Below are 110,349 nucleotides of genomic sequence, written 5' to 3'. Positions count from 1 at the left end.
TCGGTTGCAGCACCACGGGCTAATCTTTCATTTCTTACTCCAATTTCCCATGTTCGGGCTGCTGATGTTCTTCGGCCTTCAGGACTGGCCTTATACTCTTCAGCTGAATAAGTAACATCTTTTAAATCCTCTAAAGCTTTTGTTTGAACAGTAATCGCATCTTCAGCCTGACGTTTATTCATCTCTTCAATAGCCTTCCAATTTTCTTCCATCCTCTTTTCATCAAGAAAATCATCATAAGCACTGGCACGTTCAACCCAATTATATTTAGAAGAATATTTTTCAATTTGTTGAGAAGTTAATTTTTCTACCTTACTTTCTCCATACTTTACCCTTACTTTTTCCAAGGATCTGGTAGGTCCAAGGTCACGGTATATAGAAAATAATAAAAATGCCTTGTCACGTTCATACTCAATTCGTTTCCAAATTTGATTTTCTTCAGACATTAGAACCACTTTGAGTATAAATTGATAAACTTTGATTAAAAATGAGTTAAAATTGTAATAAAATTGAATAAAATTTAGTTAAATTTACTTCCTTTTATATCGAGATTTCAAATAATTCTATGTAAATTTGAATGACGTGAGTATTTTTGTATGATGATTTGTAATATTTAGAAATAGTATTTTTTATCCTTATTTTGGAATGACACTTTGGGGTTGTTAAATTATTTGAAAAGTGTCATTATTTTGGAATGATGGAACTGAGTTTTAGAATATTTGGATCTCAGCATTTTTTAGTACTGGCGTGGAAGGTCAGTTCCATTTTTTAAATTTTGTCATTGAAATGGAATGACACTTTGTGATCATTAAATTATTTTAAGAGTATCATGATTTTGTAGTGATGAATAGGTGATCTAAAAATTTGTTAAATATGTCACTAAATTGTAGTGACGTGATTGTTTTGTAATGGTGTAATTATCATGTTTTAAAGAAGCTTTTTAATGGCTTCTTTTTATTATTTAATGGATTATATCATGTTTTGTTTTTGGGTGTTTTGAGTGACGTGACTAATTTGTAATGATAGAAAGTTGGATTTGTAACTGATGTTTTGTATCATACTTTTGGAATGATGCTTAGTGAAATTTGTAACTTAGGTTAAGTGTCACAATTTTGGAGTGACGGACAACTCCAGTTGCAAAGTTCAGTTCCTACATTTCAAATGGAATCATGGAACCAACTTTTAGAACTTCACTTAAAAATCTCGATTTTGGTGTGACGCTTTGAGGCGGTTAGACTTGTCGGTAATTGTCACAATTTTGGAGAGAAAATAAGAGACTTTAATCTTTTTGTTAAATGTCATAATTTTGGAACCACGTGACTCTTTTTGAACCGAGATTTGAGATAATTCAATGCAAATTTATGGTCACTCAAAGTTGGAGCTGGTCCATTATAATAAAAATAATTTTTAATTGTGGGATGGTAAATCGTGGCCGTGGTATCAACCTTCAGAGTTTATGTTTAATATAAAAAAATATTATTGTTAAAAGAATAGCCGTATATACTTGTAAAAGGGTTCTTGCTACATCAAAAATAGATGTTAAACTTGTTGTATCAATTACCATACTGATAACCCCGCAATAATACTACAGACTGCAACAATCATTGTAAGTACTGCAATTAACCATTTATCTAAACGGTCTAGATGCCATCTTTTATCTGCATTTTCTATTTCTTCTTGTTTAATGTCGGCATCATGTTCTCTGGTTTCAACAGCTTCTCTTTTGTCTTGACCTTGGATAAACCCTTTAATTTCCGCCACATCACTTCGAGTTTCCGCTACCATACCATATAATGTTTCGGTTCTTTGTTCTAATTTATCAAATTCTTTATCTTGACCTTCTTTTATAATTCCATTTTTCGCATCTTTTGTTTCGAGTGTTCGTTCAATCCGTCCTAATGAGTCCTGTTTTATGTCTGAACGTTTAAATAATTCTGTAAAATCGTCTTCATGGACACAGATATGATATGGGTCTTTTTTTGTTTGTGTTTTCATGTTTAGTCAAGCCTAATTTTGAGGCCGTTAAAAAAGAGTGGTTAATTCATGAAAAACAATTTAGACTTCGTCTTGTGATGGTTCTTCAGTTGGTTCGGATGTGTTATCGGTTAAAATATTTTTACCTACTAATGCTCCTCCAAGGATACCTGCACATGTTCCTGCGACTACTGTTTGTCCTAGGTACATTGCTAGTAAAAATCCTGCACCTACAAATGCCACTATTTCTATTTGTACTGTTTTATCCATTATTTATGCCTCCAAAAATTATATTATAACTGCTTACCGCCTCCGATAAGACTAAAGAATTTAAATGTAACCCCCTAAAATGTATGATAAATCAAGAGGTGGTTTATGAGAAATAGGGGGTTACAAAGGGTGTAATATATGGTCATTGAATGCGGAACAACCCAATAACAATAAAAAATTAGTATCTTATTATGTTCTCTTATTATATAGGTACGGTTTACAAATATTTAGAAAAATAGTTAATATAACTTTAAAAACCTAACCGCTTAAGATTACGCTCTATAACATTATAATTAAATTCATTTAACCCTACAAACTTAAAAGCAGAACGGTTATATCTTAACTCTTTACCTCTTCCATCTTGCAAGAGAATATATCTACAGATCCCTGCAATAACTGTCCTAGCATCAACTCGACTGTGGATTAAATGTAATGAATGATTATTTATTATTTCTTTAACTCGTTTTTCCTGTGTGTAATTCATTAATAGTTGAGATTTAATAGTTCCAAGGAAGAATATATGCTGTGATTTTTTCCAGTCTTGTTTTTCGCTTCTTACTTTGGGTCCTCTTCGTTTTCTGTTGGAATTCAAAAATTGTGCTTCTTCAGGTGTGTATCCTGTATTCTTACTGGTTCTTAATGGCTGTTTGCTACGTTCTTTTTTCATTCCAGTGTCTGGAAGTAGTATTATCTTTTTATTTGTCATTCCACATTCACATATTCGTTCTGCTCGGTGGTGGTCTAGTGCTACTAGTGGATATCCACATTCAATACATTCACCGTATGTGTTGACTTCTATTTTTTTTATTTCACCTGTTTCTTTATCTTTGATTTTTTGTAATTCCGTTTCCCTAATAGGTCTTTCATGTTTATTCTGAGGTAATGCAAATTTTTTATCTTTAAACAATTCATCATAGATTGTTTCAGGTTCAGAATTTTCTATCAAACTTCTCAAGCCTCCGTTCTGCAAAAAGTATTCTAAAAATATTTAAAATAGTGTTTAATTAGGTTATAGCCAAACAAAAATAATATTTAAAAAAAATATCAATAGAAAAAATTTAAAAAATGTCACACGCACATTATAGATCAATTAACTAATTTCTCATTTTAATAGAATAACTAACTATGTTAGTCATTGGATAATTGACTATCGTATCGTCTTCAAGACTTATTTTAATCTCATTTGCATTTATTACAAAAGATCTCACTTTTGCAGAATATGGATGAAAATATTTAAACTCTTCATTTTCAACTATTTCCTTTCGTTTACCATTTACAAGTTCTATATAAACACTTTTAACCAATTGGATCACCTCTTATTACTAAGTTATAGTAGTAGATTATTTCTATTTTTCCATTACAATAATCCATTACAAAACCCCAAATTCTATTTTAAATATAGTTTAGGTTCCTTCTTAAACTCTATTTCACCTTTTCTAGGGATATCCAACTCTATTAGATCCACAAGGAAATTCACTCTCTCAACTGGTATTCGTTTATCAGTTCCAAAGTAACCTCCACCTTCTGGTGACTTCTTACATAATGGATTTACACAACGCCATAAATTGGATTTACGTGTCTGTAACATAATGGTTGGACATAGACATTTTGGACATAAATTTTTATCATCTATAATTTTACCACGTGCCATCTAATCACCTAAAATTTTATATATTTCCTTTAAGGATTCTGTCATGCCTTCTGCAAATCCATACATCACTTCCCATTCACCAGGTGCAAAACCATCTGGTGCATAAATAATTACTTTCTTACCTTTACCTGCAGCATATCCAAGTTCCATATGTGCAGACAATCCACAAGGCAATACACATATAAGAGTATCTGCCCAATCAATTCTAGATTTATCTTCTTTAAATGCCTGTTGGGCTCTTTTATCTTGCATGAAATTTTTTGCATTTAATTTCTGATCATCTTCTGTGATTTCTTTATAACTAAAAACAAACCTTCCTTGTGAATCGTCTGTGAAATCATCAACTTCATGGCCTTCAGTTCTTAAATATTCTGCAATATCTCGAACCATCTTATGATTTTTCCAGCTTGAAGCAAGATAAATTTTCATTATGAAACCTCCTCTTCCATTCCACAAGCAGGACAACGCCATAATACTATTTTAGTTTTACCTTCCCAACGAGACTCAATATACTCCATAGCCTTACCACACTTACAGATAGCCATAGCTAATACCTCCTTATTATTAATAGGATTGTTTAAATTAAATTTAAAAATCAAAAAAAATAGTATTCAAATTAACAAGTAAAAATAGACTAAAAATTTTAATTAATTTATTTTAAGGATTTCTTATATTTCTCAAATTCTTCCATAGTCATTTTGGTTCCACAGGTTCTACACAATACCCCATCACCATCAAAAATAAATTCAGTACCACAATCACATTTGATACCAGTTCTTTTTTCTTCCATTTTATTAACCTCATTCACTTACTATTTTTTTCTTGTTACGACTTATTAACACTTTGTTTTTGTAAACTAATTGTGTAACATCTTTAATTATAGATTTACCTTCAACTAATGCATTCCCCATTTCAATTACTCTTGAAAGATGAGGACTATAAGAAGTATATCCATTTGCTGAATTTTCAATTAATTCATTACGCATTCTTATTATATCTTCAGGATCAACATCATTTTTTAGTTTTAACATTTTTTGTGGGTTACAAGCTGCACGTTTACATTCAGGACATTCATAACATGAAGAGGATCCTCCGATTGATTCCGTGTAAATTCTTATATTTGGGTTTCCACATTTACGACAAACATAAACTTTTTCAAAAATACCAACTTTAACTTTCATTATTACCTCCCTTCCATGCTCTATTAGATTTTGCAATATTACAGGTTTCACATAAAGTTTGAAGATTATCTAATTCATCAGATCCTCCCTGAGTAACTGGACGAATATGATCTAAATGTAAAGTTGTTTCTTTATTGGTTTTTCCACATTCAAGACATCTATAATTATCTCTTTTAAAAACTTCATGTCTAATTGCCGGAGGTATAGGATCTCTTTGAGTAAATGGTTCATACAGACCCATATCCCATCTTTTTCTTACTTTCCTTTCAAAATCAGCATGTTTATGATATATTCTATGCAGATTCTGCATGGTTTCAGTTCTATCTTTATTGATATACAAAATATAATTTATACATGCAATTACCCATTCAGTTCCATACATGTTCAATAGTTCCTTAGGAGCACCAGAGGTTTCTTCAATGCCATGTAAAATGTTTTTTAATTCTTTGGTCATTTCAAACATTTTTTTTTCATTTGACATTTACAATCACCATTTAATATTCTATGTTATATCTATTTAATTTGGAACCTAGGAACTTTGGAACTTAGCTATATTATGAAAGTTCAATAAGTGGAACCTAGGAACTTTGGAACTTACAGGTTTTATTAAATTTTCATAAAATTTTAAAATATGAAAGTAGAGGGTCCTCTCTCCCCGGAAAAGTTCCAAAAATTCTAAACTAAATTTTAATCCTTCAATCAAAAAATAAACGAGTTAAATACCTTCAATTTGGAACTTTTTGAATAACCACTTTTCAGGTTCCAAGCGATTAATCGTTAGATGGATACAAAAAGTTCATAAATTTATCCATTTGAATTTTAATTACTTTTTGGTCTTTAGGTAATCTAACTTTCGTATATTTCCAACCCATGAGTTCAGCCAGTCCTTTAAGTGGTTGGCATACCTTTAATTCATGATGTATTTCCTTCTTGAAACCAATAGTAAAACAAACATATTTAGTATTCTTTTGTTCAATAGGAATCATCCAAGCAATTAAACGTTCATTTAAAACAGTCCATACCTTTTCCTTAAATTTATTTACACCTTTAAGATTTTCATTGTAGTCATCTAATTTTGTTGCTCCAGTTTCAGGATCTAATACCTGGACTCGACCATACGCTCTGTTGATCTGATCTAATAAAAAAATTCGGATATCTTCTCGGTGTTCTTCATCCATATCTTCCATAGATTCTGATTTACTCCAGTTATAAAGCCATCCTGGAACTTCCATATTTACATCAGCATAGATTCTTTTTATTAAAATATCTGCGAGTTCTTTCCAATCTAGATCCCATAGTGTTGAATCTGATGTATATTCCAATGCAGCTGCTTGACTAATAGGTTTTAGTAGATTGAATTTACATTTCTTGTGGTTTTTTGTTTGCCATTCGGTTTCAAATGCTTCTATTTCTTTATCTGATTTCTTTTCGTTGTGTGTGAAATTAATCACTAACAACCGTCTAATTAATGCATCATCATCAGGTACAAATGTGTTTGCTGTGAGTACAACAGGGTTAAAACTTGGAATATTTGTAAAACGTCTGCCTTCATAACGTCCTCGACTAATGGTTCGTTCTATGGCACCTTTTAACATTTCAGTTACACTAACTCTTTGAAATGCACCTGCAGGTTCATTGACTACTATTGGAAATGTAGATTGACTTATTTTACCACCAACACGTGCAACAGTATCAAAACCACTGCCTGTGAGATCGTTATTTTGATCAGGTTCACCCCACATATAAAGAACCATTTGACCTAATGTGGTTTTACCTGATTTAGCTTTTCCATAAAGATAAGGCCATGGTGTCCAATTTCCTTGCTGTTTTTTAGAATAAATAAATGGTGAAATTAATCCCCATTTAAAGATTGTTGCCAGTTTGGTTTCGTTTCCCGTATAGTACTTGACTAAATCATTTAATATTTCCAGTCCCTGTTTTAATTCTTCATGTACTGAGCCTGTTAAATCATAGTTCACTCCAATGATTTCATTTGTAGAGGGGTTATGGAAAAATCCGGGGGTTTCAATATCTGTCTTAATTTCTGCTAGATCTTGTCGGATGTAAGTATTCATAAGAGCAGGTAAAATATCATTTATCAGCCTATTAGCAGTAACATAACCGTCTCGAATTAAATCATTTTTAATGTCTTCTAAAAGATCAGGACCTGTTGTTAAAACACTTTTTTTAACTTTACTTTCCCATTTAATTTCAAATTTACGAGGTTCTTCAGCTAATGGACTGTCATAAACAATTACTTCGGATGGATATGCTTCAATTACCTTTTTTTGTTTACTGTAATCATTGTCATTTTTGATAATAACTGTTTCATAATAGACTATTTTTTGTCTAGGATCCACAACAACTAAAGTATCAGATCCTAAACTTCCAACAACCATATTATGATGTTTTGGCAGTTCGATTATTGTTTGGACTTCTTTTTGGATTTTATGTATAACTTTAGGTTCAAATATTGATTCTCCATTTTCTTGTAAAATTTCAACAAAAGAAAGTATTGTATAATGTTTTTTAGGGTTTTTGTATACATTTTTGAGTAAATTGATTTTAGCGTCTAGAGATCCCCATAAATTTAATGCAGATTCAAAATTAATATCTTCCTGGTATAACATCCCTGCTAGTTTTTGACTCATTTTGTCTAATGTTTTAAAGTCTAACGTTCCATTAAATATGGGTCTTAAGGTTACTTGTAATGATGTTATTTGGTCATCGGTTAATGTTCTGCTTCCTATTTCAAGTAAAACAATGTCTTCTTTAATGTTTTCTGTTATGGTTATCGTGTCACCTCCTATTTAATTTTAAAAATAGGAGATGTTACCTCCTGTTAATTGATTCGATTTTAAGATCTTCAGGTCCCGCTTTTTCATTGAATGCATTTTTAACTTTTTCTAAATTTTCATCAGTTAAAAACTGGTCTAATGATGCACCACCATCTTTACGTTTTTGGATACTATTTAGCATTCTTTCTGCATCTGCTAGGGTATCTTCAGCTTTTTCTAAATCTTTTTTCAATTTTTTATATAATGGGTCCTCTGAATCACAGGGTTGTAAATATTTTATTTGAAGTGTTAATTCTAGAATTTTTTTCTCTTGAGTATCTCTTTGCTTCTTTAATTTATTGAAAATGCCCAGCATTACCTCTAGGGGTGTTTCATAACTCATAAATAATCCTCCATAAAAAATAGTATTTAAGCTAACCCTAACAATTCCTTAACTTCATTAAACTGTGTTTTGGATATGGCTTCTTCTTCGACCATTGCTTCTGTAACATGTAGTACTCCTTTGGTAGTTGGAAGTTCTCCACGTCCTTTAATTAGTACACATGCATTGTTTATTGCTAGGTTCTCTCTGAGTTTTTTCCAGTCTAAATCTGTACTTTGTGTTACTCGTTGTGTTTCTGGTTTATCTTCACTATTTGAGGTTTCTTTTTGAACTTGTCTTGATGCCCTTTGGGTTCTGTCAACTCTTTGGGTATTTTTCATGTTTGTATCTGTTTTTTCAGACTCGGATGCACGTTGAGTTCGCTCATTGTTTTCTGTATTATGTTGGGGTTCATCACTTTGTCCGTTGGGATTGCTTCCTTTTACCTCTGTAATTTCAAGGTCTCCAGCTTTAGCTCTTGATGTCCTTGTGGTTCTCTCTGTTTTAACAACTTCTGATTCTGTTTCATTTATTTCAGATGCTTTTGCTCTCGGTGTCCTGTGACTATTTCCATTACTTCTTTGAGTTTGATTTTTGGACGCTGCAACTCCGTCATCGTCCTCTTCACCTGTGATATTAAACAATGTTTCAAGAGTATATCGTCTCCCATAAGTAATAGCTGAGCCTAAACCTTGTGGATTATTGTGTTGTAGGGGGATAACCATCTTTTCAAGTCCATACTCTTCACCAGAAATATGGTATAACTTAGATTCAATAGTCAAAAACGGTTTATCACCTATAATTATATTCCCTACATTTTGTTTTAAAAGAAGGTCATTTGCGATTAGATAAGGTTTAATATGAGCTAGTAACTGATTTAAAGGAACAAAACTACTTTGAGTATAATCACTGTATGCTGTTTTTTCAGGGTTTGGCATTTCTTCTTGTATCTTCAAAAGGATTGGAAGGAGTTTGGATTCCTGTTTCATCCTTTATCCCTCTTTTGGTGCTTCTATTAATTCAGTGATTTCAATAGTATTCCAAGTTCTAGTCATTGCATCGTTCCATTGTTCTTTTATAACAGCTTTAATTGCATTTAAATTATAGATGTAGCCTTGTAATTCACTGAATTTCATTATAATTACATTGTCTTTAGTCGGGAATCCTTTTACTTTATCTATGCTTTTAACAAGTTCATATCCTAAAGATCCTTTTTTGAGTTTGATGTCATCTTCCATTCCTTTAAGGTAGATATTACCTCTTAAAGCTTCTCTGGTCTCGTGGTCATATATTATGAATGCTGCGGAGTAATAAGGTTGTTTTGTTTTTTTATCTGTTCCTTCATAGATGTTTGCTATGAATGGTTGTCCGTTCCATACTTCATCATTTCCACAATCTTTTAATGGGACTTTTCGGTAGTCTCCTATATCATCATTTCCACCTGGAACTTTTCTTGGTGTTAATGCTGGTTCTTCGTGTTCTTCTTCTTTTGATTTAAATATACTTTGTGCCATAAATTTCACTCTCCTATTTCTTCACATTTTCTACATAATTCACATTTCTTTTTCATGTCGTCACCACAATAGTAGTTTCCAGACATGTCCAGTGCATTCATAGGATAAATAACTTTATCCTCTGTTTTTGGTTTTATCCAAGGTGCATCACTTTCTGGTAATATTCCAAGTTTTTCAAGTCGTTTAAGGTGGCTTAAATAACTTTTATAACTATCCACTTTGGCTTGAAGTTCCTTAGTTTGCTTTGCAACATATCCTGCTTTGTCTCCTACGGTTTTAATTGGGTTTACTTGGGTTTCACTTGCTTTTTTCCAGTCGGTATTTGCGTTTAAATCTGTTTTTTTGTCTTCAAGTTTGGCATTTACAGTTGCTACTTGGAATTCAGCATCCATGATTAACTGAGATAATTGTGCTTTGATGTCTTTTTTTTCTTCAGGATCTATGGGTTCATGATATTCTACTATCATGAAATAGCTGTCTTTATCGAATAGTAGGGGTTTATGTGATGGCCATACAGGGGAATATCCTTCTAAATCTTTCAGATTCATTTGTTGGATTAGTTCTTCCATGCTGGAGCATTCGATATAACCATATCGTGCTATTTCTATTTCTTGGTCTTCTGCTTTTGTTTCCATATATTTCACCTCTTGAAATTTACCCCTAACAAAGAAAAGGCTGATAGGGTCTATAAAAAAAGGGTAAAAAATAGTAAATTAATTTCGCTATATAGTGCTATAAAGAAGTTCAAATCATTTTATATTTTTCTTTTAAATCTTCTATAAATTCATCTAAAAGCTTATTATCCCTATCTCTATTGTTAAATATAGTAATAGATAAACTAGGGGCAAGAATAGATTCTTTATCTTTTTCCTTAACAGTAAATTTCATATTCATTTAACCACCTTTCAACTTCAATAATTCAATGTTCTTGTCTAAAAGCCCTTCAATTACTTCCTTCTGTTTTGTTATGGTTTCCTTTTGTTCTTTAGTCATTACCCTTAACTCTTCTAACTCTGCTAGTTCAGTCATGTTCATTTTAACCACCTGTAAATGCTGGAGTTATTAACATAAAACTAAACACTATGAATGCTATAAATGCCAAACTAATAGTCATTATTACAAGAATTGCTTCTTGTTGTTCCTTTGTGAATCTTGGCTGTTTACTACGCTTCAGTTTTAATACTTCATATTTATGTACTGACATCTTTATTCAACTCCTTTAACTTTTTTAACATCATTTTTAAATCTTTATCATCTATCTGTACATTATCAAGACGATTTAAAGCCCTCTCTGTGTCTTCATCAATACCATAATCTAGTAATATGTCTCTACGAACCATACGCACTAAGTGATTTGCTAACCCTTCCATACTCAAATTAAAGCCTCCTAAAATACCAATATTTAACACCAATTAATCCTGTAAAACCAATACTACCCAATGCAATTAAAAAACAAAAAATAACAAAAATTTGACTACCAATATCCACCAATTGGATAAAGGTCATGGTACAACTTCCTTAAATCCGGTACATTCCTTTATCCATATTGGATCAAAGTTAAAAGGCCATAAACACCAATTACCTTCTATTCCTTGTTGTTCACGTTCAATACGGAAACCATTGAATAAGTGAATTGTAGGTTTTTTATAATTCACAATCACTTGATTCAATAAATCAGAATCATTTATAACATGTCTAACTTCAGGATGTTGACAAGTTGAATGTCTGCTATTCTCTAAATGTCCTTGATATACACAATTATCACAGTCCATAAAATCACCTCATAAAATAATAGGTAGGAGGAAACCAGTCCATGGCTAGAGCTGGTTCCCAAAAGATAAATTCTATTCCATATAATCTTGTAAAATCACAAAATCTTCTTTCAAATCCGTTCCAATTTCAATCCAACTCATAGGAGATAAATCAGAATAAAATGTTCTAAAAAATACTTCAAGATCTCCATCCTGTTTTTTGATTAATTCTAATTTTTTAATTAATTCACTCAATTTCATAGGATTTTTACCATCCATTAATAATCCCCTCCAAGCAAATACTCACTTTCTTGTGCTTTAACATCTTCTTTGGTTACAGATGGTTCAGGTTCACTAACTTTAAACCCTAACACTTCCCACCTGTAATCAATTAATTTAATCCTAGCCTCTACTTTAAAACCTTCCTGTATTAATCGTTTAAATCCAATTCCAATATTTGGATTGTCTATAAATGCTGTGTAACGGTTTGAAGGAGGTTCAATTGGTGAATCACCATTCTCTACAATTACACATAATCCGTTAATGTCGATGACATTCCGTTTGTAGTAGCTATTCATAGTTCCTTTTTTAACCTTTGGAATAGGCTTACTGCATAATTCATTCACTACCTTGCATGGATCTTTCATTCAATCACCTCGTAATATAAAGAAGTGGAGCCCCCCGAATTGCACGGGGTAACTTTGATTTTTACACCAAGACTGCATTAAAAAAAGTTATATTTCTTTTAGCTCCATAAAAATCCTATAGCGGGGGGAGTATAGACGACCTACAGTAACCACACTATTAGAATCGCTAAAACAACCTGTCCCCATAGGATTACAAAATAAAAATAGAAAAATATATAATTTGTTGTCGCTTAATTTCACACTGAATTCACTTTTCATCTATTCCTTTGATTGAGGGCGGCTGTACGCTATGGAGAATAGAACCCATTACCTAAGGACACATCTTTATTTTAAGGCTTTTTAAGACCTACCGTTCCCATTCTTCAAGGATTTCTATTGGTTTGTACCTCAAGAAAGTTCTTATCCTTCAAGAATTTTCACTACAGTTTTGCACCCGCAATTCAAAACTTAGAAATTTGTACCTTTATTCTGTACAGATTTCTATACTTAAATTAGACTATACAGTATATAAATCTTTCCCTTTTTATGTAATGATAAAAGGAATATAAAAAGGATAAATTTAAATACAGTAAACTTACACATATAAATATACATTAAAAAGATAGATCGAGGTATGAAATTGAAAAAAGAAACAAAATTAGTTAGAAATGCAGGTTCAATACGAACTACCGTACCTTCGGCAATGGTTGAATTTTTAGGTTTATCCGAAGGGGATAGATTATGTTGGGAATTAGAAGTAACCGATGAAGGAAAAAGAAGTTTAACACTTATCCCATTAAAAGTAGAATAATTACTATTTTCATTATTCTTACAGCAAATTATCTTATTGTTTTTAAATCCATTAAAATTAGATTGTTGGACTAATCCCATCTTGGATCAGCCCTTAAGAATTAATGCTTCTCTTTTACTTATATTTTCTTCAAGTTCATTTAACAACTGTTTATATTTTGAACTTGTTGGTTTATCTTGTATAAGTAAAAATTCATGTTTTTTATCTTGAAATTCAAATTCAAGTTCTTTAAGGTTATTTCTTGTATGTATTTGATCAATAGATTTATCTATAATAGCGTTGATACTTCTCAATTGCAGCAACTCCTGACGGTTTTGTTGTCGGTTGGTAGGAGGAATGTTTCGCGACTGAACTCCTACCTTCCATTTTAATACAAACTTGCACAATAATAATCGTGCCCTAATAACATCGAACTGTTATATAGGTAGGTTTCCTTTTGAAGTATTAAATGTTTTGTATGTTACATACAAAAATTGCAAGTTTACAAAATAAATCTATTCTTATATACCATATCATTAACTAAAGAGCATTTGAGAAATAAAAAAAAATAATAATCCTTATAATTTAGTCTTATATTCTTCCATCCAGCCTTTATCTTTCATGAATTGTTTAACAGAACTCATATCTGAACGTAAAGTTTGGAGTTCTTTATAATCTTCACTTTCCATTCTATGAACTTCAACCTTTTCCCTGAACATCAGATAGGGTAATATTCTGATATATTCATTTTTTAAGGCTTCAATATCAATTTTAAAATAACTATCATCTACTCTATTTATTTTATGGCCTAACATCCAGTCTACATAAATTTTAGGAACTTGATGTATAGTTAATGTTGTAGCAAAGAACTTTCGGAGTTTATGACTACTAAAATAGTGATGATATCCTGTTTTCCCAAATCCACATCTACGATTTATAGTGGTAAACATTCCTTCAAATGCAGGATTTGTCAATGCCCTTGTTCCAATACTTGTAAATAATGGATCTTCAATTTTCATATTTCTTCTTTCAGATGCCAATAGATATTCAACTATTAATTTGATGCTCTCAGGGCTAGAAAAAGTAACATATGGCATATTCGTCTTGATTCTGAACACCTTCCATGATGCTACATGGTTGATATCTTTAGTATCCAATATTGAGTTTAGTTCCTCTACATTACCACTATAATTTATAGCAGAAAAGAAGTCTTTAATTTTTAGGTGTTGGATTTCAGCACGACCCATACCTGAAGATGCCATGGTAGATATGATTGCTTGATATTTTTTATTACAATTATTCAATATTTTTTTGATTTCATCATGTCCTGGAAGATCTGTACTGTAAACTGTTTCAGGAATTTCATCTTCAACTAATTTGAACCTGGGAGTTTCAATATCATATTCATGATAAAATGTTTTTATGACTGCTAATTGCTTTTTTATTGTGTTATATCGTAGATTTCTATCTTTGAGATATTTATAATAGTCCAAAATGTATCTTTTAATATTTCGATTTTTCATACGGATTTGTTGGTCTTCTTGATTTTCAGCTTCTTCAATTAATTCCGTAGGGTTTTTATTTATGAACACACAATATTGATTTAAGCTTTTAGCATATTCTTTAATGCTAGATTTTCTTAAGTTTCGTGATATTATTAAGTCCTGGAAATGTCGATCAGATTTAATATCCATAAAGTATAGTTTTATAAATGTAGTATATTATCATTTACATAGCAGTTGAGAATTAATAAAAAGGTAAAAGGATGGTTTTTTAATTGGAAATACTTTGGTTCTACATAGCAGTTTTTCTTGCAGTTAGTGATGAAATACATAGCAGGATAATGTGGGGACTATTTGCAGATTTCTACATTCTCCTTGCAGGTGTTATCAAGGAAAGTGTTGCTTCAAACATCAGATTATGGATTGTACATGAAGGATTGGAAGCATTATTCCACTTTGTGGTCTTATCTCTGGTTTTCCTAGCAGCAGGACTGGGTGTAGTAGCGTTAGAAATTGGTATACTGGCAGCACTTATACATATGACAGTAGATATGTATCATGAGTATTCCGGAATTGAATTGAACCCATTGGGCCACAGATGTTTGCACTTTACAATAGAATCAATATTCTTTATCCTTGTTTTCGCAGCGGGAGTTCCAACCTAAAAATATTTGGACTAGGTCAGATTCCATTTGAAAACAGATTTATCAAAAAAAAGTTAGATACATTATTTGGGATTTATAAAAAAAATTTATGGATTTGAAGATTAGGATTTGAATAATATGCCAGTTATAAACTTCAGCTACGAATATTTTAACCAGGTTTTAGGTCAAAAAATTACAAAGGAAGAATTAATTGATATGCTTCCAATGATTGGGAGCGATATTGAGCATTATGATGATGAAATGATAAAGGTAGAGTTTTTCCCAAACAGACCAGATTATTACAGTGTCGAAGGAATTGTTCGAACAGTCAAGGGATTTTTAGGAATAGAAGAAGGACTACCAGAATATTCTATGTCAAAATCGGGTTATAAGATGATGGTTGATCCTGAACTCATTAATATTAGACCATACACCTCTTGCTGTATAGTTGAAGGAATTTCAATAGATGAAAACAGTCTTAAGGGGCTCATGGATTTTCAGGAAGATCTTCACTGGGTTTTAGGTCGTGACAGAAAAAAGGTTGCAATTGGAATCCACAATTTGGATGTTGTTAAACCACCATTTACATATAAAGCAGCTAAACCCGATGAATATTCCTTTATTGCACTCGAAACAACTGAAAAAAAGAATCTAAATGATATTTTAGAACATCATAAGAAAGGGAAAAAATATGCTCATCTACTGGATAAATTCGATAAATATCCATTAATAATAGATTCAGATAATAATATACTTTCAATGCCGCCAATAATTAATGGAGAACTTACAAAATTAAGTGAAGATACTAAAAATGTTTTAATTGATGTAACTGGTACTGATGAAAGGGCTGTGAACTTTGCACTTAATATAATTGCTTGTTCCTTTGCTGAATCTGGAGGTAACATAAAAACAATGGATATTGTCTACAAAGACAGAACAGTAGAAACTCCTAACTTAACCCCTAAAAAGATGTATGTAGACCTTGGAAATGCTCAAAAAATCCTGGGAGTTGAACTTACAGCACCAGATGTAGTTGATATGCTTAAACGTGTGAGATTAGGAGCAGAATCAGAAGCAGATGATAAAATAGCTGTTACTATACCTGCCTATAGAATTGATATTTTACACGAAGTTGATATAATTGAGAATATTGCAATAGGTTACTGTATCCGTAAGATCCAACCCGAACTTCCTGAAATTGCAACTATTGCATATCCTGATACTGGTAAAATCTTCGAAAACAGGGTTAGGGACATAATGATAGGTATGGGTTTTTATGAAGTTATGAGTCTGATGCTTACAAGCGAAGATCAACACTACACAAACATGAGGTTACCAGAGGATGAACATGTAATCGTTGCACAGCCAATATCTCAAGATCGTACAATGATAAGAAAAAATCTTATTAATGGTTTGATGGAATTTTTAGAAGACAACACACATGAAGAACTTCCACAGAGAATATTTGAAGTGGGAGATGTGGCTTACCTTGATACAAACTCAGAAACAGGTACTAGGATCATTAAAAAACTTGCCTGTCTAGTTACACATTCAAATGCCAACTTCACAGAAATAAAATCAATAACCGATTCTTTTATATCAAATATTGGATTGAAAATGAAGATTGAATCAATAGATCACCCATCATTTATAAAAGGGCGATGTGCAGCTATTATAGGAGAATATGAAGACGTAGATGGGAATATTAATGTGAAAAAAGGATCTGTTGAGGGATTTTTCGGTGAAATTGACCCAGAAGTTATAACCAACTTTGATCTTGAATATCCTGTTATTGCCTTTGAAGTTGAATTTAAAGGTTAAATAATTAATATTTCTAAACTTTTTTTTTATTTAAAATCATAAATAGAAACTCAAACGATGGTGACAGTAACCTTTCTTGTTCTTGGCCCATCTAGTTCAACAAAAAATATACTCTGCCAGGTTCCAAGATCTAGTTTTCCATTGTTCAAAGGGATTGTTTCACTGTTACCAATTAGAAATGATCTTATATGTGAATCTGCATTGTTATCTATTATATCATGTTTGTAATTCTGATTTGAAGGTACTAAAGTTTCAAGGGCTTTTTGGAAATCTTTCAAGAGTCCTGGTTCATCTTCATTGACAACAATTCCAGAAGTTGAATGTTTACTGTAGATGTTTACTAAACCCGTTTTAATACTGCTTTTTTCTATAATAAAATTAACTTCAGTTGTAATATTTATAAGTTCCATTCTATTATGGGTCTTTAATTCAAATACATCCTTTAACATTTATTTAACCTTTTTTTAATTTTAAGTTTGAAAAAATTTTTTGCAATTTTTAATATTTATTTAAATTGTTCTTCTATATCTTGGTTGTTCATGATACGTTCACAGTAATAGCATCTTAGCATTAGAGGTCCTGTGTCAATTATATTGAATTTGCTTTTAACTGGTTCATTTGTGTTGGTTATGCAGTTGGGGTTGGGGCATATAAGAATTCCATTAACATGATTTAAAAGTGTGACCTTACCCTTTTCAATAATTTCATATTCTCGGACAATGTTTATGGTGGCTTTGGGTGCAATTAAGGCAATTTTATCCACTTCACGCGATTCAAGTTCTCTTCCTTCTACCTTTACAATATCCTTGGTACCCATCTCCGAAGACTTTACATTCATTGCAATTGTAACAGCAGCTTCTTTACTGGGTAATCCTAATATTTTAAGGACATTTAAAGCTTTATTTGCAGTTATATGATCTATAACTGTTCCGTTTCTGATTGGTTTAACCTTCAGTTCCCTAGGAGCTTTCATTTTTTCCCTTTTATTAAATTTTAGATTCTAGAACTACAAAATAATTAATAGATGATATTCATTTTATTCAATATAAGATTTACCTAAATAGTGTGAACTACCCCTCCCTTTCGGAAGGGGTTTCTTCTATCATTGAATCCACTTTTGTGGTTTTCTCAAAGAAGCTTTAAATCCCGTAGTTCCTACGGTACTGGAGAGATTTTGTTTATCCAGTGCAAAATCACGTATATTAACTGCTGCATTAACATCACGATCATGAATACTCCCACAATCAGGGCAAATCCATTCACGATGATGTAATTTTAAATTACTGTTAGGGTATCCGCAATGGTTGCATATTTTAGTTGATGGTTCAAATTGTCCTATTTGGATTAATGTTTTACCATACCATTCAGTTTTAAATATTCAGTTTCTCTATTGCTATTGCTTGGTTCTCACATACAATAAATTTACTAAGTTTATGCTGGAAATCTTCACGAATATTCATAATTCGTTCATGAATCTTACTAATCTTTAAACGTTGTTTATTACGATTATTACTGCCTCGTTTTTTACGTGATAACTTCCGTTGTTCACGTTTAAGTCGTTTCAGCTGTTGTTTAAGTGGTCGTGAATTATTAACCTTAACACCTTTACTTGTAATTAAAAAATGGGTTAAACCCATATCTAATCCTACGGTGGTTTTCTGATTGAATTTTACCTTTTCAGGTATTTATCATCAATTAGAATACTGATATAATATTTACCAGTATTTGTCATGGTGATTGTTGCTGTTTGCGTTTTACCTTTGAATTGTCTATGTAATTTTGTTTTTACCCATCCTATTTTAGGAAGGTATATTTCATTGTTATTGAAATCAACTTTATAATTTTGTGGTACATTGAATGATTGTACTCTATTTTTCTTTGATTTAAAATGTGGGAATCCTTTTTTCTCTCTATAAAACATTGTGAATGCATTATCAAGGTTGAGTGTAGTTCCTTGTAATGATTGACTGTTAATTTCTTTGAGCCATATTTCACTTTGTTTGAGTAATGTTATTTCTTTGTTAAGCGCGAAACGGGATATTGATTTACCTGTTTCATTATATGTTCGGATTTTATATTCTAATCCCCAATTATACACGTATCGACATGCTCCAAAATGTTTGTTAACAATTTCTTCTTGGTTTTTAGTCGGATACATTCGATATTTAATGCTCTTAACATAATATTATTTATTATTAAATTATTATTAACATGTTGTGGTTGAATTCATCCCCACCCTCACAGATGGGGTATTCTCCAACATTAGGATAAAAACATTTCGAAAGAAAAATTAAAAAAAGAAATTAATAATGGAATTTTAATTAAAAAAAGGTTAAAATAAGAGAATAAAAAAGAAATTAGATAATAATATTCAGGTTTTTTTTCTACCCTTTTTACCTTTTTTCTTTTTCCCTTTCTTGGAAGGTTTACTTGTTCTTGTATCTCGAACAGTTGCTTTTTCTTCTTTTCTATCCTTTCCAAGTAGTAGTTCTATGAACTTAGCATATACAGGTCTTGTTAAGAAGATTCCTATCAAAATACCTATAATGGTTGTAAATGCAAAACCTGATAGAACACCTATTCCAGTGACTCCCCTTGTTATTCCAACATATGCTAAAGGTAACATAGCTGCTATTAAAGTAGCTGCTGAAGCAAATATAATGAAGAATGCATTGTTAATTTTGAATTTAAGTGCTGTTGCTGTTCTTTTAGTTGCAACACCTTTCTTCAATACTTCATCGGTTATTATTATCTGATCGTCAACACCAGTTCCTATGGCCGCCAGAATACCCGCTATTGCCGGTAGATCAATTGTCCAATGTATCACCGAAGCAACACCAAGAATGAGTACAAGCTCGGCTAAACTGGTGATAATAATCGGAATTACTAATACAGGGGTTCGATACCTTATAAAGACAATCACAGCAATAACTAGGAGCGCCAGAATACCAGCAATGAGTGCACCATTTTTAAATTGGCTTCCAAGTTCTGCAGATACAGCATTGACTCCAACAATTGAAACACTTACGGGAAGTGCACCTGATTGTAGAACAACCTGAAGTGATTTTGCTTCCTGCTCAGCAGCAGTTTTTGTTTGATTTGTTCCACTTACCTGTACATCTGTTGATGGAACACCGTTAGCCAGGTCAGCTCCCACAGCAGGGGATGAAATCAAATTACCATCCAGATACATGTCAACAGGTGTTCCTGCTTTTCCTTGGGCAATTTGGGCAAATTTATTTGCTCCTGCACTGCTTACAGTAAATGGTACTTCCCAATTATTTCCAGTTACTGTATATGGTTTAACAGTTGTAATGTCAGACCCTACCAGTACTGTTTGATTATCTATTTTAGCTTCAAATTTACCAGGAGTTCCAACAATATTTGCAACATCTTCCGGTTTTACTCCTGCTATTTGAACAATAACGTCCTGATTTCCACTTGCACGTACAGTAACATCCGTTACACCGAATGCATTCAAACGCTTATCAAGTACAGCTGTAACAGTACTCATGGTGGATGCATCAACTGGTTCGGCAAGGTGAATCTGAATTGTAGATCCTCCCCTTAGATCAAGGCCCTGTGAAATTCCATAGGTGGATATTGCTCCAATACTTCCAACAACAAGAACAATTAGAAGGATAACCCTCCAATCTTTGATAAATTCTTTGAAGTTCATCTGCGACCCTCCATGTACCATCTAAGAATTCCAAGGTTCATGAGCCACGTTGCAAGAACATCTGCAATCAATCCAATTATGAGTACAGCTGCAATTTGTTCAAGTATCTGAGCGTAAGGCATTAAGAATCTCACTGAAAGGTACAGTGCCACCATTGATCCTATGGCTGCTGCAGCCATTGTGAAACCAGTTTTCATGGCATCTAATGCTCTTTCATTTATGGAACCTTCCCTTCTTTTTAATACTCTAGTTGTCAGAAGTATATCTGTATCAACACTGTATCCTATGAGCATTAAAAGTGCACCAACAGTTGCAACTGAAAGCGGAATTCCAAATAGCGACATTCCACCTACTGCGATTATTATATCACATAATGCAGCAGCTATTACAGCAAGCGAAGGCACCAGATTTCGGAATATAATAAAAACTGTTATGGACATGAACAGAAATGCAAACGCAAGTGCAAAATAAACTTGAGACAAGGCTTTTGAACTTAAAAGAGGTCCAACCGATTCAAAGCTTTGTATGGTGGCAGTTCCGGCTATAGCATTAGAAAGTGTTACCACATCTGCTGCTTGACCAGGAATTTCAAGTGTCATCTGATTTGCACTTGATGATGTAACAGTTATACCTTGAACCCCCGTTGCATTTTGAACTATATTGGTCATCTGATCGGTTGTCACAGGTTGCTGTAGCTGTAAAACTGCTACAGATCCTCCTTTCAGATCTATTCCCTGTTGTAACCCATTTGTTGCAAAAAGTGCAAGCGCAATAAGAGTTATAATCACAGGGATTATAATTAAAGGCTTATAAGAGTCTAATATTTTGTCTGTCATTGACATTGAATCACCAGAAATAATTTATTCAAATATTTTAAATTCCATATATTTTAAGATCCTTTTCTTCAGAGATCTTTTTGGTCTCATTATTAATATCTTCAATTTTTTTTCCACCAGTTTTAATTGAGAAGGAATTTACCAATCTTCCACCTCTAGCTTCTACCTTTTCCCTCATTCTTTCTATGGCTTTTGATCCTCCGCTACTTCCCATGGTAGAAAACAGGATTATATCTTTACCTTTTAAATTGCACTTGTCAATCATGGTTATTATGGCAGGAGCAGGTTTTGCTGCCCATGTAGGTGTACCAATATAGACCAGACCATACTCGCTAAGATCAAATGTATCCGGTTTAATTATAGTTTTATTTTCTCTTAGGGCATCAATAGATGAGCCAAGATAGTTTACTACTCCCATTCTATCCTTAAGATCCATAACTTCCTTTGTATCTGCCTGAATTTCATCTGCCAATGTTTTAGCAACATGAGCAGTTTTCCGGGTGCGAGAGTAATATAAAATTACAGTTTTCATGGGACACCTCATTTAAGATAAATTTTCATATTCTAATGTAAAGTCATTGATTTAAAATTTTATACTAAATTATTATTTTATTTAATATCTTATAAATTAATTTTTTTCATAAATAATTACTATCCTATTACCCATAAAAAAATTTTTTAAAAAGAATTAAATTTTAATTAAATCTTCATCTCTTATAAATTATTTAACGATACTACAATAACTTTATGGATGAAGACCAACCATGTCAATTGATTCTGTTTCTTTAAATCCAAACATCAGATTCATGTTATGAACTGCCTGTCCTGATGCACCCTTAACAAGATTGTCAATAGAAGATGCAACAACCAACCTACCATTATCATCAATATCAAAACATCCTATATGGCAGAAATTGGAACCGCGTACAGAACTCAATCTTGGAACTTCGCCCTGATCAAGGACCCTTACAAATGGCTCTTCAGCGTAGAATTCACTGTAGAGTTCCCTTACATATTCTGGACTCACATCTTCTGTTATGAAGCTGTGTACTGTTGTCATTATGCCTCTGATTACTGGTACAAGGTGTGGTGTGAAAGACACTCTTGCACTTCCAAATTTACTAAGTTTTTCCATTATTTCTGGACCATGACGATGTGTTGTTACAGCGTAGGGAGAAATACTATCGCTGCAGTTGGGGTAATGTGATGATTCGCTAGGCTTAACACCTGCACCACTCACACCAGATTTAGAATCTATAACAATTGTATCAACAATATTTTCTGACACAATTGGCAAACAGGCCAGTATGGCTCCTGTAGGGTAACATCCTGGATTTGCAACAAGATCTGCATCTTTTATAAGTTCACGATTAATTTCAGGTAGACCATAAACTGCATTAAGGGGATGGCTGTGTTTATATCCATACCATTTTTCATATGTTCCTATATTATCAAACCTGTAATCTCCACTAAGATCTATAACTTTCATACCATTTTTAACAAGTTCAGGAACTATTTTCATTGAAGCTCCGTGTGGTGTTGCGGTGAAAACCAGATCTGCATCGATTTCATCGGGTTTAATATCTTCAAATTTCATTTCAAAGTCCCTTAAGTGGGGGTGCACCTTGTGTATGGACTCTCCTTTAAACTGTCTGCTTGTGGCAGCTACAATATCTATTTCAGGATGATTTTTAAGAAATCTTAGAAGTTCTCCACCTGTGTAACCGCTTGCACCTATTATGCCTACTTTGATCATTTTCTCACCATTGCTCTTCTTGTTCATCATTCTGTTAAAAAATTACCTTATTTATGAAAGTTCAAAACTTTTTTTTAGGACATATTATGGTATAAATTTTCTTTAAATATTATAATATTGAGTATATCTAATTATATGGTTAATAATTTATAAATTTAAAAATATATGTGATGTTAATAGTAATATAGTTTTTAATGATATAATAATAAAATATTTTTTAATATTATTTATAAATTGGACCTAATGTAAATGGATAGGGTTTTAATGGAAGAATTATCTGTTAAATATTAGTTTTTAGAAAATTAAATCAAAAATTTTATATACATTATTGTATTGATCAATTAATTGTCCAAAATATAGTCTAATTGACAGATTTGGACACGGAGGCGGTATAATTTTGTGAAAAATCTGTATATACACTGGTATGTACTGTTATTTACACTAGTGTATTTACCATTCACCATTATTATAATGTCTCTTAAAACAGCATTTCTAATTAAAATAAACTTTTAAATAAGTTATATCCATTATTATCAATTATTTCAATTTAATTTCCAACCCATATTAAATTTAAAAAAAAATATTTAGTAATTAGGGAATAAACCCTAATTATCTTTTTATAACATTTTTAAACCTTTAGATATTGCAAATTGTGTCATTAAACTGCTTGGTATGACAACAATATTTCCTTTAGAGTACTGGTCTAATACTGTCTGGAACAATGCTGGTGCTTTAGTAGGATCCTTTACTCCATTAAGTACAGGTTTCATTAGGAGTTCTACTGCAGGACCTCTATCCATGGTACTGTTTTTCTCTTCTGTCATATTCCTTATGAACTCAACAGCAGCGTTGGTTCCATTACCAGTGTAACCAGGCACGTTTATTGGCCCAACAGAATTTAGTATGGCTTGAACAGCGTCGGGTGTTACAATTACCACTGCATCGGTTTTTATTCCTGTATTATACTCTACAATTTGTTGTGCTAACACAGAATCTTTCTGTGTGTCTGCATCCCACAGTGAATCGTGTAGAAGTAAATGAATATTACCTGCATTTGCGGCAGCAGGTTCCATTGCTGTTGGGTGTTGCATACCTCCAGGGTATATAGGTGTCATATTGGTCACACTTCCATTTGTTACATGGATTGCAAATGCCATATCAACAGCCCCTATCCCTGGTCTTTTCTCAGTTGGATCCGCTGTCAATAATAAGATGTTATGATCTCCCTTCATTATATTGGAAGATGCGGGTTGTTCATATTGATATATTACAAAAGCAGCCACTGCAGCTAGTAATATCAATATAATTATTAATAATATTTTTACTATTCTTCTCATTATTTCCACCTAAATTATATAAACATATAAAATATATCTATTTTCTGCAATTCTATTAAAATTGATTTCTATTCTACTTAATTTGAATTTTTTGTATATATATTTTCGTAAAGAATTGTTCAAAATAATCTTTAATAATTATTTTTATAATTACTAACATATGTATAATTCAAGTTTTTTGTTAAATATCTATGTGTTTATAATAATTTAAAAAAAATTAGAATATTCTATAAAAAAAATTTAAAATAAAATAAATTTTTTTTAATATAGTTTATTAGAAACAATTTAACGTGTGATCATTGTTCCTATACCTTTTTTTGTGAATATTTCAAGAAGTACAGAGTGTTTGATTCTTCCATCTATAATATGGGTTGATTTAACCCCGTTGTCAATAGCATTTATACAGGTTTCAACTTTAGGAATCATTCCATCGGTTACAATTCCTTTGTCAATTAACTCTTTTATTTCGTCTATATTCACTTTTTTAATGAGAGTTTCAGGATCCTTAGGATCTTCAAGTATTCCAGGCACATCTGTTAGGATTATGAGTTTTTCAGCGTCTACTTCTGCTGCAATATCTCCTGCAACAGTATCTGCATTCAAGTTTAAAGTATTTGAGCTGTCGTCAACACCTATTGGAGATATTATTGGTATGTACTCGTTGCTGGTTAGCATTTCAACTATCTCAGGGTTAACATTTTCTATTTCCCCTACAAGCCCCAGATCAATTGTTTTTTCTTCGCCTGTTGTATTATCAACAATTATTTGTGGTGCTCTTTTCCGGGCTTTGATGAGATGATTGTCTTTACCTGAAATTCCAACACCTTTACCACCGTGTAAACAAACTTGGGATACAATATCTGTATTTATTTTTCCAACAAGAACCATTTTAACAATATCCATTGTTTCTTGATCGGTTATCCTGAGTCCTCCAATGAATTTAGGCTCTTTACCCAGTTTATTCATGGACCTTGAGATTTCGGGACCTCCTCCATGAACAACCATTGGTTTCATACCAACATACTTCAATAACACAGTATCACGTGCAGTGGAACTCATTGCTTCAGAATCTATCATAGCATGTCCACCATACTTTATCATAATTTTCTTCTTGTGAAATTTCTTTATATAGGGTAAAGCTTCAATTAAAATGTTGACAGTTTCCATTTGCTCTCCTCAAATACTTGTAAAGGATTTTATTATTAGTTATTCTATTTTTAAATAATAAGTTTTTTATTATTAGATGTTTAATCCAAAAATAGAAAGTTATTTTCCATAACCTTTTTTTTGTATTTTAAATTAAAAGTTTTAGGTTGTGTACTCTGCATTTATTCGTACATAATCGTAGCTTAGATCACAACCAAATGCAGTTGCTGTACTATTTCCAAGCCCCAGATCGATTATTATTCTTATATCCTTTTCTTTCATAATATTTTCTGCATCTTCAAGTTCTTTGGTTCCTTCAAATGCATTTACTACTCCTTGGTCAACAATCTTAACATTATTTTGATTGGATGCTAGTGATACACTGATAATCCTTTCATCCATTTCAACACCAGAATAACCTACAGCTGCAACAATTCTTCCCCAATTTGGATCCGCTCCAAAAAGCGCTGTTTTTACCAGTGAAGATGATACAACTGCTTTTGCAGCATTTCTTGCATCTTTAGTTGTGGATGCTTCATTTACTTCAACTTCCATGAATTTGGTTGCACCTTCACCATCCTTTGCAAGCATCCTTGTTAGTTGTGAACAAACATATTCAAGTGCTTCTTGGAAGTTCTCATCAATATTGGCCTTTGATCTTCCATTGGCCATTATCACAACTGTATCATTAGTACTTTCATCACCATCAACTACAACCATGTTAAAAGTTGCATCAACAGCTTTTTTTAATGCCTTTTCAAGTTCCTGTGATGTTGCATCAATATCAGTTGTTATGAATGCAAGCATTGTTCCCATATTAGGTGCAATCATACCTGATCCTTTAGTTATACCGCCAATTCTAACTTTTTCACCATTTTTAAGTTTAGTTTCAACTGAAAATTCCTTTGAAAAGGTATCTGTGGTCATTATAGCTTCAGCGGCATTAGTTGAAGCTTTGGGCGAATTTTCAAGTCCTTCTAATGCATTATCAATAAGACAGTTAATTATATTCATTGGAAGTTCTCTTCCAATAACTCCAGTTGATGAAACAGCAACATCATTGACTTTAAAATCCAACTTTTTGCCAACTTTAGAAGCCATGGATCTTCCATTATCCATGCCTTTTTCTCCTGTGAAGCAGTTGGCATTTCCGCTGTTTGCAACAATTGCCGATAATTTACCATTTTCAATGGCTTCCTTTGTTATTATAACTGGAGCTGCAACAACTTTATTTGAGGTAAAAACTGCAGAAGCGTTGCTGTCTTCACAAACAATAACTGCAACACCGTACTCATTTTCACATGAACCTGATGCAAGTACTCCTTCAACTGCACAAATCCCGCCTTCTATAGTTTTCATATTATTCTCCATGAATTTTTGACTAGAAATAAATCCTAAAAAAAAATTAAGTCTGAATATAGAATTTATTGTGAAATTTTATAAATTATCTTTTTTTTAGGCAGATAAAAATATATTCTATTCAAGTTGTATTACCCGTATTGTTAGTTACGGGTTTTGTTGGTGTTTCTGAACTGTTTTGATGTGTTGTTGGTGTTTCTGTTGTTGTAGTTGTTGTAGTTGGTGTTATCTGTGTTGTGTTGGCTTTGTTTGTTGTGCCAACATTATTTGGTGTGGTGTATATAGTTGGGAATTCCCCCTGATTTGTTAGGTTCAATACACCGATACTGTTCAGTGGATTTGCACCTATGAAAATTCCGGTTCCAGTTGCAAATCCAAATGCAAGTACCGAAATTATCATTCCAACAAATATTTTTCCTTGGGTTTCCTGTTTCATCTAATCACCTTAAATATGAAATTTTAATAAAATTTATAATCATTTTCATGTTTTCTAAGCTGTTAGAGCATAAATAATTGCAAGTACAATTGCTACTATACCGAATAATGGCTGTCCAACATTCCATCCAATTAGTGTTGCTATAAACACAAATATGAATATGATTATAATTTTTGACTTTTTTTCTAGTAAAAAGTCAAGCACTGTTCTTGTGAATTCTGATGGTATGTAATACGAATAAATTCCATCAGCCAGATCAAAGACCATTACAGGATTATTATTCCATATTTTGATACTGTCGGCCATTTGAGCTCTTTCACCCGCTTCTCTTCTACTTTTACCAATTCCAACTCTTAATCTTACTCCATTATTTAAAGCATGCCAGGCACTGTCCATACCTGCACGAAGCGCTGCATTTTTTGTTGGTAAATTGGCGATCAAATCGTCTCCGCCTTCTCTGTAACCTTCAATTTTACCTTCACAGTCCTTTTCTATGTATGCTTTCACTTCATTCATTATTTCAACCAGTTTATCTCTTCCATTTTCATCAATGAATTTGGTTGAATCTATTGCATCTATGAATACATAGTTATCGTAAATAGCTGGTGAACCCTCAAGATCTCCCATTTTGGATGAGAACACTATTGCAAATTCTCCTCCTAATTTGGTGAATCCAACTCCGGATGTTTCTCCAATTTGCTTATTTAAATTTATTGATCTTTCAATTGCAGCAGCACCGGTCATTCCAACTGCAACCCTTACATCCATTTCTTTGTCCATTCCAATGGATATTAATTCTATTCCTACCCTTATTGCATCATTTTTTGATAATAATTTTGATACTATTTCTGTTGAGCTTCTCTCAACAATAAGACCATTTTCTTTCTTTATATGGTCAACAAATTCATCTATTATTTTTCTATCGCTTTTAAATACCTCAACATATAGGTATCTATCGCTACCCATGATTATATTGCTCAAAAGAGCATATTCATTAACCTTATTTTCTGCAGGTTCTATTTCAAGAAATTTCCTGTTTTCAGGGATATTTCCTACCCCTACTTCGCTTAGAACATTATTAAAAATATTCTGCGTGGTTATATGGGCCGTTTCGATTTCAAGGAGCATTGTACGGGTATAATTTATCATTGCAACGTATTCCCGTTCCATATCGTTCGTTGGATAATACTTGGTTCCAATGCTTAAAACTTTGTTTTTAATTAAAAAACCAAATATGGCTCGTGAAATGTAATCCATAACCATTTACTTTTCTCCTCCCTTCTCTAATGTTATGTCAAAGTGTCCTGGTTTTTCCATTAGCATACTGGGCTTAACAGATACTATAGGGAATTTCCATGTTCCAAGCCTTGCTGCAACTGTACTTGCAATATTTCTCGAATTTTTCTTTACAAAGGAGTAATCATGGTCGTTTATGGTTATATTAACATTGTAGGGAGATTCTTCAAGTATTTCATCCGAATAGATAATGTTGAGTTCAAATGATCCTGGTTTAGTAAAGAGATCATTTCGAACAGCAACCAAGGGTGCATGATCAAGTTTTAACCTGTCACCCACTGTTACCGCAATATTTCCTGCATTTTTTACAGCGTCCTTATAATCTCTTGGACTTACAAGCACGAATATTATAAAGTCACTCGTTTTTTCTGCATCTTCAACCATTCCCATTACTTTATCAAAGAGAGGAATTTTCAAGAAAATACCTTCAATTTTAGAATCAAAACCATCTTCATTGGTTTTTGATATTCTATCTATAGCTTCTTTTGCAACTGCAATTCCACTTAACTTCTTATTTTTTTTCAGTTTATAAGAATCCAGACCCTTTTTCTCGAAGTCATTAAGCATTTGGGTGCATATCTTTTGGAGTATATTCTTTACCTTTTTTGGCTTTGATGATGATCCAATTGATATATTACCATCAATGAAGTTGAATGGAATTCTTCTGTTGTTAATATCATGAAATTCATCGTGGAACTCCCTGAAATTATCATTTGAAAGTATTTTTGTATCCTCTTCATCTGCCATTTTGAGTATGAAATGATCTGCATTTGTTCCTGATGGAACCTGATGTACATTACCTTCATCAAGGAGATCATTGAACTTATCTTTTTCATCTATCTCATGCCTCAGGGATGCATCTGCTATTGGAAATGGTTCATAACCTAATTTATCAAGGGCTTCCACAGCCTTTAGAAGGTTTTCTAAACTTGGTTTTTTCCCTTCCTTATCCTTTCCAAAGTGTGCTACATTTGATGCATCTATAATAACTTTCAATTAATCACCTAAACAAGTGTTTTCATATTTTGCAAGACATTTATGTGTTCCATCTGCACGGTTCAAGATTATTTCAATGAACTCCTCTTCTATATTTATAGTGTTGAAGGAGGAAAGTGTTTTTCCTCTTAACTTGAGTGATGACACAGTTCCGGCAGTTATAAAGGCTGAATTTTCCATCATCCAAACATGTGGCATATGTTTATGTCCCGAAAGAACTAAATCAGCTCTTCCTTTCATAAGTGATAATAGTATATCTCCAGCATCACTTAATACATTTCTTTCCCGACCAGTTTTTGGCACTGGAATTATGTGATGATGGAGCGCTATGATCTTGTAAAGATTTTCTTCATCTGCTTTTTTCAGTTCTTTTTCCATAAAATTTTGCTGGGATCTACCTACTCTACCATAATCAAGGTCGGGTTCGCTACTATCTAATCCGATTACTTTTAAACCATGTTTTTTGTCTTTTAATGTTCCGTATCTTTTTTTTATTATTACTTCAAAGGATTCATTCCCTACATGTCGTGCATCATGGTTTCCTGGCACTACAATTATTGGGGATTTTATTTGATCCAGGTATCTGATTACTTCCTGAAATTCAAGGTAGTATCCATTTTCTGTTATGTCTCCGGTAATTATGGTCACATCGGGATGGATGTTGTTGAGCTCATCAATTGCATTTATAATGAGCTCTTCCTTGAAGTTGAAGGATCCAACGTGTAAATCTGATATATGTGCAATAAAAGGCATTTAACTTAACCTCAATATGGCCTCCGCCAGATCTCCCTGTGTTTCTTTCAAAGTTTCAAGAGCCTTTTCCTTTGATACTCCAGTTTGAGTACTTACAAGATCAATATCATCATCAGGGATAATTAATTCAGATTCTATTTTCTGTTCGGTTATCTTACCAGTTATCTGGTAGGTTTGTTGTCCCATAAAATCCATTAAGTTCACTTTAGGACTGTTTATAATGATTTCTTTATTTTTAAATTTAATGACAACCTCTGTAACTCCCTTTATATCCTTTTGATCCATGCCCATCTGTTTCATTGCTCTTTGCATTTGCTTTAATTGTTTAGGGTTCATTCCTGCGCCAGGTAACATTAAATTCCTCCTTTCCTTGTCTTAACAGCTTGTCCTGTGTTGAAATCCATTATTTCATGACCGCATAAAATTGACTTACCAAAGGCAAGTAATTCATCCTTTTCATTAACGATCAAAACTTCATCATTAGTTCTTATATTTATATCACAATCTATAACGAATTTAGCAAATATACTTTTTCCTTCTCTTGCAAATGGGTCGGCATCAGCATTCACAACAACCCTTTTTTCAGGATAATCAATATGGGAATGAAGTCTTCTTGCACCATCCCTGTCCAGCACAAAAACACTATCAGTAGCTCTTAAAGTTGCTATTAGAACATCCTCTTCATATATATGTCTTATTTTACCTGTTTTCCGACTTTTAACTATTTTAACTTCACCAGGGAATAGAGCTTTTCCAGATCCAGCTCCAAACTGGTAATCTGCAATACAATTAATTTTTTCCCTATCATCCAGATCTATTTTAAATGAATCTAATTCATATTCTTCGAGACTGTATACTCTAACAGGGTTTTCAGATAAATCCCTTCCCGGTTCAAGTTCAATAGTGTACATATCAAATCGATCTAGAATCTTTGAACTGATAACAACATTATCAAAACCATTCATATACTTTTCCAGTTCTTCTTTAATAAACTTCTTAGAGTCTTCATCGGTTATTATAGGGGCTTCATTCTGTGCAAGCGGATAAACCTCATCGATTTCAAGCGGTATCACAGCAAATGGCACATCCACAACTGCGACTTGAAGATCATTGAAAAGCTCATCAGGATCAACTATACTGTCCCCTTGGATATGTTTGGTGTAAAATTTGCCCAAATCATTTCGGATATGTTTAGAGTAGGGTTTCCTACTCCTTGGAAGTAGTAGAAGATTCTTTTTTTTGGGAAGTCTATCGATCCTTGACAGATGTCTTTGAATTTCCGCTCTTGCAAGGGATTCCGGACCCGAATAAAAAAATGCCGAATTTTTACTAGATGGATCATACTCCTCAATCAACGATGTGTACTTTTTAAGATTTCTTAAAGCATCAAGCAGGTAAGGATGGACTCTACACCTCTGCTCAACCAGTTCCATCAAAGTTCCATCAACAATGGACTGTTTAATTTTACGTATCTCTGCAAAGCTTATATGCAAATTATGCTCTGCAATTAATTTCATTCGATCATTCTTTTTCATACTCCTCAAATCTTCAGGAGTGTAATTGATACACACTGGACATGAACATGGCATTTCAACAAGATTTGCAAGTTTAAATGTTCCTGTTGGCATCATTAACCTATCATCCTGTGCATACAGTATGTAAGCTGCCGAATCAAATAGATCGCATCCCATACTAACAGCAAGTGCAAAGACCATTGGATGACCAGCACCCATTAGATGTCTTGGTTTTGAATCTGGAAGATTTTTAACAGAAGCCATAACAACATCAACAAGTTCTGAATATCTGTAAGATTCCATCAATGGAACAACAGCACCTATGGGATAAACATCAAATCCCATGGCTCCAATTGTTTCAGCACACTTGGATCTTAGATCAGCAAAGGTTGAACCTTGAACAACAGAGTTGAGCATTAGATCACCTCGCACTTCAAGTGATTCTATTGCCCTTTCAATTGTAATTTCGAGTTCTTTTTCTGCTCTTTCTCTTTTAACAAATGGTGGTGTTGGTATATCAAGTGAAGTCCCAATATCTGTTCCAATCAATGCTTGAAACTCTATTATTTCCTGATTATTAACATCAATATCACCATACTCTGAAAGTTGGAATGATCCTGAATCAGTTACAATGGGTCCTGGGAAGTCTATGAGTTCATGAACACCTTCTTCTAGCACTTTGGCTCTAAGATCTTCATTTTTATACATTATATATGCATTGGTGATTACAATTTCTGCTCCATATTCCTTTACATCAATGGTTTGTTTTCCAGGATGTACAACAGGCATGAGTGCAGGTGTTCTAATCTTTCCATGGGGTGTTGTGAGTATTCCAATCCTTCCCATTGCATCTTTATTTTTTATTTCGAAGTTCAAAATTCTTTCACCTTTTTTTGAATATAAATATAAAATTTCATTGGTAATATATTATGATAAATAGTATTTAAACAGTTAAATAACAGGCGAATCATTCTAATAAATCTCTTCCTGTTTTAATTGTAAAATTCTATTTTTTTAATCCATTATTTCAAATTTACTACTGTGAATTTCAGTCAATATCTATGAAGATTATTTTTGTAAAAAATTTTTTATTGTATTAACATAATTTATGAATTTTTTAATTAGATTTTAGTGGTATCAGTTGATCATATATTTTTTATACTATATTTATTCATTTAAAAAAAATTATTAAAGAACTTTTTTTTGATATAATCGATTTACTCCGGGATATTACCATATTCCATTATTTTATTTAATCTTTTCTCCATTTCAATCACACGTTCGCTGGAATTTTCTAATGGTTCACATTTACTACCACATATACACTCTCTGTACTGTGGGCAAACAATATATTTAGATTTTTCAGATTCCAGATCTTCAAATCCAAGCCTTCTTATGTCTTTAAGAACTCGACGCATTAAACGATCCTCAATTTTTATGTCATTACAAAGATAAATGGGACTTTTGACTGTGGATGCAAATTTATAGTCTTTTCTAGCAATTTTACGTTCATTTTGCCTTCTTTCAGATATTTCAATACTCGAATCATTCAATGTAAAATCTCTAAATGGAGTTCCAGCGTCTGATAATGCAACCATTCTTTCATCTCTAGATGATAATGGTTTTTCAATGTTTACAAGTAAAGGTGATGCAAGTGTTCCACCACTTCTACCGAATCTTGGACCCTCACCAACGTATAAACCAGTTTTTATTATGGCATATCTCACAGCTGATGCAGCGGTATATGTTAAAAACATGCCATCATTTTTAAGCATGGATTTAAGTCCTTTTAAAAATTCTAGGGAATATAGTTCTGGTGAAATACCTGGTGAAAATGGTGCTAAAAATATTGCATCATAAGTATTTGATTTATCAATTGATTCATTGCTATTCACACTTTCTTTAGCTGGATTTTGTGAAGTTTCTTTTGTAAAACCGTAATTTTTAACTAGTTCTCTTGCATCTGTAATGTGAATATTTAATTTGATGTTATCGGGGATTTTTTCTTTGATAGTTCGGAATTTTAAAAATCCTGTGGAAAATAATTTATCTTCGATTGCCTTTTTAACAATTTCATGTGATTTAACAGGGCTTGGAATAATCAGTCCAGTTGCAAGGGTTAATGGTGATATTTCAACCATATCGATACAGATTTCAGGATTTGTCTCGTTGTTTAGATATTCCAGACAAACTGCTGTGGTGTATCCCAGTCCACTGCATATGTCTAGTACATGAACATCCTTCTTTTCTGTAAGATGGGAGGGTTTAACATATTTTTCAAGGGATTCATCAAGCCCACCATGATGTGTATGCATTGTCTCGGATGATCCTTCTGAAACTTCAGATTTAATGGTGTAAGAACCATCACCTGTTTCGATTAAAAATTCCTTTAAATCATCGAATGCAACACTTCTGGCATCCATGTCCCCATTATTTTCCTTCTTAAAACATTCATCAACTATTTCTAGAACCTTTTTTTGGACCTTAAGAGGTTTGTATACACTATTATTTTTCATTTTTATCCTTTAATTTGTGTTATTCATTAAATTTTTAGTAAAAGAGAATTAAGAATCAATTTTTCCTGTTCACTATTTATTAATCTTTCTAATTTTGAAAGGTCTTTATATAATATTTAATTATCAATTGGATTAATAGTATTGGATAGTAAATTTAGAAACTGTTATAAAAAATCTATTATAAATTTATGAATTTGTTATGGAGGCATATTATATGGTTAAGATTATAGGAATCTCAGGAAGTCCAAGAACTGATGGAAACACATCTTTCCTCGTTGAAACAGCTTTAAAATCTGCTGAGGAAGCAGGAGCAGAAACTGAAATTATAAATTTGGGATCATTAAATATTGAACCTTGTGTTGCTTGTGATATATGTAAGGCAACTGGAGAATGTGCAATATACGATGATATGAGGGAAATAACAGAAAAGTTAATGGAATGTAATGGAATGATCATTGGCAGTCCTGTTTACTTTGGAAGTGTAACATCACAGTTGAAGATGTTTATCGATAGATCAAGACCACTTAGGGGATCTTTTAAATTAAAAGACAAAGTTGGAGGATCCATAGCTGTTGGCGGTTCAAGAAATGGTGGACAGGAAAGTACAATCTCAGTTATTCAAGATTTTCTCTTAATCCATGATGCAATTGTTGTTGGAGATGGTGCACCAATGGCTCATTACGGGGGAACAGGTGTTGGGGGTCCTAAAGGTGATACCATGAATGATGAAATAGGAATTGAAACCTCAAAAAATCTTGGAAAACGTGTTACTGAACTTGCAAAACGTTTGGAGTAAGATTTTCATACAATATTTTTTCTATTGTCATGATTTCATATTGCCATTAAACTAATTGATTCATTAAGTTATTACTCAAAGATTTAACATATAAAAGACAATATTAAAGATAAAGAGTTATTCATTAAATGAGAGGTTTCAATGAAAATATTTGTTGTTGTACCGGCCTACAATGAGGAAAAAACCATAACAAAGGTCATTATAGATCTCATTGAGATGGGATTTGAATTTGTAGTGGTTGATGATGGTTCTAAAGATGATACCTACAATATAGCTAGCAATATCATTAAAAAATATAATAAAGGATTGATCTGCAAACATCTCCTAAACAGGGGTTTAGGTGCTGCTTTAAAAACAGGAATAGAAGCTTCTTTAATGGAAGATGCCGATGTAATTGTAACTTTTGATGCAGATGGTCAACACGATCCAAATGACATATTAAAAGTTTCAAAACCTGTAATTAATGATGAAGCTGATGTTACTGTGGGCATAAGAGATTTTAAGGAGATGCCTTCTTCCAAAAAATTTGGAAACAGGGTAATGAATTTAATAACCCTTATATTCTATGGTATAAATGTCAATGATTCACAATCTGGACTCAGAGCATTTAACAGGAAAGCAGCTGAAACAATAATAATAAATGCAAGAGATTATGGGGTTTCATCTGAAATAATTGGCGAAGTTAAACGTCATAATTTAAGATTAATAGAAGTACCAATAAAAACCATATATACCGAGTATTCAATGACCAAGGGCACAAACACTGATGAAGGTCTAAAAATACTTGTAAAACTTATAATAAACATATTAAAATAAAAATAAATTTAATAAAACTAACTTATTCATTAAATAATGGAATACGAATTAATAAATAAAAAAAATGGATAATATAATAAATATCCACCAGGGATTTAAAAAAAATGATAGAAATATACCAGATAATTGCAATTTTTCTTGGAATATTAGCCATGGTTCTGAGTATTTTAAGGTTTAGAGATGGAAAAATGTCTTTAGGCATGCTTTTTGCATGGATTATTATATGGTTGGTCATCATTTTCATTTCAATATACCCTAACACAACAAATTATTTTGCAATATATACAGGTATAGGCAGAGGACTGGATTTTGCACTGATACTAGGCTTACTCCTAAGTTTCTATTTGATATTCAAAATGTACAATAAGATCGAAACAATTGAAGAAGAATTAACAGATCTTGTGAGAGAATTAGCTATTCAACAAAATAATATTAAAACTGATGATAAGCAAGATATTGAAGATGATTCAGATTTAAAAAACAATATAAAATAATAATCTCTTTTATTTACAACAAAATCTGGTCATGATTTATAATATAGATATAATTCAATATTATTCATAATAATAGGGTCTTAACATGAAAATAGGATATTTCATTGGACATTTTCCATATGTTAACTTGGTTAATACTCCAGATTATATTAAAAAGTATGCTCATGGAGGTACAGAAATAGCAGCATATAATTTGGCTGTTAATATGGCAAATAGGGGTAATTCAGTTGATGTTTTTACAACATCAATTGATTCTATTGATTCATTAGAGATTTATCCAAACATGAAAATACATCGCAATGCAACCAGTTTCAAAATTGCAAGTGCCAATGCTTCTTTTAAATTAATTTATAAACCATTAAAGTATGATTTAGATATTGTACATGCACATTCACCAATTCCCTATTCTGATCTTCCTGCACTGCTGTATGCCAAACGGAAAAAGGTACCATTTCTATTAACATATCAGTTTGATGGGCAGGAAACAGGCGGTAGTTTCATGCGCAATACAGGAGTATCTATTTACAATAAATTATTTATTAACAAAGTATTGGGCTCTGCAGAGGTTATAATTGCTACCACTAAAGCATATGCCAATGAATCACCCTTTTTAAGGAAATATAAGGATAAAATAGTAGTAATACCCAATGGAATCAATATACCAGAGGTAACAACCCCCTACACAAGGGAAGAATCAAGGATTAACTTAGGACTACCATTGGAGGACAATATAATTCTCTTTTTCGGAAGTTTAGTCCAATATAAAGGTCCGGATATATTATTAAAAGCTTTTAAAACCGTTAAAAAGGAATTTCCAAATACTAAACTAATTTTTGCAGGCAGAGGCCAAATGTTTGATTATCTCAGTGACTTGGCTAAAAAATTGGGTGTTGAAAACAATGTGGTTTTCACAGGATTTGTTGAAGATGAAAAAAAGCCATTGTATTATAAATCAGCTGATATATTCTGTTTACCATCAACAACAATGGCCGAATCTTTTGGTATTGTAAATTTAGAGGCCATGGCAGCAGGTATTCCAATTGTTGCCTCTGATCTTGGAGGTATACCCGACATTGTAAAGCATGGAGAAAATGGTTTACTTGCAAAACCATGCAATGTTCAAAACCTTGCAGATGCTTTGACATATCTACTAAAAAATGAAGATATAAGGAAAAACTTTGGAAATAAAGGAAGGGAAATGGTAGATAATTACAGTTGGGATAAAATTGCAAAGGAAACTGAAGAGCTGTATAGGAGTATACTTCAAAATTGGTAGAGAACTATCCATCAATACTTTTGATGTATGGTAAAGTAATAAATAATTCTTATTGTATCAACATTTAAAGGTGAAATTTTAATGCAAATAGATTATATTAACGGACCAAAGACTGATAAGATATTTGGAATGTCTAAATATCAAATAGAGATACATAAAAGGCTTGATGTTAAATTGAATATCATTGAATACGAATCTATTATGCATAACCTTGAAAAAAGATATAGTCATCCATTAAAATCAAATTTAGAGAATAAACCAGATACTCAAACTCATGAAGATTCAAAACTAAAAAATTTCTTTGTTGAAATTGGCAGAACAACTCTTAAAAACATTGACCGTTACAGATACAAAATCAAGGTCCAAAATAATATAAAAAAGCAGAATATTAAACATATCACCTCTCAGGAAAATGCATATCTGTTAAATTCAATTAAAACGAACAGATCTGTTGTAACGTGTTATGACCTAATTCCATGGGCCTTTGAAAAGAATCATTCAAGATTATGGAAAAGTAATATGTCAGGATTAAAAAAAGCAGATCGGATTATGACAATTTCAGAATTTTCCAAAGATGAAATTATTAAATATTTGAACTATCCTAAAGAGAGGATACATATTGTGAGTGCTGCAGTTGACCATGATCTCTACCATAAAAAAAGGAATAAAGATATTCTAATACAACACAACATTCCAAAGGATCAGAAATTCATACTCTATGTCGGTTCTGAAACACCAAGACAGAATCTGAACTTCCTGTTAAGATCACTAGCAAAACTTAAAAAGAAATTACCAGGTATCAAACTGTTAAAAATAGGTGATCCTCAAAGCTACGGGGCTAGAAAACAGTTGTTAAATACAATAAGAGAGTTGGATCTTCAAAATAATGTTATATTTCTTGGATATGTATCAGAAGAAGAACTACCCAAGTGGTACAATGCATCAGACCTTCTTGTTTATCCATGTTTATATGCTGGATTTGGTTTGCCTCCTCTTGAAGCCATGGCATGCGGTACGCCCGTAATAACCTCAAATACCAGCTCCCTACCGGAAGTTGTTGATGACGCAGGAATAATGGTAGATCCAAATGATGATAATGCCCTGGAATTAAATATGTACAATGTCCTTACACAGGATGATTTGACCCAAAAATTAACAGAAAAGGGACTTAAAAGATCTAAAATATTCACATGGGACAATGCTGCCAAAGAAACCCAGGAAGTATACGATTCTTTGTAAAAGAGATTGAACTATAATATAATATTTAAAACCAATAAAACCATTAAATTCTATTTCTATTCCAGTTTTTTATATCCATAATCATCTCTAATTGCATCATAAACTGCATGCATTACCATATTAGATGCATTACTTTTGCCCTTAACCATTAAATAAAGTGCAAAAATGAGTTTATTGATAAATAATTGGATATAACAAAATAAATTAAAAGAATCCCTATTCTTTTTTATCAATAAAAAAGAGTTTCTATTCCCATAATAATATGAACTCAAAGATCTTATCTCTTCTGAAGGTATTTTATGCCATATTTTAGATTTTGGCACGTAAAATATGTCATAGCCATGTTTCTTAGCTCTTAAACACCAGTCAGCATCTTCATAATATAAAAAATAATTTGGATCAAGTAATCCAATATCATCAATAACTCTTCTCTTTATAAGCAATCCACAACCAACAACATAATCGATCTGCACGGATTTGGGATTGTTTACATCAATTATTGGAGGATCTGATATTCTACCATTGCATAAATTTACATTATGCCCAATATAAGCAGTTTTATCCGGTTTATCATAGTAATTAACCATTGGCCCTACAATACCCGCTTTATGGTCGGTATCTGCAAATTTTACAAGTTCATTTAAGAAATTCTTATCAACCACTGTATCATTATTTAGAAGCAGAATATAATCCGAATTTAAAAATTGCAACGAAAACTTTATACCAATATTATTGCCTTCAGAAAAGCCAGAATTAATTTCATTTTTAATTAATATAAGCTTATTATTTGAATTTAAATTATTATAATTTTCATTAATTATTTGCAATGATTTTAATCCCTTGGCAGTATATTCAAAGATGTTAATAGGTTTGTTAAATTCATTATAAACAAAAAAATCTGATTCAACTGAAAGGTCTCCTGATGCATATTTCTTTAACATTTCAACAGACTCAATTTGAGAACCATTATCAACTACAATCACATCATAATCAGGATAGTCTACTTGATAAAGTGATTCAAGACATTCTATTGTATCTTCCCATCCATTCCAGTTAAGGATTATTATTGAAACTTTTTGCTTCATTATTACTTCCAAATTATAAATTTAAATAGATATTTTAATCCATATCTGCTATTGAATCGGTTTTTCCAGAATTCAAATTTTATCAAAAGAGTTTCTTTTATCTTAGTATTCTTGATAATTAATTTAAATGTTTATTTATCATCATACCTTTTTTTTAGCTATTATTAAAAATTGATATGCTAAAAGACTTGGCCGTAGAGTCCCGATTTTATGCATGATCTTAGATCCTAATGGTGATTCTAAACCTGTTAAATCAAATTTAATAATTTCATAACCTGCATCAGATAACATTTTTTTTGCACTTTTTTCGGTAAAAAAACGAAGATGACCACTATCCAATATTCCCGTATCTTTGTATTCAAAATTTCCGAATAAAATTTTCAATCTCATTCTCCAGTTGGTTATGTTGGGTAAAGAAATTACAATACATCCATCATCCTTTAAATATTTTTTATACCTTTTTAAAACTTTAAGTGGATTTTTAAGATGTTCTAAAATATCTGCAAAGATAAGGTAATCAAAATAATCAATATATTCTGGTAATAATTCAACTGATTCTACATCTCCAATTATTACTTCTTTACAATATTTTTTTGCCTTTTTACCTGCTTTAGGAGAAATTTCAACACCAACAACTTCGCATTTATTAGATGACATTACCTCAGCTAGATTACCATATGCACATCCAACATCGAGAACCTTTTTTTGATCCTCTACAAATTCGGTAATTTTCATATGCATACTGTAAGGATCTGTATTGAAATTATCATATTTCTCCATAATACTCCTCGTTTATGTCTTTACTTTAGTATATTTATTTATCCACATTTAATTCTTTGATTAAAATTATTCCATTCTATAGAATTTTCAGATTATCATAAAATTAATTCGATGTATCATGTCACATTTAAAATATCATTAAACTGTTGAATGGACTATTATAGTTTAATTTAAATAGCAATGGGGTTTATTATTTCTTTTTTATAAATTATTTGTAGATTATTTGACGAGATTTATAAATTTGGATGAGATTAAACAAGTTTTTAAATCTAAGATCACACAAAGAAGTCTTTAATGAATGCAATACAAAGATTTGCAAAAAACATTGGTTCTCTCTTCACTTCCCAAATTTTAAGCTATCTGATCAGTTTAGTATACACTATTTATTTAGTTAGGTATTTGGGAGTTGAGAATTATGGGATATTATCTTTCGCATTAGCATTAGTCAGTATACTGGGAATATTCGCGGATTTTGGTTTGAATATACTAACAACTCGAGAAATCTCTAGAGAGAAGTCTTTAACCAATAAATATCTTAATAATGTATTTTCATTAAAACTTTTACAAGTTTCAATTTTAATAGTATTATTGGTTTTAATTGTTAGAATATTAGATTATCCTTCAAAAACTGTATATGTAATTTACTTTATGTTGGTATTTTTAATTTTCAGTACATTTTCAAGCTTTTTCGCATCAATATTTCAAGCATACGAAAAACTCGAATATCAGTCAATTGCAAATGTTTTAAACAATATATTGATGTTAATTGGAGTTTTAATTTTAATCTACTATAATTATGGTCTTGTATCATTTACGGTTCTTTATGCTTTTGTAGGAGGATTAATTCTTATTTATTATATTTTTATATTAAAAAATAGGTTTGAACTGCCATTACCGAAAATAAGGATTGATTGGGATTTTTGGGTACCAACAATTAAAACAGCTGCACAATTTGGATTGGCTGGCGTTTTTGTAACAATTTATATTTGGATAGATTCTGTAATGCTTTCTTTTATGCAAGGTGATCAAGCTGTAGGATTGTATAATGCAGCATATCGTATTGTTCTACTGTTAATATTCATTCCAAGTGTAATTAACACTGCAATTTTCCCTGTGATGTCTAGATTGTATGAGTCTTCAACAGATTCATTGAAGTTAATAGTAGAAAAATATTTTAAATATATGATCTTAATTGGGTTACCTATTGGAGTGGGTATTACCCTTTTAGCAAATCACATAATTATTTTAATTTTTGGACAAGCTTTCTTAGAATCTGCACCTGCACTTCAGATACTCATATGGGCCACAGTTTTTACATTTGCAAATTCAGCCTTTGTACAGCTATTCCAATCCACAAATAGACAGGTACTTTTAACTAAAATAACTTTTATTGGGATGATTGTGAATATTATACTTAATTTAATATTAATTCCAAAATTCAGTTTCATTGCAGCGAGTTTCAATACATTAATAACTGAATTCCTAATTTTAGCTATGGTTTTAATCATTGCTCAGAGAATTGGATATATAACCCATGGAAAAAAATTAATAAATGATTCAATTAAAATAATCATTAGTTCACTAATAATGGGATTATTCATATGGATATTCAACGATCTAAACCTATTACTGTTAATATTAATGGCAGCAGTTCTTTATTTATTTGTTTTATTTGTTTTAAAAGGAATAGATAATGAAGATGTGGAGATTATTAAAAATATAAGGAATTAAAATGTCTATAACAATAACAGTTGGAATAATTGCAAGAAACGAGGGAAAAAATATAGAAAATACCCTTGAAAGTATTTTAAACCAAAATTTTGAGTTAAGATCCTATGAAATAGTTGTTGTGGATGGAGATAGTACAGATAACACTCGAGAAATTGCCAGAAAAACATTGGAAGGATCAGATATTAAATATAAAGTTATAAATGAAGCAGATTTTGGTTTTTATGGTCATTGCTTTGCTAGAAATCTAGTTATTGATAATTCTGATCAAAATTCCAAATACATAGCATTTACAGATGCTGACTGTATAGTAGATAAAAAATGGATTTCAACACTTTACCATGAAATAAAAGATACAGATAAAACGATTGCAGGTGCTGGTGGCCCTCGTTTAGTAGCAAAAACCAAAAATAAAAAGGAACTGGTCATTAATACATTATTAACTTCCCAAATCGCATCAAGAGGTAATCCTGCTTTTGCTAAAAGAAAGACTAAGTATGCTAAAAGCATAGCCAACTACAATGCGATATACAAAAAAGATATTTTATCAAAGTTCAGATATGATGAAAAACTCATAATGTCCGATGATAATGAGTTAAATTTTAGATTAAGAAAATCAGGGTATAATTTTATCAATGTTACAGAAGCCATGGTATGGCATCATGAAACCAGTTCAATTATGGAATTTGCACGAAACATGTTCAAATATGGAGTAAATATAACAAATACAGTAAAAAAACACAGAAATATCATCACAATAAATGTTCCAATTACAATTACATGGATATTATACTTAATACTCATGTTACCATTCTATTATGTGTTAGGTTCTTATGTTTTCATTCCATTGTTACTGTACTTCCTTTTTATAATTTCAGTTTTCATTGAGGTGAGCCTTAAAACCAAAACCATCTATTCATTGATGACTTTTATACTGTTACCGTTACAACATATCTCCTATGGATTGGGCTTTATATGGAATTTAATTCACAAAAAAGGCCCTAAATTTTAATTTCATTAACATGATTTTTTTTTAAATAAACAGGTTTAGATAGATAAAAAAATACTAAACTAGCGAGATATATAACATTGTAATAAAATTTTCATAATGAAAAAAAAAATTCGATGATTTATGGGTGCAAAGAAATATGATGTATTTTAGAGGATGTGTTGTTAGAGAAAAACTTACTAACATAGCTGATGCCACAGAAACAATATTAAAAACAGCTGGTTTAGATTATACCATACTTGAAAATGAACCATGTTGTGGATCATTTTTAATGAGAACAGGGTTTGAAGATGAAGCATTAAAAGTAATGGAGAAAACTCTTAAACAATTAAATAAAAATGAAGGTGAAGAAATACTTGTATCCTGTGCAGGTTGTTATAATACTTTAAAAAATGATTATAAAGAGTTGTTTGGAGTTGAACTTAATGTTAAACATACATCAGAGCTTTTAAAAGAGCTAATATCAGAGGGTAAAATTAAAGTTAAAAAAACTCCAAAAAAAGTTACATACCATGATCCCTGCCATCTTGGTAGACATTCAGATATATATGAAGAGCCCAGGGAAATTATTAATGAAACCAGTGTTCTAGTTGAAATGGATAGAAATAGGGAGAGATCAAGGTGTTGCGGTGCAGGTGCAGGTGTTAAATCAGCTTTCCCTGAAACTGCATTGAAGGTAGCATCGAAGAGAATTCAGGATGCAGAATCCACAAATGCTGAAATAATTATCACATCATGTTCTTTTTGTATTTTAAACCTAGAAAATGCTCTTAAATATACATTGGATAATGAGAATAGAGGATCTGTTTCAAGTGTATTGGATATAACGGAATTGATTTTAATGGGGCTTGAACATGAAGAAGTCTGAGATAAACGCAATGAACAGGTCCTTTGGAATACTCGAAGAAAGAAGGGCAAAAATATTGGATGATGAGCGCACATTAAATCTAAAGAAACGTGTCAAAGACATACGAGAACATTCAATTGGTAATATGGAAGAACTCATTGAAAAGGCCACTAAAAAACTTGAAGAAAATGATGTAGAAGTTATATACGCTGAAAGATCTGAAAATGCACTCGAAGCAATATATAATATAGTTAAAGATCATCCTATGGTTGCAAAGTCCAAATCAAACACAGCCGGTGAGATAGGACTTTCAGAGTTCCTTGAAAACAAAGGAATTCAAGTTGTTGAGACCGATTTGGGAGACAGGATTGTACAGCTTGATCCTGATACACGACCATCCCACCCCATTGGCCCAGCTTCACATTTAAGAATGGAAACCATAGCTGAAATTATATCAAACGAATTTAATATAGAAGTAAAACCCGAATCACGCACTATTCTTAATATAATCAAGGAAGACGTGCTTTTAAAACTTTCTAACTGTAGCATTGGAATTACAGGCGCAAATTCTGTTGCAGCAGATGATGGTTCAATTTTAACTGTGCATAATGAAGGAAACATAAGCATGGTGTCAATGCTTGATACACATATCGTAATTGTGGGTATAGACAAACTTGTAGAAACAATAGAAGATGCTGTTTCAGTAGTGAAACTTGAAACAATATTTGCATCGGGAAAAACAGTTCCAGCATATATGAATGTTATTTCATCCCCATCAAAAACAGCGGACATAGAACAAATTCTCCTTAAAGATATGTACGGTGCAAGAAGGGTTGTTATAATACTTCTTGACAATGGCAGACGAAAAGCAATTGAAGGAGATGGAGAATGTTTTCTTTGCATAGGTTGTGGAAGTTGTATAGTTACCTGCCCCATTTACAATGCAGTAGGATATGAATTTGGATATAAAAGGCACCTTGGAGGAAGGGGAGTTGTTTTAAGTAGTATTATTGAAGGTAATAAGTCATGTTTTGATTCTGGACTTTTCACATGCACACTATGCGGTCTCTGCACAGTAGAATGCCCAATGGGAATAAAAACAAACCAACTCATTAATAAATTGAGGAATAAATCAGTTAACTCTGATCTGGTCTGTGATGAACATGAAATAATCAAAGATAAAATAAAAAAGAAAGGTTCACCATTTTAATTAATTAACCAATTTTTTTATATTTCTAATTTTATGATACATCCTACAAATCCATTTTTAAATGATTTATTCAATAAATTGATAAAAAAGAATTTATTTAATAGGTTTATTTATTCACCCATTAATTAAATTTACATTGTTGTTTCAATTATTGCAAATATGTTACCTTCTGAATCCTGAAATGATCCCATAAATCCCATGTTGGGAACTTCCATTTTTTCCGATAACATTTTTCCGCCTTCCATTTCAATCTTTTTTACAAAATCATCGTAAGAATCTACACCTATAGTATCTCTCACCATTTTACCCATTTCTCTTGGCATAATTGCACCATGGATACCAGGTTCTTCATCAGACCCTGTATTTATAAGCCAATAATCAAATGGACCATCCCATTTTTCTACCTGCCATCCAAACACCTTTTCATAAAATTTAGCTGCCCTCCCAGGATCATCTGCAGGTATTTCAAACCAAATTACTCTTGACATACTCATCACACTCCATTTTTTTATGTACCATAAGACATGATACAACCTAAACTACCTTATTACAGGTTGTTGCATTATAATATTGTTTTTTGAAATTTATAATGATTATGTTTAATTTAATTAAAAAAATTGTGAATATTAAAATTATTAACAGATTTATTTTAGATATTTTTGAAATATATGGACAGGAAAATTCAGTTTTAGTCAGTACACCATGAGTTTTATAATATGTAATAATTTAAATAAAAATTAATTTGATTTATTAATTTGGTTTAACATAATATAGAATATGATAGATGAAGATCTTGATGAAGATGTTGAAGAAACAATACAGCATTACGCTCGAAAAAAGAGAGAAAGTTCCAATTTAAAGGGAATTATAGCGTCTCTTATTATTATTGTATTGGTGTTGGTTGCAGCGTATTTTATATTATTTTTGAAATAAAAAATAATAATAATTTGATTAATAAAATTCATGGATAATCCCAATTATTTAATCCTTAATTATGTGAATGACATATTTTTAGAAATTTAAATTATCCACAGTTTTTATAAATTCATCAGCACGATCTCTAGTTGTTTGATATGGTTCTTTTGAGTAGGTTTCATATATTACCGATGGAACACCCGAATTTATGAGAGGAATTGTTAGATATTCTGGACTGGTTGGATTAGGTGGAACATAATAAGTTAACCATGGAATTTTGCTGCTTATTTCTTTTCCAATGGCTTCAGATGTGCTTCCACTAACAGGGGCGAAAATAAATAAATTTTCTGCCCAACTACCTGCATTTCTGTGTACATCAACAACAAGTTGAAATTTTTGATTTACGGCATCTGGAACAATGAAATCTCTGGCCAGTAATTGACCATTATACCGTCCATTAGTATAATCATCTGCATCCTTTGTAACATTAACATGATAAATATAATAACGGTATTTAATGGAATTGTTATATGCCTTAATTGCTTCTACTGCAGCAAGATGAGCATTGGACTCTAATGGATGTACTCCAACAACATAAGCAATTGTAACATTCGAACTGGTATTTCCTAAAGGTCCTTCTTTAACAACATTTCCATAATCTGTACTTCCAAGAAGTGCCGATGTAGTTTCTGAATTGTTAGATGTAATGGTATTAGGGGATAATAAACAGAATGAAACTGTTAAAGTTGCAATGAATATAATGCAAATTGAAATTATAAGTAAAAACTTTCTATTTCCTTTTATCATTTTTAATTTCTCCAAATAAACATGAAAATCGTTATTATAACCTTTAAACTTTATTATCATCCATATTATTGGTATTAATTAATAATCATAACTTATGTTAAAATAGAATTTTAACCACCAAATGAACGTCTAAAACCATTAAAAACATCCTTTGCAGATTGTATTAAGGGATGTTTAACTTTTACTGGTGTTTTCATTTTATCAAGTCTCTCTATCCTAAAGTATAGAGGTGGGTGGGGGTCCCATGCAAGCCAGCGTAGAATATTGGACGATGATCGTTCCATTTGTAGCCTGCTAAAACCAATTTTCCTAAGGGATTCTGCAAGTACTTTGGGTTGTCCAATTTTCATTGCAGAAACAAGGTCTGCTCGTGTTTCAAAGAATTTGGCAATAAAGAAAATAAGGGCCATAACAACAATAATGTAAATAATAGGATTTATTAAAACTAACGGGAAAAATATTGTGAATCTCAAAATAAATTCACCAGATATAATGGAGAATAATACTATAGGATCTCTTCCCTTTAAATGTCCCATTTCATGCCCCAGAACACTAAGTATCTCATCTTCTTCCAGTTCAACTAATAGTCCTGTTGTTATCATGACAAGGCCACGGCTGGGACTTGGTCCTGTTGCAGCTGCATTGGGAACCATGGTATTTGAGATAACAATTTTTGGTATAGGAAGTTCAAATTTTTCTGCTGCACTCTTCACTATACTATATACATCAATCACCTTGACCAGTTTACTTTCGGGGGTGCATTGAAAGCCATAATTTTCGAATACCTGTTCTCCAAGTTCACATGTTGGCTCTTTACCCACTGCAAGTGTTTTATCATATATTTCCTTTTTCATCTGCACAACAACTTCTTTACCAAATTTTTTCCGGAACTCTTTAAACTCCTCAACAGGGAGTTGATATTCTATTATATGGACGTTAGGGTTTGATGGTGTGATTCTCCAGTTGTTTCTTGCTGTATAAATTTTATCTGATAATAGTACAATTACCAGCTGCAAGCCAATTATTGCAGCTACTGCAAAAACAAGGCCTAATAAAAGAAATAGGATGATATTAACACCGAAGAATAGTACATAAATAAATAGTAAATTACTGCCGAAAAGACGATCAGAAAGCCTTTTACTAGCTGTTGGGGGTTGTTCTGGAATTACATCTTCTCCTTCAACCCATGCAAAATATAGGGTGGACTGACGTACAGTTTCATGATAAATTTGCACAGCAAGTATAAGATCTTCCTTGATGGAATTCACAAACTCCCGAGGAGTACCCTCATCCGGCTCCAGCTCCACTTGAATTGGTGCGCCTGAAATCAGTTTAGCATTAACCTTCCAGGATTTATCCGGTATTAAAGCAGTAAATTCAAGTGTTGAACCAAACTTCTCCTTTGTTCTTCTTAAGTTATCAAAATTTTCAGGTTTTGGAATCAGGTAGAAATTGTATATAAATTCTAAGATTTCATCCATATGAACAGGTGCTACTGCAGTGTCGATTGTGAAATTTATAACTTCGGTCATTTTTACCAACGCTAATTTTATAATATTCCTATTTTAAGGGTATTGCAAGTTAATATTCTTTGTTAAATTTTATTAGGCGTTTCCAAGTTATTTTTATATTCTAGTTAGGAATCAATTCTTGCTTCAGCCCGAATTTGTGCTAAAATTATAATTTTCGCTAAAGAATTAAATATTTAGGAGTACAATAATTATTTACTGTACGAATAAATTGTTAAACTTTTTTACTCCAATATTTAATCAAACCAATTCAGTAAAAAAATGTTATAATAAAAAAAATTTAAACGAGAAAAATATCATGATGAGGTATGGTCGACATTTACAACCTTTAAATGCAGAGATAAAGTATGTAAAAACTGTTTATGGTGGTAATGCCGATAACGTGAAGAGGATACAGCGTAAATTATCCAAAAATAAGTAGAATATTTTTTTTATCTTATTGTAGTTATCATGTTAATTAAAGAACAGAATTGTTGGTATTTTGAGGATAGTATAAATCCCACTAAGGGTAGATTAGTTCGTGAAATAATGGATCTGTATACAGATCAACAGTTCATTCAGATACATCTTAAAAATTTCTTGAAACTTAACATTAAAAGAAGAGATTTAAATACACGGTTATTTTTTATTGCATCTGTACCGGATAAACCCCATAAACACGATTATGTAATTTTTAATGTTAATCTTGGGGATCTTGAGAGTTATCCTAAATCTATTGATTATTCAGAAAATTATTTGAGACATGTGAAACTTGAGATTGAGTATTTGGATCCAAAACCAGGATTTGAAAAGAAAGATTATACATTTGGCCAAAATCCAACAGGATACACATCTACATCACGTGTTGATGGTCCAAATCAGCATGAATATTCAATAACTCTTCCTAAAGGTATGAAACTGGATAAAAACCATAGCAATCCAAAACTTTACTATGATGTTCATGGAGATGTTGGAGAACTTTTATTAAATATTCAGTACGTTGAAAAGAACAATGGAAACCAAATCAACCATCTATTAATAGATGAAGATGACTATGAAAAAAATTATAATATTATTAGGAACCCTGATGTTGAGTTTTTCCTTCATTACAGTGTTTCAAACAAACTTAAATACATAATATTTTTCCCAATTTTTGCTGTTTTTATGTTGATTTTTGTATTAATACTCTTTTTACCCCTTTTAAAACAGTTTTTAGGCGGAAGTTTACCATTAAATTTAACACTTGTTGATTTCTTTAATATTTTAATACCACAAACAATTGTTCTTTTCCCTTACACATACTACTATGTTGATTCAAGACGTCGAAATTTTGAAATACCATATAACAAAGTTACAGAATATTCAATATTAGCTGCATTATCAATTTTACTCGTTAATATCATCCTATTATCCTCTAATTATATTAAACCATTTGATATAATACAGTTCATAGTAAATAATATCTTCTAAAGGATTTTATGGATTACAAAATGAATTTCAATAGAATATTTTTTTCTAAGAATAATTTTCATTTTGTTAGTTGGTCTTAAGTTCTAGATCTCAAGGTGGGGGAACATCTTTATATGCCAACTGCTAATAATCTTAATAATCAAATAATTTTGATGGGACTCATAAGATTTAAGTATGAAAATGGGTTTATTATTGAAAAGTAGGAGGTATAAAATTTGCTTCTCTTAATTAGTCCAATTAACACTGAAGAGGCACTCGAAGCTATAGAAGGTGGTGCCGATATAATAGATGTCAAAAATCCCAAGGAGGGATCTTTGGGTGCAAACTTCCCATGGGTAATCAAAGATATTAGAAAAATGACTCCTGAGGGAATGCATGTAAGTGCAACTTTAGGTGATGTACCTTACAAACCCGGTACAGTATCTTTAGCAGCAACTGGGGCTGTGGTTTCTGGAGCAGATTACATAAAAGTTGGGCTTTATGGAACTCAAAATTATGATGAAGCTTTGGAAGTAATGGAAAATGTTGTTAAATCTGTGAGAGCATATGATAAAGATGCCCTTGTTGTTGCATCTGGATATGCCGATGCACACAGGGTAGGTGCTGTAGATCCAATGGAAATACCGCGAGTGGCTGCAGATTCAGGAGCAGATCTGGCAATGGTAGACACTGCTGTGAAAGATGGTAAAACACTTTTTGATTTTATGGATAAGGTTAAACTTCAGGAATTCAACAACATGATTCATGATTACGGGATTAAATCAGCCCTTGCAGGTTCTGTTAAGAAAGATCAACTCCAATTATTATATGAAATTGGTTGTGATGTTGTTGGTATTAGAGGAGCAGCTTGTACCGGTGGAGATAGAAATAATGGAACTATACACCGCACTTCTGTACATGAATTAAAAAATATGATAGAAAACTTTTAAAGTGTTAAAATCCAATATTAAAGAAATTTAAAAAAGATTTTTTTAGGAATTATTAAGAATCCTAAAAAATTCTGGGTTTAAAGATCCTTTTGATCAAACCCTAATTCTTATTTGAACAACCTTTTGAGGGTTGGAGGTATTTATATGTTCTCTGAAAAACTAAATAATGCACCAATGGGGTACACATTCGATGATTTTTTAATGTTACCATCTGTATCGTCTGTTGAACCGAAGGATGTTAAAACTACGACCCAAATTTCAAGAAATTATAGAATAAACATTCCAATAATAAGCTCAGCAATGGACACTGTAACAGAGGCTGAAATGGCAATAGCACTGGCACAGGAAGGAGGTCTAGGTATAATACACCGAAACATGACCATTAATGAGCAAATTAATGAGATTAAGAAAGTTAAAAGATCTGGAGACCTTACAATAAGGGATGTTATAACTATAAGTCCCGATGCTTCAATAAAAGAAGCACAAGAAATTATGGATGAGGAAGAGATAAGCGGACTTCCTGTTGTTGAAGAAGGTATTGTAGTTGGTATAATAAGTAGAAGAGATGTTAAACCTATTATAAATTCTGATCCACAAGGTAAAGTTTCTGATATAATGACAGAAGATGTGGTTACAGTTTCAGAATCCACAACACCAGAAGAGGCCCTTGATATTGCCTACGAAAACAAAGTTGAAAGACTTCCAGTTGTTGATGATGGAGTAATAGTAGGTATACTTACAATGAGGGATATTCTGGAACGTAAAAATTTCCCAAATGCTTCACGTGATGGTAAAGGTAGATTTTTGGTAGCAGCTGCCACAGGTCCATTTGATCTTGAACGTGCAATGGCTCTTGATGATGCAGGAGCAGATATAATTGCAATAGATTGTGCACATGCCCATAAACCAAGCATTATAAACTTTGCCAAAACAATGAAAGACAATATTGATGCAGACCTGATTATGGGTAACATAGCAACAAGTCAAGCAGCTGAAGACCTTTTGGCAGCAGAAGTTGATGGTCTAAAAGTTGGTATTGGACCAGGATCCATATGTACAACCAGGATTATAGCAGGAGTTGGAGTTCCTCAGTTAACAGCCATATCCAGTGTAGCAGATGTTGCAAAGGAATATGAAATTCCGGTAATTGCTGATGGTGGTATAAGATACTCTGGAGATGTTGCTAAAGCACTTGCAGTAGGTGCAGATGCAGTTATGCTCGGAAGTTTACTTGCAGGAACTCATGAATCACCAGGTGATATTGTTATAATGAACGGTAGAAAATTCAAACAATACAGGGGAATGGGTTCATTAGGTGCAATGACAGGTGGTGTTGGTGCAGGAACAGACCGTTACTTCCAGGAAGTTAAAGGCCCAATGAAACATGCAAAACTTGTTCCTGAAGGAGTTGAAGGAGTGGTGCCTTATAAAGGTCCTGCAAATGAAATACTTTTCCAGTTAATAGGAGGAATTAAAGCTTCATTTGGCTACTGTGGTGCAATAGATATTAAAGATATGCAGAAAAAGGCGAAGTTTGTTAGGATAACATCGAGTGGTATGACTGAAAGCCATCCACATGACCTAACAATTACCAATGAAAGTCCTAACTATCCAACAACAAGATTAATGTAGGAAAAAGACTCCTTATTTTTTTTAGTCTAAAAACTCCCTATAATCACATTCCACTTAATTTCATATATTTTCTTGATGGTGAGTGTTATGAAGTCATTTATAATATTGTGTGGGGGAATGAGCACAAGAATGGGTCAAGATAAAGGTTCGATGAATCTTTATGGAAAACCAATGATCATCCATGTTTTAGAAACAATTGCAAAAATAGCAGATGAAATTGTACTTGTTTTGCGTGATGAAAATCAAGTTGATGTCTATAGAAATCTTTTAAAAGAATTGAAAAATAATAGATCTACTCTTAAAATCTGTACAGATGTTGTAAAGGATCAAGGACCGCTTGAAGGTATTTTAACTGGTCTAATGAATACAGTTTCAGATAAATCTATGGTAATTCCATGTGATTCCCCATTTATATCTAAATTATTCATAATAAAAATGTTTGAACTATCAGAAGACACGAGTTTTGATGCATTTGTTCCAACATGGTCTGATGGTAAATTAGAACCATTACATTCTATTTATAAAAAAGATTTGAAATCAACCATAAAAAAACTTCTAGATGAAGATGTTAAAGATGTTAAAAGTTTATTATTTAAATCAAATGTCAAATTTATTGATGTTCAATCTTTAGATATCAGTGGTAAAAGTTTTTTAAATATAAACCAAATGAAAGATATTTCAAAATTTGATTAACCATAAAAAATCATAATTAATATTGATACAAATAAAAAGTAGTAACTATCCAAACATATTTATACAAATAAACAAAATTCCCGGAGATTATAGTTATGTTCACATTAGAAACTGATCTGGCTCATGATGCATGGAAATCTATTTTAAAACAGATTATGGAATATGGTGAAGATGTGGAAGATGAAAGGAATCTACACACCAAAGAACTTTTAAATGTGATTGTAACTATTCTAGATCCTATAACTTCAGAACCTCCTGAAGGATATTTTTCTTCCCCTGAAAGGTATAAAAAAATAGAAAAACAGTTATTAGAAACTGAAAATCATGTTGATGGTATTAATTATGGTAAAAGGATAAGGGAACACTTTGGATTTAAATTGGGTAGTGATATCTATAGCGTGAAAATAGATCAAGTAGAATCCGTTGTAAACAGACTTAGAAAATGTGAAACAAGTCGTAGAGCAACAATAACAGTATTTGATCCCTCAATTGATCAGTATATGGATAATATACCCAGTATGATAATGGTTGACTTTAAAATTCGTAAAAACCGACTGTATACCACTGCAGTTTGGAGAAGTCATGATATTTATGGGAGTTGGATCCAAAATTTCTATGGTGTTAAAGGACTTTCTAAATATATTGCAGATTGTCTAAATATTAAATTGGGACCAATTACAGTACATTCAGTAAGTGCCCATATATACAAAACAAATTATAATGATGTTGAAAATCTTTTTATCTAAAAATATAGTAAACAAGAGGTTGTACAAATTTTTTTATATCATCAATGTTTTTAAAGATGAAAATAAGCTCATAATTTTACAGCAATAAAAATAGAAGTGTTAAATAGAGTTTTATACTGAATTGGGAATAATGTTCTTTTTTTGGGGCGGATTAGAATTTCATTATGTTACAATTCATATCCGTTGTCTTTCCAATTTCCACAATTTCAGGGTTACGGCCCATTTCAAGCAGAAACTTATTTGCAGTTTCTATCATGTCGACGTATACACTTTTAGTGATTTTACATCCGTCAACAATTGTATAGGCTGGCATTTCTCCGTTCAACTTTTTGAACTCGATTACTTTTGCAACCATCTGTCTGTATTGTTTGAGAGTTAACCTCTCCATTAAATCAACCACATTTAGTTTTTTTATAGTATAGTTTTGAACACTTAAATATTTTGCGAATAAAAGTACACTATTAGCACTATTTTATTTATTTTCTTTTTTATTTAGTTTTAGTCATTGATCCTAATGATCATGGATCCTTTAATTCAACTCTTGCTTCTGGATCAAATGGGTTTGTTCTCATTGCAAGGGAAAAGAGGTAGGGATAGTTTTTCATCAAGTATTCCATGTACTCCACCCATTCATAGATCATAATGTTATATGCTCTTTCTATATCCAATTTGAGATGTTGATAATCTGCATTGGATAGATTAGATATATCCTCTCTTTTTTCAAGTTCCTCTGTAAGGTGGAAAACAGCCCTTAATAGGTTTGTGAATGTTTCATGTTCAAGGAGGTTAGGATTTTCAAGTAATGCTAGTAAAAATTTATGTTTTCCCTTAAGAAATTCCTTTGTTTCAATTAAAAATTGAAGTGAATCATTGTTAGTTCCATCGATATCAAGGAAATAATTACTGTTTGTTATATCCTTTTTAACATTGATAAAATCTTCATCAACCCAATTTTCATTGATAATTAATGTTTTATTAGTCTTTCCAGATTTTGAATCGAATTTAGAAATTTCAGTTAAAAGTTCGGTTCCTACTTCGCTGAAAAATACTCCAATAACCATATTGAGTTTTTCAAGCAAGATACTTTTTTCACGTTGACTAATAGCTGTTTCAATAACCAGGACAACCAGAAGAACTTCTATTGGAAGAAATGCAAGGTCTATTCCAAGATAAAACATTTCTGTTGTTGGTTGATGGAAAATTAAATATTGGATAATGTAAAGGATTGCTGATGATAATATCAATAGAATAGCTATTTTAAAGTGCCAACTCAGTTTTTTAAAGATTTTCATATTTTCCTGCTGTTTAAATATATTAATAATGAATTTATATTGTTTTAGGGGGTTAGATCTTGAATTTACTTATAAAATATAATTTGTTAGTAATATTTTCAATTTTCTTTCTTAGCAGAAATAATGGCTACAGGATTTTTTGCAAACATCATTGTACCTCTTTCTGAAATTTGTCCCTTAGAAATTGAAATATCAACCACATCGGGTATAACAGAAAGCTCCTTAAAGGTTGAAACGGCTTCTACACGCGTTTCAAGAAGTATTGCTGTTATAATGATTCTACCATTATTGTTTAATTTATTATATCCCTTTTTAATTAATAGAGGTAATTTACCACCACTGCCTCCAATTATAAGTAGATCAAAATTGGTAAGTTCATCTAGAACATCTAAACCATCACCCTCAAGAACTTCTACATTCTCATTTACATCATGTTTTTTAATATTTTGTATGGTTGTTTCAATGGCTTTGTTGTTGATATCAATGGCATAAACATATTTAGCTTTTTTAGCAAATTCTACTGTTAAACCGCCAGTTCCACAGCCAATATCCACAACAATATCTTTATCTGATACATTTGATTTGCAGATCATTAAACACCTTAATTCTTCCTTGGTTGGTCCAGGCACATCTGGATTTTTAATAAAATCTTCATCCATTATCATTAAATTTCTCCAGTCCATCTTTCGAATAAATTATTTTCTATACCTAGAACATCTAAAATTTTACCGGCAATAAAGTCTACTAATTCTTCGATACTTTGAGGGGTATGGTAAAATCCGGGCATTGCAGGTAGAATTATTCCGCCTTCTTTACTAACCTTTAGCATGTTTTCAAGATGAACAGATCTTAGCGGTGTTTCTCTTGGCACAAGTACAAGTTTTCTACGCTCTTTGAGGGTAACATCTGCAGCTCTTGTTACTGCATTATTAGCATAACCATTAGCAATTGCCGAAAGGGTTTTCATTGTACATGGGGCAATCACCATTGAATCAAACTGGAAGGATCCACTGTTAATAGCTGATGTAAGGTCTTTTGGATAATAATATTCTGTAGCAAGTTTTTTTATTTCATTTTCATTAATTCCCAGCTCGTAATCAAGGATAATTTTTGCAGGATCAGATACAACTACTGCAGTATCTTTCCCAAGATCTTTTAAAACTTCAAGAAGTCTCTTACCATAAACCACACCGCTTGCACCTGTAATTGCTACAACTATCATTTTTATCACGTTTTTATTTAGATTAATGGGTTAATTGATTAATCAGTAATTTGTTAATAATTATATAGTGTCTAAGAAAGTTATTTTGGAATTTCAATATAATCTTGAAACTGGAAATCTTTTATATTTGAATTTTCTTCTGGTAGATAAACACAGAGATCTGCATGATTGAACCTTGCATCCCTTAATGTACTAACTATGGTTGATATTTCACTTAAATTTATTAAGTCCCCATTGGAGGATACTTGTGTTTTCATTTCATCAAAGGAAGGATAATCAGGAACATCCACTATAACGTACTCCTCAGGAATATTAAGTTCTTCTGATATTTCCATTTCAAATGATTTAATTTTATCGGGTTTAATTTTAAAAACTGCATTAGGATTTTCTAATTCATCAAGTTTAAGGGAATATACGCTTTTGAAAAGTTTTCTATTATCCAATCTATGCATCATATCCCCTATAAATCCCTTTTGATATCTTGCTTTAATTATGATATCTAGATCATCGTATTTGTAAATATTTTCAGGGTTTATGTGTCCTTCTGTAAATAAGTGGTTGATACATCTTCTAAACATGGAATTTATTATTCTGGTTGTATGGTGTTGATAAACACTGGGATACATAAAGTATCGCGCAAGCAGCATGGATTCGGCTGCCTGAACACCTTTGGACTTAAGTATTAAATTATCTTCAAGTTTCATATTATAAATGAGCCTTTCAACGTCTATAACTCCGTATGCAACACCAGTATAATATGAGTCTCTTAAAAGGTAGTCCATTCTATCAACATCGAGATCTCCAGATATTATTTGTCCAAGTCTACCTTCACCACTTATTAATTTAATTATTTCTTTTGGATCAAATTTTTCTTCGAGGATATCCGATAGATGTGATTCCATTATAAGTTTTGAAGTCAATTCTTCGTGTGATTTTTCCAGAACTGATTCAGATACATGTGAAAATGGTCCATGACCTGCATCGTGTAGCAATGCACATACACGTAACATTTCCTTTTGATCATTTGATAGATCTAAGTTATGGGTCAGTTTGGAAGCTAAGTACATTGCACCAATTGAATGTTCGAATCTTGTATGATTTGCACCGGGATAAACAAGATATGTAAAACCAAGCTGTTTAATCCGCCTTAACCTTTGAATTTGTGGTGTGTCAATTAATTTGACTTCAAATTCATTTAGCTGCAGATTCCCATGTAGGCTGTCCCTTATAAATTTCACTTAACCACCCGACATTATTATATTGGTACCATCTTCTGTATGTTCTTCCTTTTTAAAATCAAGTTCATATTTAACACGTTCTATAACATCACTTAAAGCAGCTTTTGTTTCCTGCCGATGTGCTCCAGCAACAACTGCAAGAAATAAAGGATCACCAGGTATGAATTTTCCAATATAGTGAACAACTGCTATTTCAACAACGCCATGTTTTTCTTTGATCTGCTCAACTATTTCTTGAAGTTCATTTTGGGTTTCCACAAGATTTGGTGTTGTGAGATCCATTTTTAGAGTATTCTTTTCAATATCCTTTCCCCTTACAATTCCTTCAAATGAAAATATGGCTCCACATTCAATAATTCTAGGATTTTCTTTTACACTGTCCATCAAATCATTGATTTGGATTGTTTCTACACTTTTTTTTATAATTTTAACCGTCATTTTTTCACATCACATGACTTGGATATTATTAATATTTATAATATTTTCCATATTAATTCATTCATTCACTTCTTTACGAGATAGATCATGTAATCTTGAAATACCTTCTATTTCGTTTATAACTTCAACAACTGATTTTGGAACCAGAGATTGCCAATCTTCACTTTCTAGCATCCTTCTTCTAACTTCGGTTCCAGAGTAAACTTCCCTGTTGAATAATGGTGGAACTTTAACTGGATGTCCATCCTCTTCGAATAACCTATGGACAAGCGAGTTTCCAGAGTAAACAGTGGTGAATGGCGGTGTAAGCATCTTAACATGTGCAACCCAGATCGAATTGCATGCAACATCCTGTATCGGTATAATATAATATTTTGAGGCAGGGATACCATTTTCTGTAAGGGCCTTGGTAAGCATCATTACCCTTTCACCTGCAGTGAAGGGATCTTTAATTGTATGGCTTAATTGAGCACTTCCTATTCCAATAATAACTTCGTTAACATCATCAAGGATCCTTTTTATTACTTCTAGATGTCCATCATGAACTGGTTGCATTCTACCAACAAGTAAACCCCTCATAACTATCACCATTTTTCCAATATTCAATTAATAATCCTGAACTATTATTACAGATTATATTGACTTTAATATGGTTATATCTCTCAAAATAAATATCTTTTATTATTTCAAAGAATTATTGATTCAATTCACCTAATTATTCTGATACAATTAAATTTTATCTTAATGTTGGAGAATACCCCCTGTGTGAGGGTGGGGATGAATCCAACCACTACATATAAATAATAATTTAACAATAATTAATATTATCGTATGCGATAACCAAGCATACTACACTTAATCTAATCAGTACCGTAGGAACTACGGAAATTAAAGCTTCTCTGAAAAAAACCACATTAGTGGATTTAATGAAGGAAGAAACTCCTTCCGAAAGGAAGGGGTAGTTCACAAACTACCATTCTTTATTTTTAATGGTGAATGAACATAGGTTATCCCCAAGTGCATAGCATTTTGTTTCATTAACAACTTGTTCATCATTGAAATGAGCGGAAAAAACTGCTTTTAATATCCCCGAATCAAATGCACAAGCAGGTCTTCCTATTGGTGGTAAACTTTTGCATTCAAAACAATCTGTAACATTAATTGTAAGGGGTTCAAGTTTCAAAACTTCCACATGCCCTAGATTATGGCTTTCCCAGAACATTGCAATGTTCTCTGCTAGTTTGTTTATATCCGGGTTTTTAACCTTTTCGTAAAGTGTTTCTCCAACTTTAACACCTGCTTCGTAGAGTATAGGGTCTATGTCTATTCCCTGTCGTATAAGAGAAACACGTATTGTATGGAATATAAGCCTGAAAAATTCGTACGGATCTCCTTCGCCTTCAACATAACTTGAAACATACTTGCCAATATCTTCTTTAACATCTTTTTTACCCGATAATTTGCCCAGATACTCTGATTTAATAAAAAATATCTTTTTACGGGCATCTGATGGGTTTGTTTTTGAACCTATAATCCCTTCGTTTACCATTCTTTTAAGATGAACAGATACAGTTGATTTTGCCTTTCCAGAAAGTTCAACCAGCTGATCAAAACTGAGTTCCCCTTTCCTTAACATAGATAATATCCTCACTCTTACTGGGCTGTTAATTGCATAAATTCCCTCAGATGTAGAGAACAGCTCTATATACATTTCTTTGAAAGGTTCTTTTTTAACCATTTAATCACTTCAATACATTCAAGATTCATTTATATTCTGTTTTATCACTGCAAATACTATGACCACCGTAACTTATATATACTCTTGTTCGTATATAAAAGAACATTCGTCTATGAACGAACATTAACAATCGTTATCAGCGAAAAAAATTTTGGAGGAGAAATTTATGCCAGAAAAATTGGATATGTTTTGTTACCAGTGTTCTCAGACAGCATTTGAAACTGGATGTACTGTTAAAGGGGTTTGCGGGAAAGAAGCAACGGTTGCAAGACTTCAGGACAACTTATTATTCTCAATGAAAGGAATATCAGCCTACCTTTATCATTCAAGAGAATTGGGATACACAGACCCTGAAGTGGATGCATTTCTTGAAAAGGGATTCTATTCGACCTTAACTAATGTAAATTTTGATGCAGGAGAGTTTGTTAAACTAGCAACAGAATCTGGAATGATGAATATTAAGGCAATGCAGCTATTAAAAAAAGCCCATATAGAAACTTATGGGGAACCAACACCAACAGAAGTCAAAGTGGGCTCTGTAAATGGTAAAGGGATTATAGCCACCGGTCATAGTATGAAAGCATTAGAAGAACTATTGAAACAAACAGAGGGAACTGGAATCAATGTATACACCCATTCTGAACTTTTACCTGCACATGGATATCCTGGACTCAGAAAGTACAAACATTTGGTAGGACAGATAGGCGGGCCTTGGTTTGACCAGAAGAAAACATTCTCAAAATATCCTGCAGCAATAGTTGGAACATCAAACTGTGTTCTTCTACCTAAAGATGAGTACAAAGAAAGAATGTTCACAGTTGGGGTTGCACAGTTACCAGGAGTTAAACATATAGAAGATTATGACTTCGCACCTGTAATTGAAATAGCAAAATCACTACCAGATCTAGAAGATGAACCACGTGACAAAGTCTTAACAACAGGATTTGGAGCTTCAACCATACTATCACTCGCAGGCAAGATCAAAGAGCTTGTAGAAGCAGGTAAGATTAAACACTTCTTTGTTGTTGGTGGATGTGATTCACCTAAACCACAGGCAACCTACTACACCGAATTTGTTAAGAACCTTCCCGAAGACACAATCGTATTAACATTGGCATGTGGAAAGTACAGATTCAATGACATGGAATTAGGGGATATTGAAGGAGTACCTAGATTAATAGATCTAGGACAGTGTAATGATGCCATAGTTGGAATAGATGTGGTTGTTGCTTTATCAGAACTCTTTGGAATGGAGATTAATGACCTGCCACTGACTTTTGTTTTAAGTTGGATGGAACAGAAAGCAGCAGCAATACTTTGGAGCCTCCTAGCATTAGATATCAAAAACATGTACCTAGGGCCAATAATACCAGGATGGGTTAACGAAGATATACTAAATGTCTTGGTAGAAAATTATGGATTAACACCTATAGGCGACCCTAAAGAAGATATAAAAAAGATGTTAGGTTAAAATAAGAATTTAACCTTTTATTTTTTTTTAAATAAATCAATTGGGGATTACTGAATTTGTATTCATATTCTTGGGGATCTAGTTTTTTTTTAAATTTAATTAGTTTACTAAACTTTTTTTATCATCATGTTTACGGCTAAAAATCCAACCCAGGCAATAGACGTGAAAACAGCAGCCCATTCGAAACCTGGAACTGGAATTGTTTGTTGAAAATTAGCCAACAAATTATTTCCCTTTGATATGAACTGGAATATGATGTCAATTATAATGGGTATAATTCCATAATAAGCAATTAAACGTATAAATTTTGGATGATTAAAGAGCGCCACACTTAGAAGTATAATTATAATAAAGAGCGAACCAAAAACTCCTGCTGCTGCTAGCAAATGTTGTTGTAAATGTGTTTCTGGAAATACACCCACCATTATTAACGATACAGATGCATAGATTCCAAGTAACATTCCAAGAATTAACAATATTTTACTCAGTTTTTTAATTGGCTTCCATTCATAGAGACCTGCAAAAAATGGAATCATTATAATTCCCGATAAGATACAGCCTAAGTTAAAAAAAATAGCACCTGAAGGATTTAAATAAATATTACCTAAATTGCTGACCCAGGAATACAATGGGTTGTAAGGTGTAGGATAGAGTAAAAGGGATGTAAATGTGAAAACTGGGAATACAATAACTGCCATAAGTCCAGTAATTGAACTTACTGAATAATTTCTGATACGGATTTTCATGTTAACCACGACAAATTCGATTTTATTTATGTTTGTATATTTAACGAACTATAATCTTAATAAACTACTCTCAATTATCCATTAATCAACATATGTACATTATTCAAGTTCTTTACATTACTTGGAACTTAAATTTTACTAGATTTATAGATAACTTATTATTGATCTGAATACAAAGGTGCACTTATAAAAAGTAAAACAAAAAAAATTAATATAATTTTCATTTAAGGGTATACTATAACGGTGATAGTCAATGATTAGAGTTAAAAATGTTTCTAAGACTTATAAAATTGAAGATGGTGCAGAGATTAAGGCTTTGGATAATATATCAATTGACGTTAAAAAAGGAGAAATACTTGGAATTATCGGTGTCAGTGGATCAGGGAAAAGTACACTTCTAAGAATTTTAAGGGGTGTTGAGTCTTTTGATTCTGGTGAAATAGATTTGGATGATTTCCATGTTAAATTCGATTCAACTCCATACTACTCCAGAAAGCTCAAAGATGCAACTGCAATACACCTCCAAAGATCATTTGGATTATGGGCTGAAACTGCTTTACAAAATGTTGTAAGAAAATTAAACGGAGTTAAATATGGTGATGAAGGATTAACCGATTTTAATTTCGCATACGACGAATTTGGGGAAGAAGCAAGGGAAATACTCAGGATTGTAGGTCTTGAGAACAAAATTGATCACTTCGCACCAGTTCTAAGTGGTGGAGAGAAACAAAGACTTATAATGGCAAGACAACTTGCAAAGAAGCCTAAAGTATTGTTATTAGATGAACCTGCCACGATGTCCTGTCCTAAAACGAAACAGGATATACTAAACGCTATAAAAACTATAAATGAGGAGCTGGGTGTAACTGTTGTTATTGTTTCACATCTTCCTGAAGTACATCTTTACCTATCGGATCGTCTTATCTTTATGGAGAAGGGTAAAGTAATTGAAGAAGGAACTCCTGAAACCATAATTCCTAAATTTATAATGGAAATGGAAGAACCAGAAACTCCAAGGGATCCAGATACAATAGGAGAATCCATAATTAAGGTTAAAGATATCAAGAAAAAATTTGTACTCTTAAAGGGAGGAAATGTCCTGGAAATGGATAATATTAATTTTGATGTTAAAAAAGGCGAAATAATTTCTTTAATTGGACAAAGTGGAGCTGGAAAAACTGTTTTACTCAGGATGATGGCGGGATTAGATGTTCCTGATGGTGGGGATGTTAAATTCAAACTCTACCAGGATTGGGTGGATATGCAGGAACCAGGTATTGTACGTATGAATGTAAGGCGTAAAATAGGATTCATGCATCAGGAATTTTCACTTGTACACCATGCAACAATAAAAGACCAGATAGCTGGCAGATTAGGTGTTAAAGGTGAAAATGTTATTGCACATGCAAAAAAGGTTGCAAATGAATTGGGGATAAGTGAAGTTGTACTTGATTTACTTTATCAGTTAACAGATCTGCCTGAATCCGAGGCAAAAAGCAAACTTGAGAAGGTGGGTTTAACACATGATATCCTTGAAAAACTTTTCCCAAGTTTTCCTGAAACAGAAATTCAAAAGTATGCAGAACCAGTTTTCAAAGCACTTGATCTGCCAATGGAAATACTTGAAAGACGTTCCTATGAACTTTCTGGTGGCCAGAAGGTCAGAGCTACATTGGCATTGATCTTAACTTCTAAACCCGAAGTTCTTATACTTGATGAACCCTTTGGTGACCTTGATCCTATTACATTACGAATTGTTTCAAACTCTCTTAAAAGGATTAACAAAGAATTTGACACAACAATACTTATGGTAAGCCATCATGTGGATTTTGTTGAAGAGGTTTCCACCAGAGCAATTCTTATGGATGATGGAGAACTTTTAGCTGATGGAGAACCACACGAGCTATGTGAAGAATTTATTAAAATGTGTAATGCAGATTATCTCATAGGTTTTGAAGAACTAAGAAAACAACTTGCAGGTATTTAAATGAAATTCCAGCAAACAGGTCCAGAAAATGCATATAGGTTGTTAGCACCCCGACCAACAATAATAGTCACAACCAAAAGCAAAAATGGAAATGTTAATGCTGCACCATTTTCTTTTACAATGCCTGTTTCCATTAATCCACCACTTTTAGCCTTTGCATCTGTGCCCACACATCACACTTTTAAAAATATAGAAGAAACAAAAGAATTCGTTGTTAACATCCCCAATGAAGATATTCTGGACAAACTATGGATAACAGGTGAAAAATTTCCAGAAGATATAAATGAGATAGAAAAGGCAGGTTTAACACAGATCAAATCATCTAAAGTATCTCCCCCTAAGATTGGTGAATGTGTGGCGCATATGGAATGTAAAATGTATTGGATAAAGGATTCAGGAGATCATAAACTAGTTGTAGGCGAAGTTGTTGATGCTGATGCATCCACAAATGCCATTAAAGAAGGACTTCTTGACGTTGAAAATATCAAACCCATACTTCATCTTGGTGGAGTTAACTTTGTTGTTGGAGACCATCTAAGGCAGGTTTAAGTAATAAAGATTTTTTATGGTTTAACGATCAGGTATAAGATTAATATTGAACATAAAAAGTATTATTCTAATAATTTTATGAATATCAACGAGGAGGGATGGATTTTGTTTGAGAGGATAATGGTTCCAACAGACGGTTCAGATTTTGCTGCAAGATCAGAAGATATTGCAATTGAAATAGCAAAGAAATTCAATTCAACAATTGTGGCAGTCCATATTATAGATGATAAACTAATTTACCCCTTTGAAGTTCTTGAAGACGAGGGAAAATCTATACTGAAAAAGGTTAAGGAAAAGGCTGAAAAAGAGAAAGTAACTATTCAAGATGTTCTAATAGTTGGCAGTCCAACCCATGATATGGCAAAAATAGTTAAAAAAACAGAGACAGATCTTGTTGTTATTGCTACACATGGAAAAACCGGTCTTGAAAAACTAATTTTGGGAAGTGTGGCTGAAAGCGCCTTGAAAAGTGTAAATAAACCAGTACTTCTGGTTAAAAAAGAGTAATAATTTATTCGATTACTTAGATAGAAAATATTTAAATTAATTTATTGTCTTTATAAAAATAAAAATTAGGATGTGTAATGTATGGAAATAATAACAATGATTAAAGGAAAAATTGATGAAACAGTATCACAGGATTTTGAAGATGCTTACGCTGCAATAAAAGAAGAAGGAATAACTGATGGATTAGTAGCTTCATATCTATTGAAAGATTTGGTTGTGCCTGATTTATATAAAATTGAAAGTGTATGGGTAAATGAAGATATCCTAAAAAATATGATGGACAACGATGAAACATCTGCAGAAGTGAAGTTATTTGAAAAATTTGGTGTTGATCCAACAGTTGAGATTTATGAAGTAAGAGATAGCTTCTCCCAGTTTGAAGAATAAATAATTTTGATTTCCTATATTTTTTTTAAATAAATCTATTTCAATTATTCAGATGTATAATAATAAATTATTAGTCTTATTTATCTTAATGTTGGAGAATACCCCCTGTGTGAGGGTGGGGATGAATCCAACCACTACATATAAATAATAGTTTAACAATAATTAATATTATCGTATGCGATAACCAAGCATACTGCACTTAATCTAATCAGTACCGTAGGAACTACGGAAATTAAAGCTTCTCTGAAAAAAACCACATTAGTGGATTTAATGAAGGAAGAAGCTCCTTCCGAAAGGGAGGGGTAGTTCACAATATGTTTCATGGTGGTTTAATGAGGTTATGGAGCATTCATCCTAAATATCTGGATTCAAAGGGACTGGTTGCACTTTGGAGGGAAACTCTTCTTGCAAAAGCTGTTCTTCAAGGAAAAACTAAAGGTTATAAAAACCATCCCCAGCTTATTAGATTTAAAAATCATGAAAATCCTCTGGCAGCTATTAACACCTACCTCTTGAATGTATACAGAGAATCAGAGAGAAGATCATATAATTTTAACAGAAACAAAATAGGCCCTGAATTCACTGAAGTAAGGATTAATGTGACACAGGAACAAATCATTTACGAACTCAAACATCTCAAATCTAAACTAAAAACAAGAGACCCAATTAAATACAGTGAAATTGAAAAATTGACCATACCAGATATTAACCCGATTTTTCATATTGTTGTTGGCGATATTGAAACTTGGGAAGTAGTAAAAAATTAGTAATCGAAATAAATGAATTTCTAAATGTTATTTTTTTTAATGTTTATCTGAATATTTTATATTCAAACAAAAAAATTCTTATTCTAATACAACCAAATAACTATTAATAACTGAAATAGAATTTTGTACTTTTCATATAAAAGAGGTGCCATTACATGAAGAAATACAAATGCAAGGTATGTGGTTATATATATGACCCTGAGGCCGGTGAGCCCAGAAAGGATACGGCTCCAGGAACACCATTTGATGATCTAAAAAATAACTGGCGTTGTCCTCAATGTGGTGCAGGATTAAACAGGTTCATTCCTAAATAAATTAAGTAAAGCATATTAATATTAGAAATAAGTAAAAAAATATTAATTTATAAAAAAAATTCGAGGAGATATAACATGAAGAAATTTCTTTGTACAGCATGTGGATACATATATGATCCTGAAGTAGGAGACCCTGATGCAGGAATAGACCCTGGAACATCTTTTGAAGATCTGCCCGATGATTGGGTATGCCCTCTTTGCGGAGTGGGCAAAGATTTGTTTGAGGAAACAGATTAATCTAAATTTTTTTAATAAATTTTTTTCTTACATTTTTTTTTAAAAGTTCTCTAAAAAGGAGGGAAAAATAATGGATGAAAAAATGATTAATGCTTTAAACAGCCAATTAAATGCAGAGATGTACTCATCATATCTTTATCTTTCAATGGGAAGCTATTTTGAATCTGAAGATATGAGTGGATTTGCAAATTGGATGAGAGTACAGGCACAGGAAGAATTAGTACATGCAATGAAGATATATGATTTTATAATTCAGAGAGGTGATAGAGTAACACTCACAAGGATAGATTCACCTCCAACAGAGTGGAAATCTGCACTTGATGTATTTGAACATGTTTATGCCCATGAACAAAAAGTCACGGAATTAATAAACCAGCTTGTCAATCTTGCAATTTCTCTTGGAGACCATGCAACAAACAACTTCTTACAGTGGTTTGTTTCAGAACAAGTTGAAGAAGAAGAATCATCAAGTGGTGTTCTAAAAAAGGTTAAAATGGCCAATGAATCACTAAGTGCACTTTTAATGTTAGACAGTGAATTAGCTCAACGAGTTTTTAATCCTCCAACCACACCAACCAATGTCTAATCTACATATTTTTTTCATTTTTTTTTAGTTCAAAATTACAAATTATTTTTTTTAATAATTACCTCTAAATAAAACTATTATTATTTTCATTGTAAACTCATTTAAAAAAGTTTTTAAAAGAATTAATCATCTATTTTCATTTTTCGAAATTTTTAAATAAAAATATGAACATAATAATATGTACTAGATTTATTAAAAAATGGTGGTGTAATTAATGGGTGAAAAAGTTTATATGGTTAAGAAAATGAAAAAAGAAGGGTGTGGAATACCATTAATAGGTGATGAATTCCCTAAAATGAAAGTTCAAACCACAAAAGGAATGATTAAACTTCCCAAAGCATTTAAAGGAAAATGGTTTATTCTTTTCAGCCATCCTGCCGACTTTACACCGGTCTGTACAACAGAATTTTTTGCTTTCCAAGCTAGATATCAACAATTCAAGGATCTAAACTGTGAACTCATTGGTTTGAGTGTTGACCAAATATTTTCACATCTTAAATGGATTGAATGGATAAAAGATAACCTTGACATTGAAATAGAGTTCCCTGTAATTGCAGACACGGGTGAAATAGCAAAAACTCTTGGGTTGATCCATCCGGCAAAGGCAACCAATACTGTTAGGGCAGTTTTTATAATTGATCCAACTGGAATAATAAGGGCAATACTTTATTATCCACAGGAACTTGGTCGTAATATAGATGAAATCCTCAGAATGATCGAAGGATTCAACGAGATAGAGAATAAACAGGTAGCAATACCTGCAAATTGGCCAAACAATGAAATAATAGGTAAAGGACTTATAATTCCACCAATACCTGATATTGAGGAAGGTAAAAAACGTTCAGATAAATATAAATGTTTGGATTGGTGGTTATGTTACAGAAATTACTATAAATGGTAATTAATTTGTTTTCAGGATAAATTTTATTGAATATATAATATAAGGAGGAGAAAGTATGGAAACAAAATATTATGAATTACCTGACCTACCATATGGATACAAGGATCTTGAACCGTACATATCAGAGGAACAATTGAAATTGCACCATGATAAACATCACCAAGCATATGTAGATGGTGCCAATGCAATCTTGAAAAAATTCGATTCAAGAAAAACTGCAGAATTTGACATAAAAGCTGTTGCAAAGGAATTAACATTTCATGTTGGCGGTTTTATTCTTCACAACTACTACTGGCAGAATATGGGTCCTGCAAATAAATGTGGAGGAGAACCAACAGGAACCATAGCAGAATATATAAAAAAAGACTTCGGAACTTTTGAAAGATTTAAAAAAGAATTTACACAAGCCGCTGCAGGTGTAGAAGGTTCTGGCTGGGCTGTAGTTACTCTATGCAGGAAAACTAATAGAATATTCATAATGCAGATAGAGAAGCACAACGTAAATATAATTCCAGGATTTAGAATTATGTTTGTCATTGATATGTGGGAACATGCATACTACCTTGATTACAAGAACAAACGACCAGATTATATTGAAGCATTTTGGAATCTTGTTAACTGGGATGAAGTAAACAGGAAAACAGATATATGGTTGAATTCACCACAACCATAACTAAATTCTTTAATTTCATTTTTTTTAAATAATCAAAATCCTACAAAAAAAATTAAAATTTAATAAAAAAAAAGGTTTTTTTTTAATTAAGGTCTTTTGGTAATTTTAAACCTTCTTTTTGCTGTACCGCAAGATGGACAGAACCACATATCAGGCAGATCTTCAAATGCAGTGCCGGGATTCGTTTTGTTTCTTGGTTCGCCCCTTTCTGGATCGTATATATAACCACATATTCCACATCTATATTTATCCATAGTAAAATCCTCCTTAATCTACAAATTCAACATCTATATTTATCCATAGTAAAATCCTCCTTAATCTACAAATTCAACATCAATTTGGAATTAAGATATATTAAGAATTCAAATTCTATTACAATAATATGATGTTTAATTCATAAAAAATTTTCTCATAAATCTATTAATGTTAAATGTTGTGGGTTTAACTGAGTTTTAATAGAAATATAACTAAAACATGGTTAAAATGATTTTTAACTCTATAACTTAAATTGTTATTAATTAGATAGGAGTCCCACATCACAATCTTTAATTAGATCCATTATTAAACTAAAATTTGAAGTTAATTTTATTTGTTTATGATCAAATTGGTGGGATGATATAATGATCTGGAATAAAGAGGCAGAATGTATGTCTGCAGATGAAACTGAAGAACTGCAGCTTCAAAGATTACAGGCAGTTATAAAACGGGCCTATGAAAACGTTCCTTATTATAATAAGCGTTTTAATGATTTAAAAATTGAACCTGAAGATATTGAGACACTTGCTGATATTGAAAAACTTCCTTTCACAAGTAAAACCGATCTTAGAGATGCATATCCATTTGGAATGTTTGCTGTTCCAACAGATGAAATAATTGAGGTCCATACAACATCGGGAACAACTGGAAAACCAACTGTATCGGGTTACACAGAATTTGATATTGATCTATGGGGAGAAGTTATGGCAAGGGCCTTGACAATGACTGGGGTTCGGAAAAATGATAGGATACAGAATAGTTATGGTTACGGGCTTTTTACAGGAGGAATGGGTGTTCACTATGGTGGACACAAGATAGGGGCAACCGTAATACCAATATCTGCTGGAAACACCATGAGACAGCTTGAAATCATGCAAGACTTTGATACAACAGTGCTCACATGCACCCCATCCTATGGATTGTATCTTGCAGAGGTAGCTGAAAATGAGGGTATAGATACTAAAAAACTCAAACTCAAAGCAGGTTGCTTTGGTGCAGAGATGTGGACCGAAGAAATGAGGGAAAAACTTGAAAAAAGGTTGAATATTTCTGCTCAAAATATTTACGGATTAACAGAAATAATAGGTCCTGGAGTTGCAATGGAATGTCCAGTAAAAACAGGTCTACATATCTTTGAAGATCATTTCTATCCTGAAATAATCGACCCACAAACAATGAAACAATTACCAACCGGTGAAACTGGTGAACTAGTTCTAACAACCTTGACAAGGGAAGGAATGCCGGTTATAAGATTCCGTACAAGGGATATAACAGCTCTTAATAAGGGAATATGTGAATGTGGTAGGACACAGGTTAAAATGGACCGTATCACCGGTAGAAGTGATGATATGCTCAAAATTAGAGGAGTCATTGTTTTCCCATCACAGATTGAGAAGGCACTTCTAAAAATTGAGGGACTTGAACCACAGTACCAGATCATTGTTACAAGACCACATCATCTTGATGAGATTGAAGTACAAGTTGAAACATCACCTGCACTATTTTCAGACGAAGTAAAACATGTTGAAGAGATAAAAAAGAATATTGAAACTAAGATCCACAATGAAATAGGATTACGCGTTAACATATCTCTTGTAGAACCAAAAAGTCTCCCAAGAAGCGAAGGAAAAGCGGTTAGAGTTATAGACAAAAGGAATTTGTAGAAATATTCGTTATAAATGAATATAAAATAAAGATGTTCAAGTAATTTTATCTAAAATATAAAAAGAGGGAATAGTATGAAGTTAAAACAAATATCTATATTTCTTGAAAATCGGGAAGGACGATTATTGAAAGCTTTAAATATACTTTCAATGGCTAAAATAAATATTAGGGCTCTTTCAATTGCTGATACTTCTGAATTTGGTATTTTGAGGATGATAGTACCTGAACCTGAAAGGGCCAAGGAGATACTCGAAGAGGCTAATTTTGTTGTTAAGGTGAACGATGTCATAGCCGTTGGTGTATCAGATGAACCAGGTGGACTTGAAAGTATACTTGAAGCTTTAAACAAGTTAAATATTAATATAGAATATTTATATGCATTTGTTGAGAAAAAAAGAGATAATGCAATTGTGGTAATCCGAACAGAAAATATTGACGAGGGTATAAAAGCATTGGAAAATGGAGGCATTACTGTTCTTTCATCAAAAGAGGTCTACACCATATAAACCCCTTAAATTACTATTCTTTATCTAAATATCATTTATATGTAAATATAATCTTTAATTTTCCCAAAAAATATAAGATTTAATATTATATGAGTTCTATGTACTTTTTCTTGATGTTCTCGAATTCTTCAGATGTGATTGCACCTATATCCAGCAGTTCTTTGGCTTTTTTTATTCTTTCAACTGGATCTATTGTATCTGTTTTTCCTTCAGATTTTTTAGATTCAATTTCATCTGGAATATTATCGGTATTTTTTTCATTATCAATTTCTTCTGTTTTGGGAGTGTTTTTGAGTTGGATTATATTTTCTGGAACCTTAATCTCTGAAGAGGGTATTTGGGTAGAAGATTTTTCATCTATTTCCTGTTCTGAATCATTTATTTTGTCAGTTAGGGAGGGTTGTTCTTTAAAGGTTTCATTTTCCACTACAGGGGATTCAGTTTCTTCTTCATCAAATTTTTTTCCACATACAACACAGAACTTGGCATTTTTCAGGTTTTTACCATTGCAAGATGGGCATGTTTTTTTCAAACCTGTTTTTGATATAATATTGTGTTCAGGAACATTAGAAGGTATGCTTGCTTTTATTGGTTTTTCTAGTTCATCTGATTCAGGTTTTTTGATAATATTTTTGTCTGATGATATTGAATCTTCAATAGGTGAAGATTTTTCTTTTATTTCGTCATCTTTAATGTCTGTGGTTTGGGATATTTCTTTTTCCTCTTTTTTTAATGTTTCCCCACATCCTACGCAGAATTTGGCTGTTTTGGCATTTTTAATACCGCATGATGGACATTGAATATCTAAATTTTTATCCAGCTTTCTTCCACAGTGTACACAGAACAATGCTTTTTCTGGATTTTTGGTTTTGCAGTGAGGACAAATTTTATAATTCTCAGATTTAATTTTATCCTTTTTTATGTTAATTCCTTTTCTTTTAGCATCAAGCATTTGTTTTATCTCTTCATTTGTAACCACTCTACCACCTCAGACCTATATAATTATCAATGGGTATTCCATTATAATATTGCTTCATAAAGATTTGAATTTATACAACTGATTTAGTGTTCCCCATTCACCATTAATAACACTATTTTTAACAAATTCGCCTGCAATTTCAATGGATTGTAATATGTCACAACCCTTTGCAAGTGAGGCAGTAACTGCTGCAGAATAGCTACAACCTGTTCCATGTGTATTTTTACTCTCAATTATTTCTCCTTCAATAACCTTAATCGAACCATTGAAAAATACATTACAACCATTGAGATGTCCTCCAGTAATGATAACATCGCATATTTTACCTATTTCCTCTGCAGCTTTCACAGCATCTTCAATGGAGTGAATATTTATTCCCGACAATTCTTCTGCTTCCTGAATATTTGGTGTTATAAGAACTGTGTTTGGAAGCAGATATTTTTTTATTGAATCTGTAAAATCTCCCCTTGAAAGTAGTGCTCCACATCCAGCAATCATCACAGGATCAACCACTAACTTTAGATCGTGTTCAACAACCTTATCTGATACCAGTTTGATAATTTCTTTGGAGTAGAGCATACCAGTTTTAGCATATTTAACTGGATAATCTTCCAGAATAGTTTCCAGTTGTTTTTCAATAAAACCTGTAGAAACAGATTCTATCCCTACTACTCTACTAGGGTTTTGTGCTGTAAGAACTGTTATTACTGCAGTGCCATAAACTCCAAGTGCATGAAATGTTTTAATGTCATTTAATATACCGGCTCCACCCGATGGATCATAGCCAGCTATGGACATTGCAATCATTTTTCTGTACTCCTTTTAATATGAAGCCGTTCTTTTCCATGGTTTGCTATAACTTCAAGCCCTGATGATTTTAAAAATTTCCTGGTTTCGGTATCTATTCCATGGAGCATTATTTCACCTAGATCTTCTGCTGTGTTAACATCTAGGGACATATAAAATGAATCATATATTGCATAGGGCCAGTTTTTTGCTTCTGCTTTTTTTATATGTTCAAAGAAACTGCACTCTCCAAATTTCATTTCAATACCATATACAGGACAAAGTAATGCATTTGTGCCTCCACCTTTAGCAGGTGCAATTACAAGTTCATATTTTTCGCCCATTTTAATTATATTATCAACATGTTCAGATTTCATTAGAGGAACATCCGAAGGTACCACTAAAACCTGATCAGAAAATTCAGAACAATATTCAACTGCTTGCATAAGGGCACCGTTTAGATCAGTTTCACCCTTCTCAATCAGAGAAATAACACCCATACCCTTCACATAGTTAAGAACTTCTTCATCCGAACTTATCACAACTACATTATCAATCTTTTCTTTTAAAACCCCTATAACATCCATTAACATAGATTTTAAAAGATTTTCCCGTTCTAAAGCTGTTAGAGTTGGTGAGAGTCTAGTTTTTGCATGTGTGAATCTAGATACAGGGATAATTGCAGTTGTTTTCTTCATGGTTTCAACCTATTAGTCATATATTGTTGATTTCACTTGATTTGATGTATAATTATTGCATTTTTTAAATAATTCTAGATTAAATTCCTGTTGTTGATTTTATCCAGTTTATAAATCCACCAACAATACCAGTTGAATTTGATGTGCCATTTTGGTTTAACTTATCAATGTTATTCACATTTACATTAAATCTTGTTGATATAGCTGTTTTTGCATCTGAAACTATTTGTCTTAGTTTGGTGTAGTTTATCTTCTGTGTTTCAACCACTGCAACTGATTCTCTGCTGTATATGTTGAAGTCAACACCGGATGTGAGTATCCATATCTGCACCTGTGCATTTGTTGCATTATTAAGGTCATTAATATTTGAAGCCATTATTACTTGTTTAACCGCATTTGTGGAAGTTCCATTTGCTTTGAGTTTAACACCAGGTATGGCCCTTTGTGATGGGTCAAGACAGTAAGCAGATATAGTATCGGTGTTATTTTTCTTTATTGTTTTATTCTCGGCAATAACAAGATCCTGAGAAGATTGGGCAGTTAAAACATCTCCTACCTCTACCTTTACAGGGTCATTTCCATTATTAACAATATTAACTTGATGGGGTACAGTCCCAGCACTAGTATTCTGTGTAATGACAATATTTCCTGTGCCATATGCCTCATTAAGAGATATTCCTGTAGACTGGGAATAGCTAATAAATCCAAATCCTGCAGCAAATACAACAATCAAAAATATTAAAAATACCAGTCTCATATTCATTTCATAAACTCCCTAGTATGTTTTTGCCAGTAATGTAATGTGTTTGGAAGGTTTATCACAATTTATGCAGGTTGAATTTTCTTTTTCAGATAATTGAACACCCAAGATGTCTACCTTAACCTTTTCTTCAATATCTTTACCACATTCCCTGTCCCCACACCAATCAAAGGTAACAATACCTCCATATTGGGACATAATATCTTCTGCTTCCTCAATGGAGTCAACACTCCTGATGTTGTTTTCCAATTTTTCCCCGGCATTGTCCTTCATTTTAAGGCTTACATCATCCATAATTTCAGTTATGGTCTCGGAAATTTTAGATGGGTCGAAATCAATGATCTCCTTTTCTTGGGTATCTCTTCTAAAGGTTACTACTTTCTTGTTTTGAAGATCCCTAGGTCCTACCTCTATTCTAAGAGGTATTCCTCTCATTTCCCATTCATAATATTTTTTACCTGCCCTAATATCCCTATCATCAAAGTAAACCCTTAAGTTAGCTTCAAGTTTCAATTTTTCCTCAAGGTTCTTACAAAATTCAATTACCTCTTCTCCACCTTTTTTAAAGATAATTGGAACAATAACTACTTGATATGGAGCAATATCTGGAGGTAGGGAAAGTCCTGCTTTATCACCATGTACCCCGATAACTGATGCAATAATCCTATCTGACAGTCCGTAACATGTTTGATAAACATATTCATGTTCTCCTGTAGCTGTTTCATATGTTATGTCAAATGTCTTAGCAAAGGTCTGTCCCAGATTATGTACAGTACCTATTTGAAGTGTTTTACCATCGGGCATTATGGTGTCAAATGCTACTGTGTATTCTGCTCCAGGGAATTTATCCCATTCTGGACGTTTACTTACTGTGTATGGTATTCCAAGTTTGTCAAAGAATTGTTTATAAATCTTTACCGCATCTTGAACCTGTTTTTCAGTTTCTTCTGCTGTTGCATGGACTGTGTGAGCTTCTTTAAAAGTTGTTATCTCTCTGACTCGTATAAGTGGTCTAGTGTGTTTGGTTTCATATCTGAAAGTGTTAACAATCTGATAATACTTCATTGGAAGATCAGAATGATTTCTAACCCATAATGAAAACATTGGATACATTGCAGTTTCACTTGTAGGTCTTAATGCAAGTTTTTTGTTAAGTTCTGTTAATCCGCCATGTGTTACCCAGTAAACTTCTTCTTCGAACCCCTTAACATGTATTGCTTCTTTTGCAAGTTCGTCTTCAGGTATTAAAAGTGGGAAGAGTACTTCTTCATGATCTTTGTCTAATATTTCTTTTAATATATTGAGAGTGTGTTTTCTAATTTTAAATCCCTGGGGAAGCCATACATGCATTCCCTTTACTGGGTATCTAGTATCGATTATCTCTGCTTCTTCAAGGATATTGTGGAACCATTCGCTGAATTCTGACATTTATTCACCAGTTAATATTTATAAATCAAATAATCTGTATAAATCATTAAATTAAACATTTATTAATCCTTTCAGCATGTTTAAATAATTTTTTTAAACCCATGTAATAATTATCAACTTCTATACGGATTTAATTTTTTTTAATAAAATCTAAATTCTATAACATTAATTCTTACATGATATATTTACTGTAACTTTGATGTTTTTAAGCTTTTAATATCTTTAATGCGAATTACAATTTTTTAATTTATGGGTGTCTATCATTTTTTCCAAGGATTTTAATATTAAAAAATTAATACCTTACATGAATACTTATAATTTGCATTTATTTAATGTTACACTAAACAATAACAGATATAATGGATTAACATAATAGATTATCAAAATTATTTTATGAATGCAGGAACTAGATAGAATACGAGTAAGGGAGTAATCGATAATATGGATGTTAGAAAGATTCAGCTGCCAAGGGAAATTCATACAGGAGCTGGTGTAATTGAAGAAACTGGGACCATATGCAAAAATTTAAGACTTGAAGGTAGGGTACTTGTTGTCACAGGCCCTAATACACTTAAGATAGCTGGAGAAGCTGTAATTGACAGTCTTGAATGTGAGGGTTATGATGTTCACAACATTACCATAGATAGTCCTTCAAAGGAATCTGTTCTTGAGGTTCAAAATAAAATTGATGGCTGTTCTCTTGTTCTGGGTGTAGGTGGTGGAAAGGTTATTGACGTTGCAAAATTAGCTTCCACAAGATCGGCAAATAATTTCATAAGTGTTCCTACAGCTGCTTCACATGATGGAATAGCATCTCCAAGGGCTTCAATTAAAAATGAAGGAGGTACTGTATCTTTAAAGGCAGAACCTCCTATAGGGGTAATTGCAGACACTAAAATCATAAGCAAGGCGCCTTTCAGGTTACTGGCTGCAGGATGCGGTGATATCGTATCAAATTACACAGCAATACTAGACTGGAAACTAGCACACAGGCTTTTAAATGAAGATTATAGTGATTCTGCAGCTGCATTATCTATGATGACGGCCAAAATGACCATAAAATCTGCAGATGCTATAAAAGAGGGTTTAACAGAAAGTGCAGGTCTGGTTGTAAAGGCTTTGATAAGTAGCGGCATAGCTATCAGTATTGCAAACACTAGCAGACCAGCAAGTGGATCAGAACACAAGTTCAGTCATGCCTTGGATATAGTAGCACCTAAACCTGCCCTTCATGGTGAACAGTGTGGTGTAGGTACCATAATGATGATGTATCTACATGGGGGAGATTGGAAATTTATCAGAGATACACTCAAATTAATAAAAGCACCAACTACTGCTAGGGAGATGGGTATTGAACCAGAATATATTATCGAAGCTCTTAGAATTGCACATACTATTCGTAAAGAGAGATACACTATTTTAGGCGATCGGGGACTTACTGAGGAAGCAGCAGAGAGTCTTGCAGAAAAAACTGGTGTAATCTGAAATTAGCCAGGCTAGATTAGAATATCTCATAAACATTGTGAGTTTGAAACCAATTGTAAAAATAATATCCTAGAACATATATCCCAAAAAAAATTAATATAAAAAATATTTTATTTATAGGTAACAAAACAAAGGTGATATTATGGAAAATAAAGAAAAGGTAATTAAAGCATTCAAAGACTCTGAAGAACCTTTAAATGCAACTAAAGTCAGCCAGATCTCTGGAGTAGAGAAAAAAGAGGTTGACAAAATAATGAAAGAACTTAAAAAAGATGAAACAATTTATTCTCCTAAACGTTGCTACTATGCATTGAAGGAGTGAATTATTACCATCATTTTTAATTCTAATTTTTTTTTTATATCGTTCAAGTTTTTAAAATGAAGTTATTATAAATAAATAGCTGAAATTTTTCATTATTATTATATTCCATAATACTTTTTTCTTAAATTTCTTTTATATTCATTTTATATAATCTGAATGATATACAATTCTTATGAAATTTTAGATTTTCATTGATTTATTGATTAACAAATTCAAAAATGGGTTTAAAATCCATATTATAAAGGTGATAATAAATGATAACGCTAATAGGCAATTGCCTAGCAAACAAAGGACTTAAATTTATGCATTATGGTGCTACATCTGAATGTGAATCCTGTAGATTTAAAAATACCTGTATAGACACCCTTGAAGAAGGTAGAATGTACATTATTAAGAATGTTAAAAATGGTGAACAACCTTGTATGATTCATGAGGGCGGTAAAGTAAGAGTTGTTGAAGTTGAAAAGGCATATATTCGGGGAGTCATAGATTCAAAACAATCATTTGAAGGTTCAAAAATAGTATTCAACCCTCCTGAATGCGATGAAGATTGTTCTCTTAGGGATTTGTGCTTTCCAGACGGTTTATACAGAGAGGATAAGTGCAAAATCATACGAAACATGGGAAAACCACGAGAAAAATGTCCTAAGGGCAGAGATCTGAACATGGTACTTTTAAAATATTGATTGTACAGAGGTAATCTTATGGAACTTAAAAGAAAAGTTGGATATGAAGCGGCCAACCTAATAAAAGATGGAGATGTTGTAGGACTTGGAACAGGTTCAACTACCCACTATTTTATAGAAAAATTAGGTAATAGAATTGAAATAGAGGAGATCAGCATCATGGGAGTGCCAACTTCTTATCAATCATTCTATCTTGCAATGAACTCCAAAATCCCAATCACCACACTGGACGAACATAACGTGGATATTGCTGTTGATGGTGCAGATGAGGTTGACCCTGAACTGAATCTTATAAAGGGTGGAGGAGCAGCTCACACACTTGAAAAGATAGTTGATGAATCTGCTAAACAATTTATTGTAATTGTTGATGGATCCAAAATAGTAACAGAACTTGGAAGTTTCCCTGTACCTGTAGAGGTAATACCGCATGCAACCAGAACTGTGAAAGATCATTTGATAGCTATGGGAGGTTTGCCAACATTGAGAATGGCAGAAAGAAAGGATGGGCCTGTAGTAACAGATAATGGGAATTTTATATATGATGTTAAATTTGATATAAAAAATCCTAAGAAATTGGAAACAGAACTCAACACCATTCCCGGAGTGGTTGAAAATGGTATATTCTCACAAATTGTTGACCAAGTAATTGTTGGAAGGGATTCAGGTATAGAAATATTAAAGAAGTAAATTTGAACAATTATGGTCACATTATTTTTATTTTTTTTAAAATATTTTAATTCAAATCATTTAATGTAATATGAAATTAAAAATCCAGCTGCCAATACAAGGACAATTGTTGCACCCGATGAAAGATTGAATATGTACGACAATAACAAGCCAAGGGAAGTAAAGACCATACCTACCACAGTTGACATGAACATAAGTCTTTTCAGGTCGCTTGTGTACTGTTTGGTAATTGCTGCAGGTATGGCTAATAATGCTATAACAAGGATCACACCAACAACTTTTATAAGAACAACAACACTCAGTGCAACCAAACTAAGAAGAAGTATATAAATTAGTTGTGATGGTATTCCCAAAACCTTTGAGTACTCTTCATCAAATGCTATTGATAAGAACTCTCTTTGGAACAGGTAAACAATTCCTATAATTAAAATGTCCAGTATGATCATTATGAGTATATCGGAATTTGATACTGTGAGAATACTTCCAAAAAGATAACTGAAAAGATCTGGAGCGTAACCAGGAGTTAAATTGATAAATATTATTCCTATGGCCATACCCACGCTCCAGAGTATACCAATTGCAGTATCTTCACTTATGTTAACCTTTTCATGAATGGCACCGATTCCAATGGCTGAAACAATACTGAAAGGAATGGCTGCTAGGATGGGGTTTAATCCTAAAAAGTAGCCTAAACCTATTCCACCAAATGCTGCATGGGAAATTGCACCGCTTAAAGATACTATTCTCTTAATCACAACATAGGTCCCAACAATTCCACATGCAACACTAACAAGGAGTGCAGCAATAAATGCTCTTTGCATAAATTCATACTGTAGTATATCCATCATTTTAAACGTATCCTAAATTTTTTTATTATAACGATAAATATTAATGGTATTTTAATATTTGATGGAATTTTAATGATCCTTAAGAACTCGGTGTGGAAATCCATGGGTTATCATTTCTATTGGGCATTTATATAGCTCTTCAAGACCTTCTGCAGCATCTTCAACTGGTCCATGGAAGTATAATGTACTATTTAAACATGCGATTTTATCCACTTGTGTTGAAACTGTTCCAACATCGTGACTAACCAGTATAATTGTCATTTTATTCTTAAGTCTTGACAATAAACTATAAAATGAGTTCTGCATTTCAGGGTCAATGCTTGCCATTGGTTCATCCATCAGCAGAATCTTTGGTTCTCTTACAATTGCACGTGCAATGAAAACACGTTGGATCTGTCCTCCTGAAAGTCTGCTGATCTGTCTATCTTTAAGGTCAAACATGTTCATGTCTTTTAAAGCTTTGATCACAGCTATTTCATCATCTTTAGTATGTCCCTTAAATAATCCACGGTACCTACCGGATAGAACAGTGTGAAATACATCTATTGGAAAATCATGGTCAAATGAAACTTTTTGTGGTAGATATCCCATTAATTGTCTTGCATCTTCAGGTTTTTTCCCAAATATTAGTACTTCACCTGAATCTGGTTTGAGTATCCCAAGTATTATTTTTAGAAGCGTGCTTTTTCCACCGCCATTAGGGCCTATAATGGCCATGAAATCATTTTCTTCTATTGTAAGGTTAATATCTTTAAGTACAGGATTTAAATTAAATTTAATATTTACATTCTTCAATTCTATTGCCTTAGAGTTCATGATTTTTACCATTAAAATTTTTTTATTTACATTAAATAAAATCTCTTAAACACTAGAAAATGTTTTTGCTACATTATTAAGATTTTCAATATAATTTTCAGCAAGATCATCAATTTTTACTACTTTTCCATTAATTTCAGCAGCAATTACATCCGCACTCTTTGAACTGTACTGTGGTTCAATAAATATTACCTTGATATTATTTTTTTTAGCCAAATCAATTACAGAAGCTATTTCCTGTGATGTTGGCTCTTTGCCACCCGTTTCAATAGGTATTTGGGTTAAATTATAGTCTCTGCAGAAATATGCCCACGCAGGGTGGTAAACAATTATTTGACTGTTTTCTTTCCCCTTAAGTGAGTTAGTAATATTGATATTTAATTCATCTAGTTGTTTTAGATAGTTGTCTCTATTGTTAGTGTAGTATGCGGTGTTGTTAGGATCTAACTGTACAAGACCTTGGTATACGTTTTGAACCATTACTTTGGCGTTTTTTGGAGAAACCCAAACATGAGGGTCGCTATTATTTTCATGCTCCGCAGTGTTGGGTATTAAATCAATTCCCTTTGATGAGTTAACAACCACCATATGGGGGTTTATTTCTTTCATTTTATCCATATAGTTTAATTCAAATTCAATGGGTGTTCCAACTTCAATGTACATTTTAGAATTTGCAACATGATTCAACTGATCAGGGAGTGGTTCGTAGGTGTGTGGATCTGCACCAGGAGGTACCATTAATGTTACATCTACTTTGTCTCCTCCAACAGCTTTAACAAATTCTACTTCTGGGCCAACAGTTACAACTACACCAATAGCATTGTTTGTTGTTTCAGTTTTTAGAGAGGCTAAATAGTACAAACCTGTTACTGTGAAAATTAAAATGATAAAAACAATTATTATTCTATTTTTGTTCATCTACCATGCTCCATTCCATATTTATGATGTTAATAATATTTATAAATTATCTTAATAAAAATTAGCAACATTTTTATAATAAATTATTAAATAATAATAAATATGGTAATTGTGAGTGTTTCTCTAAGTAAAAAACTTCTTGAAGATATCGACTGCATAAAAGATGAAATGGGCTTTTCCGGTAGATCAGATGTAATAAGGGCAAGTGCACGTATGTTAATTGCAGATAATCGCGAAAAGGCCGAAATGGTAGGTGATACCAATTCTGTGCTCACTTTAATACATAACCAGGATGTTGAAGATAAGGTCACAGAAATAAAGCATGATTATGAGGACATAATAAGCACCCAGATACATAGCCATCTTAAGGAACACAAGTGCCTGGAGATATTTATTTTGGATGGAGACGTTCATAGAATGTATCAACTAGCTAAAATGTTCCAAACTAGTAGTAAAATGGACTATGTAAAACTCACAGTAGTTTAATATTGAATTAATCAAACTATTAATTAAAAAAAATATTTTTAATTAATCTTAATAACAATTTTATTGTTCCAATAGTTTCAGCATCTCAACTACATCGGTTGTTGGTTTTTTACAGCTGCCCGAACCGCATATATATGCGGTTGTTTTACCGTCGATACTATTTTTAAACTTCAATGATTCGGAAATTTCATCCAAATCACCAGGATTATCGGGATCTTTAAGGATCAAAACCATATTAGGCAGGTAATGTTTGTTTAAAGAGTTTAACATTTGTATTGTGTCCGGGTTTGTGGGTTTTCCAACTATAACAACTTCATAGGAAGGTCCAATTTTATAATCAACAGCATTAATAAATTGGGTGTGTCCAGTAAGCGACCTTAATATGTTCCTTGAAAATGTTGTTTCCATTTTAATTGCCATTGATTCAAGTTCATAGTCTTCAGTAAGTCTTGCAATTCGTATTAGATTTAACAATTCAACAGAGTTTCCAGATGGTGTGGCACTGTCAAATGTTTTCTTTTCACGGATAAGAACTTGTTTAGCATCATCTGATGTGAAATAAAATCCACCATTAGAATTATCCCAGAAATGATTTATTAATGTTTTATTAAGTTCTATTGAGGTTTTTAAATATTTAGTATCAAAAATTGCTGAGTAGAGCTCCAATAATCCCCATATCAAAAAGGAGTAATCATCCAAGTTTCCTGTTATATCTGCATCACCTTCTCGATATCTATGCATTAATCTGCTGTTGGTGCACATTTTTTTAATTATAAAATCAGCAGTATCCTTGGCAGCCTCTAAATATTTACTGTTCTTAAACACTTGACCCGCCTTTGCTAATGAAGCAATCATGAGTCCATTCCAGTCTGTGAGTATTTTATCGTCTTTATGAGGATGAACACGCTTTTTTCGTTCATTATAAAGTTTTAAACGAATGTTTTCTATTTTTTCCTGGATTTTATCAGTTTCCATTCCTAAAATATCGTTTAATTCATCAAAGCTATATTTTAAATGCAAAATATTCTTGTTGTTGGATTCGTGTGAGTAGTCATCGCTGAAGTTTCCATCTTCTTTAACATCAAAAACAGTTGATACAAACTTTGTATCTTCTTTACCCAAAATATCTTGGATCTCTTCCATTGTCCAAAGATAAAATTTACCTTCAACACCTTCACTATCAGCATCTTCAGCTGAATAGAAACCACCTTCAGATGATTTCATATCTCTTAGAACATAGGTTAGCACTTCTTCTGCAATTTCTTTATAATTTGATTTTCCAGTGGCCTGGAAAGCCTCTGTGTACAACATTGCAATTAATGCCTGATCATAAAGCATTTTTTCAAAGTGGGGTACAAGCCAGAACTTATCAACCGAGTAGCGATGGAAACCAAAACCCAAATGGTCATATATGCCACCTTTTGCCATTGAATCAAGTGTTTTTGTTAGCATGTAAAGAGCATGTTTGTTTGCAGTACGTTTCCAGTATCTTAAAAGAAAGATAAGGGTATGTGGTGTTGGAAACTTTTGAAAATCACCAAAACCTCCGTTTTCATTGTCAAATACTTTTGAAAGCTCATCATAACATTTTTCAAGTACATTTTCATCTAATTCTGGGCCTTTAACAGTTTTCGAAACATCCTGAAGAGCTTTATATATCTGATCTCCAGAATTTAATGCCTCTCCCCTATTATCGTTCCATATATCCTGAACATTTAATATCAAGTCTTTCAAACCAATTGCTCCAAATCCACTTTCCCTTGGGAAATAGGTACCAGCAAAGAATGGTTTCTTATCTGGAGTCATTATTATGGTTAGTGGCCATCCTCCAGTACCTGTCATGATCTGACATGCAGTCATGTATACACTATCTATATCGGGTCTTTCTTCACGGTCAACCTTAATAGAAACAAAAACATGGTTCATAAGAGCTGCAACTTCATGATCTTCAAATGATTCATGAGCCATTACATGACACCAGTGGCATGTTGAATAACCAATGGATAAAAAAACAGGCTTATCTTCTTTTTTGGCTTTTTCAAATGCCTCATCACCCCAAGGATACCAGTCAACAGGATTTTTGGCATGTTGAATTAAATATGGACTTTTTTCATTCTTCAGATGGTTGTAGCTATTTTTAGAAGTACTTCTTTTTGGATTGTTCATGGTTATTCACCTAAATTCCATTAAGAAATTAAATCTAAGTAATGATCTTTTGAATATTAATTATTTGAAATCAATTAAAATAATTTTAATTATTCAATAACAAATGAACAGCAGTCATTTCCCATTGCATAGCATTCTGTTTCAACGGTTGAAACTTCCTTTTTAAAATGTTTAGAAAATATTGAATCTAAAACTCCAGAATCAAAAGCACATGCAGGTTCACCAATTATAGGGAGATCCTTACATTCAAAACAATCATAAATACGAATTGTTAATGGATCCAATTTCTGTATTTCCACTTGTCCCAACTGTTTATTTCCCCAAAATTCTGCAATATTTTTAAGGAGTTGATTAAGATCACTATCCTTTAATTCTTCATAAAATACATCACCCACACGTTTGCCAGCATTATGAAGTATGGGGTCTATGTTGATGCATTCATTCCAAAATTCTGCCCTTAGAGATCGTAAAATTAGCCTATAAAATTCGAATGGATCTTTTAATTGTGGAAGTTTGGAGAAATAATTATCAATATCAAATCTAATTTTCTTTTCCTTTGATACATCTCCTAAAAATTTTGCGTTTATACAAAAAATTTTTCTACGTGCATCATTTGGATCCTTTTTAGATCTTATTAATCCTTCATCAACCAATTCACTCAGATGTTGTGAAACTGTTGGTTTGGCTTTCCCTGTTAACTCTACAATTTCATTGAAGCTCATATTATTATTACGAAGTGAATCAAGTATTGTAACCTTAACTTGGCCCTTGACAACTTCCACCTTATCATCCGATGAGAATATTTTGTACTGTGGAGATCGTTTTGATATATGTTTTTTTGTTGTTGTCATGTTAAACTAGTTAATATTCTCTAGATTATATTATAAAAAAGTTCTGTATACACCAAATTAGAATTTTTGGGGTTCTCTTGACCTAGGGGAATAATGAGAAAACTAAATAAAATTAAATCATAGAAATTGAATATCCAACCAGCCCGGCTCAATCCAATTATGTTTTATAATGGATTTTGGAAGGGTTTTATATTGGTTGAGTAATTTTTTGGAACATTAAAGCTCCTTAAATCTATTTCTATAATTATATTTACAACCAAAAAAAAAAAACGATTTTTTTTATCTATCGCAAAGGAGCATATTTCCTACTCCAACATTCTCTCCTTCAACTTCCCTTATTATTATCACCATGGCTTGTACTGGTAGTCCCATTATTTCGCTTGCTGTTTCAGCATATGATTTTACAAGCTTAGCTTTTTGTTCTTTACTCATTTTTGGCCCGTCAACTGTTATTACTGGCATTATTAACCCTCCAAATAGTTATGTTCTAGAATGAATTCATGTTATATACTGTTTAAATTTTTATTGATATATACTATATTATCGTGACGGACTCAATTTAATGAATGTATGTGAATTTCTAGGTTCGTGTACTTTAATAGCACAAATAAAAAAACGAAACCTTTATAGTAACCTAAGGTAAATATAATCTCGACTCAAAAAATGAGGCGAGAAAACATGAAAAAAGGAATGGATAGTAAAGGATTAATAGATAAGATGCTGGAAGACACTGCAAAAACCATAGACAGCATCAAAAATGACATAGAAAAAACAATAGTAGACTACACATTTGTTCCAGGTAAGGATATTATTGAAACAAATGACTCAATAATTGTTCGAGTAGATCTTGCTGGAATAAAAAAGGAAAATATTGATCTTAACCTTACAGACACCAAGCTGAGGGTTAAAGCAGAGTTTGAAGACGAGCATTTAGGAGATCTTAAAGGCAATAACAGACGTCCAACAGTGATTAGAAGGACTGTACGTTTCCCGAAAAAGGTTGTTCCAGAAGAGTCTGAAGCTAAATTTGAAAATGGTCTTTTAACCGTAGAAGTGTCTAAATTAGAGAAAAAAGAGAGTTACACTGTGAATATTAAATAAATTCACTATTTTTTTATTTTTTTTCAAACTTAATATTTTTCAAATCTAAATATTGTTAATAGTTACTTTTCATGGTTGCAAGTTGATCTTCATGTTTTTTAAGTCCCAGTGTTAATAAGGTCATTACAATTGCAACGCAACCTATTAAGAGATATGCTGATTGATATCCTATTGTTGTACCTGCTTGTGATGCTATTACAGCACCTATAAGAGCCCCACCAATAAGCTGTCCCACACTGGAGTTTATGTTTATGAGGGCTTGGCCAGCCGCTCTTTTACTTGCTGGACTTTCAGAAAGCATTATGTACCTTAATGGTGATCCTAATACGCTGCTTAAACCCAATCCAATTACCATACCTGATAAAATGAAAAGATAAAAGGAATTTCCCAATGTACTTAACATGAACAGGCCTATTACGAGTATAAGCGTACCAACGAACATGATCATTTTTGAACCGTATTTATCGAGCAATCGACCAATCAATGGAGCACTTATTCCAAGTGTTAAAACAAGGGGAATTACCATTAAACTAGCCTGGGATGTTGTAAGTGCAAGGGCAGTTACTGCAAATGCAGGTAAAAATACTATTGCTGTTTGATTGAGTCCTGTTCCTATTGAGATTCCTGTAGCTATTTTCACTTCCCTACTTTTAAGTAGATTAATCTCAATAACAGGATCTTCCGCCCTTTTTTCAACTCTTAAAAGAACAGGTAGCAATATCACCGAGAATATTAAAAATGGCCATGTATAAATTGATAGTACGCTTCCCATGAAATTGGTTGTATCTATCTGGTTAACACCGTAGGCAAGAGAGCTCACAAGCAACGCCAGTACAGCTGTTCCATACCAATCAAATTTAGTGTAATTCTCTTTTTTACTTTGAGGCAGTATTTTAAAGCCCAAAGCAATAACCAACGCAGCTATGGGTATATTTATAATAAATAACCACTGCCATCCATAATTTAGAAGTAATCCTCCTAGTATGGGTCCTAATAAGCCTGAAAATCCCCAGACAGATCCGATAAGTCCCAGAGCACCTCCTCTTTTTTCAGGTGGAAATGTATCTCCAATAAATGCACTTGCTACTGGAAAAATACCTCCTGCACCGAAACCCTGAATAGCTCTACCTATTAAGAGGGTTTCAAATGAAAAGGAGCTGACTGTAATTGCAGAACCTACTGCAAAGAGAAAGACATCTATTATGTAAAGTGTTTTTCTTCCATACATATCTGATAGTTTGGCCATTAAAGGAGTTCCAATCATAAAAAATAGAATATAAATTGTGAACATCCAAGAAACTAATCTCTCGTTGATTCCAAATGCACCTTTTATTGCAGGTAAAGCAGGTCCCACTATCCCAATATCAAGGGCTCCCATAAATACTCCAACAAAGAGTAGTGCCAATATCTTATTTCTATCAGAGTTGTTCATGGTCATTGTTGTATTCTTTTTATTGATAAGTTTTCATCTTTTATTTTTAAGATATGAAATAGTTATCAAGAAATAGTCAATGTTGTTTACAAATAATAGATTATTCTAAAAAAAAGAATATAGATTTACATAAATATACCAATTATCCTATATGCTATTCCTCCAACAATTAATGCAGTTACGATATTGGCTAAAGCAATACTTGATGTTGCTTTCCATCCAAATTCACGAAGTAAAATTGTTAGAGTTGCTAAACAAGGGATAAACAACATACTTACAAGTGCTAATATTATGAATTGTATTGGTGTTAAAACCGCTGCAAGATTTGTTCCAAATAACGCAACTAACATAAGTAGGGTGAATTCTTTTCTAACTGCACCAAATATAAGAACCACACCGGCTATTACAGGAAGACCTAACCAAACAACTGTGATAGGTGCTAAGAAATTGGCTACTGGTGTTAAGAATCCATATGCGAACAAACCTTGAATCAAAGCACTTCCTATAATATAAACTGGGAATACCACATAAATTAGTGATTTAGTTCGGGACCATGTTTGTTTAGCGGCAACTGAGATAGATGGAACTTTAAATGTATGCATTTCCATGATCAATCCACTAGTTTCTCCAGGCACTATCTTCAAAGCAATTCTGCCCAATAGGAACATTACTGCTATATCAATTACATATAGGGCGATTGCCCACCAAACACTCACAAATACGGCTACTAAACCTAAAATAACAATGGTTCTTGCTGCGCACGGTGCAAATGTAATTGCAAATGCAGCAAGTAATCGTTCACGTCTAGTTTCTAAGATTCTGGTACTTTCAATGGCAGGTACATTACATCCATAACCCAGGATCATGGGTATGAGTGCTTTACCATGCAATCCTATTTTATGCATGGCACTGTCCATCATAAAGGCCACTCTGGTTAGTATTCCTGAATTCTCAATCAGACTCAACATTAAATAAAAAGGAATCACAAATGGAAGAACAAGTGTAACTCCAGCTACAATACCCCCAAATGCTCCATTCCAAAGAATTCCAACTATAGGTCCACTAACTTGTGGATCTACTGGTTTAAAGAATCCAAATGCTTGTGTGAGCAAACTAGAGAAGAAATCTCCAACAATAAATGTCCATAGTAATAATCCACCCACTACAAGTGCAGAAATAACATAACCAAATATTCTATGCGTTACTAATTTATCTAATCTTTCAGCGAATGTAATTTTAATATCGCTTTGTAACTGTGCTCCATTTGCAAATTGATTGGCAATAAAATATCTTTCAGAAGCAATCACAGCAAATGATGGTTCATTATGGATACTCTCTATTTCTCTTGCCATATCATAAGCCGAGTTAACGATTTGCATGGATTTAGATTCAATTAATTTTCGGATTTCCGGATCATTTTCAAGTAATTTAATTGCTACCCATCTGGAGGGATATCCTAAATTGAGATTCTTAGATTCAATTAATTGGGTAATTCTTTGAATTCTATCTTCAACTTCGGCACCGTATTTTAATGTGGTTATTTTGTTTTTAGATTTATTTAAGGCAACCTCTGTAGCTACTTCCATTAACTCGTGTAGACCTTCCCCTCTTATGGCTACTGTTGCTACCACTGGAACCCCTAAAGCAGCTGAAAGTCTTTCGGTATCAATAACTATTCCCTTTTGTTTGGCTAAATCAATTTGATTGACACATACTACCATGGGTACTTTCATTTCTTTTAGCTGAATTGTAAAAAATAGGTTACGTTCCAATACTGAAGCATCTACAACATTGATTACTACATCGGGTTGTTCAAAGGCAATATATTCTCTTGAAACTATTTCTTCCATGGAATATGTAGAAAAAGAGTATATTCCTGGCAGATCAATCACAGTGATCTCTTTGCCTTCAAAAAGTAGCTTTCCTTCTGCCCTTTCAACTGTTTTCCCAGGCCAGTTTCCAATGATCTGATTGGATCCTGTAAGTTCATTGAATAATACACTCTTACCTACATTGGAATTACCTGCAAGTGCAATTGTAATGTCATTTTCTTGACTTTTTTCATCTGATCCGTTAGATTTTTCTGTTTCTGTTGGGTTTGTGAGTTTTTTAGATTTGTTAGTGGTGGCATTACTCATAGATATTTATCCCTTTATATCGATTTATTATCTTCAATTAATTCTACGAAAACATTGCATGCTATGTCACGACCTATAGCAAGTTTTGAGCCACGTATAGCAACTTCTACAGGACCGCTTAATGGGGCAATTTTAATTACACTGATAAATGCTCCTATGGTGATGCCCATATCTAAAAGCCTTCTGATCACCTTGTAATCTCCTCTAATAAATGATACTTTTCCCTGTTGATGATTTTTAAGCTCCATTATAGGAATCAAATTTTCATTACGCTTTCCTACTTCATTAACCTCTTCTTCCTTTCGGTTCATGCATTCTTCGCATGTAGTGAACTTTAGATCGCAAGCAGGAATTACACTGTCTCCAGGACATTTATCAGGATGTTCTAATACTTGACATAACGCTCTTTCAGCTTCATCTGATAGAGAATGTTCCATTTCACAGGCTTGATCGTGTAAAAAACTGTCTTTAAGCTTTAAAATGTCGTGAAGAAATCTTTCAAGTAATCTATGCTTCCTTGTTATTCTCTTAGCATTCTTGAGTCCTTTTTCGGTTAATTTAGCACCTTTATATTGTGAATAATTTACATATCCCATTTTATCAAGTTTTTTGAGCATTTCTGAAACACTTGCAGATGTTATACCCAAATCTTTTGATATTTGTGTTGTTTTTACACATTTTTCGTTATTGCTGATTTTATAGATAGCTTCTAAATATTCTTCGATATTTGCGCTAAGTTTTTCATTATTTGACATTTAGGTTCACCTAAAATTATCTTTGTGCATAGTTGTTTTAATGTTATATATAAATGTTAGGTTTACCTAATAAAAATTTATTTCAAATATTCATGATATTAATTAATGGTGTAAAAATAATCTAATTTTCGTTGAAATGTGTTGTTAGTAATAAAAATGTAATAAATTTAAGTACTGAAATAATGTTATAGTAATAACAACCCATATATTTATATTATAATATATACACATGTAAATGTGATTTAAAGAGGTTACAGCACGATTAAAGGAGTATTACATTCTTCCCTTAAAAACGTGACATAGTATTACCATGTGATACATTTATAAGCTTTCATCATTCAATAAAAATAAAAGGAGTGTTTTAATGCATATACCCGACGGATTTATACCTTTGTTACAATGTGCCATTTATGGAATAATAACTGCCATTATTTTGATAATATCACTTAGGTGGGCAAGAAAAAACCTTGACGAAAAAATGGTTCCATTAATGGCAGTATTGGCCGCAGGTATATTTGCAATTATGTCATTAAACATTCCAGTTCCATTTGGAACCAGTGTCCATATGGTTGGTGCCGCATTAGTGGCAATCATATTCTGTGCACCAGAAGCAGCAGTTATCATATTTACATTGGTACTCCTTGTACAAGCTTTATTAATTGGAGATGGAGGCGTAACAGCTTTAGGTGCAAACATTCTTAATATGGGGATTGTAGCACCGTTTGTCGGATTTTATTCATTTAAAGCCCTCAGAAAACCTTTAGGGAAAGTACCCTCTATATTCATTGCTTCTTGGCTTTCAATATTCATGGCATCGGTGATGTTGGTTATAGAACTTTGGTTTGCAGGTAAATTATTAACATCAGGATTGGCCTCACTCTTTTTGATCATACAATCACTTAGTGGAGTTATAGAAGGTATACTTACAGTTATAATTATTCTTGCAATTGAAAAGACCCGACCAGATTTACTTGCATGGAACAGAATCAAGAGGGATAATATTAATAAATCAAATGTTAGTGAGGAGGACGCATGAAACCAAATGATAGGAATCTTATAGTTGTAGGAGTGACCCTATGTATTATTATTGCAATCATGGCCCCATTTATAGCTTCAACTAATCCTGATGGTCTTGAAAAAACAACAGAACAAATTCCAACCAATGGTGAATCTGGAATTTATCAAGCACCCCTTGCAGATTATAAGGTCCCGTTTCTTGGTGATGGTCCTTATTCTGGTGTAGCTGCACTGGCATTAGGTGTTTTAATTGTACTGGGTCTTGGTTACTTGGGTGCGTTTATAATTAAAAGGAGAAAACCACCAGAAATTTCTAAATAAAAATTCTGGTTTAGAAATATTTCAAAATAAATATTAAAAATAGAAATAAATGGGGAAAACTCACATGAATGGTGCAGGATCGGTTAATGAACTTGAAAAACACACAATAAAATCCAGTGTGCTTCATACTTTAGATGGCAGAGTTAAATTAGTAATTTTATTAGCCATTATCGTATATGCTGTATACACAACCGATTTAATAGTTCTTGCAATAATGGAAATCTACTTAATTGCAATGATTCTGGTGTCGCATCTTTCATTTAAAGAATCATTCAAAAGAGTACTTTTTATTTTACCTTTTGGGGGAATTATAGCTCTTTTCCAACCATTTATAATGGCCGGTACTGTTATCTACACTGGACCACTTGGAATACATATCACCTATCAAGGGCTAATGTTTGGTGTGCTCTTAATGTCGAGGCTGGTTGTGTCTTTAACATCAATTGTAATATTATCCTCTTTAAGTCCAATGCAGGAAGTTGTAAATTCTTTCCGAAGACTTGGAATGCCAAGGGAATTTGCAATGATATTCAGCTTATTCATTAGATATCTATTCATGTTCTATGATGAACTTCACAGAATATTACACGCCCAAAAAAGCCGAAACTTTGATATATTCAACAAAAAAACTTCCTACATGTGGAGAATGAAACAGCTTGCCTACACAATAACTATGATGTTTCTTAGATCATATGAAAAGGGCGAAACAGTATATTTCAGTATGTTAAGTAGAGGTTATTCAGAAAATTCAGAAATATACACCGATAATAAAAAATTAGCTTCAAGGGACTTTTTCTTCATAGGAATTACTTTATCATTCATAATATGCCTAGAATTAATGAAGTATACTATGGTAATATAAATTATAAAAAAATGTAATTCATAATAAATTTTGGATAATTTATATAATCTCACAGATTTTTTTAAATATTTTCTTCTTATTTTCTATAATTTTTTAATTTTATTGTAGCTATATATTAAAATTAGTTTTCATACAACTTGTAATTACGGAATAAATAGATATAAAAATTTTAAAAAAGAAAAGATGAATCATGGAAATCAGTTTGGAAGATGTTAAAAAAATATCAACTTCTGAGCTAATGGAAAAATTATCCACCAATTCTAATGGTCTTTCATTTGAAGAGGCATTAAAAAGGCATAAAATCTATGGTTCCAATGAGATTGAAGAAATGCGAACCGAATCATTTAAAAAAGTTATTTAGTTACTTTTGGGGACCAATCCCATGGATGATTCAATTTGCACTTATTTTATCACTATTAATACAACACTGGCCAGAATTTACAGTAATCTTAGTGTTACTCTTAATAAATGGTCTTATAGGATTCTGGCAAGAAGATAGGGCTGACAACGCCATTGAACTTTTAAAAGAAAAACTCGCATATAACGCCAAGCTATTAAGGGATGGAAAATGGACTAAAATCCCATAAAAAAATGTTGTACCCGGAGATGTAGCTAGGATCCATCTTGGTGATATTGTTCCGGCAGATATCAAACTTACAGAAGGAGACTATGTAACAGTAGATGAATCCTCAATTACTGGAGAATCGTTGCCAGTTGATAAAAAAGTAGGAGACATCTGTTATTCTGGTTCAATAATTCAAAAGGGTCAAATGAATGGTATTTGTATTTGCAACTGGAATGAATACATTTTTTGGAAGGGCTGCCGGACTAGTATCCAAAGTAAGTACAAAATATCATCTACAAAAGGCTGTTATAACAATTGGAGATTATCTGATCCTACTGGATGTTATAATGGTATCACTTATCTTCATTGCAGGATTGATTCGTCAAGAAAATGTCTTTGATATTTTGGGATTTGCTCTCGTACTAACAATAGCATCAATACCAGTTGCCCAACCTGCTGTAATTTCTGTAACACTTACTGTAGGTACAATGGCTCTGGCTAAAAAGAAGTCAATTGTAAGTAAACTCTCAGCAATAGAAGAAATGGCTGGTATGGATGTACTTTTTTCGGATAAAACAGGAACCTTAACTAAAAATGAAATTTCCATAGCTCAAATAGAATCATACAATGGTTTTACAGATGAAGAGGTTATCTTTTTTGCAGGATTAGCATCTCTAAGATTGGAACAGGACCCGCTTGATAAAGCAATATTGGATAAGATGGAAAATTCAGAAACCCTTTCTAAGAAAATTGAAAACTATAAACTGCTAAAATTCAACCCATTTGACCCGATACGCAAAAGTACAGAATCTGAAATACAATATAAAGATGAATGTAAATTTAAAGTATCAAAGGGAGCTCCACAGGTTATTCTCACATTAATAAATAATGAAATATTAAAAGCTAAAGTTGAAAGAAATGTAGATCATTTCGCTGATAAGGTTTACAGGTTTTTGGGAGTAGCAAGAACAGATAAAGAGGGTATTTGGGAATTCATGGGTTTAATAGCGCTTTACGATCATCTAAAAAAAATTCTAAAAAGCATATGGTAGAACTGAAAAGGTTAACAGCCCTCAAAAATGGGATATGTATCAAGTATTGGGAATGGCAACATTTCTCGGTATTTTAGGAGTAATATCTTCTTTATTACTATTCTATGGGGGTAAGGTAATTTTAAATTTAGATGCAGGGGTTTTACAGTCTTTAATATTTTTGAAGCTAGTTGTTGCAGGTCATTTAACCATGTTTGTAACACGTTATACAGAGCATTTCTGGTCAACAAGACCTAGTGGTATTTTCTTCTGGTCTGTAATATCAACAGACATATTTGCAACTCTGCTGGTTATATTTGGAGTATTCCTGATTCCGATTGGATGGCAACTTGCATTATTTGTATGGGTATATTCACTTGTAGCATTTTTAATCGAAGACCAGTTAAAAATATACTTTACCAAGGTACTTGAAAACAATGAATTTAAAAACCTTAACATCGGTTTGTTAAAGAATATTTTAACAAGGAAATAATTATTCTTCCATTATTTTATATTTAAGATATATTCCGGAAGTGTTTGTTGGATAAACTCTTACACAAATAAATAAATAATTTGTTTAACACAGTAATAGTAATGAAATTTGATTTTAATAGTAATTAAAAAACCAAAAAAAATGGATGCATATCTAAGGAGGAGTTTTTTTATGACCAAAAAAATATTGTTACCTACAGATGGTTCAAAAAATGCTGAAAGGGCGGGTGAATATGCTATATCACTTGCAGATATTAGTGGTGCAGATATTATTGTATTAAATGTTATAGATACCAATTACCTTGACGCACTCCCACAACCAGACCTCAGAGAAAGTTTAGATAAAGAATTAAGAGCAGACGGTCAAAGGGCTGTTGAAAAATTCCAGAAGAAACTTGAAGAAAGCCAGTGCAATGGTGTATGTAAAAATATACAATTTAAAACCATAATTAAAGAGGGTAAACCAGCAGATGCCATTCTTAAAACTATTGATGAAGAAGGTGTTGACCAAGTTGTAATGGGAAAATCTGGTAAACATGGATTGGAAAGAGCTATACTTGGAAGGACCACTGACAGAGTGGTTAGGGATGCCAATGTACCTGTCAATGTGATAACATAAAAATAAAATTATATATTTTTAGAGAAACAAAATATTTTAAAATAAAGGGAGATAATAATCCTGAAATTATTTTTTATCTCCTAATGGTATTTTGAACTGCAATTGCCATCAATAGAAGTATGGGCCATATTTCAAGCCTACCTATCCACATATCTATCATGAAAACAAGTTTCACAACCATGGGGGAGGAAGGTGTAAGAAGTGATGAGCCCAATCCAACGTTACTCAAGCCAGATGCAACTTCAAACAGAACCTGTGAAAGGTTCTGATAATAAAATAGCACAATTATCACACTAATGATATAAACAACAATGTAACTGAACACAAACAACCCTGTTAATCTTAATAAATTCTCATTAATTTTAATATCACCCACATGGTGAATTTTACGTGATATAACTGCACTTTGGGGGAGTAATAATGATTTAATCTCCCACCACATACCTTTAACAAGTATACCTATTCTTAACCATTTGATACCTCCACCTGTTGAACAGGCACCTGCACCAATGATCATTAACAGAGTGAGTATAAATATGCCCAGACCATCCCACTGAACTGAAATATCCGAGGGATTTGCTGTTTGAAGTCCGGAGGTTGTTAAAGCTGTTACAACCTGGAATGCAGAGTATCTTAGCGATGTAAATATATCGTGTCCATATACAGATCCATTGTAGAGGAATAATGCAACTAGCAATGTTCCTCCAATTAATAATATCCATGAAACCTTGGATTCAATATCTTTAAAGTATTCTCTCCAATTACCTTTGAGCAAGGTGTAATGAAGTGCAAAATTGGTTGCTCCTAAAATCATGACAATCATTGCAACAAGTTCAATCCATATATTGTGGTAAATGGATATGCTTGCATTTTCAAGTGCAAATCCTCCTGTAGAAAGGGCTGTAAATGCATAGAAAATTGAATCAAAGACTGGCATCCCTGCGAGTTTAAAGAGAATTATTGAAATTGCTGTGTATAAAAGATAAATATACAATATTATACGTGAAGTATGTCTAATGCTGGGGGCCAATCTTTCTTCCCTACCCTCTGCCGAATACATTCTCATTATATTAACACCTGGTGATGATAAAACAGTTAATGCCATTACAATAATACCAATTCCACCAAGCCACTGTGTGAATGCACGCCAGAAATTCATAGTGAAAGATGCATGATCCAGGTTGTACATACTGAAACCAGTTGTTGTGAAACCTGACATTGCTTCAAAAAAAGCATTAAAATAGGATAAATCCCCGGATAAATAATATGGAAGGGCTGCGATAGCACTGCCAATAAGCCATATAAGCGTAACAAATATCATCGCACTTTTAAGAGATATTTCCTTTTTGTTATTAAATTTTTTAAAAAGTAATATACCTATTACAAGGCTTACGATAGATGAATATATAAATGGAGTTATAAATTTATATTCGCCGTAAATAAGTGCTACAATTATAGGTACAAGCATTACAAGTCCTAATAATATACAAATATAACCAGTGTAATGAATAATTGAATATAATTCTATTTTTTTTAATTTGTGAACAGATCGCAATTAATCAAACCTTCCTCTTCTTTTATTTTAAGAACTTCTTTACAACATCCTTGATATGTTTTGTTTTTATAAGAATGGAAATTTTATCTCCTGCCTCTAGTATAATCTCTGGTTCAGGCATACGGATTTCATATTCTGGACCTTTATAAATGGCACATATAACATAATTTTTTGTTGGACTTATTTCTCCGATTTTTTTCCCTATAACCTTACTATTTTCAACGGGAATATCTAAAAGCTCTGCATTACCTTTACCCAGAATAACCATATCTGCAATTTTTGGCCTTATAATCAGTTTTTCAAGATAAGCTGCTGCTGTTAGTTCTGGACTTACAGTTGCATCAATACCCACTTTTCTAAAGGCCTCTTCATGAGTTGGATCACTTATTCTAGCAATAAGTTTTTTGGGATTGTAATCTTTAACGAGGATACAAGCAAGTAAGTTAGCTTCATCATTTCCAGTTGCTGCAACAAATGCATCTGCTTCAGATATATTAGCTTCTTCTAAAGATTTTAAATCTGTACCATTTCCACATATTACAAGGGCATCTAATTCACTTGCTGCTAGGTTGCAGAGTTCTTGATCCTTTTCTATGAGAGTAACGTCAAAACTAGCTTTTATCATTGCTGAAGCAAGTGTCATTCCAACTCTTCCACCACCCATGATAATCACATACATCAAATACCCCCTTTAAACCATAAACAACCATATGATTATATAAAGTTAAAATTACTGTGTAATGTTAATTAAATTTTAATATGGTATTACTAAATTTTTAAACCCAATAAAGATCGTTGAATTGAATATATAAATTTACCTAAAACTCGATTAGATAATGTAATTAAATACATTAAATTTAACTATTGTTTAATTCAACTAAAATCTAATGAATTTCAAAAATAGTAAAAATATATTATTTGTGTGTATTGCTGTGCTGGTTGTTACTGTTGCATTTTTATTGTACTTAACACAGGATATGATTTCTTACAGTAATGGAAACCTGATTAATACAGAAAAAACAAGTAATGAACTTAAAATAGTTGATTCAATTGAAATTCAAAATAATGCATTGAACAACTACATTAATTCATTATATAATTCTCAGGTGACTATTATTGACGATAAATACAGTAAGGGAAGTATATCACTTGAAGAAAAGGACAAACAATTAAATGCAGTGATTAAAAACCGTGAATTGGCCATTAATACTTTGAATAAGATATCAAATGCACAAAAAAATATATTCACAGGTAATATATCTAAACAAGACATATTAATACGAATAAATTCATTTAAGGACATAAATTCAGATATTAAAACAGAACTGAATGCAACCCTAAATGGTTATTAAAAATATGTTGGGTGTTAAACTTGGATTATTCAGAATTTCAGGATAATTAATTATTTTGTTCCATTATCCTTTTAACGATAAAATATCCTAAATAAATCTTTAATTAGTTTAACTATCTAAATTTTTTTTTAAATTTAATCTTTTTTTGGACTGATTTTCCCGGTTATTGCATCGATAATAATGTTAGAGTGGCAAGGATCAGGGTAGCAGGAGCATAAAAGATTCAAATCTTCTCCATCTTCATGTATTTTTTTTAATTCAACGATTCTTTGCCATTCAGGGCTCTCACTTGATAGTTCAATTAAATATTTTCTGTATTGATCCTTTAATTTTCTTCTACAGCCGCTTGTATATGGATTTTCAAGAACTGAACCCTTTCCAACATATTCAACAAATTCATTTTCTTCGCTTTCCCAAGTGTTTTCATTTCTCACTCTTATTGTCATATTATCCTCCAATCATTTTTTTCTAATTTGATTAAAGCTTGTTTTTAGAGATTTACATCAATTAACCCTTAACAATCTAATGAACAATCCAGTAAAGGGTGAGATTGAACAGGAAAATTAAATGAAGAATAGTTTAGGTCATGCTTTTTAAGTTTATTCCAACTGTAAAATGACAGATATAATATCGTAATTGTTGATATTAATAACAATATGGCATATATTCTGTATATTTCCGTCATATACACTCCTTATTAAAAATTTATAAAATTTTTATTTTAAGAGAATATCAAAATACCACTTCATCATTGCATTTTAATTGCTTGTGAATGTGAGTTGGTTAAATCTAATATTATATTATGTTTCAAGTCATATTTTAATCTTTAGATTTGTATATTCCAAATATTCCATTTGATTACACAATTAAACACTAAAATGAATATTGCTTAATTTGGATTAATTAAAATAGAAAAATTTTCAATTTATATATGATTTTTTTAATCATTTCAAATTCTTATTTTTAATTCATTTCTAATGATTAGAAAGTTATATTTATTATGGTGATTAAAGATGTAATAAGGTGCAATAGAATGAAATATAACAATGAAAATAAATATTCGTTCACACTAGATTTGAAAGGGGACGATGGGGAGGTTTGGGCTGTTGTAAGTATAATACCATCAAAAGACATCGGTAAAAGAGATATCTTGCTTATGGATGTTTGTGAAGGTAATTTTTCTGTAAGAAGTATTACAGAGTTGTTAAACTTGCTTATGAAAAAGCATGTATCTTTCGATGAGAGAAAAAGAGTTTTGGATTTCTTAGCAGAAAGTCTGTTAATTCTTGAAAAAAACGACCTTTAAAATTAAATAAAAAACGGATAGGGGGATGCAGATGTCAACAAGGATAAATTTCAAAACAAATTATCATGAAGAGAAAAATTTAGGAGATACTATATTATCCAATAAATCTGAACCTGTACACTACCCTACTATTTCATCACCTGAAACACTTGATGAATTTAAATATTTATACGCAAATTATTTGATACCACAGATAATTACGATTTAAAAATGGGATTAGAGATAATCACAACCCTTATTTCCCATGAAAAAAAAGAAGTAGTTGCATTAAGTTTATGAAGGCTATATTTGGTGATTCAAGATGAATGCATCCGTAAACTAATAGTTAAAGAACTCAAGGAAATGAAGTGTTGCAATGATGCTTCTTTGAGAACATCTGCAGTAGAATCACTTGACATTATAATAGGTGAGGGTATCCCAACCTTTAAACACATTTTACATTTAGGTCATAGGCAGAATAGTAAATAATTTCAAATTTTTATAAAAAAAAATAATTAAGGAATATTACAAATTAAAGCACATTACCATTTTCAAATGTGGCACATTCTTCTTCGAATGGACATACATGAATTATGGCCATCTTTATTGCAGATACATCATTAATTATCCGTTTTTCTACGTTATGTGCTATTTCATGTGCATCTTTTAATTTTATATCTCCATCAACTTCAATATGGAGTTCAGCAGAGGAATATGGACCCATTGGATTTATTTTTATACTATGAACTCCTTTAACATTATCAACCTTTTTTGCAGCAGATCTAACTTCGTCTAAAATAGTATCCGAGGGAACTTTTCCCATTATAACATTTACATTGTCTCGTGCAAGTTCAAAAGCTGTTTTAATAACAATTATTGAAATGAAAATAGCTACAAGAGGGTCTAATATTGGAAAACCTAATTGAGCCCCTATTACTCCAACTAAAATTGCAATACATGAAAATATATCCACTTTTTGATGCTGTCCATCAGCTATTATGGCAGGACTGTTAATTTTTTTCCCTGCCCTCATAAGATAGGTTGTCATAGCCAAGTTTATGAATATACCAATAAATGCCATTAAGGCTGCAATTAATTCTGGAGGTGCTAAAGGAGTGGTGGATGTAAGTTTGATATACACACCACTCAAAATCTCATATGCAACAACAACCAAAAAGACAACTATTACAAGTCCAACCAATGGTTCTGCTCTTCCATGCCCATATTGATGATCGTCATCGGCGGGTTTCATTCCAATTTTGAAACCAATAAAGGCAATTATAGATGTTAAAACATCTGAAAGAGTATGTGCTGACTCAGCAACCAGGGCACTACTTCCAGAAATTAAACCTATTATAAAGTTGAAAATAGTTAGAAACGTATTTCCAGAAATTGCAACAGCTGAAGCATTTCTACCGATTTTTTGTCTTTCATCTGTTTTATCCAAATTTGATCACCCTTTGATTATTGATTCACTAGCATGTTCAATTCCCAATCTTAACATAATATTGATATGCTCATCACTGAGGGAATAATAAACGTTTTTACCTACTTTTTTGAATTTAACTAGACTGCTATTTCGCATAATTCTCAGTTGATGTGATACAGCAGAGTGTGTCATTTCTAGTAGCGATGCTAGATCACAAACACATAACTCTCTTTGAGATAATGCATAGAGAATTTTAACCCTTGTGGGGTCGCTGAAAATTTTAAAATCTTCGGAGATCTTTAAAAATATCTCGTTATCTAACATTTTTGATTTTACTTCTTTTACAGCAGTTTCATCAGCTAGATCAATTTCACAATCATGAATAGTCATATGAATTAATGTTCAAACGAACATAGATAAAGTTTTGGATAGAATATAAATTGAAAAAAAAATTATATTCATTTGGATCGTAATATTTATTAATTATGGTGTATTAAGATGTAATAGGATTTAAAATTGTTATGTAGAAAAGGGGAATGTTCAATGCCAAGATACTATCCATAATAAAAAATTTGAGGGTGAAATTAATGGTTGAAAAAGATAATGTAAAACTGAAATCAAGTAAAATGAACACAGAAAAAATTGAAAATAAAAATATTTCTATGGATTTACGTAAAAAGGCAGATTCTAAAGAATATGAAACCTCTGACTCGTCATTAAATGATATAATAACTTACATTAAAGACAAACAGGAAGAATTCAACAGGGTTTTATCTGATTATACTATTTTTAATAATAAAACAATGGTTGATATAATAGAAACTAATGATTCAATTATTTTCATTGCAGATCTACCGCGGCTTAAAAAAGAGGATGTAGAAATTGCAATTGGAGAAGATGTAGTAGATATATGTGCTGAATTTGAAGATGATGTAACAAATAAAGATGTTAATTACATTCAAAGGGAACGGAGTTATGGTAAGATCGATAGATCTTTTACACTTCCAACCAAAGTAGACTTTGAAAAAGCTGAAGGTACATTCAAAGACTCGGTATTAACTCTAAAAATTCCTAAATTAGAGAAAAAAAGGTTAAAGCTTAAAATTGATTAAAATTTAGAATAGATTGAATGTTTAACATATGGAATAGACTATTTAAAGAATATTAAAATATTGAAAAAGGCTATTCTGTAATCAGTTTAATCTAAATATTCACGTAGGATAATTCCTTTAAATTTAATTCGATTTTCTTCCTTACGTCCTCTATATTTTTAAGAGTACCACTCAAATCCAATTCTTTTAATTTAACTAGATTATCTTCCATTTCCACTAAACTACTCATCAATGTTGAAAAACGTTTTTCAGAAACAACTATGACTTTAACTCCTCACCATAATCTTTTAGCACCTCAGGTTCACATACTACTTTACAACCTTTTACGATTCATTTAACAGGTTCTGGTTCCAAAATATCACCTCAAAAAAAATATTAATTCTCTACAATTAATAATTCATTAAACAAATTTTCTGTCCCATTTATTTATATTAATATGAGTAAGAAAAATTTTTTGGAATAATTATTGTATATATCTAAAAAATATTTAATCCAAAAATAATTTTTAAACCCACTAATGTAAATAATGTGAAGTAGATTGCTGTTATAACAACAACAAAATATCCTGAGAGAATTAAATAACCATCGCATTCAAGTATCCCCGCAGATAGAAAGAATATTCCCAATGCAGGTAAAGTGTCTGTCAGTGGAATTGGTAATGGTATAATAAAAAGAACAGAACTTATAACTAGAAAAATATTGTTTGATATACTGCTAAACTTTTTATTTGTCATTAATTTTAATCGTGGTTTCATATATTTTTCAAGAAAAGATAAAATTCTGATACAAGCATTCAGCACTTTAACAAGGTTAGTATATGACATTTCACGATTCAATAATATATCCGGCACTAAATAATATTTATTGAGCATTATACTCAAACTGATTATCAAAATAATAAATCCAACAACAACCCCGGTTCCAGGGATGGATATTGGTATCAAAAATGGTGCTGCAAGTACCATACAGGTTATTAATCTGCCACGTTTACCTATTAATTCTAAAAATTCTCTTAAAGTCATTCCTTCTAAAGGAATTCTTCCAGATATTTGGGTGATCGTGTAAGAATAACCCTTTTCACAATCAGATATCTTAACCACTATTTTAAACCCCTACTCCTAATAGTTAACTTATAGTTTGTAAATATTTTAAAATTGTAATATAGATTATTATTCAAAATTTGCAATGATTTTAATATGTTTAATATAAATTATTAAAATTTCTTTATTTAACTCTTGAACATTGTGTAGATAGATACTTTTAATTGAAATTTAAACATGTGGTTCCATCAAAAAATTTACTTTTTCAACTTTAAAAAAAACGAAGCATTAATCCATATAAACTTATATATAGTAATTTATCATTCAAAGTATTTTGCTCAAATATCCGTATTTGTTATAAATACGTCTTTATTAACATGAAGAAAAAGATAATAAGAGAAGGAGAAGGCGTAAAATGATGTCTGAAAAGTTTTATAAAAAATTAATGGAAATAACAAAAGTTATGGAAGAAAAAGGCGAAGGAATCAGCTATATTCATAATGAAACTGAAAATTACACAATTGGAACCAAAAAATACAATGAAGAAATAGCTCATTATCTTGACAAAACAGTAGATTCCTGGGAAGGCAGTGAAGCTCACGTTAAAAAGAAAAAAGGAAAAAATAAACAAGAGAAAGGAAAAAAAGTTGGATATCTCTGGAAGATTCCAATAACAGACAGCTAAAAGATTAAATTTTTTCTATTTATTCTTTTTTTTATTTCAAATTTTTGATTGAACAAGGTAAATTAATAAATAAATAAACCTTCTACTTTCTTACGTTCAATTGCATATTGAATAGCCCTTACCAATAATTTGCCGTTAAATTCTCCTTTTACCAAATAATCCTGAGCACCATATTTTATGGCATTAATTCCAGTTTCTTCGTTTGCCAAACCCGTCAGTATAATAATTGGAATTGACGGATGTTTCTTTAATGTAACCTGAAAAGATTTTAACCCCTGACAATCAGGTAAGCCTAGATCTAAAAGTATAATGTCAAATATATCATTTTGGAGAACTTTTAATCCTGTAGATAATCTTGGAACATGAGTTAATTCAAATTTAGTATTTTCACTTTTATCGAGCATTCTAAGTATTATTTGATAATCACCAATATTATCTTCGATTAATAATACTTTGATTGGTTTAGTGTCCATATGTATAAACTCCTTGAATTTGGAAATATAACAAAAATTACTAACTTAAAGTCTACATATTTTATTATTGTTTTTATGTTAAATTTATTTTTCTAGATTACTATTATCATTATTGGTACTACCGAAAATTATTATAGAATTAAATACAAAAATAAGACCAATAAATCTTTTATGCTTAAAAAAGATTTGAAATAGAAATAAATTGAATTAAACATATTAAGAATTATTTTCAAGCACTTCTTTCATCGGGCCTAGATAATATTCATCCCATCCAATATCAATGTCTTCAAACTGTTCATCCTGGACGTTAATTTGCTCAAGTTCGAGAATTGTTCCGTTTTGATCTTTTTTAATTGTAAATGTAACTTTTGATGGTTTGAGACCAGTTACCACCATACCACTCCTGAACCATAAAAAATGGGATGTAAAAAGAAAAAAGAGATTTTTCTATCATTTTTATATTTTGATCAAATAAATGAAAATCAATGAAAAGAAGTATTTAATTAAAACAGTAAAAATCTTATTATATTTCTGTAATCAAATACATAAACATGAAAACTCTAGTTGTTTATTACTCAAGAACCGGAAATACCAAAATGATTGCAGAATCTATTTCAAAGGCATTAGATTCTGACATCGAGGAAATAATTGATACAGAAAAAAGATCAGGAATAATAGGTTATATTAAGTCAGGATACGAAGCTTCAAGGGGAAAATTATCAGAAATACAGGAACCTAAGCATGATCTATCCCAATATGATCTTCTAATAATTGGAACACCAATCTGGGCTTCAAAGATGGCGGTACCAGTTAGAGCATATCTAAAAAATAATATGGATAAAATACCATTGTTAGCATGTTTTAGTACGTGTGGAAGTTCAGGAATAGAAAAAACAAATCAAGACTTTGCAGATTACACAAATATAACTCCAATGGTTACATTAGGATTGAAATCATCCCAAATAAAAGATGGATCATATAATGCAATGATTGACAAATTTGTTCAGGAAGTCATATAAATATAGAACTCACATCAATGGGATTCTTTTATTATTTTCAGTGATTTTTATTGGATTAATAATTTAGATTATAATGGAAATGTTAATACACCATTTCCTCCTTCAATTGTCATATTAAGTGATGATTGAGATTTTAATCTATTTAAAAGTTGTACTCCACTTGAATTATCCATTGGACGTGGCATACTTCCAACAAGTAACATGGGATGTACAATAACCTTGGCTTCGTTACCAATCAATTGCATTTCAACCATTAATGAAGGATGTGTTTCAGGATTTGACTGGTCAAATACAAAGTTTCCAAGACTGTAAAAGATTGGTTTACCATTATAACTTTCAACTTTCTGGATAACGTGTGGATGACTTCCAATAACCATATCGGCCCCTTCATCTATACATTTATGCGATAATTCTATCTGATCTGTATTGGGTGATGTACTGTACTCATTTCCATAATGAAATACAACAACTGTTGCATCAGAATTATTTTTGGCTTCATCTATACGATTTTTGATTATGTTCCAATCAGCAAGAGCATATCCAGAACTGTTGGTGGTTGCAGCAGACATTTCAGATGCACTGAATTCAGGGAATGTTGTATTGTCCATGAAATTTAAAACTGCAATTTTACGTCCTTTAACATTCAGATAAACAGGCTGTGTTGCTTGTTCTAAGTTTTCTCCCGCTCCAGTATAGTTTACACCAGAACTTTTGAGTGATGAAATTGTATCTGACAATCCTTTACTACCATAATCCATGATATGATTGTTTGCAAGACATGCAACAACTACATTGTTATCTTTAAGCACATGTGCATAACTGGGATTTGCTTTTAAAGGAATTGATTGTTTAAAATTAGTTGAAGAAGATGTAAAGGGTCCTTCTAAATTAATTATTGCCCCATCTGAATTTTGGAATAAAGATTTTACATTTTGAAATATGTTTACACCATTTGATAGAATACCGTCCACACCTCTACCAAGCATAACATCCCCTGTGAAAAATAGTGTTACATTTGATTTGGAAACATTAGCGGATTGTTCAACATTTTTTTGTGTTAATAAATTGCTTATACCATATGCAGCCAATAAAACAACTAAAAATAAAATTAAAATATACAATTTCTTAATAAAACCCTCTCTCTGGCTAAAAGTGACTACTCATGCTTGATGCGTAGTAAATTATATTTTAATATTTAATCCACACCAAAAATTTGGATAAAAATTTGTTTTACAGTTTAATATATGATTAATTGATAATTTAAATTTAATTTATATCCTAAATAATTTTAGAAAAATGGAATTTATAACATAAAAAAATAAATAAGTTTGAAAGCTTAAATAAATTAATTATGGGCATAATTAACACACTTTTTACGGGTATAGGTGCTTTGTTTATTGGAATTCTTTTAGGGTTTATTATTGCAGGGATAATAGGGGCAATTATATATGGTATTATAAAACTCAGAGAAAGATTACAAAAAGAATGAATTTTATTTTAACCAGTTTCACCTGTTAACTTTCTATGATTTGAATTGGAGTTAGAAATAGGGTTTAGATAAATCTTTTATCAATCGTTTTTTGGGATGCTAAAGAAAAATGTTGATCCTTTACCCACTTCTGATTTTACCCATATGAATCCTTTATGATTTTCAACTATTTTTTTTGTAATTGACAATCCAATACCTGTTCCATCGTATTCATCGATTGTATGCAATCGATGGAACATCTTAAATATTTTCTTTTGATATTCTGGATCAATACCTATACCATTGTCTTTAACAGAAAAAACATATTTATTTCCTTTATCCTCTACTGAAATATGAATTTTTGGCGTTTTTTTACTTTGGAATTTTATTGAGTTGCCAATTAGATTTTGAAATAATTGTACCATCTCTGTTCGATTGATAAATATCATTGGTAGCTGATCAGATTTTATTTCTGCATCACTTTCATCAATTGCAATTTTTAAATTATTAATACTCTCATCAACAACATCAACCATTTGTATCTTTTCATATTTTGTATCTGCAGTTGTGAGTCTGGCATATTCTAAAAGATCATCTAACAAACGTTGCATACGTTGGGCACCATCAACTATAAATCCAATAAATTCATCAGCATCTTGGTCAATCTTACCTTTGTATCGTTTTTCAAGTAGTTGAGTGAATGATGAAATCATTCGCAGTGGTTCCTTTAAATCATGGGATGTGATATATGCAAACTGCTCTAATTCTCTGTTTGATCGTTCTAAATCCTTGACAAGTGCTTCCATTTTCATTTCAGCAATTTTATGGTGGGTTATATCTATGAAAACAGAAACGGATCCATTAGGGTTGCGATTTTCATCGTACAATGGTGTTGCATTTCCCATCATATGCCTCATTTTGTTATCTTTATAAACAATATCGAATTCAAAATTTCTTATTTCATGACCTGCAGATGATTTTTGAATGGGCATTTCTCCTGCTTTCAAATCAATACCATCTTTAACTATTTTAAATGTTTCAGGCCTATCTCCAGGTGGTAGTGATTTAGATGCATTTGCACCAGGAGGAATATTTAGATAGTCATAGGACAATTGATTTCCTGTTATTAAATAACCTTTATTATCGTGTGAGATCCAGACAGCAGCAGGAACAGCATCTAAAACCCTTGCAAATTCTTCTGAACGGCGCTGTTCACGTTCCTTAATTGCACGAAGTTTTTTATCGGTTAATTTGTTGTCTTCAATTTTTTTCTCCAATTTCAAGTTGATTTTCAAAAGCTCTTGTATACGTGCTTCCATCTTCTTATTTAAATTCTCATTCTTAGTTTCTAATTCAATTTCAAAATTTTTAATTTCAGTAAGATCATTTATAATTATTTCAAATTCCTTGAAATTCTCATTAGCAGTAAATAATGGTTTGATTTGAATATTTGCATATATTGGTTTTTTTCCAATGAGTTCAATTTTGCAGTATTGAATTTCATTTGTATCAAAAGATTTTAATGAAGCTTCATTAAATTTTATTTTGAAATCATCTTTTATAAATTGAATAAAATTTTCATTAATAACATTTTCAGGATCAAAGCCTAACATGGCAGCTCCTGTTTTATTAACTTCTTTGATCTTTCCCTTTTTATTTAATATGAGATATCCTATGGGCGAGTGGTGGTAAAAATTAGAATATCTATTTTTTAATTCCATTAATTCATCTAAAGAATTGTTCAATTTATTATTTTCATTTACCAATTCAGTCATTAAATTATAAACTTTCAGATGGAGATCAGAATTTTTATTTAAATTTTCATTTTTCTCGGTTAACAGCAGTTCGTCTATTAAGCAAAGTTTATCGATAATCTCATCGGTATTGGTGTTTTTTTGCATAAAATCACTTATTAATGTATATTTCATAGTTTTCCTTTATTTTTTAGAATTAGATTGGATTTTCCCATTTTAAACTTCATTATCTTGTATATAATTATTATTTGTCTTATTATTGATATTACTTTCTAAATTAGCATTAGGAATTTGTTGTCTAATTTGATTTTTGAAGAAGAATTGGATGAAATTTATGTGGATTGTAAAAATCAAAAAATATATAGCTTACGATGTATTAAAGTGTAATAGGATGTTATAGTTGGAAAATTTTTTATAAATATTATCTTAAAAAAAAAAATTTAGATTAATAATTTGAGTAAAATAATGCTTTAATGTTCTTTAAAAATCGGATAATTACATTAAAGGGGTTAAAGTGGTATATATTTTGAATATAATTCCATAATACGGTGAATAATGAATTTCATAATAATAAAAATTAATTAAACAGTCATTAATAATTTAGAAAGAATTTAATGGAGTTGTATTATGGAAGTTGGATATAATAAGAAAAATCTTGAAAGATGTTTGTGTAAATCATTTCCAATAAAAATAGACAGTATATATGCAACTGAAAGGAAATTAAACATCTGGATACGTTAGCTAATATGAAAGAGGGTTCTTTTATGCCTGAACCTGTAATATGGCTGCAATTTAATGTTCAATAGGTAAATCAACATTTGCTGAAATAAACACAGATGAGATGTGTCAGTGCAATAAATGTCCAGTTTTTAGTGAAAATAATCTTTCAACAAGATATTATTGTAGATTAGGAAAAGAAGGCTAAATTTGAAGTTCTATTTATGAAAATAAATTAAAAAAAA

Annotated in this window: 138 protein-coding genes and 1 pseudogene; 56 read left to right on the top strand and 83 right to left on the bottom strand. The window is 32.0% G+C overall.

Translation table 11 applies throughout. The features are described from left to right. The 22 genes from K8N75_RS13285 to K8N75_RS13180 form a co-directional block, all read right to left on the bottom strand. Nucleotides 1-446: hypothetical protein (locus tag K8N75_RS13285; protein ID WP_223792531.1), on the bottom strand; the 446-nt coding region annotated here is incomplete at its 3' end. Between the two features lie 1,111 nt (nucleotides 447-1,557). Next, nucleotides 1,558-1,995: a hypothetical protein gene (locus K8N75_RS13280; protein WP_223792530.1), complete on the bottom strand. Its 438-nt coding sequence runs from the start codon at nucleotides 1,993-1,995 to the stop codon at nucleotides 1,558-1,560. Nucleotides 1,996-2,055: 60 nt separating this feature from the next. Continuing rightward, entirely contained in the window at nucleotides 2,056-2,244 is a 189-nt protein-coding gene (locus tag K8N75_RS13275) for a hypothetical protein (protein WP_223792529.1), read from the bottom strand. A 250-nt stretch (nucleotides 2,245-2,494) separates the two neighbouring features. After that, nucleotides 2,495-3,190: a hypothetical protein gene (locus tag K8N75_RS13270; protein WP_223792528.1), complete on the bottom strand. Its 696-nt coding sequence runs from the start codon at nucleotides 3,188-3,190 to the stop codon at nucleotides 2,495-2,497. A gap of 148 nt (nucleotides 3,191-3,338) precedes the next feature. Next, nucleotides 3,339-3,548: a hypothetical protein gene (locus K8N75_RS13265; protein ID WP_223792527.1), complete on the bottom strand. Its 210-nt coding sequence runs from the start codon at nucleotides 3,546-3,548 to the stop codon at nucleotides 3,339-3,341. An 83-nt stretch (nucleotides 3,549-3,631) separates the two neighbouring features. After that, a complete protein-coding gene (locus K8N75_RS13260; RefSeq protein ID WP_223792526.1) occupies nucleotides 3,632-3,895 on the bottom strand; it encodes a hypothetical protein in 264 nt (87 codons plus the stop codon). Continuing rightward, nucleotides 3,896-4,324, bottom strand: a complete 429-nt coding sequence (locus K8N75_RS13255; RefSeq protein ID WP_223792525.1) for a nucleoside 2-deoxyribosyltransferase — start codon at nucleotides 4,322-4,324, stop codon at nucleotides 3,896-3,898. It abuts the gene before it with no gap. Nucleotides 4,325-4,547: 223 nt separating this feature from the next. Beyond that, a complete protein-coding gene (locus tag K8N75_RS13250) occupies nucleotides 4,548-4,685 on the bottom strand; it encodes a hypothetical protein (protein ID WP_223792524.1) in 138 nt (45 codons plus the stop codon). A gap of 10 nt (nucleotides 4,686-4,695) precedes the next feature. Next, on the bottom strand, nucleotides 4,696-5,076 hold the full coding sequence (locus K8N75_RS13245; RefSeq protein WP_223792523.1) for a hypothetical protein: 381 nt from the start codon (nucleotides 5,074-5,076) through the stop codon (nucleotides 4,696-4,698). Beyond that, nucleotides 5,066-5,557 (bottom strand): HNH endonuclease, encoded by a 492-nt coding sequence (locus K8N75_RS13240; RefSeq protein WP_223792522.1) that lies wholly within the window; start codon nucleotides 5,555-5,557, stop codon nucleotides 5,066-5,068. The genes K8N75_RS13245 and K8N75_RS13240 overlap by 11 nt, the downstream gene beginning before the upstream one ends. Nucleotides 5,558-5,846: 289 nt before the next feature. Continuing rightward, nucleotides 5,847-7,727 carry a hypothetical protein gene (locus K8N75_RS13235; RefSeq protein WP_223792521.1) on the bottom strand — a complete coding sequence of 627 codons (1,881 nt, stop codon included), beginning with the start codon at nucleotides 7,725-7,727 and terminating at the stop codon, nucleotides 5,847-5,849. A 181-nt stretch (nucleotides 7,728-7,908) separates the two neighbouring features. After that, entirely contained in the window at nucleotides 7,909-8,256 is a 348-nt protein-coding gene (locus tag K8N75_RS13230) for a hypothetical protein (protein WP_223792520.1), read from the bottom strand. A gap of 26 nt (nucleotides 8,257-8,282) precedes the next feature. Continuing rightward, the gene (locus K8N75_RS13225) at nucleotides 8,283-9,224 is read right to left on the bottom strand and encodes an ERF family protein (RefSeq protein WP_223792519.1); all 942 of its coding nucleotides are present in this window, start codon (nucleotides 9,222-9,224) and stop codon (nucleotides 8,283-8,285) included. Between the two features lie 3 nt (nucleotides 9,225-9,227). Then, complete coding sequence (locus K8N75_RS13220; RefSeq protein ID WP_223792518.1) at nucleotides 9,228-9,749, bottom strand: hypothetical protein; 522 nt, start codon at nucleotides 9,747-9,749, stop codon at nucleotides 9,228-9,230. Between the two features lie 5 nt (nucleotides 9,750-9,754). Further along, complete coding sequence (locus K8N75_RS13215; RefSeq protein ID WP_223792517.1) at nucleotides 9,755-10,384, bottom strand: hypothetical protein; 630 nt, start codon at nucleotides 10,382-10,384, stop codon at nucleotides 9,755-9,757. A gap of 109 nt (nucleotides 10,385-10,493) precedes the next feature. Continuing rightward, the gene (locus K8N75_RS13210; RefSeq protein WP_223792516.1) at nucleotides 10,494-10,643 is read right to left on the bottom strand and encodes a hypothetical protein; all 150 of its coding nucleotides are present in this window, start codon (nucleotides 10,641-10,643) and stop codon (nucleotides 10,494-10,496) included. After that, nucleotides 10,644-10,784 (bottom strand): hypothetical protein, encoded by a 141-nt coding sequence (locus K8N75_RS13205; protein ID WP_223792515.1) that lies wholly within the window; start codon nucleotides 10,782-10,784, stop codon nucleotides 10,644-10,646. A gap of 1 nt (nucleotide 10,785) precedes the next feature. After that, nucleotides 10,786-10,953 (bottom strand): hypothetical protein, encoded by a 168-nt coding sequence (locus K8N75_RS13200; RefSeq protein WP_223792514.1) that lies wholly within the window; start codon nucleotides 10,951-10,953, stop codon nucleotides 10,786-10,788. Continuing rightward, complete coding sequence (locus K8N75_RS13195; RefSeq protein ID WP_223792513.1) at nucleotides 10,940-11,125, bottom strand: hypothetical protein; 186 nt, start codon at nucleotides 11,123-11,125, stop codon at nucleotides 10,940-10,942. Before K8N75_RS13195 ends, K8N75_RS13200 begins: the two co-directional genes overlap by 14 nt. Nucleotides 11,126-11,251: 126 nt before the next feature. Then, the gene (locus K8N75_RS13190) at nucleotides 11,252-11,521 is read right to left on the bottom strand and encodes a hypothetical protein (protein ID WP_223792512.1); all 270 of its coding nucleotides are present in this window, start codon (nucleotides 11,519-11,521) and stop codon (nucleotides 11,252-11,254) included. 72 nt (nucleotides 11,522-11,593) lie between these two features. Beyond that, nucleotides 11,594-11,779 (bottom strand): hypothetical protein, encoded by a 186-nt coding sequence (locus tag K8N75_RS13185; RefSeq protein ID WP_223792511.1) that lies wholly within the window; start codon nucleotides 11,777-11,779, stop codon nucleotides 11,594-11,596. Next, the gene (locus tag K8N75_RS13180; RefSeq protein ID WP_223792510.1) at nucleotides 11,779-12,147 is read right to left on the bottom strand and encodes a hypothetical protein; all 369 of its coding nucleotides are present in this window, start codon (nucleotides 12,145-12,147) and stop codon (nucleotides 11,779-11,781) included. Before K8N75_RS13180 ends, K8N75_RS13185 begins: the two co-directional genes overlap by 1 nt. Before the next feature lie 619 nt (nucleotides 12,148-12,766). On the opposite strand from K8N75_RS13180, the gene K8N75_RS13175 reads away from it, so the two are divergent. Next, the gene (locus K8N75_RS13175; RefSeq protein WP_223792509.1) at nucleotides 12,767-12,937 is read left to right on the top strand and encodes a hypothetical protein; all 171 of its coding nucleotides are present in this window, start codon (nucleotides 12,767-12,769) and stop codon (nucleotides 12,935-12,937) included. 86 nt (nucleotides 12,938-13,023) lie between these two features. On the opposite strand, the gene K8N75_RS13170 is transcribed toward K8N75_RS13175, so the two are convergent. Continuing rightward, entirely contained in the window at nucleotides 13,024-13,230 is a 207-nt protein-coding gene (locus K8N75_RS13170) for a hypothetical protein (RefSeq protein WP_223792508.1), read from the bottom strand. Nucleotides 13,231-13,494: 264 nt separating this feature from the next. Next, complete coding sequence (locus K8N75_RS13165) at nucleotides 13,495-14,610, bottom strand: tyrosine-type recombinase/integrase (RefSeq protein WP_223792507.1); 1,116 nt, start codon at nucleotides 14,608-14,610, stop codon at nucleotides 13,495-13,497. 83 nt (nucleotides 14,611-14,693) lie between these two features. Between K8N75_RS13165 and K8N75_RS13160 the strand changes: the two genes are divergently transcribed. Both K8N75_RS13160 and pheT read left to right on the top strand, forming a co-directional pair. Then, complete coding sequence (locus tag K8N75_RS13160) at nucleotides 14,694-15,083, top strand: hypothetical protein (protein WP_223792506.1); 390 nt, start codon at nucleotides 14,694-14,696, stop codon at nucleotides 15,081-15,083. Between the two features lie 117 nt (nucleotides 15,084-15,200). Then, a complete protein-coding gene (gene pheT, locus K8N75_RS13155; protein ID WP_223792505.1) occupies nucleotides 15,201-16,883 on the top strand; it encodes a phenylalanine--tRNA ligase subunit beta in 1,683 nt (560 codons plus the stop codon). A 50-nt stretch (nucleotides 16,884-16,933) separates the two neighbouring features. Here the strand turns inward: pheT and K8N75_RS13150 are convergent, their stop codons facing one another. The 19 genes from K8N75_RS13150 to K8N75_RS13060 all read right to left on the bottom strand — a co-directional run bounded on the left by K8N75_RS13150 (nucleotide 16,934) and on the right by K8N75_RS13060 (nucleotide 34,507). Beyond that, nucleotides 16,934-17,332, bottom strand: coding sequence for a secondary thiamine-phosphate synthase enzyme YjbQ (locus tag K8N75_RS13150; protein WP_048190889.1), 399 nt, complete (start codon nucleotides 17,330-17,332; stop codon nucleotides 16,934-16,936). A 56-nt stretch (nucleotides 17,333-17,388) separates the two neighbouring features. After that, nucleotides 17,389-17,856, bottom strand: a complete 468-nt coding sequence (gene pyrI, locus K8N75_RS13145; protein ID WP_048190888.1) for an aspartate carbamoyltransferase regulatory subunit — start codon at nucleotides 17,854-17,856, stop codon at nucleotides 17,389-17,391. A 129-nt stretch (nucleotides 17,857-17,985) separates the two neighbouring features. Further along, nucleotides 17,986-18,261: a zinc ribbon domain-containing protein gene (locus tag K8N75_RS14320; RefSeq protein WP_223792536.1), complete on the bottom strand. Its 276-nt coding sequence runs from the start codon at nucleotides 18,259-18,261 to the stop codon at nucleotides 17,986-17,988. Beyond that, on the bottom strand, nucleotides 18,254-18,568 hold the full coding sequence (locus K8N75_RS13135) for an RNA-guided endonuclease InsQ/TnpB family protein (RefSeq protein WP_223792535.1): 315 nt from the start codon (nucleotides 18,566-18,568) through the stop codon (nucleotides 18,254-18,256). Before K8N75_RS13135 ends, K8N75_RS14320 begins: the two co-directional genes overlap by 8 nt. Next, nucleotides 18,553-19,053: an RNA-guided endonuclease TnpB family protein gene (locus tag K8N75_RS13130; protein WP_223792534.1), complete on the bottom strand. Its 501-nt coding sequence runs from the start codon at nucleotides 19,051-19,053 to the stop codon at nucleotides 18,553-18,555. The genes K8N75_RS13135 and K8N75_RS13130 overlap by 16 nt, the downstream gene beginning before the upstream one ends. A gap of 201 nt (nucleotides 19,054-19,254) precedes the next feature. Then, nucleotides 19,255-20,562 (bottom strand): preprotein translocase subunit SecD, encoded by a 1,308-nt coding sequence (locus K8N75_RS13125; RefSeq protein WP_223792504.1) that lies wholly within the window; start codon nucleotides 20,560-20,562, stop codon nucleotides 19,255-19,257. Next, nucleotides 20,559-21,404, bottom strand: a complete 846-nt coding sequence (locus tag K8N75_RS13120; protein ID WP_223792503.1) for a protein translocase subunit SecF — start codon at nucleotides 21,402-21,404, stop codon at nucleotides 20,559-20,561. Before K8N75_RS13120 ends, K8N75_RS13125 begins: the two co-directional genes overlap by 4 nt. A 31-nt stretch (nucleotides 21,405-21,435) precedes the next feature. After that, entirely contained in the window at nucleotides 21,436-21,930 is a 495-nt protein-coding gene (locus K8N75_RS13115; RefSeq protein ID WP_223792502.1) for a flavodoxin family protein, read from the bottom strand. Between the two features lie 213 nt (nucleotides 21,931-22,143). Beyond that, nucleotides 22,144-23,154, bottom strand: coding sequence for an N-acetyl-gamma-glutamyl-phosphate reductase (gene argC, locus K8N75_RS13110; protein WP_223792501.1), 1,011 nt, complete (start codon nucleotides 23,152-23,154; stop codon nucleotides 22,144-22,146). A gap of 617 nt (nucleotides 23,155-23,771) precedes the next feature. Further along, the gene (locus tag K8N75_RS13105) at nucleotides 23,772-24,491 is read right to left on the bottom strand and encodes a DUF4012 domain-containing protein (protein WP_223792500.1); all 720 of its coding nucleotides are present in this window, start codon (nucleotides 24,489-24,491) and stop codon (nucleotides 23,772-23,774) included. A 285-nt stretch (nucleotides 24,492-24,776) separates the two neighbouring features. Then, complete coding sequence (gene argB / locus K8N75_RS13100; RefSeq protein WP_223792499.1) at nucleotides 24,777-25,658, bottom strand: acetylglutamate kinase; 882 nt, start codon at nucleotides 25,656-25,658, stop codon at nucleotides 24,777-24,779. 141 nt (nucleotides 25,659-25,799) lie between these two features. Then, nucleotides 25,800-26,996 carry a bifunctional ornithine acetyltransferase/N-acetylglutamate synthase gene (gene argJ, locus K8N75_RS13095; protein ID WP_223792498.1) on the bottom strand — a complete coding sequence of 399 codons (1,197 nt, stop codon included), beginning with the start codon at nucleotides 26,994-26,996 and terminating at the stop codon, nucleotides 25,800-25,802. Nucleotides 26,997-27,117: 121 nt separating this feature from the next. Next, a complete protein-coding gene (locus tag K8N75_RS13090; RefSeq protein ID WP_223792497.1) occupies nucleotides 27,118-27,432 on the bottom strand; it encodes a hypothetical protein in 315 nt (104 codons plus the stop codon). A gap of 54 nt (nucleotides 27,433-27,486) precedes the next feature. After that, nucleotides 27,487-28,695 carry a hypothetical protein gene (locus K8N75_RS13085; protein ID WP_223792496.1) on the bottom strand — a complete coding sequence of 403 codons (1,209 nt, stop codon included), beginning with the start codon at nucleotides 28,693-28,695 and terminating at the stop codon, nucleotides 27,487-27,489. Next, nucleotides 28,696-29,724 (bottom strand): NYN domain-containing protein, encoded by a 1,029-nt coding sequence (locus K8N75_RS13080; RefSeq protein WP_223792495.1) that lies wholly within the window; start codon nucleotides 29,722-29,724, stop codon nucleotides 28,696-28,698. It abuts the gene before it with no gap. Beyond that, the gene (locus tag K8N75_RS13075; RefSeq protein ID WP_223792494.1) at nucleotides 29,725-30,477 is read right to left on the bottom strand and encodes a metallophosphoesterase family protein; all 753 of its coding nucleotides are present in this window, start codon (nucleotides 30,475-30,477) and stop codon (nucleotides 29,725-29,727) included. Further along, on the bottom strand, nucleotides 30,478-30,831 hold the full coding sequence (locus K8N75_RS13070; RefSeq protein WP_048190876.1) for a nascent polypeptide-associated complex protein: 354 nt from the start codon (nucleotides 30,829-30,831) through the stop codon (nucleotides 30,478-30,480). It abuts the gene before it with no gap. Further along, the gene (tgtA, locus tag K8N75_RS13065; protein WP_420830728.1) at nucleotides 30,831-32,837 is read right to left on the bottom strand and encodes a tRNA guanosine(15) transglycosylase TgtA; all 2,007 of its coding nucleotides are present in this window, start codon (nucleotides 32,835-32,837) and stop codon (nucleotides 30,831-30,833) included. The genes K8N75_RS13070 and tgtA overlap by 1 nt, the downstream gene beginning before the upstream one ends. Before the next feature lie 371 nt (nucleotides 32,838-33,208). Beyond that, on the bottom strand, nucleotides 33,209-34,507 hold the full coding sequence (locus K8N75_RS13060) for an MnmC family methyltransferase (RefSeq protein WP_223792492.1): 1,299 nt from the start codon (nucleotides 34,505-34,507) through the stop codon (nucleotides 33,209-33,211). Between the two features lie 214 nt (nucleotides 34,508-34,721). Here K8N75_RS13060 and K8N75_RS13055 point away from each other — a divergent pair, with 214 nt between their 5' ends. From K8N75_RS13055 to K8N75_RS13035, 5 genes are all read left to right on the top strand, one after another. Further along, a complete protein-coding gene (locus K8N75_RS13055) occupies nucleotides 34,722-35,303 on the top strand; it encodes a flavodoxin family protein (protein WP_223792491.1) in 582 nt (193 codons plus the stop codon). A 141-nt stretch (nucleotides 35,304-35,444) separates the two neighbouring features. Continuing rightward, nucleotides 35,445-36,119 carry a glycosyltransferase family 2 protein gene (locus K8N75_RS13050; protein ID WP_223792490.1) on the top strand — a complete coding sequence of 225 codons (675 nt, stop codon included), beginning with the start codon at nucleotides 35,445-35,447 and terminating at the stop codon, nucleotides 36,117-36,119. A gap of 104 nt (nucleotides 36,120-36,223) precedes the next feature. Continuing rightward, on the top strand, nucleotides 36,224-36,613 hold the full coding sequence (locus K8N75_RS13045) for a DUF2304 domain-containing protein (protein WP_223792489.1): 390 nt from the start codon (nucleotides 36,224-36,226) through the stop codon (nucleotides 36,611-36,613). A gap of 85 nt (nucleotides 36,614-36,698) precedes the next feature. Continuing rightward, entirely contained in the window at nucleotides 36,699-37,889 is a 1,191-nt protein-coding gene (locus K8N75_RS13040) for a glycosyltransferase family 4 protein (protein WP_223792488.1), read from the top strand. 81 nt (nucleotides 37,890-37,970) lie between these two features. Beyond that, entirely contained in the window at nucleotides 37,971-39,128 is a 1,158-nt protein-coding gene (locus K8N75_RS13035) for a glycosyltransferase family 4 protein (RefSeq protein WP_223792487.1), read from the top strand. Nucleotides 39,129-39,184: 56 nt separating this feature from the next. Here K8N75_RS13035 and K8N75_RS13030 read toward each other — a convergent pair whose 3' ends face one another. Beyond that, entirely contained in the window at nucleotides 39,185-40,213 is a 1,029-nt protein-coding gene (locus K8N75_RS13030) for a glycosyltransferase family 2 protein (RefSeq protein ID WP_223792486.1), read from the bottom strand. Between the two features lie 141 nt (nucleotides 40,214-40,354). After that, a complete protein-coding gene (locus tag K8N75_RS13025; protein ID WP_223792485.1) occupies nucleotides 40,355-40,993 on the bottom strand; it encodes a class I SAM-dependent methyltransferase in 639 nt (212 codons plus the stop codon). Nucleotides 40,994-41,287: 294 nt separating this feature from the next. Between K8N75_RS13025 and K8N75_RS13020 the strand changes: the two genes are divergently transcribed. The 4 genes from K8N75_RS13020 (at nucleotide 41,288) to K8N75_RS13005 (ending at nucleotide 45,787) form a co-directional block, all read left to right on the top strand. After that, nucleotides 41,288-42,724: a flippase gene (locus K8N75_RS13020; protein WP_223792484.1), complete on the top strand. Its 1,437-nt coding sequence runs from the start codon at nucleotides 41,288-41,290 to the stop codon at nucleotides 42,722-42,724. A gap of 1 nt (nucleotide 42,725) precedes the next feature. Continuing rightward, complete coding sequence (locus K8N75_RS13015) at nucleotides 42,726-43,733, top strand: glycosyltransferase (protein ID WP_223792483.1); 1,008 nt, start codon at nucleotides 42,726-42,728, stop codon at nucleotides 43,731-43,733. A gap of 136 nt (nucleotides 43,734-43,869) precedes the next feature. Next, nucleotides 43,870-44,598, top strand: a complete 729-nt coding sequence (locus K8N75_RS13010; RefSeq protein ID WP_223792482.1) for a (Fe-S)-binding protein — start codon at nucleotides 43,870-43,872, stop codon at nucleotides 44,596-44,598. After that, complete coding sequence (locus tag K8N75_RS13005; RefSeq protein ID WP_223792481.1) at nucleotides 44,585-45,787, top strand: LUD domain-containing protein; 1,203 nt, start codon at nucleotides 44,585-44,587, stop codon at nucleotides 45,785-45,787. The genes K8N75_RS13010 and K8N75_RS13005 overlap by 14 nt, the downstream gene beginning before the upstream one ends. Before the next feature lie 131 nt (nucleotides 45,788-45,918). Here K8N75_RS13005 and K8N75_RS13000 read toward each other — a convergent pair whose 3' ends face one another. Next, nucleotides 45,919-46,275 carry a VOC family protein gene (locus tag K8N75_RS13000; protein ID WP_223792480.1) on the bottom strand — a complete coding sequence of 119 codons (357 nt, stop codon included), beginning with the start codon at nucleotides 46,273-46,275 and terminating at the stop codon, nucleotides 45,919-45,921. A gap of 289 nt (nucleotides 46,276-46,564) precedes the next feature. Here K8N75_RS13000 and K8N75_RS12995 point away from each other — a divergent pair, with 289 nt between their 5' ends. Then, nucleotides 46,565-46,720 carry a hypothetical protein gene (locus K8N75_RS12995; RefSeq protein ID WP_223792479.1) on the top strand — a complete coding sequence of 52 codons (156 nt, stop codon included), beginning with the start codon at nucleotides 46,565-46,567 and terminating at the stop codon, nucleotides 46,718-46,720. Nucleotides 46,721-46,798: 78 nt separating this feature from the next. Here the strand turns inward: K8N75_RS12995 and K8N75_RS12990 are convergent, their stop codons facing one another. Both K8N75_RS12990 and K8N75_RS12985 read right to left on the bottom strand, forming a co-directional pair. After that, nucleotides 46,799-47,509 (bottom strand): hypothetical protein, encoded by a 711-nt coding sequence (locus tag K8N75_RS12990; protein WP_223792478.1) that lies wholly within the window; start codon nucleotides 47,507-47,509, stop codon nucleotides 46,799-46,801. 110 nt (nucleotides 47,510-47,619) lie between these two features. Then, nucleotides 47,620-49,041 (bottom strand): M48 family metallopeptidase, encoded by a 1,422-nt coding sequence (locus K8N75_RS12985; protein WP_223792477.1) that lies wholly within the window; start codon nucleotides 49,039-49,041, stop codon nucleotides 47,620-47,622. A gap of 295 nt (nucleotides 49,042-49,336) precedes the next feature. Here K8N75_RS12985 and K8N75_RS14170 point away from each other — a divergent pair, with 295 nt between their 5' ends. The 6 genes from K8N75_RS14170 to K8N75_RS12960 all read left to right on the top strand — a co-directional run bounded on the left by K8N75_RS14170 (nucleotide 49,337) and on the right by K8N75_RS12960 (nucleotide 54,487). Continuing rightward, nucleotides 49,337-49,459, top strand: coding sequence for a hypothetical protein (locus K8N75_RS14170; protein WP_255590982.1), 123 nt, complete (start codon nucleotides 49,337-49,339; stop codon nucleotides 49,457-49,459). A 29-nt stretch (nucleotides 49,460-49,488) separates the two neighbouring features. Then, nucleotides 49,489-50,487 carry a hypothetical protein gene (locus K8N75_RS12980; protein ID WP_223792476.1) on the top strand — a complete coding sequence of 333 codons (999 nt, stop codon included), beginning with the start codon at nucleotides 49,489-49,491 and terminating at the stop codon, nucleotides 50,485-50,487. A 215-nt stretch (nucleotides 50,488-50,702) separates the two neighbouring features. After that, entirely contained in the window at nucleotides 50,703-51,416 is a 714-nt protein-coding gene (locus K8N75_RS12975) for a (5-formylfuran-3-yl)methyl phosphate synthase (protein ID WP_223792475.1), read from the top strand. Between the two features lie 144 nt (nucleotides 51,417-51,560). Beyond that, complete coding sequence (gene guaB / locus K8N75_RS12970) at nucleotides 51,561-53,048, top strand: IMP dehydrogenase (protein WP_223792474.1); 1,488 nt, start codon at nucleotides 51,561-51,563, stop codon at nucleotides 53,046-53,048. 87 nt (nucleotides 53,049-53,135) lie between these two features. After that, entirely contained in the window at nucleotides 53,136-53,741 is a 606-nt protein-coding gene (locus K8N75_RS12965; protein ID WP_223792473.1) for a molybdenum cofactor guanylyltransferase, read from the top strand. A 95-nt stretch (nucleotides 53,742-53,836) separates the two neighbouring features. Then, nucleotides 53,837-54,487 carry a thymidylate synthase gene (locus tag K8N75_RS12960; RefSeq protein WP_223792472.1) on the top strand — a complete coding sequence of 217 codons (651 nt, stop codon included), beginning with the start codon at nucleotides 53,837-53,839 and terminating at the stop codon, nucleotides 54,485-54,487. A 151-nt stretch (nucleotides 54,488-54,638) separates the two neighbouring features. Here the strand turns inward: K8N75_RS12960 and K8N75_RS12955 are convergent, their stop codons facing one another. The 8 genes from K8N75_RS12955 to K8N75_RS12920 all read right to left on the bottom strand — a co-directional run bounded on the left by K8N75_RS12955 (nucleotide 54,639) and on the right by K8N75_RS12920 (nucleotide 60,415). Next, entirely contained in the window at nucleotides 54,639-54,875 is a 237-nt protein-coding gene (locus K8N75_RS12955) for a pseudomurein-binding protein (protein ID WP_048190857.1), read from the bottom strand. A gap of 130 nt (nucleotides 54,876-55,005) precedes the next feature. Beyond that, nucleotides 55,006-55,779, bottom strand: coding sequence for a hypothetical protein (locus K8N75_RS12950; RefSeq protein WP_223792471.1), 774 nt, complete (start codon nucleotides 55,777-55,779; stop codon nucleotides 55,006-55,008). Nucleotides 55,780-55,877: 98 nt separating this feature from the next. Continuing rightward, the gene (gene cbiT, locus K8N75_RS12945; RefSeq protein WP_223792470.1) at nucleotides 55,878-56,444 is read right to left on the bottom strand and encodes a precorrin-6Y C5,15-methyltransferase (decarboxylating) subunit CbiT; all 567 of its coding nucleotides are present in this window, start codon (nucleotides 56,442-56,444) and stop codon (nucleotides 55,878-55,880) included. Continuing rightward, on the bottom strand, nucleotides 56,444-57,001 hold the full coding sequence (locus tag K8N75_RS12940; RefSeq protein ID WP_223792469.1) for a UbiX family flavin prenyltransferase: 558 nt from the start codon (nucleotides 56,999-57,001) through the stop codon (nucleotides 56,444-56,446). The genes cbiT and K8N75_RS12940 overlap by 1 nt, the downstream gene beginning before the upstream one ends. A gap of 80 nt (nucleotides 57,002-57,081) precedes the next feature. Further along, nucleotides 57,082-58,239, bottom strand: coding sequence for an HD domain-containing protein (locus tag K8N75_RS12935; protein WP_048190853.1), 1,158 nt, complete (start codon nucleotides 58,237-58,239; stop codon nucleotides 57,082-57,084). Further along, nucleotides 58,240-58,677, bottom strand: a complete 438-nt coding sequence (locus K8N75_RS12930; protein ID WP_223792468.1) for a molybdenum cofactor biosynthesis protein MoaE — start codon at nucleotides 58,675-58,677, stop codon at nucleotides 58,240-58,242. 57 nt (nucleotides 58,678-58,734) lie between these two features. Beyond that, on the bottom strand, nucleotides 58,735-59,256 hold the full coding sequence (locus K8N75_RS12925; RefSeq protein WP_223792467.1) for a nicotinamide-nucleotide adenylyltransferase: 522 nt from the start codon (nucleotides 59,254-59,256) through the stop codon (nucleotides 58,735-58,737). A gap of 391 nt (nucleotides 59,257-59,647) precedes the next feature. After that, on the bottom strand, nucleotides 59,648-60,415 hold the full coding sequence (locus K8N75_RS12920; RefSeq protein WP_223792466.1) for a transcriptional factor MsvR: 768 nt from the start codon (nucleotides 60,413-60,415) through the stop codon (nucleotides 59,648-59,650). 166 nt (nucleotides 60,416-60,581) lie between these two features. Here K8N75_RS12920 and hcp point away from each other — a divergent pair, with 166 nt between their 5' ends. After that, nucleotides 60,582-61,886: a hydroxylamine reductase gene (gene hcp, locus K8N75_RS12915; RefSeq protein ID WP_223792465.1), complete on the top strand. Its 1,305-nt coding sequence runs from the start codon at nucleotides 60,582-60,584 to the stop codon at nucleotides 61,884-61,886. Nucleotides 61,887-61,993: 107 nt separating this feature from the next. On the opposite strand, the gene K8N75_RS12910 is transcribed toward hcp, so the two are convergent. After that, a complete protein-coding gene (locus tag K8N75_RS12910; RefSeq protein WP_223792464.1) occupies nucleotides 61,994-62,632 on the bottom strand; it encodes a DUF998 domain-containing protein in 639 nt (212 codons plus the stop codon). A 253-nt stretch (nucleotides 62,633-62,885) separates the two neighbouring features. Between K8N75_RS12910 and K8N75_RS12905 the strand changes: the two genes are divergently transcribed. From K8N75_RS12905 to K8N75_RS12860, 10 genes are all read left to right on the top strand, one after another. Next, complete coding sequence (locus K8N75_RS12905) at nucleotides 62,886-64,619, top strand: ATP-binding cassette domain-containing protein (RefSeq protein WP_223792463.1); 1,734 nt, start codon at nucleotides 62,886-62,888, stop codon at nucleotides 64,617-64,619. Beyond that, nucleotides 64,620-65,168, top strand: a complete 549-nt coding sequence (locus tag K8N75_RS12900) for a flavin reductase family protein (RefSeq protein ID WP_223792462.1) — start codon at nucleotides 64,620-64,622, stop codon at nucleotides 65,166-65,168. It begins immediately after the preceding gene. A gap of 105 nt (nucleotides 65,169-65,273) precedes the next feature. Further along, on the top strand, nucleotides 65,274-65,675 hold the full coding sequence (locus K8N75_RS12895; protein WP_223792461.1) for a universal stress protein: 402 nt from the start codon (nucleotides 65,274-65,276) through the stop codon (nucleotides 65,673-65,675). A gap of 81 nt (nucleotides 65,676-65,756) precedes the next feature. Further along, nucleotides 65,757-66,062 carry an antibiotic biosynthesis monooxygenase family protein gene (locus K8N75_RS12890; protein ID WP_223792460.1) on the top strand — a complete coding sequence of 102 codons (306 nt, stop codon included), beginning with the start codon at nucleotides 65,757-65,759 and terminating at the stop codon, nucleotides 66,060-66,062. A 332-nt stretch (nucleotides 66,063-66,394) separates the two neighbouring features. Beyond that, complete coding sequence (locus K8N75_RS12885) at nucleotides 66,395-66,829, top strand: pyrimidine dimer DNA glycosylase/endonuclease V (protein ID WP_223792459.1); 435 nt, start codon at nucleotides 66,395-66,397, stop codon at nucleotides 66,827-66,829. A gap of 155 nt (nucleotides 66,830-66,984) precedes the next feature. Further along, a complete protein-coding gene (locus K8N75_RS12880; RefSeq protein WP_223792458.1) occupies nucleotides 66,985-67,143 on the top strand; it encodes a rubredoxin in 159 nt (52 codons plus the stop codon). Nucleotides 67,144-67,218: 75 nt separating this feature from the next. Then, entirely contained in the window at nucleotides 67,219-67,380 is a 162-nt protein-coding gene (gene rd, locus K8N75_RS12875; RefSeq protein ID WP_223792457.1) for a rubredoxin, read from the top strand. A gap of 67 nt (nucleotides 67,381-67,447) precedes the next feature. After that, nucleotides 67,448-67,966, top strand: coding sequence for a ferritin (locus K8N75_RS12870; protein ID WP_369792070.1), 519 nt, complete (start codon nucleotides 67,448-67,450; stop codon nucleotides 67,964-67,966). Between the two features lie 214 nt (nucleotides 67,967-68,180). Next, nucleotides 68,181-68,867 carry a peroxiredoxin gene (locus K8N75_RS12865; RefSeq protein WP_223792456.1) on the top strand — a complete coding sequence of 229 codons (687 nt, stop codon included), beginning with the start codon at nucleotides 68,181-68,183 and terminating at the stop codon, nucleotides 68,865-68,867. 55 nt (nucleotides 68,868-68,922) lie between these two features. Then, the gene (locus K8N75_RS12860; RefSeq protein WP_223792455.1) at nucleotides 68,923-69,540 is read left to right on the top strand and encodes a superoxide dismutase; all 618 of its coding nucleotides are present in this window, start codon (nucleotides 68,923-68,925) and stop codon (nucleotides 69,538-69,540) included. Between the two features lie 86 nt (nucleotides 69,541-69,626). Here K8N75_RS12860 and K8N75_RS12855 read toward each other — a convergent pair whose 3' ends face one another. Continuing rightward, nucleotides 69,627-69,794: a rubredoxin gene (locus tag K8N75_RS12855; protein WP_223792454.1), complete on the bottom strand. Its 168-nt coding sequence runs from the start codon at nucleotides 69,792-69,794 to the stop codon at nucleotides 69,627-69,629. Nucleotides 69,795-70,160: 366 nt separating this feature from the next. On the opposite strand from K8N75_RS12855, the gene K8N75_RS12850 reads away from it, so the two are divergent. Together K8N75_RS12850 and K8N75_RS12845 are read left to right on the top strand one after the other, a co-directional pair. Next, nucleotides 70,161-71,459 (top strand): phenylacetate--CoA ligase family protein, encoded by a 1,299-nt coding sequence (locus K8N75_RS12850; protein WP_223792453.1) that lies wholly within the window; start codon nucleotides 70,161-70,163, stop codon nucleotides 71,457-71,459. A gap of 75 nt (nucleotides 71,460-71,534) precedes the next feature. Next, nucleotides 71,535-71,966 (top strand): ACT domain-containing protein, encoded by a 432-nt coding sequence (locus K8N75_RS12845; protein ID WP_223792452.1) that lies wholly within the window; start codon nucleotides 71,535-71,537, stop codon nucleotides 71,964-71,966. A gap of 85 nt (nucleotides 71,967-72,051) precedes the next feature. Here K8N75_RS12845 and K8N75_RS12840 read toward each other — a convergent pair whose 3' ends face one another. From K8N75_RS12840 to proS, 5 genes are all read right to left on the bottom strand, one after another. Further along, a complete protein-coding gene (locus tag K8N75_RS12840; protein ID WP_223792451.1) occupies nucleotides 72,052-72,945 on the bottom strand; it encodes a zinc-ribbon domain-containing protein in 894 nt (297 codons plus the stop codon). Nucleotides 72,946-72,999: 54 nt separating this feature from the next. Further along, a complete protein-coding gene (thiD, locus tag K8N75_RS12835; protein WP_223792450.1) occupies nucleotides 73,000-73,752 on the bottom strand; it encodes a bifunctional hydroxymethylpyrimidine kinase/phosphomethylpyrimidine kinase in 753 nt (250 codons plus the stop codon). Next, nucleotides 73,749-74,429, bottom strand: a complete 681-nt coding sequence (cofC, locus tag K8N75_RS12830; protein ID WP_223792449.1) for a 2-phospho-L-lactate guanylyltransferase — start codon at nucleotides 74,427-74,429, stop codon at nucleotides 73,749-73,751. Before cofC ends, thiD begins: the two co-directional genes overlap by 4 nt. Nucleotides 74,430-74,508: 79 nt before the next feature. Then, nucleotides 74,509-75,192, bottom strand: coding sequence for a hypothetical protein (locus K8N75_RS12825; RefSeq protein WP_223792448.1), 684 nt, complete (start codon nucleotides 75,190-75,192; stop codon nucleotides 74,509-74,511). A 12-nt stretch (nucleotides 75,193-75,204) separates the two neighbouring features. Beyond that, entirely contained in the window at nucleotides 75,205-76,617 is a 1,413-nt protein-coding gene (gene proS, locus K8N75_RS12820) for a proline--tRNA ligase (protein WP_223792447.1), read from the bottom strand. 441 nt (nucleotides 76,618-77,058) lie between these two features. On the opposite strand from proS, the gene K8N75_RS12815 reads away from it, so the two are divergent. From K8N75_RS12815 to rpiA, 4 genes are all read left to right on the top strand, one after another. Next, on the top strand, nucleotides 77,059-78,102 hold the full coding sequence (locus tag K8N75_RS12815; RefSeq protein WP_223792446.1) for an NAD(P)-dependent glycerol-1-phosphate dehydrogenase: 1,044 nt from the start codon (nucleotides 77,059-77,061) through the stop codon (nucleotides 78,100-78,102). Nucleotides 78,103-78,244: 142 nt separating this feature from the next. Beyond that, complete coding sequence (locus tag K8N75_RS12810; protein ID WP_048190828.1) at nucleotides 78,245-78,424, top strand: hypothetical protein; 180 nt, start codon at nucleotides 78,245-78,247, stop codon at nucleotides 78,422-78,424. A 254-nt stretch (nucleotides 78,425-78,678) separates the two neighbouring features. After that, entirely contained in the window at nucleotides 78,679-79,110 is a 432-nt protein-coding gene (locus K8N75_RS12805) for a UPF0179 family protein (RefSeq protein WP_048190827.1), read from the top strand. Between the two features lie 18 nt (nucleotides 79,111-79,128). Continuing rightward, nucleotides 79,129-79,797, top strand: a complete 669-nt coding sequence (rpiA, locus tag K8N75_RS12800; RefSeq protein ID WP_223792445.1) for a ribose-5-phosphate isomerase RpiA — start codon at nucleotides 79,129-79,131, stop codon at nucleotides 79,795-79,797. A gap of 56 nt (nucleotides 79,798-79,853) precedes the next feature. Here rpiA and K8N75_RS12795 read toward each other — a convergent pair whose 3' ends face one another. The 3 genes from K8N75_RS12795 to K8N75_RS12785 all read right to left on the bottom strand — a co-directional run bounded on the left by K8N75_RS12795 (nucleotide 79,854) and on the right by K8N75_RS12785 (nucleotide 82,379). Continuing rightward, nucleotides 79,854-80,645 carry a metal ABC transporter permease gene (locus K8N75_RS12795; RefSeq protein WP_048190825.1) on the bottom strand — a complete coding sequence of 264 codons (792 nt, stop codon included), beginning with the start codon at nucleotides 80,643-80,645 and terminating at the stop codon, nucleotides 79,854-79,856. Nucleotides 80,646-80,714: 69 nt separating this feature from the next. Continuing rightward, nucleotides 80,715-81,461 (bottom strand): metal ABC transporter ATP-binding protein, encoded by a 747-nt coding sequence (locus tag K8N75_RS12790; RefSeq protein WP_223792444.1) that lies wholly within the window; start codon nucleotides 81,459-81,461, stop codon nucleotides 80,715-80,717. Between the two features lie 45 nt (nucleotides 81,462-81,506). Next, entirely contained in the window at nucleotides 81,507-82,379 is an 873-nt protein-coding gene (locus K8N75_RS12785; protein WP_223792443.1) for a metal ABC transporter solute-binding protein, Zn/Mn family, read from the bottom strand. Between the two features lie 102 nt (nucleotides 82,380-82,481). Here K8N75_RS12785 and K8N75_RS12780 point away from each other — a divergent pair, with 102 nt between their 5' ends. Beyond that, nucleotides 82,482-82,865 carry a CopG family ribbon-helix-helix protein gene (locus tag K8N75_RS12780; RefSeq protein WP_223792442.1) on the top strand — a complete coding sequence of 128 codons (384 nt, stop codon included), beginning with the start codon at nucleotides 82,482-82,484 and terminating at the stop codon, nucleotides 82,863-82,865. Between the two features lie 60 nt (nucleotides 82,866-82,925). Here the strand turns inward: K8N75_RS12780 and K8N75_RS12775 are convergent, their stop codons facing one another. The 3 genes from K8N75_RS12775 to dmpI form a co-directional block, all read right to left on the bottom strand. Continuing rightward, nucleotides 82,926-85,031, bottom strand: coding sequence for a thioredoxin domain-containing protein (locus K8N75_RS12775; RefSeq protein ID WP_223792441.1), 2,106 nt, complete (start codon nucleotides 85,029-85,031; stop codon nucleotides 82,926-82,928). Nucleotides 85,032-85,120: 89 nt separating this feature from the next. After that, nucleotides 85,121-85,882 carry a transcriptional factor MsvR gene (locus K8N75_RS12770; protein WP_223792440.1) on the bottom strand — a complete coding sequence of 254 codons (762 nt, stop codon included), beginning with the start codon at nucleotides 85,880-85,882 and terminating at the stop codon, nucleotides 85,121-85,123. A 279-nt stretch (nucleotides 85,883-86,161) separates the two neighbouring features. Further along, nucleotides 86,162-86,344: a 4-oxalocrotonate tautomerase DmpI gene (gene dmpI, locus K8N75_RS12765; protein ID WP_223792439.1), complete on the bottom strand. Its 183-nt coding sequence runs from the start codon at nucleotides 86,342-86,344 to the stop codon at nucleotides 86,162-86,164. Between the two features lie 216 nt (nucleotides 86,345-86,560). Between dmpI and K8N75_RS12760 the strand changes: the two genes are divergently transcribed. Beyond that, nucleotides 86,561-86,983: an Hsp20/alpha crystallin family protein gene (locus K8N75_RS12760; protein WP_223792438.1), complete on the top strand. Its 423-nt coding sequence runs from the start codon at nucleotides 86,561-86,563 to the stop codon at nucleotides 86,981-86,983. Nucleotides 86,984-87,038: 55 nt separating this feature from the next. Here the strand turns inward: K8N75_RS12760 and K8N75_RS12755 are convergent, their stop codons facing one another. From K8N75_RS12755 to K8N75_RS12745, 3 genes are all read right to left on the bottom strand, one after another. After that, on the bottom strand, nucleotides 87,039-88,421 hold the full coding sequence (locus K8N75_RS12755; RefSeq protein WP_223792437.1) for an MFS transporter: 1,383 nt from the start codon (nucleotides 88,419-88,421) through the stop codon (nucleotides 87,039-87,041). A gap of 119 nt (nucleotides 88,422-88,540) precedes the next feature. Then, entirely contained in the window at nucleotides 88,541-90,553 is a 2,013-nt protein-coding gene (gene feoB / locus K8N75_RS12750; protein ID WP_223792436.1) for a ferrous iron transport protein B, read from the bottom strand. A 14-nt stretch (nucleotides 90,554-90,567) separates the two neighbouring features. Beyond that, entirely contained in the window at nucleotides 90,568-91,308 is a 741-nt protein-coding gene (locus tag K8N75_RS12745; RefSeq protein ID WP_223792435.1) for a metal-dependent transcriptional regulator, read from the bottom strand. 364 nt (nucleotides 91,309-91,672) lie between these two features. On the opposite strand from K8N75_RS12745, the gene cbiM reads away from it, so the two are divergent. The 9 genes and pseudogenes from cbiM to K8N75_RS12705 all read left to right on the top strand — a co-directional run bounded on the left by cbiM (nucleotide 91,673) and on the right by K8N75_RS12705 (nucleotide 96,215). Then, the gene (gene cbiM, locus K8N75_RS12740) at nucleotides 91,673-92,344 is read left to right on the top strand and encodes a cobalt transporter CbiM (RefSeq protein WP_223792434.1); all 672 of its coding nucleotides are present in this window, start codon (nucleotides 91,673-91,675) and stop codon (nucleotides 92,342-92,344) included. Next, the gene (locus tag K8N75_RS12735; RefSeq protein WP_223792433.1) at nucleotides 92,341-92,646 is read left to right on the top strand and encodes a PDGLE domain-containing protein; all 306 of its coding nucleotides are present in this window, start codon (nucleotides 92,341-92,343) and stop codon (nucleotides 92,644-92,646) included. The genes cbiM and K8N75_RS12735 overlap by 4 nt, the downstream gene beginning before the upstream one ends. Before the next feature lie 64 nt (nucleotides 92,647-92,710). Continuing rightward, nucleotides 92,711-93,508: a cobalt ECF transporter T component CbiQ gene (gene cbiQ / locus K8N75_RS12730; protein ID WP_223792432.1), complete on the top strand. Its 798-nt coding sequence runs from the start codon at nucleotides 92,711-92,713 to the stop codon at nucleotides 93,506-93,508. Between the two features lie 190 nt (nucleotides 93,509-93,698). Then, nucleotides 93,699-93,869, top strand: a complete 171-nt coding sequence (locus tag K8N75_RS12725) for a cation-transporting P-type ATPase (RefSeq protein WP_223792431.1) — start codon at nucleotides 93,699-93,701, stop codon at nucleotides 93,867-93,869. Between the two features lie 25 nt (nucleotides 93,870-93,894). After that, on the top strand, nucleotides 93,895-94,095 hold the full coding sequence (locus tag K8N75_RS12720) for a hypothetical protein (protein WP_223792430.1): 201 nt from the start codon (nucleotides 93,895-93,897) through the stop codon (nucleotides 94,093-94,095). 30 nt (nucleotides 94,096-94,125) lie between these two features. Beyond that, nucleotides 94,126-94,230 (top strand): annotated as a pseudogene (locus tag K8N75_RS14165) (P-type ATPase actuator domain-containing protein); the annotation flags it as partial. A 52-nt stretch (nucleotides 94,231-94,282) separates the two neighbouring features. Then, a complete protein-coding gene (locus tag K8N75_RS12715; RefSeq protein WP_255590978.1) occupies nucleotides 94,283-95,125 on the top strand; it encodes an HAD-IC family P-type ATPase in 843 nt (280 codons plus the stop codon). Nucleotides 95,126-95,159: 34 nt separating this feature from the next. Beyond that, nucleotides 95,160-95,597, top strand: coding sequence for a hypothetical protein (locus K8N75_RS12710; protein WP_223792429.1), 438 nt, complete (start codon nucleotides 95,160-95,162; stop codon nucleotides 95,595-95,597). Between the two features lie 171 nt (nucleotides 95,598-95,768). Next, entirely contained in the window at nucleotides 95,769-96,215 is a 447-nt protein-coding gene (locus tag K8N75_RS12705; RefSeq protein ID WP_223792428.1) for a universal stress protein, read from the top strand. A 73-nt stretch (nucleotides 96,216-96,288) separates the two neighbouring features. Here K8N75_RS12705 and K8N75_RS12700 read toward each other — a convergent pair whose 3' ends face one another. Both K8N75_RS12700 and K8N75_RS12695 read right to left on the bottom strand, forming a co-directional pair. Then, entirely contained in the window at nucleotides 96,289-97,770 is a 1,482-nt protein-coding gene (locus tag K8N75_RS12700) for a TrkH family potassium uptake protein (RefSeq protein ID WP_223792427.1), read from the bottom strand. A gap of 22 nt (nucleotides 97,771-97,792) precedes the next feature. Continuing rightward, on the bottom strand, nucleotides 97,793-98,449 hold the full coding sequence (locus tag K8N75_RS12695) for a potassium channel family protein (protein ID WP_223792426.1): 657 nt from the start codon (nucleotides 98,447-98,449) through the stop codon (nucleotides 97,793-97,795). Between the two features lie 253 nt (nucleotides 98,450-98,702). Here K8N75_RS12695 and K8N75_RS12690 point away from each other — a divergent pair, with 253 nt between their 5' ends. Next, a complete protein-coding gene (locus K8N75_RS12690; RefSeq protein WP_223792425.1) occupies nucleotides 98,703-99,122 on the top strand; it encodes a hypothetical protein in 420 nt (139 codons plus the stop codon). A 134-nt stretch (nucleotides 99,123-99,256) separates the two neighbouring features. Here K8N75_RS12690 and K8N75_RS12685 read toward each other — a convergent pair whose 3' ends face one another. Continuing rightward, nucleotides 99,257-99,568 carry a DUF4326 domain-containing protein gene (locus K8N75_RS12685; protein WP_048190807.1) on the bottom strand — a complete coding sequence of 104 codons (312 nt, stop codon included), beginning with the start codon at nucleotides 99,566-99,568 and terminating at the stop codon, nucleotides 99,257-99,259. Between the two features lie 587 nt (nucleotides 99,569-100,155). Between K8N75_RS12685 and K8N75_RS12680 the strand changes: the two genes are divergently transcribed. From K8N75_RS12680 to K8N75_RS12670, 3 genes are all read left to right on the top strand, one after another. After that, on the top strand, nucleotides 100,156-100,428 hold the full coding sequence (locus K8N75_RS12680) for a hypothetical protein (protein WP_223792424.1): 273 nt from the start codon (nucleotides 100,156-100,158) through the stop codon (nucleotides 100,426-100,428). A 31-nt stretch (nucleotides 100,429-100,459) separates the two neighbouring features. Beyond that, entirely contained in the window at nucleotides 100,460-100,636 is a 177-nt protein-coding gene (locus K8N75_RS12675) for a hypothetical protein (protein ID WP_223792423.1), read from the top strand. 80 nt (nucleotides 100,637-100,716) lie between these two features. Then, nucleotides 100,717-100,896 (top strand): hypothetical protein, encoded by a 180-nt coding sequence (locus tag K8N75_RS12670; RefSeq protein ID WP_223792422.1) that lies wholly within the window; start codon nucleotides 100,717-100,719, stop codon nucleotides 100,894-100,896. 43 nt (nucleotides 100,897-100,939) lie between these two features. Here K8N75_RS12670 and K8N75_RS12665 read toward each other — a convergent pair whose 3' ends face one another. Both K8N75_RS12665 and K8N75_RS12660 read right to left on the bottom strand, forming a co-directional pair. Then, nucleotides 100,940-101,854, bottom strand: coding sequence for a cation diffusion facilitator family transporter (locus tag K8N75_RS12665; protein ID WP_223792421.1), 915 nt, complete (start codon nucleotides 101,852-101,854; stop codon nucleotides 100,940-100,942). 6 nt (nucleotides 101,855-101,860) lie between these two features. Continuing rightward, complete coding sequence (locus tag K8N75_RS12660) at nucleotides 101,861-102,226, bottom strand: ArsR/SmtB family transcription factor (RefSeq protein WP_223792420.1); 366 nt, start codon at nucleotides 102,224-102,226, stop codon at nucleotides 101,861-101,863. Between the two features lie 197 nt (nucleotides 102,227-102,423). On the opposite strand from K8N75_RS12660, the gene K8N75_RS12655 reads away from it, so the two are divergent. Further along, nucleotides 102,424-102,948, top strand: coding sequence for an Hsp20/alpha crystallin family protein (locus tag K8N75_RS12655; protein ID WP_223792419.1), 525 nt, complete (start codon nucleotides 102,424-102,426; stop codon nucleotides 102,946-102,948). A 91-nt stretch (nucleotides 102,949-103,039) separates the two neighbouring features. Here the strand turns inward: K8N75_RS12655 and K8N75_RS14160 are convergent, their stop codons facing one another. Both K8N75_RS14160 and K8N75_RS12650 read right to left on the bottom strand, forming a co-directional pair. Further along, the gene (locus tag K8N75_RS14160) at nucleotides 103,040-103,165 is read right to left on the bottom strand and encodes a hypothetical protein (protein WP_255590977.1); all 126 of its coding nucleotides are present in this window, start codon (nucleotides 103,163-103,165) and stop codon (nucleotides 103,040-103,042) included. Nucleotides 103,166-103,424: 259 nt separating this feature from the next. After that, on the bottom strand, nucleotides 103,425-104,048 hold the full coding sequence (locus K8N75_RS12650) for an exopolysaccharide biosynthesis protein (protein WP_223792418.1): 624 nt from the start codon (nucleotides 104,046-104,048) through the stop codon (nucleotides 103,425-103,427). A gap of 355 nt (nucleotides 104,049-104,403) precedes the next feature. Here K8N75_RS12650 and K8N75_RS12645 point away from each other — a divergent pair, with 355 nt between their 5' ends. Beyond that, nucleotides 104,404-104,673, top strand: coding sequence for a hypothetical protein (locus tag K8N75_RS12645; RefSeq protein WP_223792417.1), 270 nt, complete (start codon nucleotides 104,404-104,406; stop codon nucleotides 104,671-104,673). Between the two features lie 62 nt (nucleotides 104,674-104,735). Here K8N75_RS12645 and K8N75_RS12640 read toward each other — a convergent pair whose 3' ends face one another. Together K8N75_RS12640 and K8N75_RS12635 are read right to left on the bottom strand one after the other, a co-directional pair. Then, a complete protein-coding gene (locus K8N75_RS12640; protein WP_223792416.1) occupies nucleotides 104,736-105,146 on the bottom strand; it encodes a response regulator in 411 nt (136 codons plus the stop codon). A gap of 216 nt (nucleotides 105,147-105,362) precedes the next feature. Then, nucleotides 105,363-105,539 (bottom strand): SRPBCC family protein, encoded by a 177-nt coding sequence (locus K8N75_RS12635; protein ID WP_223792415.1) that lies wholly within the window; start codon nucleotides 105,537-105,539, stop codon nucleotides 105,363-105,365. Between the two features lie 158 nt (nucleotides 105,540-105,697). Here K8N75_RS12635 and K8N75_RS12630 point away from each other — a divergent pair, with 158 nt between their 5' ends. Then, complete coding sequence (locus tag K8N75_RS12630; RefSeq protein ID WP_420830727.1) at nucleotides 105,698-106,165, top strand: flavodoxin family protein; 468 nt, start codon at nucleotides 105,698-105,700, stop codon at nucleotides 106,163-106,165. A gap of 68 nt (nucleotides 106,166-106,233) precedes the next feature. Here the strand turns inward: K8N75_RS12630 and K8N75_RS12625 are convergent, their stop codons facing one another. Then, complete coding sequence (locus K8N75_RS12625) at nucleotides 106,234-107,286, bottom strand: CapA family protein (protein ID WP_223792413.1); 1,053 nt, start codon at nucleotides 107,284-107,286, stop codon at nucleotides 106,234-106,236. A 230-nt stretch (nucleotides 107,287-107,516) separates the two neighbouring features. Between K8N75_RS12625 and K8N75_RS12620 the strand changes: the two genes are divergently transcribed. Further along, nucleotides 107,517-107,654: a hypothetical protein gene (locus K8N75_RS12620; protein WP_223792412.1), complete on the top strand. Its 138-nt coding sequence runs from the start codon at nucleotides 107,517-107,519 to the stop codon at nucleotides 107,652-107,654. Nucleotides 107,655-107,734: 80 nt separating this feature from the next. Here K8N75_RS12620 and K8N75_RS12615 read toward each other — a convergent pair whose 3' ends face one another. After that, nucleotides 107,735-109,534: an ATP-binding protein gene (locus tag K8N75_RS12615; RefSeq protein ID WP_223792411.1), complete on the bottom strand. Its 1,800-nt coding sequence runs from the start codon at nucleotides 109,532-109,534 to the stop codon at nucleotides 107,735-107,737. 655 nt (nucleotides 109,535-110,189) lie between these two features. Here K8N75_RS12615 and K8N75_RS14315 point away from each other — a divergent pair. Then, nucleotides 110,190-110,312 carry a DUF2769 domain-containing protein gene (locus tag K8N75_RS14315; protein WP_223792533.1) on the top strand — a complete coding sequence of 41 codons (123 nt, stop codon included), beginning with the start codon at nucleotides 110,190-110,192 and terminating at the stop codon, nucleotides 110,310-110,312. Nucleotides 110,313-110,349 lie beyond the last annotated feature (37 nt).

Source organism: Methanobacterium spitsbergense, from assembly GCF_019931065.1.
GTDB lineage: Archaea > Methanobacteriota > Methanobacteria > Methanobacteriales > Methanobacteriaceae > Methanobacterium_B > Methanobacterium_B spitsbergense.
Note: the sequence above shows the minus strand (reverse complement) of the source record. Positions and strands in the feature narration are given on the sequence as shown.

Excerpts from the sequence above, each read along its gene's own strand:
- K8N75_RS13280 (WP_223792530.1), bottom strand. The coding sequence starts at position 1,995 with ATGAAAACACAAACAAAAAAAGACCCATATCATATCTGTGTCCATGAA.
- K8N75_RS13275 (WP_223792529.1), bottom strand. The coding sequence starts at position 2,244 with ATGGATAAAACAGTACAAATAGAAATAGTGGCATTTGTAGGTGCAGGA.
- K8N75_RS13260 (WP_223792526.1), bottom strand. The coding sequence starts at position 3,895 with ATGGCACGTGGTAAAATTATAGATGATAAAAATTTATGTCCAAAATGT.
- K8N75_RS13255 (WP_223792525.1), bottom strand. The coding sequence starts at position 4,324 with ATGAAAATTTATCTTGCTTCAAGCTGGAAAAATCATAAGATGGTTCGA.
- K8N75_RS13250 (WP_223792524.1), bottom strand. The coding sequence starts at position 4,685 with ATGGAAGAAAAAAGAACTGGTATCAAATGTGATTGTGGTACTGAATTT.
- K8N75_RS13245 (WP_223792523.1), bottom strand. The coding sequence starts at position 5,076 with ATGAAAGTTAAAGTTGGTATTTTTGAAAAAGTTTATGTTTGTCGTAAA.
- K8N75_RS13240 (WP_223792522.1), bottom strand. The coding sequence starts at position 5,557 with ATGTCAAATGAAAAAAAAATGTTTGAAATGACCAAAGAATTAAAAAAC.
- K8N75_RS13235 (WP_223792521.1), bottom strand. The coding sequence starts at position 7,727 with ATGAGTCAAAAACTAGCAGGGATGTTATACCAGGAAGATATTAATTTT.
- K8N75_RS13230 (WP_223792520.1), bottom strand. The coding sequence starts at position 8,256 with ATGAGTTATGAAACACCCCTAGAGGTAATGCTGGGCATTTTCAATAAA.
- K8N75_RS13225 (WP_223792519.1), bottom strand. The coding sequence starts at position 9,224 with ATGAAACAGGAATCCAAACTCCTTCCAATCCTTTTGAAGATACAAGAA.
- K8N75_RS13220 (WP_223792518.1), bottom strand. The coding sequence starts at position 9,749 with ATGGCACAAAGTATATTTAAATCAAAAGAAGAAGAACACGAAGAACCA.
- K8N75_RS13215 (WP_223792517.1), bottom strand. The coding sequence starts at position 10,384 with ATGGAAACAAAAGCAGAAGACCAAGAAATAGAAATAGCACGATATGGT.
- K8N75_RS13210 (WP_223792516.1), bottom strand. The coding sequence starts at position 10,643 with ATGAATATGAAATTTACTGTTAAGGAAAAAGATAAAGAATCTATTCTT.
- K8N75_RS13205 (WP_223792515.1), bottom strand. The coding sequence starts at position 10,784 with ATGAACATGACTGAACTAGCAGAGTTAGAAGAGTTAAGGGTAATGACT.
- K8N75_RS13200 (WP_223792514.1), bottom strand. The coding sequence starts at position 10,953 with ATGTCAGTACATAAATATGAAGTATTAAAACTGAAGCGTAGTAAACAG.
- K8N75_RS13190 (WP_223792512.1), bottom strand. The coding sequence starts at position 11,521 with ATGGACTGTGATAATTGTGTATATCAAGGACATTTAGAGAATAGCAGA.
- K8N75_RS13185 (WP_223792511.1), bottom strand. The coding sequence starts at position 11,779 with ATGGATGGTAAAAATCCTATGAAATTGAGTGAATTAATTAAAAAATTA.
- K8N75_RS13180 (WP_223792510.1), bottom strand. The coding sequence starts at position 12,147 with ATGAAAGATCCATGCAAGGTAGTGAATGAATTATGCAGTAAGCCTATT.
- K8N75_RS13165 (WP_223792507.1), bottom strand. The coding sequence starts at position 14,610 with ATGGATATTAAATCTGATCGACATTTCCAGGACTTAATAATATCACGA.
- pheT (WP_223792505.1), top strand. The coding sequence starts at position 15,201 with ATGCCAGTTATAAACTTCAGCTACGAATATTTTAACCAGGTTTTAGGT.
- K8N75_RS13150 (WP_048190889.1), bottom strand. The coding sequence starts at position 17,332 with ATGTTAAAGGATGTATTTGAATTAAAGACCCATAATAGAATGGAACTT.
- pyrI (WP_048190888.1), bottom strand. The coding sequence starts at position 17,856 with ATGAAAGCTCCTAGGGAACTGAAGGTTAAACCAATCAGAAACGGAACA.
- K8N75_RS13125 (WP_223792504.1), bottom strand. The coding sequence starts at position 20,562 with ATGAACTTCAAAGAATTTATCAAAGATTGGAGGGTTATCCTTCTAATT.
- K8N75_RS13120 (WP_223792503.1), bottom strand. The coding sequence starts at position 21,404 with ATGTCAATGACAGACAAAATATTAGACTCTTATAAGCCTTTAATTATA.
- K8N75_RS13115 (WP_223792502.1), bottom strand. The coding sequence starts at position 21,930 with ATGAAAACTGTAATTTTATATTACTCTCGCACCCGGAAAACTGCTCAT.
- argC (WP_223792501.1), bottom strand. The coding sequence starts at position 23,154 with ATGATCAAAGTAGGCATAATAGGTGCAAGCGGTTACACAGGTGGAGAA.
- K8N75_RS13105 (WP_223792500.1), bottom strand. The coding sequence starts at position 24,491 with ATGAGAAGAATAGTAAAAATATTATTAATAATTATATTGATATTACTA.
- argB (WP_223792499.1), bottom strand. The coding sequence starts at position 25,658 with ATGGAAACTGTCAACATTTTAATTGAAGCTTTACCCTATATAAAGAAA.
- argJ (WP_223792498.1), bottom strand. The coding sequence starts at position 26,996 with ATGAAAACTATAGAAGGCGGGATTTGTGCAGTTGAAGGAGTACTTGCA.
- K8N75_RS13090 (WP_223792497.1), bottom strand. The coding sequence starts at position 27,432 with ATGAAACAGGAAACCCAAGGAAAAATATTTGTTGGAATGATAATTTCG.
- K8N75_RS13085 (WP_223792496.1), bottom strand. The coding sequence starts at position 28,695 with ATGGTTATGGATTACATTTCACGAGCCATATTTGGTTTTTTAATTAAA.
- K8N75_RS13075 (WP_223792494.1), bottom strand. The coding sequence starts at position 30,477 with ATGCCTTTTATTGCACATATATCAGATTTACACGTTGGATCCTTCAAC.
- K8N75_RS13070 (WP_048190876.1), bottom strand. The coding sequence starts at position 30,831 with ATGTTACCTGGCGCAGGAATGAACCCTAAACAATTAAAGCAAATGCAA.
- tgtA (WP_420830728.1), bottom strand. The coding sequence starts at position 32,837 with ATGGGAAGGATTGGAATACTCACAACACCCCATGGAAAGATTAGAACA.
- K8N75_RS13060 (WP_223792492.1), bottom strand. The coding sequence starts at position 34,507 with ATGAAAAATAATAGTGTATACAAACCTCTTAAGGTCCAAAAAAAGGTT.
- K8N75_RS13055 (WP_223792491.1), top strand. The coding sequence starts at position 34,722 with ATGGTTAAGATTATAGGAATCTCAGGAAGTCCAAGAACTGATGGAAAC.
- K8N75_RS13050 (WP_223792490.1), top strand. The coding sequence starts at position 35,445 with ATGAAAATATTTGTTGTTGTACCGGCCTACAATGAGGAAAAAACCATA.
- K8N75_RS13045 (WP_223792489.1), top strand. The coding sequence starts at position 36,224 with ATGATAGAAATATACCAGATAATTGCAATTTTTCTTGGAATATTAGCC.
- K8N75_RS13040 (WP_223792488.1), top strand. The coding sequence starts at position 36,699 with ATGAAAATAGGATATTTCATTGGACATTTTCCATATGTTAACTTGGTT.
- K8N75_RS13035 (WP_223792487.1), top strand. The coding sequence starts at position 37,971 with ATGCAAATAGATTATATTAACGGACCAAAGACTGATAAGATATTTGGA.
- K8N75_RS13030 (WP_223792486.1), bottom strand. The coding sequence starts at position 40,213 with ATGAAGCAAAAAGTTTCAATAATAATCCTTAACTGGAATGGATGGGAA.
- K8N75_RS13025 (WP_223792485.1), bottom strand. The coding sequence starts at position 40,993 with ATGGAGAAATATGATAATTTCAATACAGATCCTTACAGTATGCATATG.
- K8N75_RS13020 (WP_223792484.1), top strand. The coding sequence starts at position 41,288 with ATGAATGCAATACAAAGATTTGCAAAAAACATTGGTTCTCTCTTCACT.
- K8N75_RS13015 (WP_223792483.1), top strand. The coding sequence starts at position 42,726 with ATGTCTATAACAATAACAGTTGGAATAATTGCAAGAAACGAGGGAAAA.
- K8N75_RS13010 (WP_223792482.1), top strand. The coding sequence starts at position 43,870 with ATGATGTATTTTAGAGGATGTGTTGTTAGAGAAAAACTTACTAACATA.
- K8N75_RS13005 (WP_223792481.1), top strand. The coding sequence starts at position 44,585 with ATGAAGAAGTCTGAGATAAACGCAATGAACAGGTCCTTTGGAATACTC.
- K8N75_RS13000 (WP_223792480.1), bottom strand. The coding sequence starts at position 46,275 with ATGTCAAGAGTAATTTGGTTTGAAATACCTGCAGATGATCCTGGGAGG.
- K8N75_RS12995 (WP_223792479.1), top strand. The coding sequence starts at position 46,565 with ATGATAGATGAAGATCTTGATGAAGATGTTGAAGAAACAATACAGCAT.
- K8N75_RS12990 (WP_223792478.1), bottom strand. The coding sequence starts at position 47,509 with ATGATAAAAGGAAATAGAAAGTTTTTACTTATAATTTCAATTTGCATT.
- K8N75_RS12985 (WP_223792477.1), bottom strand. The coding sequence starts at position 49,041 with ATGACCGAAGTTATAAATTTCACAATCGACACTGCAGTAGCACCTGTT.
- K8N75_RS14170 (WP_255590982.1), top strand. The coding sequence starts at position 49,337 with ATGATGAGGTATGGTCGACATTTACAACCTTTAAATGCAGAGATAAAG.
- K8N75_RS12980 (WP_223792476.1), top strand. The coding sequence starts at position 49,489 with ATGTTAATTAAAGAACAGAATTGTTGGTATTTTGAGGATAGTATAAAT.
- guaB (WP_223792474.1), top strand. The coding sequence starts at position 51,561 with ATGTTCTCTGAAAAACTAAATAATGCACCAATGGGGTACACATTCGAT.
- K8N75_RS12965 (WP_223792473.1), top strand. The coding sequence starts at position 53,136 with ATGAAGTCATTTATAATATTGTGTGGGGGAATGAGCACAAGAATGGGT.
- K8N75_RS12960 (WP_223792472.1), top strand. The coding sequence starts at position 53,837 with ATGTTCACATTAGAAACTGATCTGGCTCATGATGCATGGAAATCTATT.
- K8N75_RS12955 (WP_048190857.1), bottom strand. The coding sequence starts at position 54,875 with ATGGAGAGGTTAACTCTCAAACAATACAGACAGATGGTTGCAAAAGTA.
- K8N75_RS12950 (WP_223792471.1), bottom strand. The coding sequence starts at position 55,779 with ATGAAAATCTTTAAAAAACTGAGTTGGCACTTTAAAATAGCTATTCTA.
- cbiT (WP_223792470.1), bottom strand. The coding sequence starts at position 56,444 with ATGATAATGGATGAAGATTTTATTAAAAATCCAGATGTGCCTGGACCA.
- K8N75_RS12940 (WP_223792469.1), bottom strand. The coding sequence starts at position 57,001 with ATGATAGTTGTAGCAATTACAGGTGCAAGCGGTGTGGTTTATGGTAAG.
- K8N75_RS12930 (WP_223792468.1), bottom strand. The coding sequence starts at position 58,677 with ATGACGGTTAAAATTATAAAAAAAAGTGTAGAAACAATCCAAATCAAT.
- K8N75_RS12925 (WP_223792467.1), bottom strand. The coding sequence starts at position 59,256 with ATGAGGGGTTTACTTGTTGGTAGAATGCAACCAGTTCATGATGGACAT.
- K8N75_RS12920 (WP_223792466.1), bottom strand. The coding sequence starts at position 60,415 with ATGGTTAAAAAAGAACCTTTCAAAGAAATGTATATAGAGCTGTTCTCT.
- hcp (WP_223792465.1), top strand. The coding sequence starts at position 60,582 with ATGCCAGAAAAATTGGATATGTTTTGTTACCAGTGTTCTCAGACAGCA.
- K8N75_RS12910 (WP_223792464.1), bottom strand. The coding sequence starts at position 62,632 with ATGAAAATCCGTATCAGAAATTATTCAGTAAGTTCAATTACTGGACTT.
- K8N75_RS12905 (WP_223792463.1), top strand. The coding sequence starts at position 62,886 with ATGATTAGAGTTAAAAATGTTTCTAAGACTTATAAAATTGAAGATGGT.
- K8N75_RS12900 (WP_223792462.1), top strand. The coding sequence starts at position 64,620 with ATGAAATTCCAGCAAACAGGTCCAGAAAATGCATATAGGTTGTTAGCA.
- K8N75_RS12890 (WP_223792460.1), top strand. The coding sequence starts at position 65,757 with ATGGAAATAATAACAATGATTAAAGGAAAAATTGATGAAACAGTATCA.
- K8N75_RS12885 (WP_223792459.1), top strand. The coding sequence starts at position 66,395 with ATGAGGTTATGGAGCATTCATCCTAAATATCTGGATTCAAAGGGACTG.
- K8N75_RS12880 (WP_223792458.1), top strand. The coding sequence starts at position 66,985 with ATGAAGAAATACAAATGCAAGGTATGTGGTTATATATATGACCCTGAG.
- rd (WP_223792457.1), top strand. The coding sequence starts at position 67,219 with ATGAAGAAATTTCTTTGTACAGCATGTGGATACATATATGATCCTGAA.
- K8N75_RS12865 (WP_223792456.1), top strand. The coding sequence starts at position 68,181 with ATGGGTGAAAAAGTTTATATGGTTAAGAAAATGAAAAAAGAAGGGTGT.
- K8N75_RS12860 (WP_223792455.1), top strand. The coding sequence starts at position 68,923 with ATGGAAACAAAATATTATGAATTACCTGACCTACCATATGGATACAAG.
- K8N75_RS12855 (WP_223792454.1), bottom strand. The coding sequence starts at position 69,794 with ATGGATAAATATAGATGTGGAATATGTGGTTATATATACGATCCAGAA.
- K8N75_RS12850 (WP_223792453.1), top strand. The coding sequence starts at position 70,161 with ATGATCTGGAATAAAGAGGCAGAATGTATGTCTGCAGATGAAACTGAA.
- K8N75_RS12845 (WP_223792452.1), top strand. The coding sequence starts at position 71,535 with ATGAAGTTAAAACAAATATCTATATTTCTTGAAAATCGGGAAGGACGA.
- thiD (WP_223792450.1), bottom strand. The coding sequence starts at position 73,752 with ATGATTGCAATGTCCATAGCTGGCTATGATCCATCGGGTGGAGCCGGT.
- cofC (WP_223792449.1), bottom strand. The coding sequence starts at position 74,429 with ATGAAGAAAACAACTGCAATTATCCCTGTATCTAGATTCACACATGCA.
- K8N75_RS12825 (WP_223792448.1), bottom strand. The coding sequence starts at position 75,192 with ATGAATATGAGACTGGTATTTTTAATATTTTTGATTGTTGTATTTGCT.
- proS (WP_223792447.1), bottom strand. The coding sequence starts at position 76,617 with ATGTCAGAATTCAGCGAATGGTTCCACAATATCCTTGAAGAAGCAGAG.
- K8N75_RS12815 (WP_223792446.1), top strand. The coding sequence starts at position 77,059 with ATGGATGTTAGAAAGATTCAGCTGCCAAGGGAAATTCATACAGGAGCT.
- K8N75_RS12810 (WP_048190828.1), top strand. The coding sequence starts at position 78,245 with ATGGAAAATAAAGAAAAGGTAATTAAAGCATTCAAAGACTCTGAAGAA.
- K8N75_RS12805 (WP_048190827.1), top strand. The coding sequence starts at position 78,679 with ATGATAACGCTAATAGGCAATTGCCTAGCAAACAAAGGACTTAAATTT.
- rpiA (WP_223792445.1), top strand. The coding sequence starts at position 79,129 with ATGGAACTTAAAAGAAAAGTTGGATATGAAGCGGCCAACCTAATAAAA.
- K8N75_RS12795 (WP_048190825.1), bottom strand. The coding sequence starts at position 80,645 with ATGATGGATATACTACAGTATGAATTTATGCAAAGAGCATTTATTGCT.
- K8N75_RS12790 (WP_223792444.1), bottom strand. The coding sequence starts at position 81,461 with ATGAACTCTAAGGCAATAGAATTGAAGAATGTAAATATTAAATTTAAT.
- K8N75_RS12785 (WP_223792443.1), bottom strand. The coding sequence starts at position 82,379 with ATGAACAAAAATAGAATAATAATTGTTTTTATCATTTTAATTTTCACA.
- K8N75_RS12780 (WP_223792442.1), top strand. The coding sequence starts at position 82,482 with ATGGTAATTGTGAGTGTTTCTCTAAGTAAAAAACTTCTTGAAGATATC.
- K8N75_RS12775 (WP_223792441.1), bottom strand. The coding sequence starts at position 85,031 with ATGAACAATCCAAAAAGAAGTACTTCTAAAAATAGCTACAACCATCTG.
- K8N75_RS12770 (WP_223792440.1), bottom strand. The coding sequence starts at position 85,882 with ATGACAACAACAAAAAAACATATATCAAAACGATCTCCACAGTACAAA.
- dmpI (WP_223792439.1), bottom strand. The coding sequence starts at position 86,344 with ATGCCAGTAATAACAGTTGACGGGCCAAAAATGAGTAAAGAACAAAAA.
- K8N75_RS12760 (WP_223792438.1), top strand. The coding sequence starts at position 86,561 with ATGAAAAAAGGAATGGATAGTAAAGGATTAATAGATAAGATGCTGGAA.
- K8N75_RS12755 (WP_223792437.1), bottom strand. The coding sequence starts at position 88,421 with ATGACCATGAACAACTCTGATAGAAATAAGATATTGGCACTACTCTTT.
- feoB (WP_223792436.1), bottom strand. The coding sequence starts at position 90,553 with ATGAGTAATGCCACCACTAACAAATCTAAAAAACTCACAAACCCAACA.
- K8N75_RS12745 (WP_223792435.1), bottom strand. The coding sequence starts at position 91,308 with ATGTCAAATAATGAAAAACTTAGCGCAAATATCGAAGAATATTTAGAA.
- cbiM (WP_223792434.1), top strand. The coding sequence starts at position 91,673 with ATGCATATACCCGACGGATTTATACCTTTGTTACAATGTGCCATTTAT.
- K8N75_RS12735 (WP_223792433.1), top strand. The coding sequence starts at position 92,341 with ATGAAACCAAATGATAGGAATCTTATAGTTGTAGGAGTGACCCTATGT.
- cbiQ (WP_223792432.1), top strand. The coding sequence starts at position 92,711 with ATGAATGGTGCAGGATCGGTTAATGAACTTGAAAAACACACAATAAAA.
- K8N75_RS12725 (WP_223792431.1), top strand. The coding sequence starts at position 93,699 with ATGGAAATCAGTTTGGAAGATGTTAAAAAAATATCAACTTCTGAGCTA.
- K8N75_RS12720 (WP_223792430.1), top strand. The coding sequence starts at position 93,895 with ATGATTCAATTTGCACTTATTTTATCACTATTAATACAACACTGGCCA.
- K8N75_RS12715 (WP_255590978.1), top strand. The coding sequence starts at position 94,283 with ATGGTATTTGTATTTGCAACTGGAATGAATACATTTTTTGGAAGGGCT.
- K8N75_RS12710 (WP_223792429.1), top strand. The coding sequence starts at position 95,160 with ATGTATCAAGTATTGGGAATGGCAACATTTCTCGGTATTTTAGGAGTA.
- K8N75_RS12705 (WP_223792428.1), top strand. The coding sequence starts at position 95,769 with ATGACCAAAAAAATATTGTTACCTACAGATGGTTCAAAAAATGCTGAA.
- K8N75_RS12695 (WP_223792426.1), bottom strand. The coding sequence starts at position 98,449 with ATGTATGTGATTATCATGGGTGGTGGAAGAGTTGGAATGACACTTGCT.
- K8N75_RS12685 (WP_048190807.1), bottom strand. The coding sequence starts at position 99,568 with ATGACAATAAGAGTGAGAAATGAAAACACTTGGGAAAGCGAAGAAAAT.
- K8N75_RS12680 (WP_223792424.1), top strand. The coding sequence starts at position 100,156 with ATGAAATATAACAATGAAAATAAATATTCGTTCACACTAGATTTGAAA.
- K8N75_RS12675 (WP_223792423.1), top strand. The coding sequence starts at position 100,460 with ATGTCAACAAGGATAAATTTCAAAACAAATTATCATGAAGAGAAAAAT.
- K8N75_RS12660 (WP_223792420.1), bottom strand. The coding sequence starts at position 102,226 with ATGACTATTCATGATTGTGAAATTGATCTAGCTGATGAAACTGCTGTA.
- K8N75_RS12655 (WP_223792419.1), top strand. The coding sequence starts at position 102,424 with ATGGTTGAAAAAGATAATGTAAAACTGAAATCAAGTAAAATGAACACA.
- K8N75_RS12645 (WP_223792417.1), top strand. The coding sequence starts at position 104,404 with ATGATGTCTGAAAAGTTTTATAAAAAATTAATGGAAATAACAAAAGTT.
- K8N75_RS12640 (WP_223792416.1), bottom strand. The coding sequence starts at position 105,146 with ATGGACACTAAACCAATCAAAGTATTATTAATCGAAGATAATATTGGT.
- K8N75_RS12630 (WP_420830727.1), top strand. The coding sequence starts at position 105,698 with ATGAAAACTCTAGTTGTTTATTACTCAAGAACCGGAAATACCAAAATG.
- K8N75_RS12620 (WP_223792412.1), top strand. The coding sequence starts at position 107,517 with ATGGGCATAATTAACACACTTTTTACGGGTATAGGTGCTTTGTTTATT.
- K8N75_RS12615 (WP_223792411.1), bottom strand. The coding sequence starts at position 109,534 with ATGCAAAAAAACACCAATACCGATGAGATTATCGATAAACTTTGCTTA.